108 protein-coding genes (2 of these 108 running past the window's edge) are annotated in these 115343 nt (G+C 57.1%); 38 read left to right on the top strand and 70 right to left on the bottom strand.

Annotated features, from left to right (window positions below; all coding sequences use genetic code 11):
* On the top strand, positions 1-2150 hold the end of the coding sequence (locus DHN55_RS19225) for a hypothetical protein (RefSeq protein ID WP_337660549.1). 3310 nt of this gene lie to the left of the window's left edge; the window shows 2150 of its 5460 coding nt (coding positions 3311-5460); its start codon lies beyond the left edge, outside the window; its stop codon occupies positions 2148-2150.
* Between the two features lie 50 nt (positions 2151-2200).
* On the opposite strand, the gene DHN55_RS19230 is transcribed toward DHN55_RS19225, so the two are convergent.
* On the bottom strand, positions 2201-2608 hold the full coding sequence (locus DHN55_RS19230; protein WP_337660550.1) for a GFA family protein: 408 nt from the start codon (positions 2606-2608) through the stop codon (positions 2201-2203).
* A 150-nt stretch (positions 2609-2758) separates the two neighbouring features.
* Between DHN55_RS19230 and DHN55_RS19235 the strand changes: the two genes are divergently transcribed.
* The gene (locus tag DHN55_RS19235) at positions 2759-3802 is read left to right on the top strand and encodes an alcohol dehydrogenase catalytic domain-containing protein (protein ID WP_108883166.1); all 1044 of its coding nucleotides are present in this window, start codon (positions 2759-2761) and stop codon (positions 3800-3802) included.
* 54 nt (positions 3803-3856) lie between these two features.
* Here the strand turns inward: DHN55_RS19235 and DHN55_RS19240 are convergent, their stop codons facing one another.
* Positions 3857-4894, bottom strand: coding sequence for a phosphotransferase (locus tag DHN55_RS19240; RefSeq protein WP_108883167.1), 1038 nt, complete (start codon positions 4892-4894; stop codon positions 3857-3859).
* Between the two features lie 270 nt (positions 4895-5164).
* On the opposite strand from DHN55_RS19240, the gene dgcN reads away from it, so the two are divergent.
* Positions 5165-6175, top strand: coding sequence for an N-acetyltransferase DgcN (dgcN, locus tag DHN55_RS19245; RefSeq protein WP_108883168.1), 1011 nt, complete (start codon positions 5165-5167; stop codon positions 6173-6175).
* Complete coding sequence (dgcA, locus tag DHN55_RS19250) at positions 6175-7170, top strand: N-acetyl-D-Glu racemase DgcA (protein WP_108883169.1); 996 nt, start codon at positions 6175-6177, stop codon at positions 7168-7170. Before dgcN ends, dgcA begins: the two co-directional genes overlap by 1 nt.
* Before the next feature lie 25 nt (positions 7171-7195).
* Here the strand turns inward: dgcA and DHN55_RS19255 are convergent, their stop codons facing one another.
* Entirely contained in the window at positions 7196-8335 is a 1140-nt protein-coding gene (locus DHN55_RS19255; RefSeq protein ID WP_337660551.1) for an MFS transporter, read from the bottom strand.
* A 133-nt stretch (positions 8336-8468) separates the two neighbouring features.
* On the opposite strand from DHN55_RS19255, the gene DHN55_RS19260 reads away from it, so the two are divergent.
* Positions 8469-9470, top strand: a complete 1002-nt coding sequence (locus DHN55_RS19260; RefSeq protein WP_108883171.1) for a hypothetical protein — start codon at positions 8469-8471, stop codon at positions 9468-9470.
* Positions 9471-9546: 76 nt separating this feature from the next.
* Here DHN55_RS19260 and DHN55_RS19265 read toward each other — a convergent pair whose 3' ends face one another.
* Complete coding sequence (locus tag DHN55_RS19265; RefSeq protein ID WP_108883316.1) at positions 9547-10602, bottom strand: methyltransferase domain-containing protein; 1056 nt, start codon at positions 10600-10602, stop codon at positions 9547-9549.
* Between the two features lie 161 nt (positions 10603-10763).
* On the opposite strand from DHN55_RS19265, the gene DHN55_RS19270 reads away from it, so the two are divergent.
* The gene (locus DHN55_RS19270; RefSeq protein ID WP_108883317.1) at positions 10764-11450 is read left to right on the top strand and encodes a winged helix-turn-helix transcriptional regulator; all 687 of its coding nucleotides are present in this window, start codon (positions 10764-10766) and stop codon (positions 11448-11450) included.
* Between the two features lie 69 nt (positions 11451-11519).
* Here DHN55_RS19270 and DHN55_RS19275 read toward each other — a convergent pair whose 3' ends face one another.
* Complete coding sequence (locus tag DHN55_RS19275) at positions 11520-11933, bottom strand: winged helix-turn-helix transcriptional regulator (protein ID WP_108883172.1); 414 nt, start codon at positions 11931-11933, stop codon at positions 11520-11522.
* 111 nt (positions 11934-12044) lie between these two features.
* Between DHN55_RS19275 and DHN55_RS19280 the strand changes: the two genes are divergently transcribed.
* Positions 12045-12764, top strand: coding sequence for a cupin domain-containing protein (locus DHN55_RS19280; RefSeq protein ID WP_337660552.1), 720 nt, complete (start codon positions 12045-12047; stop codon positions 12762-12764).
* A 32-nt stretch (positions 12765-12796) separates the two neighbouring features.
* Here the strand turns inward: DHN55_RS19280 and DHN55_RS19285 are convergent, their stop codons facing one another.
* Positions 12797-15073, bottom strand: coding sequence for a mechanosensitive ion channel domain-containing protein (locus DHN55_RS19285; RefSeq protein ID WP_108883318.1), 2277 nt, complete (start codon positions 15071-15073; stop codon positions 12797-12799).
* A gap of 151 nt (positions 15074-15224) precedes the next feature.
* A complete protein-coding gene (locus DHN55_RS19290; RefSeq protein ID WP_337660553.1) occupies positions 15225-16220 on the bottom strand; it encodes a threonine ammonia-lyase in 996 nt (331 codons plus the stop codon).
* 82 nt (positions 16221-16302) lie between these two features.
* On the opposite strand from DHN55_RS19290, the gene DHN55_RS19295 reads away from it, so the two are divergent.
* On the top strand, positions 16303-16686 hold the full coding sequence (locus tag DHN55_RS19295) for a DUF2852 domain-containing protein (RefSeq protein WP_108883174.1): 384 nt from the start codon (positions 16303-16305) through the stop codon (positions 16684-16686).
* A gap of 81 nt (positions 16687-16767) precedes the next feature.
* Here the strand turns inward: DHN55_RS19295 and DHN55_RS19300 are convergent, their stop codons facing one another.
* Together DHN55_RS19300 and DHN55_RS19305 are read right to left on the bottom strand one after the other, a co-directional pair.
* A complete protein-coding gene (locus tag DHN55_RS19300; protein ID WP_337660554.1) occupies positions 16768-17178 on the bottom strand; it encodes a hypothetical protein in 411 nt (136 codons plus the stop codon).
* 254 nt (positions 17179-17432) lie between these two features.
* Positions 17433-17714 carry a PilZ domain-containing protein gene (locus DHN55_RS19305; RefSeq protein WP_108883176.1) on the bottom strand — a complete coding sequence of 94 codons (282 nt, stop codon included), beginning with the start codon at positions 17712-17714 and terminating at the stop codon, positions 17433-17435.
* A 287-nt stretch (positions 17715-18001) separates the two neighbouring features.
* Here DHN55_RS19305 and DHN55_RS19310 point away from each other — a divergent pair, with 287 nt between their 5' ends.
* Both DHN55_RS19310 and DHN55_RS19315 read left to right on the top strand, forming a co-directional pair.
* Positions 18002-18706 (top strand): SDR family oxidoreductase, encoded by a 705-nt coding sequence (locus tag DHN55_RS19310; RefSeq protein ID WP_108883320.1) that lies wholly within the window; start codon positions 18002-18004, stop codon positions 18704-18706.
* Positions 18707-18855: 149 nt separating this feature from the next.
* Positions 18856-19683, top strand: coding sequence for a methyltransferase domain-containing protein (locus tag DHN55_RS19315; RefSeq protein WP_108883177.1), 828 nt, complete (start codon positions 18856-18858; stop codon positions 19681-19683).
* Between the two features lie 51 nt (positions 19684-19734).
* On the opposite strand, the gene ppk2 is transcribed toward DHN55_RS19315, so the two are convergent.
* The gene (ppk2, locus tag DHN55_RS19320) at positions 19735-20598 is read right to left on the bottom strand and encodes a polyphosphate kinase 2 (RefSeq protein ID WP_108883178.1); all 864 of its coding nucleotides are present in this window, start codon (positions 20596-20598) and stop codon (positions 19735-19737) included.
* 34 nt (positions 20599-20632) lie between these two features.
* Positions 20633-21979, bottom strand: a complete 1347-nt coding sequence (locus DHN55_RS19325) for an FAD-dependent oxidoreductase (protein ID WP_108883179.1) — start codon at positions 21977-21979, stop codon at positions 20633-20635.
* Positions 21980-22192: 213 nt separating this feature from the next.
* On the opposite strand from DHN55_RS19325, the gene DHN55_RS19330 reads away from it, so the two are divergent.
* From DHN55_RS19330 to parA, 5 genes are all read left to right on the top strand, one after another.
* Positions 22193-23308 carry a glycoside hydrolase family 3 N-terminal domain-containing protein gene (locus DHN55_RS19330; RefSeq protein ID WP_108883180.1) on the top strand — a complete coding sequence of 372 codons (1116 nt, stop codon included), beginning with the start codon at positions 22193-22195 and terminating at the stop codon, positions 23306-23308.
* A gap of 67 nt (positions 23309-23375) precedes the next feature.
* Positions 23376-23768 carry a thioredoxin gene (locus DHN55_RS19335; protein WP_108883321.1) on the top strand — a complete coding sequence of 131 codons (393 nt, stop codon included), beginning with the start codon at positions 23376-23378 and terminating at the stop codon, positions 23766-23768.
* Positions 23769-23871: 103 nt separating this feature from the next.
* Positions 23872-24303, top strand: coding sequence for a YeeE/YedE thiosulfate transporter family protein (locus DHN55_RS19340; RefSeq protein WP_108883181.1), 432 nt, complete (start codon positions 23872-23874; stop codon positions 24301-24303).
* Between the two features lie 15 nt (positions 24304-24318).
* On the top strand, positions 24319-24732 hold the full coding sequence (locus tag DHN55_RS19345; protein ID WP_108883182.1) for a DUF6691 family protein: 414 nt from the start codon (positions 24319-24321) through the stop codon (positions 24730-24732).
* Positions 24733-24824: 92 nt separating this feature from the next.
* On the top strand, positions 24825-25481 hold the full coding sequence (gene parA, locus DHN55_RS19350) for a ParA family partition ATPase (RefSeq protein WP_108883183.1): 657 nt from the start codon (positions 24825-24827) through the stop codon (positions 25479-25481).
* Here parA and DHN55_RS19355 read toward each other — a convergent pair.
* The 21 genes from DHN55_RS19355 to DHN55_RS19455 all read right to left on the bottom strand — a co-directional run bounded on the left by DHN55_RS19355 (position 25478) and on the right by DHN55_RS19455 (position 50267).
* The gene (locus tag DHN55_RS19355; RefSeq protein ID WP_108883184.1) at positions 25478-27085 is read right to left on the bottom strand and encodes an isochorismatase family protein; all 1608 of its coding nucleotides are present in this window, start codon (positions 27083-27085) and stop codon (positions 25478-25480) included. The two genes, parA and DHN55_RS19355, sit on opposite strands and share 4 nt — an antisense overlap.
* Before the next feature lie 30 nt (positions 27086-27115).
* On the bottom strand, positions 27116-27964 hold the full coding sequence (locus DHN55_RS19360) for an MBL fold metallo-hydrolase (protein ID WP_108883185.1): 849 nt from the start codon (positions 27962-27964) through the stop codon (positions 27116-27118).
* Positions 27965-28034: 70 nt separating this feature from the next.
* Positions 28035-28916, bottom strand: coding sequence for an amidohydrolase family protein (locus tag DHN55_RS19365; RefSeq protein ID WP_108883186.1), 882 nt, complete (start codon positions 28914-28916; stop codon positions 28035-28037).
* The gene (locus tag DHN55_RS19370) at positions 28917-30032 is read right to left on the bottom strand and encodes a VWA domain-containing protein (protein ID WP_108883187.1); all 1116 of its coding nucleotides are present in this window, start codon (positions 30030-30032) and stop codon (positions 28917-28919) included.
* Positions 30029-30910, bottom strand: coding sequence for an AAA family ATPase (locus DHN55_RS19375; protein ID WP_108883188.1), 882 nt, complete (start codon positions 30908-30910; stop codon positions 30029-30031). The genes DHN55_RS19370 and DHN55_RS19375 overlap by 4 nt, the downstream gene beginning before the upstream one ends.
* 317 nt (positions 30911-31227) lie before the next feature.
* On the bottom strand, positions 31228-32250 hold the full coding sequence (locus tag DHN55_RS19380) for a molybdopterin cofactor-binding domain-containing protein (RefSeq protein ID WP_108883189.1): 1023 nt from the start codon (positions 32248-32250) through the stop codon (positions 31228-31230).
* Between the two features lie 2 nt (positions 32251-32252).
* Complete coding sequence (locus DHN55_RS19385) at positions 32253-34022, bottom strand: molybdopterin cofactor-binding domain-containing protein (protein ID WP_108883190.1); 1770 nt, start codon at positions 34020-34022, stop codon at positions 32253-32255.
* A 15-nt stretch (positions 34023-34037) separates the two neighbouring features.
* Positions 34038-34523 (bottom strand): 2Fe-2S iron-sulfur cluster-binding protein, encoded by a 486-nt coding sequence (locus DHN55_RS19390; protein WP_108883191.1) that lies wholly within the window; start codon positions 34521-34523, stop codon positions 34038-34040.
* Between the two features lie 6 nt (positions 34524-34529).
* Entirely contained in the window at positions 34530-35333 is an 804-nt protein-coding gene (locus DHN55_RS19395) for an FAD binding domain-containing protein (protein WP_108883192.1), read from the bottom strand.
* 21 nt (positions 35334-35354) lie between these two features.
* Positions 35355-35798, bottom strand: a complete 444-nt coding sequence (locus DHN55_RS19400) for an SRPBCC family protein (protein WP_108883193.1) — start codon at positions 35796-35798, stop codon at positions 35355-35357.
* Between the two features lie 6 nt (positions 35799-35804).
* The gene (locus DHN55_RS19405) at positions 35805-36242 is read right to left on the bottom strand and encodes an SRPBCC family protein (RefSeq protein ID WP_108883194.1); all 438 of its coding nucleotides are present in this window, start codon (positions 36240-36242) and stop codon (positions 35805-35807) included.
* Between the two features lie 12 nt (positions 36243-36254).
* The gene (locus DHN55_RS19410) at positions 36255-39806 is read right to left on the bottom strand and encodes a flotillin domain-containing protein (protein ID WP_108883195.1); all 3552 of its coding nucleotides are present in this window, start codon (positions 39804-39806) and stop codon (positions 36255-36257) included.
* Between the two features lie 52 nt (positions 39807-39858).
* Entirely contained in the window at positions 39859-40692 is an 834-nt protein-coding gene (locus tag DHN55_RS19415; protein ID WP_108883196.1) for a phosphoenolpyruvate hydrolase family protein, read from the bottom strand.
* Positions 40693-40694: 2 nt separating this feature from the next.
* On the bottom strand, positions 40695-42887 hold the full coding sequence (locus DHN55_RS19420) for a Tm-1-like ATP-binding domain-containing protein (protein WP_108883197.1): 2193 nt from the start codon (positions 42885-42887) through the stop codon (positions 40695-40697).
* Positions 42880-43686 carry an ATP-binding cassette domain-containing protein gene (locus tag DHN55_RS19425; RefSeq protein ID WP_108883198.1) on the bottom strand — a complete coding sequence of 269 codons (807 nt, stop codon included), beginning with the start codon at positions 43684-43686 and terminating at the stop codon, positions 42880-42882. Before DHN55_RS19425 ends, DHN55_RS19420 begins: the two co-directional genes overlap by 8 nt.
* A complete protein-coding gene (locus tag DHN55_RS19430; RefSeq protein ID WP_108883199.1) occupies positions 43683-44780 on the bottom strand; it encodes a branched-chain amino acid ABC transporter permease in 1098 nt (365 codons plus the stop codon). The genes DHN55_RS19425 and DHN55_RS19430 overlap by 4 nt, the downstream gene beginning before the upstream one ends.
* Before the next feature lie 6 nt (positions 44781-44786).
* The gene (locus DHN55_RS19435) at positions 44787-45800 is read right to left on the bottom strand and encodes an ABC transporter permease subunit (RefSeq protein ID WP_108883200.1); all 1014 of its coding nucleotides are present in this window, start codon (positions 45798-45800) and stop codon (positions 44787-44789) included.
* A 198-nt stretch (positions 45801-45998) separates the two neighbouring features.
* On the bottom strand, positions 45999-46835 hold the full coding sequence (locus DHN55_RS19440) for a helix-turn-helix domain-containing protein (protein WP_108883201.1): 837 nt from the start codon (positions 46833-46835) through the stop codon (positions 45999-46001).
* 146 nt (positions 46836-46981) lie between these two features.
* Positions 46982-48421 carry an aldehyde dehydrogenase family protein gene (locus DHN55_RS19445; protein WP_108883202.1) on the bottom strand — a complete coding sequence of 480 codons (1440 nt, stop codon included), beginning with the start codon at positions 48419-48421 and terminating at the stop codon, positions 46982-46984.
* 88 nt (positions 48422-48509) lie between these two features.
* Entirely contained in the window at positions 48510-49757 is a 1248-nt protein-coding gene (locus tag DHN55_RS19450) for an ABC transporter substrate-binding protein (protein ID WP_108883203.1), read from the bottom strand.
* Between the two features lie 204 nt (positions 49758-49961).
* The gene (locus DHN55_RS19455) at positions 49962-50267 is read right to left on the bottom strand and encodes a Dabb family protein (RefSeq protein ID WP_337660555.1); all 306 of its coding nucleotides are present in this window, start codon (positions 50265-50267) and stop codon (positions 49962-49964) included.
* A gap of 310 nt (positions 50268-50577) precedes the next feature.
* On the opposite strand from DHN55_RS19455, the gene DHN55_RS19460 reads away from it, so the two are divergent.
* On the top strand, positions 50578-50910 hold the full coding sequence (locus DHN55_RS19460; RefSeq protein WP_108883205.1) for a DUF1330 domain-containing protein: 333 nt from the start codon (positions 50578-50580) through the stop codon (positions 50908-50910).
* Positions 50911-50916: 6 nt separating this feature from the next.
* On the opposite strand, the gene DHN55_RS19465 is transcribed toward DHN55_RS19460, so the two are convergent.
* A complete protein-coding gene (locus DHN55_RS19465) occupies positions 50917-51390 on the bottom strand; it encodes a hypothetical protein (protein WP_337660556.1) in 474 nt (157 codons plus the stop codon).
* A 301-nt stretch (positions 51391-51691) separates the two neighbouring features.
* Here DHN55_RS19465 and DHN55_RS22505 point away from each other — a divergent pair, with 301 nt between their 5' ends.
* Positions 51692-51847 carry a hypothetical protein gene (locus DHN55_RS22505; RefSeq protein ID WP_337660557.1) on the top strand — a complete coding sequence of 52 codons (156 nt, stop codon included), beginning with the start codon at positions 51692-51694 and terminating at the stop codon, positions 51845-51847.
* A gap of 87 nt (positions 51848-51934) precedes the next feature.
* Here the strand turns inward: DHN55_RS22505 and DHN55_RS19470 are convergent, their stop codons facing one another.
* The 6 genes from DHN55_RS19470 to DHN55_RS19495 all read right to left on the bottom strand — a co-directional run bounded on the left by DHN55_RS19470 (position 51935) and on the right by DHN55_RS19495 (position 59919).
* On the bottom strand, positions 51935-52780 hold the full coding sequence (locus DHN55_RS19470) for an EamA family transporter (protein WP_108883207.1): 846 nt from the start codon (positions 52778-52780) through the stop codon (positions 51935-51937).
* A gap of 32 nt (positions 52781-52812) precedes the next feature.
* Complete coding sequence (gene pbfA, locus DHN55_RS19475) at positions 52813-54177, bottom strand: (R)-1-hydroxy-2-aminoethylphosphonate ammonia-lyase (RefSeq protein ID WP_337660558.1); 1365 nt, start codon at positions 54175-54177, stop codon at positions 52813-52815.
* Positions 54178-54186: 9 nt separating this feature from the next.
* A complete protein-coding gene (phnY, locus tag DHN55_RS19480) occupies positions 54187-55641 on the bottom strand; it encodes a phosphonoacetaldehyde dehydrogenase (RefSeq protein ID WP_108883208.1) in 1455 nt (484 codons plus the stop codon).
* 13 nt (positions 55642-55654) lie between these two features.
* A complete protein-coding gene (gene phnA / locus DHN55_RS19485) occupies positions 55655-56920 on the bottom strand; it encodes a phosphonoacetate hydrolase (protein ID WP_108883209.1) in 1266 nt (421 codons plus the stop codon).
* A 21-nt stretch (positions 56921-56941) separates the two neighbouring features.
* Positions 56942-58144: a 2-aminoethylphosphonate--pyruvate transaminase gene (locus DHN55_RS19490; RefSeq protein WP_337660559.1), complete on the bottom strand. Its 1203-nt coding sequence runs from the start codon at positions 58142-58144 to the stop codon at positions 56942-56944.
* Between the two features lie 113 nt (positions 58145-58257).
* A complete protein-coding gene (locus tag DHN55_RS19495; RefSeq protein ID WP_108883210.1) occupies positions 58258-59919 on the bottom strand; it encodes a Na/Pi symporter in 1662 nt (553 codons plus the stop codon).
* A gap of 187 nt (positions 59920-60106) precedes the next feature.
* Here DHN55_RS19495 and DHN55_RS19500 point away from each other — a divergent pair, with 187 nt between their 5' ends.
* A complete protein-coding gene (locus DHN55_RS19500) occupies positions 60107-60976 on the top strand; it encodes a LysR substrate-binding domain-containing protein (protein WP_108883211.1) in 870 nt (289 codons plus the stop codon).
* Between the two features lie 307 nt (positions 60977-61283).
* Positions 61284-61622 (top strand): restriction endonuclease, encoded by a 339-nt coding sequence (locus DHN55_RS19505; RefSeq protein ID WP_108883212.1) that lies wholly within the window; start codon positions 61284-61286, stop codon positions 61620-61622.
* A 62-nt stretch (positions 61623-61684) separates the two neighbouring features.
* On the opposite strand, the gene DHN55_RS19510 is transcribed toward DHN55_RS19505, so the two are convergent.
* From DHN55_RS19510 to DHN55_RS19545, 8 genes are all read right to left on the bottom strand, one after another.
* Positions 61685-62068 (bottom strand): hypothetical protein, encoded by a 384-nt coding sequence (locus DHN55_RS19510; RefSeq protein WP_337660560.1) that lies wholly within the window; start codon positions 62066-62068, stop codon positions 61685-61687.
* A 277-nt stretch (positions 62069-62345) separates the two neighbouring features.
* The gene (locus tag DHN55_RS19515; RefSeq protein ID WP_337660561.1) at positions 62346-63119 is read right to left on the bottom strand and encodes an MBL fold metallo-hydrolase; all 774 of its coding nucleotides are present in this window, start codon (positions 63117-63119) and stop codon (positions 62346-62348) included.
* Between the two features lie 104 nt (positions 63120-63223).
* Entirely contained in the window at positions 63224-65245 is a 2022-nt protein-coding gene (locus tag DHN55_RS19520; RefSeq protein WP_108883215.1) for a putative 2-aminoethylphosphonate ABC transporter permease subunit, read from the bottom strand.
* A 2-nt stretch (positions 65246-65247) separates the two neighbouring features.
* On the bottom strand, positions 65248-66402 hold the full coding sequence (locus DHN55_RS19525; protein WP_337660562.1) for a putative 2-aminoethylphosphonate ABC transporter ATP-binding protein: 1155 nt from the start codon (positions 66400-66402) through the stop codon (positions 65248-65250).
* 82 nt (positions 66403-66484) lie between these two features.
* The gene (locus DHN55_RS19530) at positions 66485-67459 is read right to left on the bottom strand and encodes a putative 2-aminoethylphosphonate ABC transporter substrate-binding protein (protein WP_443111146.1); all 975 of its coding nucleotides are present in this window, start codon (positions 67457-67459) and stop codon (positions 66485-66487) included.
* Positions 67460-67687: 228 nt separating this feature from the next.
* Entirely contained in the window at positions 67688-68278 is a 591-nt protein-coding gene (gene tmpB / locus DHN55_RS19535; protein ID WP_108883218.1) for a (R)-1-hydroxy-2-trimethylaminoethylphosphonate oxygenase, read from the bottom strand.
* Positions 68275-69432: a 2-trimethylaminoethylphosphonate dioxygenase gene (gene tmpA / locus DHN55_RS19540; protein WP_108883219.1), complete on the bottom strand. Its 1158-nt coding sequence runs from the start codon at positions 69430-69432 to the stop codon at positions 68275-68277. The genes tmpB and tmpA overlap by 4 nt, the downstream gene beginning before the upstream one ends.
* Positions 69433-69510: 78 nt before the next feature.
* On the bottom strand, positions 69511-70410 hold the full coding sequence (locus DHN55_RS19545) for a hypothetical protein (protein ID WP_108883220.1): 900 nt from the start codon (positions 70408-70410) through the stop codon (positions 69511-69513).
* Between the two features lie 282 nt (positions 70411-70692).
* Here DHN55_RS19545 and DHN55_RS19550 point away from each other — a divergent pair, with 282 nt between their 5' ends.
* The 5 genes from DHN55_RS19550 to DHN55_RS19570 all read left to right on the top strand — a co-directional run bounded on the left by DHN55_RS19550 (position 70693) and on the right by DHN55_RS19570 (position 75417).
* The gene (locus DHN55_RS19550) at positions 70693-71268 is read left to right on the top strand and encodes an aspartyl/asparaginyl beta-hydroxylase domain-containing protein (protein WP_108883221.1); all 576 of its coding nucleotides are present in this window, start codon (positions 70693-70695) and stop codon (positions 71266-71268) included.
* 21 nt (positions 71269-71289) lie between these two features.
* Positions 71290-72189: an alpha/beta fold hydrolase gene (locus DHN55_RS19555; RefSeq protein ID WP_108883222.1), complete on the top strand. Its 900-nt coding sequence runs from the start codon at positions 71290-71292 to the stop codon at positions 72187-72189.
* On the top strand, positions 72186-73877 hold the full coding sequence (locus tag DHN55_RS19560; RefSeq protein ID WP_108883223.1) for an ATP-binding cassette domain-containing protein: 1692 nt from the start codon (positions 72186-72188) through the stop codon (positions 73875-73877). Before DHN55_RS19555 ends, DHN55_RS19560 begins: the two co-directional genes overlap by 4 nt.
* Before the next feature lie 97 nt (positions 73878-73974).
* Positions 73975-74823 (top strand): universal stress protein, encoded by an 849-nt coding sequence (locus DHN55_RS19565; RefSeq protein WP_108883224.1) that lies wholly within the window; start codon positions 73975-73977, stop codon positions 74821-74823.
* Between the two features lie 96 nt (positions 74824-74919).
* Positions 74920-75417, top strand: a complete 498-nt coding sequence (locus DHN55_RS19570; protein WP_108883225.1) for a DUF302 domain-containing protein — start codon at positions 74920-74922, stop codon at positions 75415-75417.
* Between the two features lie 230 nt (positions 75418-75647).
* Here the strand turns inward: DHN55_RS19570 and DHN55_RS19575 are convergent, their stop codons facing one another.
* The 5 genes from DHN55_RS19575 to DHN55_RS19595 all read right to left on the bottom strand — a co-directional run bounded on the left by DHN55_RS19575 (position 75648) and on the right by DHN55_RS19595 (position 79452).
* Positions 75648-76970: a ferric reductase-like transmembrane domain-containing protein gene (locus tag DHN55_RS19575; RefSeq protein WP_108883226.1), complete on the bottom strand. Its 1323-nt coding sequence runs from the start codon at positions 76968-76970 to the stop codon at positions 75648-75650.
* 37 nt (positions 76971-77007) lie between these two features.
* On the bottom strand, positions 77008-77418 hold the full coding sequence (locus DHN55_RS19580) for a universal stress protein (RefSeq protein ID WP_108883227.1): 411 nt from the start codon (positions 77416-77418) through the stop codon (positions 77008-77010).
* Positions 77419-77473: 55 nt separating this feature from the next.
* Positions 77474-77764, bottom strand: a complete 291-nt coding sequence (locus DHN55_RS19585; RefSeq protein ID WP_337660563.1) for a DUF1488 family protein — start codon at positions 77762-77764, stop codon at positions 77474-77476.
* Positions 77765-77858: 94 nt separating this feature from the next.
* Entirely contained in the window at positions 77859-78332 is a 474-nt protein-coding gene (locus DHN55_RS19590) for a cytochrome c (RefSeq protein ID WP_108883229.1), read from the bottom strand.
* Positions 78333-78564: 232 nt separating this feature from the next.
* Complete coding sequence (locus DHN55_RS19595; RefSeq protein ID WP_108883230.1) at positions 78565-79452, bottom strand: LysR substrate-binding domain-containing protein; 888 nt, start codon at positions 79450-79452, stop codon at positions 78565-78567.
* A gap of 119 nt (positions 79453-79571) precedes the next feature.
* On the opposite strand from DHN55_RS19595, the gene DHN55_RS19600 reads away from it, so the two are divergent.
* From DHN55_RS19600 to DHN55_RS19615, 4 genes are all read left to right on the top strand, one after another.
* A complete protein-coding gene (locus DHN55_RS19600; RefSeq protein ID WP_108883231.1) occupies positions 79572-81020 on the top strand; it encodes an aldehyde dehydrogenase family protein in 1449 nt (482 codons plus the stop codon).
* The gene (locus DHN55_RS19605) at positions 81017-82048 is read left to right on the top strand and encodes a membrane dipeptidase (protein WP_108883232.1); all 1032 of its coding nucleotides are present in this window, start codon (positions 81017-81019) and stop codon (positions 82046-82048) included. The genes DHN55_RS19600 and DHN55_RS19605 overlap by 4 nt, the downstream gene beginning before the upstream one ends.
* Before the next feature lie 75 nt (positions 82049-82123).
* On the top strand, positions 82124-83962 hold the full coding sequence (locus DHN55_RS19610) for a BCCT family transporter (protein ID WP_108883233.1): 1839 nt from the start codon (positions 82124-82126) through the stop codon (positions 83960-83962).
* A 235-nt stretch (positions 83963-84197) separates the two neighbouring features.
* Complete coding sequence (locus DHN55_RS19615) at positions 84198-85106, top strand: hypothetical protein (protein ID WP_108883234.1); 909 nt, start codon at positions 84198-84200, stop codon at positions 85104-85106.
* A gap of 74 nt (positions 85107-85180) precedes the next feature.
* Here the strand turns inward: DHN55_RS19615 and DHN55_RS19620 are convergent, their stop codons facing one another.
* Positions 85181-86104 (bottom strand): hypothetical protein, encoded by a 924-nt coding sequence (locus DHN55_RS19620; protein ID WP_337660564.1) that lies wholly within the window; start codon positions 86102-86104, stop codon positions 85181-85183.
* Positions 86105-86607: 503 nt separating this feature from the next.
* Here DHN55_RS19620 and DHN55_RS19625 point away from each other — a divergent pair.
* Complete coding sequence (locus DHN55_RS19625; protein ID WP_108883236.1) at positions 86608-87864, top strand: tyrosine-type recombinase/integrase; 1257 nt, start codon at positions 86608-86610, stop codon at positions 87862-87864.
* 201 nt (positions 87865-88065) lie between these two features.
* On the opposite strand, the gene DHN55_RS19630 is transcribed toward DHN55_RS19625, so the two are convergent.
* Positions 88066-91680 carry an SIR2 family protein gene (locus DHN55_RS19630; RefSeq protein ID WP_337660565.1) on the bottom strand — a complete coding sequence of 1205 codons (3615 nt, stop codon included), beginning with the start codon at positions 91678-91680 and terminating at the stop codon, positions 88066-88068.
* Positions 91681-92007: 327 nt separating this feature from the next.
* On the opposite strand from DHN55_RS19630, the gene DHN55_RS19635 reads away from it, so the two are divergent.
* Positions 92008-92997: a trypsin-like serine peptidase gene (locus DHN55_RS19635; protein WP_337660566.1), complete on the top strand. Its 990-nt coding sequence runs from the start codon at positions 92008-92010 to the stop codon at positions 92995-92997.
* A 379-nt stretch (positions 92998-93376) separates the two neighbouring features.
* On the opposite strand, the gene DHN55_RS19640 is transcribed toward DHN55_RS19635, so the two are convergent.
* The 3 genes from DHN55_RS19640 to DHN55_RS19650 all read right to left on the bottom strand — a co-directional run bounded on the left by DHN55_RS19640 (position 93377) and on the right by DHN55_RS19650 (position 95801).
* Positions 93377-93880: a DinB family protein gene (locus tag DHN55_RS19640; RefSeq protein ID WP_108883239.1), complete on the bottom strand. Its 504-nt coding sequence runs from the start codon at positions 93878-93880 to the stop codon at positions 93377-93379.
* Between the two features lie 252 nt (positions 93881-94132).
* Positions 94133-94702, bottom strand: a complete 570-nt coding sequence (locus DHN55_RS19645) for a restriction endonuclease (RefSeq protein ID WP_108883240.1) — start codon at positions 94700-94702, stop codon at positions 94133-94135.
* 262 nt (positions 94703-94964) lie between these two features.
* Positions 94965-95801, bottom strand: coding sequence for a hypothetical protein (locus DHN55_RS19650; RefSeq protein WP_337660567.1), 837 nt, complete (start codon positions 95799-95801; stop codon positions 94965-94967).
* A 210-nt stretch (positions 95802-96011) separates the two neighbouring features.
* On the opposite strand from DHN55_RS19650, the gene DHN55_RS22635 reads away from it, so the two are divergent.
* From DHN55_RS22635 to DHN55_RS19670, 4 genes are all read left to right on the top strand, one after another.
* Entirely contained in the window at positions 96012-96602 is a 591-nt protein-coding gene (locus tag DHN55_RS22635; protein ID WP_443111142.1) for a poly-gamma-glutamate hydrolase family protein, read from the top strand.
* Positions 96603-96693: 91 nt separating this feature from the next.
* Positions 96694-98514: a metallophosphoesterase gene (locus DHN55_RS19660; protein WP_108883243.1), complete on the top strand. Its 1821-nt coding sequence runs from the start codon at positions 96694-96696 to the stop codon at positions 98512-98514.
* Between the two features lie 963 nt (positions 98515-99477).
* Positions 99478-99918 (top strand): hypothetical protein, encoded by a 441-nt coding sequence (locus DHN55_RS19665; protein WP_337660568.1) that lies wholly within the window; start codon positions 99478-99480, stop codon positions 99916-99918.
* On the top strand, positions 99887-100537 hold the full coding sequence (locus tag DHN55_RS19670) for a TIR domain-containing protein (RefSeq protein WP_337660569.1): 651 nt from the start codon (positions 99887-99889) through the stop codon (positions 100535-100537). Before DHN55_RS19665 ends, DHN55_RS19670 begins: the two co-directional genes overlap by 32 nt.
* 145 nt (positions 100538-100682) lie before the next feature.
* Here the strand turns inward: DHN55_RS19670 and DHN55_RS19675 are convergent, their stop codons facing one another.
* From DHN55_RS19675 to DHN55_RS19710, 9 genes are all read right to left on the bottom strand, one after another.
* Positions 100683-101759 carry a tyrosine-type recombinase/integrase gene (locus DHN55_RS19675; RefSeq protein WP_108883246.1) on the bottom strand — a complete coding sequence of 359 codons (1077 nt, stop codon included), beginning with the start codon at positions 101757-101759 and terminating at the stop codon, positions 100683-100685.
* Positions 101760-101761: 2 nt separating this feature from the next.
* The gene (locus DHN55_RS19680) at positions 101762-103459 is read right to left on the bottom strand and encodes a site-specific integrase (RefSeq protein WP_337660570.1); all 1698 of its coding nucleotides are present in this window, start codon (positions 103457-103459) and stop codon (positions 101762-101764) included.
* A gap of 169 nt (positions 103460-103628) precedes the next feature.
* Complete coding sequence (locus DHN55_RS22640) at positions 103629-103820, bottom strand: helix-turn-helix domain-containing protein (protein WP_108883248.1); 192 nt, start codon at positions 103818-103820, stop codon at positions 103629-103631.
* The gene (locus tag DHN55_RS19690; protein ID WP_108883249.1) at positions 103820-104041 is read right to left on the bottom strand and encodes a DNA-binding protein; all 222 of its coding nucleotides are present in this window, start codon (positions 104039-104041) and stop codon (positions 103820-103822) included. The genes DHN55_RS22640 and DHN55_RS19690 overlap by 1 nt, the downstream gene beginning before the upstream one ends.
* 261 nt (positions 104042-104302) lie before the next feature.
* The gene (locus DHN55_RS22510; RefSeq protein ID WP_337660571.1) at positions 104303-104473 is read right to left on the bottom strand and encodes a hypothetical protein; all 171 of its coding nucleotides are present in this window, start codon (positions 104471-104473) and stop codon (positions 104303-104305) included.
* Between the two features lie 508 nt (positions 104474-104981).
* Entirely contained in the window at positions 104982-105620 is a 639-nt protein-coding gene (locus DHN55_RS19695) for a prepilin-type N-terminal cleavage/methylation domain-containing protein (protein WP_108883250.1), read from the bottom strand.
* Positions 105621-105622: 2 nt separating this feature from the next.
* Positions 105623-106033 (bottom strand): hypothetical protein, encoded by a 411-nt coding sequence (locus DHN55_RS19700; RefSeq protein WP_108883251.1) that lies wholly within the window; start codon positions 106031-106033, stop codon positions 105623-105625.
* Positions 106023-106487 (bottom strand): GspH/FimT family pseudopilin, encoded by a 465-nt coding sequence (locus DHN55_RS19705; RefSeq protein WP_108883252.1) that lies wholly within the window; start codon positions 106485-106487, stop codon positions 106023-106025. The genes DHN55_RS19700 and DHN55_RS19705 overlap by 11 nt, the downstream gene beginning before the upstream one ends.
* A complete protein-coding gene (locus DHN55_RS19710) occupies positions 106484-107680 on the bottom strand; it encodes a type II secretion system F family protein (protein WP_337660572.1) in 1197 nt (398 codons plus the stop codon). Before DHN55_RS19710 ends, DHN55_RS19705 begins: the two co-directional genes overlap by 4 nt.
* Before the next feature lie 133 nt (positions 107681-107813).
* On the opposite strand from DHN55_RS19710, the gene DHN55_RS19715 reads away from it, so the two are divergent.
* From DHN55_RS19715 to DHN55_RS19725, 3 genes are read left to right on the top strand one after another with little or no spacing between them, the layout of a single operon-like run.
* Positions 107814-108311 (top strand): A24 family peptidase, encoded by a 498-nt coding sequence (locus DHN55_RS19715; RefSeq protein ID WP_337660573.1) that lies wholly within the window; start codon positions 107814-107816, stop codon positions 108309-108311.
* A gap of 42 nt (positions 108312-108353) precedes the next feature.
* Entirely contained in the window at positions 108354-108836 is a 483-nt protein-coding gene (gene gspG, locus DHN55_RS19720) for a type II secretion system major pseudopilin GspG (protein WP_108883255.1), read from the top strand.
* Between the two features lie 15 nt (positions 108837-108851).
* Positions 108852-109769 carry a type II secretion system protein GspK gene (locus tag DHN55_RS19725; RefSeq protein ID WP_108883256.1) on the top strand — a complete coding sequence of 306 codons (918 nt, stop codon included), beginning with the start codon at positions 108852-108854 and terminating at the stop codon, positions 109767-109769.
* Between the two features lie 28 nt (positions 109770-109797).
* On the opposite strand, the gene gspD is transcribed toward DHN55_RS19725, so the two are convergent.
* The 4 genes from gspD to DHN55_RS19745 form a co-directional block, all read right to left on the bottom strand.
* On the bottom strand, positions 109798-112008 hold the full coding sequence (gspD, locus tag DHN55_RS19730; RefSeq protein ID WP_337660574.1) for a type II secretion system secretin GspD: 2211 nt from the start codon (positions 112006-112008) through the stop codon (positions 109798-109800).
* Positions 112009-112075: 67 nt separating this feature from the next.
* A complete protein-coding gene (locus DHN55_RS19735) occupies positions 112076-112585 on the bottom strand; it encodes a hypothetical protein (protein WP_337660575.1) in 510 nt (169 codons plus the stop codon).
* A gap of 12 nt (positions 112586-112597) precedes the next feature.
* Positions 112598-113191: a type II secretion system protein GspM gene (gene gspM, locus DHN55_RS19740; RefSeq protein ID WP_108883259.1), complete on the bottom strand. Its 594-nt coding sequence runs from the start codon at positions 113189-113191 to the stop codon at positions 112598-112600.
* On the bottom strand, positions 113188-114258 hold the full coding sequence (locus DHN55_RS19745; RefSeq protein WP_108883260.1) for a PilN domain-containing protein: 1071 nt from the start codon (positions 114256-114258) through the stop codon (positions 113188-113190). The genes gspM and DHN55_RS19745 overlap by 4 nt, the downstream gene beginning before the upstream one ends.
* Positions 114259-114452: 194 nt before the next feature.
* Here DHN55_RS19745 and DHN55_RS19750 point away from each other — a divergent pair, with 194 nt between their 5' ends.
* A protein-coding gene (locus DHN55_RS19750; protein ID WP_108883261.1) for an ATPase, T2SS/T4P/T4SS family crosses the window boundary here: on the top strand, positions 114453-115343 show its 5' portion. Its footprint extends 858 nt past the window's final position; the window shows 891 of its 1749 coding nt (coding positions 1-891); its start codon is at positions 114453-114455; its stop codon lies beyond the right edge, outside the window.

The raw sequence follows: 115343 nt of genomic DNA on the forward strand, positions 1-115343 counted from the left end.
CGGAGATGACCGGCAAGCTGGACACTACGACCAATGCTCTGGCTGACCGGCTTGATGCCTCCTCCGGCGCCATGACCGGACGCCTTGATGAAGTGTCTTTGCTGCTCACCGACCGGCTTGACTCGACATCATCCAGCCTGACAACCCGTCTCGACACGGTGGCCGACACCATGAGCAACCTGATCACCCAGCTCAAGGACCGGTCCGGCACGGTACTGAGCCAGATCGAAGGCATGTCCGGCAAGCTGGATAACACCACATCTGAATGGTACTCCCATGTCGAGCGCGCCAACCAGGAGATGTCCAGCCGCTTCGAGACAACGACAGCGGAAGTCGCCGAGACCATGGAGAAGACGGGCGCAGCCATGTTCATGCGCCTTGAAAACAATTCCCGCGAAATGGGCAAACGCTTTGATCTTGCCAGCACACTGCTTGAAGAGATCACTACTGACGTCATAACCCGCATGGATGCATCGGGTGAACAGTTCTCCAAGATGCTCGACGAACGCGCAGCGCGCGTGTTCAACGAACTTGGAACCGCACGTACCGCCTTTGCCGAGGGCCTGGACGGAGCCGCGCGTGACCTTGTCGCCGAGCTTGGCCGGGCATCGGTTTCGTTCGCTGACAATATGGAAGAAAATACCCAGTCGATTTCGGCCCGGTTTGAAACCAACGCTACAAGCGTCATCAATCACCTGGCCCAGTCAGCCGGAGAATTCGAGACCCGCGCCAGCGAGGCATCCCGCCGCCTCGAGGACACCGGTGCGAAGTTCTCCACCCATGCCGACCAGGCCTATACCATGATGGCAGAAGCCCTGAAGGACACTGCCGGCGAGCTGGATCAGCGTATCGACACCGTGTCCACTGCGCTTGTAGGGCGTCTCGATACCACGTCGGGCAAGATTTCCGAACGCCTGGAAAGTGCGTCGGAAAAAGTCGACCGCGCGGTAACGAACTTCAACGAGCGTCTTGATCGCCTGATGGACAGCCGTGACACCCAGATGGCAGGACTGCTTCAGAAACTCGGCAAGAAGTCGGAAGAAGTCGACGGCATCATGGAACGTTACATGCAGCGGGTTGAGCACTCACTGACCGATGCCAACAAGCGCACTGACGAACTGGGCCGTCTGATAACGTCGCAGTTCACCGCTGCTTCCGACAACATGCAGGAAGAGATCAAGAAGATCGAGGCGATCTCCGATGACCAGGTCAGCCGTGCTGCCCGCAACATCATCGCCCAGCATGCAGAGGTTGTGCGCCAGCTCAACACCACCATGTCCGGTTCCACGGAGGAGTTTTCCTCGACTGCTGACGAGATGCGCGAAGCTGCCGCCAGCGTGGTTCGCGAGATCGAATTTGCCCGCGGTGAAGTGCGCCGCGCCGTTCTGGAACTGCCGGCGGAAACCCGCAACTCCGCAGACGCAATGCGCCGTGTGGTAACCGACCAGATCACTGCGCTCAACGCGCTGGCGGACGTGGTCAAGCGGCAGTCATCCTCACTGGCCATGTCGGGGCCGGGTATCTATGTGCCGCCGGAGGCCGGAGGACGATCGCCGGGAAAAACTAAGGGCACCACGTCCATCGCTGCGTCACAGCGGACGTCCGGTGCCCCGAAAGCCGAGCGCAGCGCCGAAGCAAGTGAAGAAACCTCGGCGCCAGCCAGGGAAACCGGTTCGGTCCGCAGTTTCCTGGGCGACCTGCTGTCTTCCGACGCAGATACACCCGTTGCGCGCGAGAAACCCGTCCGCAAGTCGAAGAAGGCCGAAACAACATCGGAGAGCTCGACCAGCCGTGCCACGGAAACCCTGGTTGCCAAGCTGAATGCCGCCACGCGCGACATCTACCAGATCCTGCATGACGACCTGCCCAAGGAGATTGAAGCAGACTTCCGGAAAGGTAATGCGCAGGCCTATACCCACAGCCTGTTCCAGAGCCGCGGACGCAAGCTGATGGATCGGGCCCGCAAAGCCTACCGTGACGACAAACAGGCCAGGACGCGCATCGACGGGTTCATCCGCCTGTTCGAACGGCTGCTGGATACTGTCGCCACCTCGGATGCAGGCGAGGAACTGGTGGATCAGTGTCTGGGATCGGAAACCGGCAAGGTATATCTCATGCTGGCGGAAGCTGCCGGAAGAGTTAAGCACTAGGCCAGGTTCAGGGGTTCACCTGAACTCATATCGCTCCGGCGCTCCCCGCCCTAGCCCGGCATCCGGCGATGCTTCGGCAACGTGTCATCCATCGGTGTGGACGGCACGGCGCTGTCGCAGAATATGTTCAGCTGCGGCGTTACCAGATGCTTTTGCGATATGGTTCCGGCGCGTATGCCGACAGCGCCCTGACGGCGCGAGTTGAGTGAAAACAATTGCGTTCCGCAAGACGAACAGAACCGCTTCGTCATGCTGGAGCCGCTGTCTGCAGTATGGGTGTAGCTGGACGGGTAGCCTTTGATTTTCACATCGGCCTCCGGCACGAAAACCATTGTCGTGTGCACAGAGCCGGTTGCCTTCTGGCAGTCAACGCAGTGACAGTTGACGACGCGCTGTATCTCGCAATCGGCTTCATAGGTCACCGCGCCGCACAGGCAGGATCCGTTAAACTGTGTCATGAACATGTATCCTCAATTTATCATCCGGGACCTCATGCTAGCACTCCTGCCCCACCGTTTTCATGCCTCACGGTCTGCTTTGATCTGAGTACAGGATGGTTTGCCGGTTTCTGCTGGCTTGTTGATTGTCCTGCTTCTATCTTTAGTGCCATGAAAGCCGCACTGATTACCGAATTCTCAAAACCGCTGGAAATCACAAACGTCACCGAGCCGGACACACCGTCCGACGGCGTGCTGATTGAAGTGAAAGCCTGTGGCGTCTGCCGGTCGGACTGGCACGGCTGGAAGGGCACCAATCACGTCATAAAACTCCCCCATGTTCCAGGCCATGAACTTGCCGGCATAGTGGTCGACGCCGGTCCCGACTGCAGAAAGTTTCGCAAGGGTGATCGCGTCACCGTACCGGTGATCCTTGGCTGTGGTGAATGTTCGTGTTGCCGGGCCGGCAATCTGACAATATGCGATGATCAGTATGTTGTGGGCTTCAACGGATGGGGCGCATTTGCCGAGCGGGTGGCAATCCCGCTGGCCGATGCCAATGTTCTCAAACTGCCCGATGACATTTCCGATGAAGTCGCCGCCGCTCTTGGCTGCCGGACAACAACCTCGTTTTCCGCTGTTGTCGACAAGGCAGCGGTCAAGCCCGGCGAGGTTTTGGCCGTGCACGGATGCGGCGGTGTCGGCTTGTCGTCGATCATGATAGGTGCAGCGGTTGGTGCCAGTGTAATCGCAGTCGATATCATTGACGAGAAACTTGAACTGGCCAAACAGATCGGCGCCACGCACGTCATCAACGCTGCAAAAACCAACGATGTCGGGCAAGCCATACGTGACCTGACCAGCGGTGGCGCCGATGCCTCAATTGAAGCTCTCGGCATAACCGACACTCTGCACAACTCTCTGCGTTGCCTTAAGAAACTGGGCCGTCACGTCCAGATCGGGCAGCCTCTCGACGACCATGCCAATCCTGAAATCCCGCTGCTGGAAACCGTCTACTACCGGCAACTGGTGATCATGGGGTCGCGCGGCCTGCCCGCGCTTCGGTTTCCCGCCTTGTTCGAGATGATTTCCGCGGGCCGCCTGAACATCGAAAAACTGATAAAGACCCGCATTGCGCTGGAAGATGCAGGCGCAGCGCTGGCAAAGATGGACAACCATGAAGATATCGGGATCACATTGATCGATAGATTCTAGTCCCGGAGTGGTGACAGCTGAAATCAGCTACCGCCCGGTACTTCAGCAGGACGGTTATTGGACAAGATCACAAACGACCAGCATCAGACGCCTGACTTTCCGCCACTTCAAATATGATATCATACGCTTCGGAATGCCTCGTTTGCTTGCGCGGACAGTGCCGTAGTAGTTCCCGTTCTTGGTGACACACCAATACAACAGACACCACAATATCCAGCTTCTGTCGGCGTCAGACAATTGCCGGCTGTAGCCGTTCAGCACTGCCTCTATTGTACCTTTTAACCGGAGCTCAATTGCACTGGTGCCGGCAAACAGCGGCTCGGAGCCAACATCACAGGTCCGGACAATGAAACTTGCAATGTCAAAAGATACCGGCGCGTCATCCGACGCCTTTCCAAAATCAATTCCCCGGACAACTGTCCCCTTGTGGCAGACGATCAGGTTGGAAGGGGTAAAGTCTTGATGATAGAGACCCCACTCAACGGAAATCCCGTCCATTGCGGGTGCCCGTTCCCGCAGAAGGGCAAGGGAGCGCATTATCGATTTATCAGCCAGAAGCAGGTTGCGACACTGGTCGGTCATCCCATCAATGTTGGCCTGCATCCGGTTCATCATGATCGACGCTTCGGCTGGTTTCCGTTGAATCCCGTATGCTTCATGAAAGTGCCTGAGCCATTGGCCCGACAACCGCAGCAACCGGTTGCGGCGATCTGAGGAGTAAGTGGCCAACATCAGGCTCGACTTCATGCTGTACCCATTGAGCCATTCCATGACCAGGAGCCCTGCCTTTGCGTCGGTCAGGAGAACTGCGGGTGTCATGGCTGTCGAACGGTCGGATCCCGTTTGGCTCAATTCTTCAAGAAGTCTGGTTTCTCTTTGGAAAAATTTTTGCTTTTCCGTCGTGGTCGTATCGAAAAGCTTTATGCAGTATTCCGCTGACTTGTCTTGAGAACTGGCGTGATAATGCGCCGTCGCAGGGTGGCCGGTATGAGACCGCACCCTGATCTTTCGGTTTACCTGAAGGTCGAGCGGATCAAGATCCTGCTCTTGTGCTGATTTGAACACAAGCGCACGAACATCCTCATTGGACATACGCGTTACATTACTCAAAATCGTCAATCCGGTTGAAACACCAATTTCCCGGCCGGACTATATGCACGCGGCATCAAAGTTTGCAACTCGAGCCGGCACGAGAAGTCAGCTAGCACTTCCACTTGTGATTGCGGCGTTGAGATTACAACCGGCAGACAGGCCCGTCGGAATCTGGCTCCATCCGCGCAAACGCTCTGCCCTCTTGCGCAAGGTAACATCTTGTGGTGCCTATGGTTCGAAAAGACCACCTTTGACTAACGAGTGCGACACATGGAAATCGAACGCCCCTACCTCCTGTTTCTCGGTGATGTTCACGACCAGCTGGCAGCCAAGACGGCGCAGGGCGTGGTTGACTGGCGCCCGGACTGGTGCACAGGCCAGATGCGGCTTGAAGGCTGCCAGGCCGACACCGGCCTGACGGACATGAACATCGACGAAGCCGTGTCCGCCGGTGCGCGTACCATGGTGGTTGGCGTCGTCAACTCCGGTGGCGTTTTGCCGGACCACTGGATTTCGGAAGTGGTGAAAGCTATCGAGGCCGGCATGAACGTAGCCACCGGCCTGCACAAGCGTCTGTCATCAATTCCCGAAATAGCTGTTGCGGCGGAAAAGCATGGTGCCAAGCTGCATGATGTTCGTTTTTCAGACGTCGCATTCGCTACCGGCAAGGGAACCAGGCGGCCCGGCAAGCGTATACTGGCGGTTGGCACCGACTGTTCCGTAGGCAAGAAATACACCGCACTTGCGCTTGATCAGGAAATGCAGAAACGCGGCATGAAATCCGACTTTCGCGCTACCGGGCAAACCGGTGTGCTGATCTCCGGACGCGGCATTGCGCTTGACGCTGTTGTCGCCGATTTCATTTCCGGCGCGGCCGAATGGATAAGTCCCGCCAACGACGACGACCACTGGGATTGTGTTGAAGGTCAGGGTTCGCTGTTCCATCCGGCGTTCGCCGGTGTGTCACTGGGCCTGTTGCACGGGTCTCAGCCCGATGCTTTCGTCGTCTGTCACGAACCGACACGCACCAAAATGCGTGGTGTGGAACATCCGTTGCCGACCATCCAGCAGGTTATTGACCGAAATATCGAAGACGGCAGCCTGACCAATCCGGACATCCAGTGTGTCGGCATTTGCGTGAACACGCAAAAACTGTCTGACAACGAGGCAAAAGACTTCCTGGAAAAACTGGCCAGCGAGTATGGCTTGCCTTGTGTGGACCCTATCCGCACCGGCATGGCCCCGATTGTCGACGAAATCCAGAAACGGTTTCCGTCCTGATGGCTGTATCGCGCAAACTCAGCGTTGACCATGAAAGCTGGCCTATCGCCGGCAGCTTTTCCATTTCACGCGGCACCAAGACAACCGCCGAGGTGATCAAGGTGACGCTGGAGCAGGATGGCGCAACCGGTGTCGGAGAGAGCGTGCCCTATGCACGGTACAACGAGACCATCGATGCAGCTATGGATGCCCTGAACGGTGCTCGCGCGCAGATTGAAGCTGGCTGCAGCCGGGCTGATGTGCATAGGGTTTTGAACCTGCACGCGGCGCAAAACGCCCTGGACTGTGCGTTGTGGGACCTGGAAGCCAAACTGACCGGAACACCGGTCTGGCAATTGGCCGGACTGGACAAGGAGCCGGAACCGGTCATCACCGCCTATACGCTCAGCCTTGAGACGCCCGAAAAAATGGCAGAAGCCGCTGCCCGGGCAAGCGGACGCCCCCTGCTCAAGATCAAGCTTGGCGGCGATGGTGACCATGAGCGCCTGCGTGCCATCCGCGACGCTGCTCCTGATACCCGCCTGATCATCGATGCAAACGAGGCCTGGAAGCCTGCCGACCTGGACAATCACCTGGCGGCATGTGCGGAAACGGCGGTCGAACTGGTTGAGCAACCGCTTCCAGCCGGCGATGACGATGCACTGGGCGGCCTGGGTAAGACCGATGTACTGATCTGCGCTGACGAGAGCGCACACGGCAAGGAAGACCTGCACAAGCTGGCCGGCAAGTACAGTGCGATCAATGTCAAGCTGGACAAGACAGGCGGGCTGACGGAGGCCCTCGCTCTGGCTGACGCTGCACAAGATCAGGGGTTTGAGATCATGATCGGCTGCATGCTGGCGACCTCGCTGGCCATGGCACCGGGGCATATTGTGGCGCAGCGCGCCCGTGTGGTTGACCTTGATGGCCCGTTGCTGCTGGCCAGGGATCGCGACCCCGGCATCCGGTTCGACGGATCGCTGATGTATCCGCCACCGCCGGCACTGTGGGGCTAGCGGCAGATTTCTTGTGCATCGTGAGCTAACCGGGCGAGTGTCTTTTCAGGAAGACAGCCAGCACCAGCGCGACACCGCACATCCCGGCCATCCACAGATAGCTCAGCGCCGCATGCGCATTGTACGCCCAGCCCGCCAGGGCAATTGCACAGGTCATGAAAACCCCGCCGGATATCGCCACAAACACCCCCTGCGCCGTGCCTGCAAAATCGGCGTCCATGAAACGGCGCACATAGTAGATTGTGCCCAGATGGGTCATGCCGTAACTCGCCGCATGCAGGACCTGCAAAAACACGACCATCACTACCGGAGGGTCAAGGGCCATGCCGGCCCAACGCAGCACACCGAGACCGGCACCAGCCATCAGCAGCAGGACGGGGCCCATGCGTTCGACCGAACCGCGTGCATACATGAACAGCACAATCTCGGCGATCACTCCCAGCGACCAGAGCCCGCCGATCATCACCCCGGAATATCCCAGGCTCTCCCAGTGCAATGAACCAAAACTGTAATAGACCGCATGACTTGCCTGTGTCAGGCCCGCCACAAGGATCAACAGTGCAAAGCCTCCCGTCATCAGGACAGTACGGGCAGCAGCCAGGGTTGGTGGAGCGGAATGAGGTGCCTTCTTGGCTCCCAGTTTCGGCAGCGCAAATCCACTGAGCGCCATCAGTACATGGGTCAGCAGCAGAACCCAGATAAGGCTTGCCTTGTCGATCACCAGCAGCAGTGCCCCTGCCCCGAGGGACCCGGCAATAAAGGTAACCGAACCTGCAATGCGCACCCGGCCGTAGTCATATAGCCCGGCATCGGACTGTTCGACTGCAACAGCATCCAGCATCGGCATGATCGGAGCCCAGCTCATGGCCGAAAGCACGATCAGGACCACTATTGCCGCCCTGTCCTCCACCAGCCCGGCCGCCAGCATGAAGACCGCTGCCAGGATCGCCAGAGAGATAATGAACCTGCGCCGGGCGCGGTAACGGTCCGCCATGTAGGTCAGCACCGGTGTGGCGACCACCCGCACTACGGATTGACAGCCCAGCGCGAATGCAATTTCGCCAATCGAAAACCCGCGCGCCGCCAGCCATACCGGCAGAAACGGCAGCATCACCCCCACCATGAGCAGCAGGGAGCCGTAGACCGCGCCTGTACGTACCGCCATCGGGTTGATCATATCGTCTCGCTCAAACGGGTTTTGTCTCAAATCAGTCCGCACGGAAAGGTTTCGGTAACCAAACTCGTCAATACTGTCTTGGCAAGTGTGTTATGCGTCGGGACGCAGGGAATTAAAAGTTATGTCGGACAATTCGGCTTTGGATACCATCGATGGACTCGATTATGAGGAAATCGAACAGGCCGTCATGGAAACCAGCCGCGGGCGCTGGTTTCTGACAGAATTCGCGCGACGCCACAAGGCAGCCGACACGGCCGTGCTGCTTGATGCAATCAGGCGGCTTGAAGGCCAGATCCAGTCCATGTCAGCCGAGGCATCTGTTTCACCGGAGACCGACCAGCCGGGCGCACATGCAGAACCGGCACAAGGTGACGAGCAAGCCTCCGAGACCGGCGACGATGCAACGGACTATGAGGAAATAGCCGACAAGCTTGACCGCACCACGCAGCTGGTTCGCCGCCTGCGCAGCTCCCATAAACTCATCGGTGACGCGGCGGACAAGCAACTGTCTGCTCCCAAGACCGTTCCGGTAGCTTCGGCCACTGCCACGGTTGCCGGCGACCCGCCGGGCTTTGTCGGATCGGACGATGACATTTTCGCTGACAACAGCACACATGCCGTCGAGCATGCGCAGCAGGCAGATGCGGCAGCGCTGGAGCCAGACTCCACCGAGACCCCGGTAGATATGTCGCCCGTCAATGGCGACACACTGGATTTTGCCGATTTTGATGCCACCGATGTCACAGCACCGCATGATGACGAAGCGGCCGATCACCCTAAACAGCAGTTGGAAACGGATCTGGCATTGTCGCCGGCCAACGAACCATCCGAGCCGGAAGTTCCTGCTGAAGAAGACACCGGCGCCAGCGGCCGCATCAACATCGGCAGCCCCACCGCTGCAAACCAGGTTCACACCGACGATGAACCCGCAGCAGAGCCGGAGCAATCCGCAGACGAGCCTGCAGCAACCCAAGATGCCGGTTCCACCACAGACGCTTCAGAGCCTGCAGAAAAACCCAAAAAACGGATCATTGTCATTCGTCGCCCTGCCGATCAACCCGGTGAAATTCCACTGGCTGACAGTGCCCCTGAAATACCCGGCGACGGCCCTTCAGCGGCTTGAGCCGTTATTGCATCCACTTTGGCCGGCCTGATGATCTGACCGGCGCATTCCAGGGCAAGAATACGCCGGTGCCTGGTCAAGCCAGTTTTGCTTCAAGAATAATGTTGAACGGTGTCTCGGCAACCCGCTCCACCGACGTGAAGCCTGCCTCTTCCATCACCTCGGACAGGCGGCGTTGGCCTGCCTGTGCGCCCAGTGCCAGTCCTACATTCTGTGACAGGGAACATGGCGTGCACACCGCAGTGGAAGCGGCGTAGTAAAGACGACTGATCGGGTTGATGTTTTCTTCGATCGCGTTTCCGGCCGCAGGCTCCACCAGCAACACGCTGCCGTCGGCCTTGAGTGCCTTGGCGGCGTGACGCGCGGCACCGACCGGATCACCCATGTCATGCAGGCAATCCATGAAGCAGATCAGATCATAACCTTCGTTCGGGTAAGACTGCGCATCCACCGTCGTAAAACGGATGTTACGTGCAACCCCGGCTTCCGTTGCCCGGTCCTGGGCAATTGCGATGGAGGCATCATGGCTGTCGAAACCGTCGAACTGCGAGGCGGGAAAGGACTCTGCCAGCACGATTGTCGAGGCGCCATGCCCGCAACCGACATCGGCAACAAGAGCACCCTTTTCAAGCTTGGCCGCCACACCGTCCATGGCTGAAATCCAGTCCGTTGCCAGGAAGGTTTTGTAGCCGGGCCTGAACAGAGACTCGCTGCCGCAGAAAAGACGGTGATGGTGTTCACCCCAGGCAATTCCCTCTCCGGTCCGGAACACATCTGCAATGCGATCCTCGTCGAGCCACAGCGATGCAGCGACTTCGAGCGCGGGAACCAGGAATACCGGGCTTTCCGGATCGGCCAGCACCGGCACATATGCCTCCGGCAACAGATAAGTTTCATCCTGCTTGTCATAGACAAGGTAACCGCCCGCTACCTGGTTGTTCAGCCATTCCCGGACATAGCGCTCCGCCAGAGAGCACTTTGCCGCGAGTGCCGTTGAAGTAAGACCGCCTGCCCCGGCCAGCGCACGATACAAACCCAGCTTGTGGCCGATATTGGTCATGACGCCTGAAAGCGTGGCGCTTACATCCGTGACCACCTGTCCCGCAAAGGCTTCTGTTGAAAGTGGTTTCATGTTCATCCTGATCTCCAGTTTTCTGTTGCTTGGTTCACGGCAAAAGACGCCGTGTGTCGATGACCGGGAGATATCGAACACGCCTTGTGCGGGATAGTTCAGCAAGTGTAGAATTGAACTACACAATGTGTAGTAACCTGCTATTCCGGATGGAGACGGTGATGGAGTACGGACAGTTTTGCCCGATCGCGAAAGCATCCGAAATCATTGGTGAGAAATGGACCGTTCTGATCATCCGCGAAATTCTCATGGGCGGACGCAGGTTTTCAGAATTGCAGCGCGGGCTCGGGACTATTTCGCCAACGCTGTTGACCCGCCGGCTGGTTGATCTTGAGAACAATGGGCTGATCTATCGGAAAACCGCCACTGGCGCGCGCAGCCATGAGTATTTTCCAACCGAATCCTGCAAGGAACTTCTGCCGGTACTGTTGTCACTCGGCAACTGGGGCATGAAGTGGGCCCGCGAAAACCTGCGAACCGAGGATTATGACGTCGATTTGCTGATCATCTACCTGCAGCGCAGCGTTCAGCCCGACAAGCTGCCGTCGGCAGAGACAATCATAAAATTCCAGTTCACCGACATGCCGGAAAAGGGCCACTGGTGGCTGATCTCGGATGGCACCGAGGTCGAGGCATGTGACAAGGATCCCGGCAAGGATGTGGACGTCTACTTCACCACAACGGTCAAAACCATGACCGAAATCTGGATGGGGAACCGAAGCTATCGCTCCGCCCGCAAGGCGGACCAGATTTCAGTGACCGGCAATTCATATCTTGCCGATCATCTGACCTCCTGGATGCAGAGCAGTCCGTTCGAGGCTTTGCCGTCAGCAGACAACATTCTTTAGGCCCTGCTCACCTGCGTGATGGCTTGCAGCGTCGCGGCCAAACATGGCCAGAGCAAATCCCGTGTGTACTCAGGTCTCGTTTTCGGCTCGCAGGCTCGCCTCGAACCCCTCGCGATCCTGCCTGATTTTATTGAGAACCGTTTTGAGTGCGAACGGCCTTTTGTCATGCATACCGCTCCAGATGATGATTTCCAGCAGGATCGGTGCCAGGTCCCGGCCTTTCTTGGTCAGTTCATAGACGAATGCCCGGCGGTTTTCCGGATCACGCGATTTATCGACAATGCCCTCCGCCTCCAGGTGTTTGAGCCGGGCAATGAGAATGTTTGATGCAATGTGTTCATCGGCTTCCAGAAACTCGCTGTAGGTCCTTTTACCCCTCAGCATGATTTCGCGGATGATCAGCAGGCTCCACTTGTCTCCGAATGTGTCGAGCCCGAATGCCACCGGACAGCCCGTCTCGCGCTTGTTGTTCTCAGTCTTCATTTTCACATTTTAGAAAATTAACTTGCAAAATGCAATACGTACCTCTATTCGAATTACATATTGCGTTTTGCAATTCGTAATCAAACACCCCAAGCCTCAATGGAGCACCCAATGAAAACACCCTTGCAAACACTTCGCAGCACAGCCCTTGCGGTCACACTCGCAGTCTCGGCCATGCCAGCCGGCACTGCCGGTGCAGCATCAACTGAAGAGACAGTCAAATTGCTGACCGCCAACTTCCCGATGCGGCAGGTTGTTCAGGTCGAAGTCGGAGATTTCCGTTTCAAACCCGGTCAGGTGGCTCCGGTTCATACCCACGAGGCGCCGGCGATCGGTTATGTCAGCAAGGGCATGATCATCTATCAGGTCGAAGGCGGAAAGCCGCAGATCCTGCGCGCCGGAGATGCGTTCTTTGAACCGGTTGGAACCCGCATTCTTCGCTTCGACAATGCATCGGCCACCGAGGCGGCTCACTTCCTCGATTTCAATCTGGAACAGGCCAATGAACCGTTCATTGTGTTTGAGAAAAAACCGTCCGAAGCCATCGACCGCAGGCCGCTGCCGACCGTCAAGCTTGCCGGCATCCATACTGAAAAAGTGGAGGTCTTCACCAACAGGATCGATGCAGATGGCACGATAATCCTGGAAAATACCGAACCAACACTTGGTCTTGTTGCCGAAGGTGTCATCGAGCTTCGGGTGACGGGACGCCAGATTAAGCGCCTTGCGGCCGGGCAAACCTTCGCGCTTCCGACAGCCGGCTCCAAGGCAACGATCGTCAACAAATCCGCTGAAGTTCCCGCCAATGTGATTACGCTGCGGATTCACTGACCTGATGGCGGGCTGCACTCGGCCCGCCAGCTTCAGGCCGGCTTTTCGATCACTGTCTGCACGGCGCCGACGGCAGCTTTCTCCTTCACAGTGTCTGATTTCTTGTCATCATCTGCAATGCGCACAGTTACTTCCCTGTGGGCAAAGTGAATACCGTTCGCCTCGAACAGTTCCTGAATACGGTGGTAGACAACCTTGCGCACATCAAACTGGTCGCCGGGCTTGGTCATGAACTTGACCCGCACGATCATCGCGGAATCGTCCATTTGCTTCACCCCTTGTGACTTCAGGGGCTGCATGAACTTGTCACCGATCTCGGGATGATCCAGCAATTCTATGCCGAGCTTCTTGACCAGTTTCCGGACCCGTTCAATGTCGGTGTCGTATGTCAGCCTCAGCGGCAGCTTCATCATCACCCAGTCACGCGAGAAATTGGTCAGCTGCTTGATTTCGCCAAACGGGATGGTGTTCAGCGGGCCGTTGTGATGGCGCAACTGCATGGACCGGATTGATATCTTTTCAACCGTGCCCTTGGCCGATCCAATGTCAATGTATTCGCCCTTGCGGAACGCATCATCAACCAGGAAGAAGGCACCGGAAAAAATATCCCTGATCAGCGTCTGTGCACCGAACCCGATGGCAAGCCCCACCACGCCGGCACCGGCAAACAATGGTGCAATGTTCACGCCCATCTCCGACAGGGCAATCATGCCGGCAATAGTGACGATGGTAATCAGCAGAAAGTTTCTGAAGATCGGCAGTAATGTCGCCAGTCGTGTTGCCCCGGCCCCGCCTGGTTCGCCACCGACTTCCGCCTCTTCGCCTGCGTGAGGGTCCTCTTCTTCTACCTTGCTGTCGATCCACAACTCGACTGCACGATAGGCGATATAGGCCCCGAACAGGACGACTATGACGTCCAGCGAGCGGGCAACCCAGTTGGACGGATCACCAAAATTGATGCCCCAGATCTGCGCAATCGCAGCCAGCCCGAGAAAGGCAATGCCAAGCGCTGATGCATGTTCGATCAACCCCTTGAACACCGAACCGGACCCCGTGTCGCCATCAGTCGCTTCCACCTGCTCTCCCGATGTGCCGGCAGTCACACCTTCCTGTTCCGCCTCCGCTGCAGCTGCCGCCAGTTGCTGCATCCTACTGTGCCCGGCAAACAGCTTGTCGATCAGCACCAGGGTAATGCCGTACACAACAAGCGCGGCAATCAAGACAGCAAGCGGCGCCCCCACCAATCCGCTCGATGCCGGCTGGTCCAGCAGCAGACGCACGGCAGAAACCGCCCACGCGCCCAGGACATAGGTGATCAGGATGACATGCCATGACCTGGCCAGCGCGCGCAGCCAGAACGGTTTTTCATCAAGGCTGCCAAATCCGGCGATTGCCTGTGCAACTGCGCTTCGATGTACCACTGCAATGCCGCAAAACAGCAGTGCCGAAATCAGCGAGCCGAACATCAGCATCAGCTTGTGCGTGCTGACATCGAGCCCCAGGTGATCCATCCACACGCAAACGCCGATGATGGAAAGCGAGATCGCAGTGGCAATCAACAAGGTCTGATAGAGGCGTTCTGCCTCCGCATCATCCATGTTGATCATTCGGTAGTTGGGCACGCTCGGCACCAGGATGTTGATGTAGATGGACCGCATCAGCCGGTAAGCCATATAGGTCCAGACCACTGCAAGGCCTGTCGCCCTGCTCGGCATGTGATCGCCTGCATAGATGATGACGATGATGCTGCCAACCGCTGCCACGAACAATGCGAACAAGCCGAATGTCGTTCCTCTGAACAGCAGATAGCCGATTTTCTGCTGCCTGCTGGTGGGGACCTCGGGAACCCTGGGGGCAAACACGTCCCTGACCCAGTTGGCAACCGGCTTCGCCGCCAACCGCCCCAGCACAACACCGGCAAGGCCCGCCACGAAAGCATAGAACAACCAGTTGATCTTGTCGTCGGGACTGGCCTTGGCCAGCGTGGACTTCATGTTGCCAAGCGCCTGTTCCGCATTGCCGAGGGTGAGTTTGAAACGGAACAGGGCCCGGTTGAGGATATCCGAAATTCCCGGGTCATTGGCGTTCTGGCCTGCCTTGGCCGCATCAGTGGAGTTCCCCACAACAATGACGGTTGCACCCTCCCGCGCCGCCTTCTCCAGGGCCGGTTTGATGGCATCCACAACATTGGTTGAACCTGTAGTGTCCTGTGCGGCCACCGGCAAACTCGCCGTATGCAATGTAAACACCATTGCCAATACAACTGCACAGATTATACGCCGCCACCCGGTTGGTTCCGGAACTGCCATGCCCCATCCCTCCATGTGTCACCCCGCCTCCGGCTTCCTGCCGGGCACGGGCGACTGCCGGCCAATCTTGCCTGACCGGTTCTGCCTGGATGTTAGTTCATCGGCAAAGGTGACCGCAACGGATAAGAGATCATCCTGGTCGTCCGCAACCCTAGCTGGCACCCAATATATCCAGCATCAGTTCAGCATCGGCGTTGCCGCCGGACAGCGTGGCCGCCACGGTCTTGCCCGTGCAGTCGACCTTGCCGGCGAGCAGCGCGGCCAGTGCCACGGCGCCGCCGGGCTCAACGACAAGTTTCAGGGTTTCAAATGCAAACCGTACTGCCGTGCGTACTTCATCTTCCGACACGGCCAGCCCGCCGGACAGGCGCGGCTGGTTGACCGAGAACGTCAGCTCGCCAGGTGTCGGCGTCACGATCGCATCGCAGATCGACATGGCGCCCGGTTCGTTGCTGACCCGTTCGCCCGCCACCAGCGAGCGGCCGTAATCGTCAAACCCCTCCGGCTCGCAAGCGTATATTTTCGCATCCGGCGCCATGGCCTGAACGGTCAGGGCCACGCCGGCGGTCAGTCCGCCGCCGCCGGTACATACCAGCATGGTATCCAGCGTCTCACCGTGTTCCTTAAGGTCTTCGACAAGTTCAAGCCCGGCTGTTCCCTGCCCGGCAATGATCCACGGGTGTTCGTAAGGCGGCACCAGTTGCGCACTGCGTTCAGATGCAATGGCATTGCCGATAGTCTCGCGGTTCTCACCGAACCGGTCATAGGTGACGATTTCCGCCCCCAGCGCGACCGTGTTGCGTTTCTTGATGGCAGGCGCATCTTCCGGCATGACGATCAGCGCCGGAATACCCATCATGCGCGCAGCCGCTGCAACGCCCTGGGCGTGATTTCCGGACGAATACGCCACCACACCGCCGGAATTATCCTGTGCGTTGAGCCTTGAGATGAAGTTCCAGGCACCGCGAAACTTGAATGATCCGGTCCGCTGCAGGCACTCCGGCTTTAAAAAGATTCGCCCGCCGGTCACTTCATCCAGAACATCGGACCGGACCAGTGGCGTACGGACGGCACGCCCTTTAAGGCGTTGGGATGCTTCAACAATATCGCTGAATTCCGGTGTTTTAAACTGCGGCACGGCCATCATTTTGCATCACCTATCTTGAACATTGAGGCTCAGGTTACCACATCTGCATCATCAGTTATCCAAAAACCGGAGGGATTTACACATGACTACGCTTGCGCGTAACAAAGGCCGCTGGACCCCGCTCGCAGTTGCAGCTGCGGTTCTCGGCTTTGTAACCTGGTGGCCGATCGGCCTCGCCGTAATTGCCTACATTATGTGGGGCGGCAGCGTTGACGATCTGGCACGCGAAGGAGTTGACCAGGTCAAGGCGGCTATCAAACCCGCTACCACATCAACCAGCACAACCGGCAGCGCGGCTTTTGACGCCTACCGGGCAGAAACCCTGCGCCGTCTGGAAGAGGAACAGGCCGAATTCAACAGCTTCGTCACCAAGCTGCGTGACGCCCGCGACCGTGAAGAATTCGAACGCTTCATGTCGGACCGCGACATTGCAATCGAAGCTGAAAAGACCAGCGTCAAAAGCTGATCTTCAAGCCACCTATTCTCAATGACAGGCCCGGACCTTGCGTCCGGGCCTTTTTGATGCACTCCGCCAGGCAGTCAGCAATCAGAAATTCGTCTTCTTGTCAGATGAAACACTGAACAGAGGTGTAATTTGAGCGCGGATTGTCTTGTCCTTCCACGGCACAAGGCCATAGTCGCCACACCATTTGGCCTTGAACACCTTGGGCTCGCCCTCGACCTTGAAGGAGAACGTGAGACACTTGCCGCTCTTGCGCACCTTGCCACCGGTAAATACGCCAGGCACCTGCAATCTGATACGGCAGTCCTTGCCCAGGAACGCATTGGTTGACTCGTTCTTGCCACGGAAACTGGCGGAAATCTTGTACCGCCCGGGCTTCGCCCAGCCATACCCGCAGTCAGCCGCCACGGCTTGGTTTGCATCGGCAACCAGGAACACACCAGCCATACCAGCGGCCAGTACGGCACTTACGATATTTCGCTTAATGAAAGTCACAATCCTTCCTCCAGCCAGTCAGTTTTTCCGACAAACTACCTCACGAAAGCCGATAGCGCCATACTTGTCCCAAAATCTGGCATCCGTTCGACGCTATGGTCGAGCCCGCAAGCGTGGAAACGTCTTGCCGGCTTGCATGGCCCTGCACATTCAGGTCGGCTTACTGGCTGGCGGCTGCAGGTTTCTGGACGTGCTCTCCCCAGTGCCTGGGCGTCATAGCACGCAAAGTTTCAAACCTCCAAGGCGGGCCGTACTCAACCAGCGATATTGATGATGTATTCGGGATCTCCAGTAAACTGAACGCCCAATTCAGACCCGTTCATCCAGCGCAACTTGCACGGCAGGGCAATGTCCTCGCTGTTGATCAATATCCTGAAGGTATGAGGGACAAAACGCAGCGGGACCGATATCAGCCCTGCCCCCAACAGGCTCATGTCTTTCATGTCACAGAATACTCGGCAGCCATTGTTGCCAAGCAACAAGCTGACCGGTTGGCCAATCGGATAGCGGGGATGGGAATTACGTCTTTCATTCATGGTCAGATGCTATAGCTCAAACACACTCTCAGGTGGTCTGAAACCACTCAGTGCAACTAACAAATGGTTGCTCCGGCCTGCCGTCGGTTCCAATGCCCATCCCCTGTCACACGTCTTTGTGGCAGTTCCGGCGCCGTAACCAGGTACTTGTAGACGAGAAGGTCAGGATGGCGTTGACCAGGATGTAAGTCCGTGTAGGTATTGCTCAAAGCCGGTATTGCAGCTAGTCAAAGGTATTCCCCGAGGCAGGCAGCGGCCCGTCATTGCAAAAAATGAAGGAAGAAAACATGGATGTTTCAGGCAAGAAAATTGTGCTGTTCGGAGGCACTTCAGGTATCGGTCTGGCAGCAGCCCGGCAACTGGCGGCACTTGGTGGCAAAGTCACTGCGATCAGCCGAGACCCGAGCAAGGCGGGTGACCCCGGTGCAGGTATCAGCCTGAAACAGGGGGATGTGCGCGACGGCGAGGCGCTTCAGGCGCTGTTCAAGGAGCTTGCGCCCTATGACGTCCTGATCAGCGCCGCCACCGGTGGTGACCGGGCAATCGGCCCGTTCCTGAGCATGGACATGGACGGTTTCAAAGGCTCGTTCGACAAGATGTGGGGTTATGCCAACGTGGTTCGCTATGGCACCGAACACCTGGCCGACAATGGTTGTGTTGTTCTGGTCTCCGGCACACCCGCGCGCAAGACTCGCCCGGGACAGATCGCGCTGACTTCCGTTGGCGGTGCCGTTGAAGCCTTTGCACGCGGCGTCGCACCGGAACTTGCGCCCAAGCGCATCAACGTCGTCTCACCCGGTCAAATCGATACCCCAATGGTTGGCCTGAAAGGAGATGAGCGCACCAATTTCTATAACAAAGCCACCGAACGGAATGTGATCCCGCGCGCAGGCACGGCCGATGAAGTGGCGCAGGGCATCGTCTTTGCCGTTCAGAACGAATTCATCACCGGGACAACCATTGACGTGGACGGTGGCTTGCTAGTGTCTTGAGTGTTCAGCGTCAGTGAATTGTGCTGGTGTATCTGCCGCAGCCCTCATGAGCACACCGCTATGCGCTGCTTGACGCTGCAGGTTGTTCAACGCATCCGCTTGGTTCAGAATGTGAAACTCGGGCAAAAGGATAAGCCGGGGCAACGGGCATGACGTTATCGAAATCGGAGTTGCGTGCTTTTCAGGAGTTCGAGCAGTCGGGCTGGGAAACCGCCGCTGACCCCTATCATCAGCACTGGGGTTTCCTGTCCAGCCAATCCGCAGACCCGATGCTTGATGCTGCCGAGGTCACCCGTGGCAGCAAGGTTCTGGATGTCGCGACCGGAGCCGGATATGTCGCGGCATCAGCCGTGCAGAGAGGCGCGAGGGCTGTCGGGATCGATTTTTCCGCCGCGCAGATCGACCTGGCCAGACAAACCTTTCCGGAAGTGGAATTCAGAAAGGCGAGTGCCGAAGCACTGCCGTTCTCTCCAGATACGTTCGATGCTGTGGTCATGGGGTTCGGCATGAACCATATGCCGGATCCCGAAGCGGCATTTGGCGAAGCCTGCAGGGTTCTGAAACCTGGCGGCCGTTTCGCATTCACGGTGTGGTCGCAACCCAACCCCGGCGAAGGCTTCGGAATTGTCCTGTCGGCCATTGAAACCCACAGTGCGGCATATGCCAGCCTGCCTCCTGCGCCACCCTACTTCCGCTTTGCGAACCCGGACGAGACCGCCGCAGTGTTCACTCAGGCCGGCTTTGTAGAACCGGCCACCGTGACCGTGCCGCAATACTGGCGCCACACCTCACCGGATCAGGTGTTCGATGCCTTCAACGAGGGCGCTGTTCGCGCCACCGCCATGTTGCGGGCCCAACCCGCCGACGCGCGGCACGCCATACGATCTGAAGTGAAAAGCGAAGTGACCAAACTGCGCCAGGGCGATTACTATGTCATCCCAGTGCCAGCCGCACTGTCTTCGGCGACAAAACCGTAAGAACATCAGTTCTCCGGCCGCCAGCGTTCACGCAAGCCGACAGCAACGCAGCTACCAGCCCTTGAAGTCGAGGAACCCCTGCCCGGTCCAAACAAGGTCCTCGTCGACATCACCGATGTTGGCGGCGTCCTTGCCGTCATACTCAAACGCGTTGAGAACAATGCGGATGGCGTTCAGGCGGGCCCGCTTCTGGTCATTGGCATCGAGCACCGTCCACGGCGCATGATCGGTGTCGGTATTCCGGAACATGTCTGTGATCGCCCGGGTATAGGCATCCCACTTGCGCACCGACTTGGTGTCGATGGGCGACAGCTTCCATTGCTTCAGGGGGTTGGTCTTGCGCTCGTAAAACCGTTTCAGCTGTTCCGGGCGTTCCACCGTCAGCCAGAACTTGAACAGGTGGATGCCTTCGCGCTCCAGCATGCCTTCGAACACCGGGGCTTCCATGAAGAAATCCTGCACCTGGTCTTCACTGCAGAAACCGAACACCCGTTCAACGCCTGCCCGGTTGTACCAGGAGCGATCGTAGAACACCATTTCTCCTTCGGTCGGCAGGTGGTCGATATAGCGCTGGAAATACCACTGGCCGCGCTCGACATCCGACGGTTTGGACAGGGCCACGGTGCGTGCTGCCCGCGGGTTCAGGTTCAACTGGAAGCGCCGGATCGTGCCGCCCTTGCCGGCTGCATCACGGCCTTCGAACACCATCACCACCCGCTCATTGTTCTCTCGTACCCAGCGTTGCAGCTTCACCAGTTCGACCTGCAGGGCTTCAAGATGGTCTTCATACTTGGATTCCTTGATTTTCTTGTCGCGGATATAATCGCCATGCGGAAACGTGTGGGCGTCAATTTCCGGCGGAAGATCGTCAAATTCCAGCGACCACTGTTTCGCAGCTATTTTCCTGGCAACCATCTTCAATGCCCTTCATAAACCGGGGTCACGCCCCCTAACGCCATCTGTCTGCCGCACCATACCCCAGATACGCCGCCTTGAGGTATTGAACCCGCAAGGATGGTAAAACAAACCGCCCGGGCAGTGATTGCATCATGGCCGGCAGCGCGTCTTTATGTTGCCTCGTACCTGCGATCACGTCCGCCAGCCGGTTGGCCGCATAGCTTGCCATGGCCACGCCGTTGCCGTGCCAGCCGAAGGCGCCCCATACATTGTCCATGCCGTCAATCGGCCCGGCAAACGGCAGCCTCGTCGACGTCATGCAGACCAGCCCGCCCCAGGAGTATTCTGTTTCGACGTGTGAAAGCCGGGGAAAGAAACTGTCAAAATCGGCCCGCAGCGAGCGCTGGATCGCCTTCATGCCCTCAGGCGATGCATCTGTGCCGCCGCGTCCGCCAAACATGAAGCGGTTGTCCGGCAGCAACCTGAAATAGTGCAGCAGGTTCAGGGTATCGTAGGACGGGTCGGTCCGAGTCCAGCCCTGCGCCTTCAGTTCGTTATCGCTGATCGGGCGGGTCACGATAATCCGGGTCAGCGCCGGCAACAGCCTGCCGCCGATGGCTGCGGGCAGTGTTTCATCGGTATAGCCGTTGCTGGCCACAAGCACGGTTTTCGACGTCACCTGTCCGGCGCCCGCCTTGAGTGTATGCAGCCCGGTTTCCGAGTTCCAGTCTGTTACCTCGGAGTTTGAAAATACCGTCACTCCGGCATCGATAGCCGCCCGCGCCAGCCCGCGCACATATTTCAGCGGGTGCAGCCCGAAGGTAATGTCGCTTTGCAGGCCGGCATGAAACGCATCGCTGTCATTGCCGCGCTCCGCAAGCTCTTCACGGCTCAAGAATGTAGAGTCGATGCCGAAGCTGTCTCGCAGGAAAGCCTGTTCCTCCTTGAGGTCCTTTATCGCCGTTTCATTGTGCGCCAGTTGCAGTTCACCGTTTCCGGTGCGTTCCGCGTCGATACCGTTGGCGGCAAGGAATTCACCGACAAAATCAACCGCCTCACGCTGCGCTGTATGAAACCGCCCGGTTTCCTGGAGACCGAACCGTTTGATCATCTGGCCATAGGAGAGTTTCGATGAACCCGGGCAGCAGAACCCGCCATTGCGTCCTGACGCACCCCAGCCAATGTCACCGGCTTCCAGCACACACACCTTGAGCCCGTGGGCTTTCGTCAATTGCAGGGCAGCATGCAGACCCGCATAACCGCCGCCGATGACCGCCACATCTGCCGTGTGTGCACCGTCCAGCGACTGTGTGGTCCGGCCCAGCGGGTCAGCGGAGGCTTCCCAGTAACTAGGCACAGTGGTGGAAAAATCAAAAGCGGCAGGGTGATAAAGTCTCATAAGATCGGGATGGTTTTGGTTGCTTCAGCCAAAACCATAAACCTGATCGCACACAAAGTGTTAGTGCAACTTCATGGTTTCTTCGAAACCCAGAAGTTGCACTAGCTGGAACCTGATGCGGCAACCGGAAAACGTCAAGCAATGAAACGGGGGTTGCAGACCACCGCGGGCAACAGATAAACAGGAATTGGTGAGTTTTTCCGTTTACAGTCCATGTCATTCAAACCGATCACATTGCTGGCCTGCCTGAGCATTGCCCTTTCGGCGGCGGTACCGATTTGCGATGCGCGCCCGGTCACCCGCGAACAGGGCCTGCACAAGATGTATGGTCAACTGGTGATCAAGGGCTTTGCCGGGTTCAGCGCAAAAGACCCGCGCGTGCGTACCGTGCGCAAGGCGCTTGAGCAGAGCCTGCTCGGCGGGGTCATCCTGTTCCAGAAGAATATCAAGAACCCGAAGCAAGTCGCTGCCTTGACTCAGGTTTTCCGATCTGCCGATATCCGCTACACCCCGATCATCGCGGTTGACGAGGAAGGCGGTGCCGTCGAGCGCCTCAACCGCGCCAAGGGGTTCACCTACACACCCGGGCATTTCCGCATGCAGCAGCGCAGTACCGTTGCCCAGGCCCGCAAGCGTTATGACGGCATGGCCAGGGAGCTGGCCGATGCCGGTTTCAATACCAATTTCGGCCCCGTCGTCGATCTGCGCCTCAATCCTAAGAACCCGGTCATTGCCCGCAATTACCGCTCGTTCGGCATCCACCCGCTTTATGTGGCACGCTATGCGCAGAGTTTCGTCGCCGCCCATGATGCGACCGGCATCGGCACCGCACTGAAACACTGGCCGGGCCACGGCTCATCGACAAAGGACAGCCACCGGCACTTTGTCGACGTCACCAGGCACTGGCAGCGCATCGAGATTGAACCGTACCGCCGCCTGTTCGCCAAGGGTTATTCGGGCATGGTGATGACGTCGCACGTCTATCACCGTGACTGGGGCAATGCCCAGAAACTGCCCGCCTCGCTGTCGCCGGTGGCCATCAAGACCATGCTGCGCGATGACCTGGGGTTTGACGGCGTGGTCATCACCGACGACCTGCAGATGCGCAGCATCAGTTCCAGACGCAAGCTGGAAGATGCCATCATCATGGCCCTGGCGGCAGGCAATGACATTGTGCTGATCGGCAATGTGCTGGCGCAGGCCCCGTCGAACCCCGACTTCGCCGTTCGTGCCATAGCCCGCGGCGTCAGGGACGGCCGGTTGAATTTCAAGCAATTGTACCGGTCATGGCAGCGCGTGATCGCCTACAAGGCCCGCATCAGGCGTTAGACAATAGCTTCGATATCATGACGAAACTTTGAATGCGCATGGCTGGCGGATGGGCTATACAGGCCCCATGCAGATGATTTCAAAAGCCCTCGCTGCGGCGCTTTTCCTGTGCCTGATGTCGCTCAGCGTCAACGCGGCCAGTCTGGTCATGTTCGATCGCAAGGGCTGCCCGTGGTGTGCCAAGTGGCATGCCGAGATCGGGGTTGAAACTTACAATGCCGGGCCTGAAGGGCGCACTGCCCCGCTGCGTGTGCTGGATGTCGCCTCACCGCGCCCCAAGGACCTGAAAGGCATTGGCGGCATTGTCGGCACGCCGACATTTGTATTGGTCGAGAATGGCCGCGAGATCGACCGCATGGTCGGTTATCCCGGCAAGCAGGTGTTCTTCGGCAAGGTCCAGCTGATGCTCGACAAGCTGTCCGGCGCCGACAAGCAGTACAAGACCATAATTGTGCAGTAGCCGGAACTGATCGACGCGCATTGATCTGTCGCATTGACGCAGCAAGCGGGTTTCCTCACATGTTCGCAAAGATACATTCCAATCTGCTGGAGACTGGACGCCCATGAACTTCGACTTCACCAATGCCCTGTTCGGGCTGGCAGGCGGTATTCTTATCGGCCTGTCGGCGTCCCTGCTGCTGCTGGCCAATGGCCGCATTGCCGGGATCAGTGGCATCACCGGCTCGCTGGTTGCATTAAAGCTGCCTGCCGCCTGGACTGAAAGCCTTGTGTTCCTGGCAGGTCTCGTGGCAGCACCTGCCCTTTATGCACTGCTCATCGCCCCTCCCGCCATCACCATAACCGGGTCCGTGCCGCTGCTGATCGCAGGCGGCGTGCTGGTCGGCATCGGCTCTCGCCTGGGGTCGGGCTGCACCAGTGGACACGGCGTTTGCGGCATGTCCCGCCTCTCCAAACGCTCGATACTGGCGACACTGACTTTCATGGGTGTTGCCATCGCGGTGGTCACCGCCTCCCGCACCCTGATGGCTGGCTGAAGGGAGGACTTTGAAATGCGCAGACTTGTCGCCCTTCTTGCCGGTTTGATCTTCGGCCTCGGCCTAGTGGTTTCAGACATGATCAATCCGGCCCGCGTGCTCGGATTCCTCGACCTGTTCGGCGGCGCATGGGACCCGACACTTGCCTTCGTGATGATCGGGGCGGTAGCGGTCATGGCGGTTGCATGGTCAATGGCCGGCACGCGGAAGGAACCGGTTTTCGGCGGAGACATGCCGGGCGCCGCTTCCAGCCTGATTGACGGCAAACTCATCGGCGGCGCCGCCGTCTTCGGTCTCGGCTGGGGTCTGGTGGGCCTGTGCCCCGGCCCGGCTCTCGCCGGTCTGCTGGTCGGCGGTGTACCGGTGCTGGTGTTCATCGCAGCGATGATTGCCGGCATGGGGGCGCTCAACCTGGTCAACCGGGCCTGATTCCTGCCTGTGCACAACCTCGCCTGTCCGGTGCTGTTATCGCCATAAAAGTGTTACGCTAGGTTACCGACGTAACCGGAGTGCATTGTGCGATGACCGGCAAGATCATTACCGTTACCCAGCAAAAAGGCGGGTCTGGCAAGACCACACTGGCCGCTCACATTGCCGTCGCCTGCGCGAAAAACCGCAAGCTCAAGACCGCCATTCTCGATACCGATCCGCAGGGCAGCCTCGGGCGCTGGTTCATGGCGCGCAAGGAACACGCCAATGGGGCGGGGCCTGACATGACCTTCCGCACCGCCAGTGCATGGGGTGCGCGCTATGAGGCACAAGCGCTGGCGGAAGAGCACGATATTGTGGTCATCGACACCCCGCCAAAGATGGGCGTGGACGGCAGGCCGGCAATCGAAACCGCCGACCTGGTTGTGATCCCGGTGGCCCCGTCACCGGTAGACCTGTGGGCGACCGAACCCACCATCGAAATGACCAGGGGCGAAAAGAAACCGGCCCTGATGGTGCTCAACCGCGCCAATCAGCGCGCCCGCCTGACCGGCGAGATCGCCGAAGCATTAAAGGAACTGGGGACCACGGCAGCCGAAACCATGATCGGCAATCGCATCATTTTCGCATCGTGCATGGGCGATGGCCGGTCGGTGATGGAAAGCCAGCGTTCAGGCCCGGCAGCGCGTGAAATTCTCGAACTCACCCATGAAATCGTCATGAGCCTGAAACAGCAGGACGCGGCCTAACCCTTCAGCGCCGCAATCACCTCGTCTGTTTTCACCACTTTCGACACGTTCTGCAGGGCGAAGTTGATCGATGCATTGTGCCATTCCGCGTTCATGGTCGAACAGCCGTCTTCCGGGATCACCATGTGATAGCCCTTGTCAGCACCTGTACGTGCCGTGTGCTCGATGGACATGTTGGTCCACGCACCGGTCTCGATGATGGTATCGCGCCCCGTCGCCTTCAATATGGTTTCAAGGCTGGTGCCTTCCCATGCGCTCATCCGGCTCTTGGTCACCACGTGATCGCCGTCTTTGGGTTCGAGCCCGGACACCGGCGCCACGCCCCAGGTGCCGCGCACCAGCGCGTTGGCATCGCGCAGGCCTTCAAACAGGGGCGCGTTCATGGTGACGCCCGGTGCGCCCGGCTCGACAATGAACCAGACATGGATCACCGGCACGCCGGCGGCCCGGCAGGCATCCGCCAGCCGCCTGATATTCTCGATATTGTTCTGCTGCTTGCAGTGGCCCGGTGAGCCTGACTCGGCAAACGCCCCACCGTCGATGACAACGTCGTTCTGCATGTCCTGGATGATCAGCGCGCAGCGAAACGGCTGCAGGAGCAATCCGTTCCCAGCCGGTGGCGATGCCGTTGCTTGCGCAGACGCGGAGGCTGTGGGGGCGGGAGAAGACGATTGCGACGCCCCTGCCCCTGCTTTCATGAACGGTTCATTGCGCGGGCCGACCCTGGTCTCGACGGAGTACAGCGAATGGGTGGCGCAGATGAACAGCGTGCGCCAGTCCTCGCCGCCCCAGTGAATATTGGCAACCAGTTCCGGCACCTGCACCTTGCCGATCAGCACGCCTTGCGGATTGTAGACCCAGATACCGGCGGGCGCGGTTACCCAGACATTGCCGTGCATGTCGCACTTCATGCCGTCCGGCACACCCGGCTTCATGCTGTCATGGATACCGGAGGCAAACTGCCGGCCATTGGCCAGCTTGCCGCTGGCAGTTACGTCGTAAACGCGAATGTTGGCCTGCACCGTGTCATTGATGTAGAGCAGTTTTTCGTCCGGCGAGAAACACAAACCATTGGGCTGGGTAAAGGTATAGCGGTCCACAACCAGTTCAGGTTCCGGGCCCGGCGCTGCCCCAGCGGCTATCTTGAAGACGCCCTGGAACCCGAGCTGCACTTCACGCTCGACCCCGAACCCCGGCATCCGGCCATAGGTCGGATCGGTGAACCAGATCGAGCCGTCCGACTTCACCACAAGGTCGTTAGGGCTGTTCAGCTCGCGGCCTTCATAATGGCTGGCCAACACCTGGCGGCTGCCGTCCGGACGAAACCGGGCAACCGACGACGTAGCGTGCTCGCAGACCAGAAGGTTGAGGTCGCCGTCATAGGTCATGCCGTTGCCCTTGTTGGACGGGTGCATCACCTCCCTGACGCCATGGCTGTCCCACCGCCGCCGCTTGTCATCCGGCATGTCGGAGAACAGCAGGTACTGCTCCGCCGGATGCCAGATCGGGCCTTCGGTGAAATTGAAACCGGTTCCCAGTTGCAGGACCGGGGCATGCTCGTCGATCAGGTCACGGAATGACGGATCAAGCGCATCATGTGCCATGGCGGGTTTCTCCTCTAGGTCGGTGGGCCGCTACATCGGGAACCAGTCACGGTTGGCAACGGTCTCGGTGATCGGTCCGGGCACGCTCATGCCCAGCCTGCCGACAACCTGCTGGTGTTCGATCTTGGCCGGGCGGTCATGCACCGGCAGCAGGAAGGTGTAATTGGTCAGGAGCTTCTTGATGGCCCCTTTCTCCGCCCGTTTGGACTCCGAATGATTGCCAGTCACACGCGGCTCCATCCAGTTGTTGGTGTTCACGTGGTTGACGATCTGGTCGTTGAAATCATAGATCACGTCACCGCAGATACACGCGAGGCCTTCCGCCGTCTCGACGATCACGTTCATCGATCCTTCGGTGTGCGCTCCGGCGGCCTCGCACCACACCCCGGGAATGATTTCTTCGGCACCGGTTATGTCCAGGTCGAGGAAGCGCATGGCCTCGGGTTCATAAATCCGGTCGACCAGGTGCTTGATGTCCGGCTTGGGATACTGCGGATACATGATGCCGGACACCGAGAATTCCATCTCGCGGCGGTTGAGCACCACCGTGGTGTTCATGTTGAAATGATCATCCTTGCCGGCATGATCGATGTGCAGGTGAGTGTGCAGCACATAGCGCACGTCGCCCATCTTGACGCCATGTTTGGCCAGCTGGTTTTCAATCATGTTGTCGTGGAACTGCAGACCGCGCATGCCGAGCGATTCCATGATCGCATTGTCGCGATAGCCCGTATCAACCACGATCGGGTACCTGCCGCCCAGAATGAGGAAGCCGTAAACCGGCACCCGGCGAATGCGCCCGCACTCATGCCCCAGCACCAGGAAGCTGGTTTCCAGCTCGATATCGCCGTAATCGAGAATCTTGATTTCAAGTGCCATTTTGCAGTTCTCCCTTCGTGGCTTCGACCGCTTGGCGGCCCGTCCGTTTTATTCGTCCGGGGCCAAGGCCCTAGAGTTTGTAGACCCGCTGCGCGGTGTCATGAAAAATTGCTTTCTGGTCCGCCTTGGACAGGCCCGAAGCGCCCTTTTTGAAAGCGCTCACCAGGCCTGCATAGCTGGTCCAGAGTTTCTCGATCGGATAATTGGAGCCGAACAAACAGCGTTCAGCACCGAATATTTCAACCGTGTCGGTCAGTAGGGTCTTGATGTGATCAGCATCATTGCGATGAATGAACGTGCCGAAGGCCGACAGTTTCGAAACCACGTTGGGTTCGTTCGCCAGCCGCTTCATACCGTTGCGCCAGGCTTCCACACCTTTGTCAGACAAGTCTTCCAGCATGCCGGCATGCTGCAGAACGAAGGTTACATCCGGACAGGCCCGGGCCAGTTTGGCCGCATCCTTCATCTGACCGGTAAACACCTGCAGGTCAAATGACCAGCCATAGTCCGCCAGCTTTGCGACATTGTTCTGCACCTTCGGGTCGGCGGGCAGATCAGGCCGCGAGGCAAACCGGTACATCGGCTCCTCGTGCCAGTGAAACTGCTGCCGGATGCCGCGCATCAGCGAATTGACTTTCAGTTTTTCAAGCTGCGGGCGCACGTCGTCCACGGTGAAATCCGCATAGCCGACGATGCCATGCGGCCAACCGGAGCGATCCGCCACCGCCTGCACCCAGGCGGCTTCATCGGCAAACCAGTTTGGCGCCCAGTTGGCCTGTACATAAACCGACTTAGTGATGCCCGATCCCTTGATGTCATCGAGGAATTCCTCGATCAGGTAATCGCGCATGATTGCCTTGTAGGGGCCGAATATGCGCGGCTGCTCCGGACCCAGCAGCCAGGGCAGATCGGCCTGCCGCCAGATGTGGTGATGGGCGTCGATGATTGTCATCTATGCAGCCTCCTGCCTGAGGGAAAGAACGCGCTCGCACAGCGCGCTCACCGAGCTGCCGTCTTCAATCGAATCCAGGTATGGCAAAATAGCCTGCATGGCCGCTGTTTCGGGCCGGTATCCGGCATCGCCCGCCAGCGGCGTGAGCCAGATCAGCTTCCACGACAGGCGCGACAGCTTTTCAACCGCGTCGACCAGGGTCGCGTGATCGCCGCGTTCCAGCCCATCCGACAGGGTCAGTACGGCCGCGCCCCGGGTGAAACCGGCAAACCGGGGAATGTCCAGGAATGCCTGCAGCGCATCGCCCAGCCGGGTGCCGCCGTCCCAATCCGCGACGATGCCGGAAACAAGGTTCAGGGCCTGCGCCCGGTTGCGCACTTTCATGGCGCGGGTGACCCGCGTCAGCCTTGTGCCGAGAGTAAAAATCTCAATGCGCTGGCCGGCCTGCGCCAGGGCGTGGGCAAAGCGCAAGTAGCTGTCCGTCTGGTCCTTCATGGAACCGGACACGTCAATCAGCAGCACGATCCGGCGCTGGCGCAGCTTGCGCCGCAGCTTGGGAAGCTCAATCACCTCGCCGTCGCGCTGCACCGCCTGGCGAAACACCTTGCGCATGTTCCAGCCATCTCCCTTGTTGGCGGCGGCGCGCCGGTAGGACCTGCGCACCGGCAACCGCTCGCGCGCCACTCTGCGGAAGCGCCGCAGGGCTTCAATTTCGTCGACACCTGCAAACTGGCGCGTCGACAGCACCTCGTCGCCCGTGGCTTCACCGCCTGCTTCATTAAGTTCGTCGGGCTCCGGCGGATCACCATCGCCTGCTGCTTCCTCGCCGACGAGAATTTCATCCTCGTCGGGTCCCGATGCCGGCACCGGGATCGACTGGCCCAGGAACTTCATGCGAAACAGCGCATCGAATTCGGGGCGCCGTTCCGGCGGCGGCGCAAACATGGCGCGGCCCGCCTGCAATATATCGCCCATATCACGCGGCCCCAGCAGGCCCACTGCCTCGACGAAGCCCATGGTCTGTTCCGGCGCGACGGAAAACCCGTTCTCGCGCAGCAGGGATGCAAACTCGACAAACGGTTCAGCCGCGCGCGGCAATGGCTGGGTGATGCTCATGCCGCCGTCCCCGTCACCAGTTGGTCGAGCCGGTCATGCACGAAATTGAGATCGTCCTGGTCCTTCAGCGCCACGCCGATGGCGCGCTTGAACGCGTCAGGCCATTGCGCACCCTGTGACTGCAGCAGCGTCGCGGCTTCTGCCCACTCAACCGTTTCGGCGACACCCGGCGGCTTGGTCAGCGGTTCTGCCCGCAACCGGCCCACGGCAGCCACGACCCGGTCGGCGGTATCACGCGCCACCGAGCTTGCCCGCATCATGACGATCTCGGCTTCACGCAACGCATCCGGATAGTCGATCCAGTGATACACACAACGCCGGCGCAGCGCTTCGTGCAGTTCGCGCGTCCGGTTGGAGGTCAGCACCACCACCGGACGCTGGTCCGCACGCACCGTGCCGCGTTCGGGGATCGAAATCTGGAAATCCGACAGAAATTCCAGCAAGAACGCTTCGAATTCATGGTCCGACCTGTCGATCTCGTCGATCAGCAGCAGGGCATTGCCACCGGACTGCAGCGCGTCCAGCATCGGACGCGCGATCAGGAAGTCGTCCTTGTAGATATTGACATATTCATCGCCGGCCTGCCGGATCGCCAGCATCTGGCGCGGATAATTCCATTCATAAAGAGCTGCCCCGGCATCGATGCCTTCATAGCATTGCAGCCGGATCAGCCGCCTGCCCAGGATCGATGACAGCGCCTTTGCCGCCTCGGTCTTGCCGACGCCCGGTGCGCCTTCCAGCAGCAGCGGCTTGCCCAGCGCCAGCGCCAGGTAGGCGGCCGTCGACAACCCTTCATCCGACAGGTACTGCGCGCCCTGCAAAGCTTCGTGAAGCTCCGGCGGGTTGGAAATCCCTGCTATGGTCGGGTTGACGGGCATGAGGTCTGTTGTCCGCTCCTAGAGCGCTATGAGGTTAAATTGATGCATTTGACCGCGGCGATTTTGGTCACTGGCTAGGCGGATTGCACGCCGTGGTGTAGCCCCACCACAAGTGCGATCCAACGACGCCAGAGGGCAAAATCGCCCGGCCCTTGCACTAATGTCTTCAACATCCTGGTTCTCCTCGGGGTGGGGAAAATCGGTCCATCGGCGTCGTTGCGCCGCTTGCCCGATGCACAGCATCGCGCTGCGCGACGCGCCTAGCCGAGTGAACCGATTTTCCGCCATCAAATGCATCAATTTAACCTCATAGCGCTCTATCGCTGGCCCTGCGGCTGGGCGCCGCCATTGGCCTTTATGCCGCGCAGCACCTTTTCAGGCGTGATCGGCAACTCGTCTATACGCACGCCCACGGCATTGAACACCGCATTGGCGACTGCAGGCAGCACCGGGTTGGCGCACATTTCCCCCGGTCCCTTGCCGCCGTAAGGACCATCCGGTGCAGGCCGTTCGAGGATAGCAATATCGTGCGGGGCAATGTCTCCGGGTCCCGGCATCACGTATTGGTTGAAGTCAGTCGGACCATGTGATCGTTCCGGGTAATAAGGCTCTGTTGTTTCCCACAAGGCATGGCTCATGCCCATCCAGGCACCGCCGACCAGCTGTTGCTCAACCATGCGCGGGTTGAGCGCCCTGCCGACCTCATAGGCCGAGTTCATCTGCTTGACGTCAACCTCGCCGGTTTCATCATCGACCTCGATGTCCACGACGAGTGCGGCGTGGGCATAACACGATACCGGTGTCATCTCGCCGGTCTCGGGGTCCACATCCGACATCGGAATCAGGAAGATGCCGCGTCCCGACACGGTCTTGCCCTGCTTGAACTGGGCCGCGCCGCAGGCCTCGCCTGTCGATATGGACCTGGACGGTGCGCCGCGCACGAAGATATTGCCCTTGCCGTCCGTCTCCAGGTCGGCTGCATTGACTTCAAGCTCTTCGGCCGCTGCCTCAAGCATCACCGAACGGGCTTCCTTGGCTGCCTGTATCACCGCATTGCCGACACGGTGCGTGCCGCGCGAGGCAAACGAGCCCATGCAGTGCGGGCCGGTGTCGCTGTCGGCAGTGTCCACATAGACATCCTCGACCGGGACGCCGAGGGTTTCCGCCGCAATCTGGCGAGTCACCTGTTTCATGCCCTGGCCCAGGTCGATGGAGGACAGCGCGACAGCAAACTTGCCGTCCGGATTGGAGTGCACCAGCGCCTGGCTCGGATCACCGCCGAGGTTCATGCCGATCGGGTAATTGATGGAGGCAAAACCCCTGCCCTTGTGAATGCTCATGATCAGCGCCTCCTGAAACCGGAATTGGATGCGAAACGACTGTAGCCGGGCCGGTTGACCGGACGTGCCGACGGCGGCGGTGTGATTTCTGACGGCGGGGCTGCGGGTGGTGATGCGGCAGGCGCCGGTGCCGGTGCTGCCGGCGGCGGGGTTTGCGCAGGCGCCGGCTGATAGGCAGGCGCGGCTGCCGGATGGGCATAGGCCGGTTGCTCGGCCGCAGGTTGTGGGGCTGCGGGTGGCGGCGACGCAGGCGGCGGTGTCGTATAGGCAGCAGGAGTCGGTGCAGGCGTGGAAGGTGCAATAGTGCGGGTCTGGCCGCCGCTGCCACGCCCGGCCCGGCGGTCACCGATCTTGCCGTCTTCATCGGTCACGGTGTGCGGGATTTTGGCTCGCTCGCCACCACCCCCGACCATCGACGATGCCTGTTTGAACTCATCCCGGATCGGCCAGTTGGCCTTTTCCGCCGCCACTTGCGCGCACTCGATCAGCGCACAGTTCTTGGCTTCGCGGCGATGGGCCTTCATGTCCCCGTCACGATAGGCATTCAGAATCCGGAACTCGACCGGGTTCATGCCGACCTCGTGCGCGATCTTGTCCATCTGGCTTTCAATGGCAAAATCCACGCCCGTCACACCGAAGCCGCGCATGGCGGTCGCCGGTGTCCGGTTGGTGAACACGCAGAACACATCCGACTTCACATTGGGAATATGGTACGGCCCGGGCAGATGCGCCGTACCCTTGATGATGGCGTAGCTCGACAACCGCGTGTAAGCACCTGAATCGAAATACCCGGTGAACTGGCGAGCAATTATGTGCCCGTCATTCATCACCCCGTCCTTCAGGTACCAGCGCTCACCGCCGCGCGGTGCGCCCACCTGCATTTCTTCTTCCCGGTCCCATACGAAACGGCACGGCTTGCCGGTCAGCATGCAGGCCAGGATCGCCATCGGCTCGACCAGGCTGTCGACTTTTCCGCCAAAGCCGCCACCCACCGTGCCACCGATGAAGTGCAGCCGGTTGGAACTGACATTGAGCAGCTTGGCCGCCGTGCCCAGCGAGAAGAACAGGGCTTGCGTCGAGGTGTAGCAGACAAACCGGTCATTGGTTTCAGGCGCCGCGATGGCCCCGTTGGTCTCAATCGGCGCCTGTTCGATGGGCGACATCTGATACCGCCCCTCGACAATCCTGTCAGCCTGGGCAAAGGCCGTTTCCACATCGCCATAGCGCAGCTTCTGGTGATCATACTTGTCGTGATAATCAAACGTGTTGTTGGGATAGACGTCGTTCACCACCGGTGCCTCAGGCTTCAGCGCCTCTTCCACGTCGAGCACATGCGGCAGCACTTCCCAGTCCACCCTGACGGCGGCAACAGCATCGCGGGCCTGCCGGTCCGAAGCTGCAATAATCGCAAGTACGGGTTCACCGATGTAACTCACCTTCTTCGACGACAGCAGCGGCTCGTCATCGCGCCCGAAGTTCAAAAGGCTCAACAGCGTATTGAAGTTGTTCGGCACGTCCTCCGGGCGAATGATCCTCACCACTCCCGGCATGTTTTCAGCTTGTGAATAGTCCACGGACCGGATGCGGGCGTGATGATGCGGACTGCGCACGCAGCGAATTTGCAGCAGGCCCTCAAACAGATGGTCATCAAAGTATGGCGACCGGCCGGTGACATGGCCCAGCGCATCCTGGCGCTGGGTCCCCTTGCCGATCTCGTTGAGATCGTCGTCGCGTTCATTGGCAAACAGCTCTTTACGGAATTCCACGGTCATGGGGGTTATGCTTCCTTATGCGCTGCGCCGTCCGGCACCGTTTTGCGCGGCGTCGAGAATGGCATCGATAATGGGTTCGTAGCCGGTGCACCGGCATATATTGCCGGAGATCGCTTCGACGACCTCATCACGGCTCGGGCTCGGATTGCGGTCCAGCAGGGCCTTGGCGGCCATCAGCATGCCGGACGAGCAGAATCCGCACTGGGCAGCGAAATGCCGCATGAACGCGTCCTGCAGCGGATGCAGACCAGCGCCTTCTGCAAGCCCGCCGGTGCTGTTCAGAGACCTGCCTTCAACCGTTTCCGCCAGCGTCAGGCAACTCAGGTGCGGCTCACCGTCAATCAGCACCGTGCAGGCTCCGCAGGTGCCCTGCCCGCAACCGTATTTCGGCGACAGGTCGCCTACCCCGCGCCGCAGGACGTCCAGCAGGTTCTGCCCGTCTTCCACGAACACCGCCTTGCTTTCGCCATTGAGGGTAAATTGTACCGGTTTCTTGCTCATTGGCTGCTACCCTTCCAGCAGTGCGCGCTTGAGGTGAACGGGAGCCACTTCGCTGCGATACCAGGACGACGCAATCGCATCCGTCGGCGGTTTAACACCGCTGGTCGCAGCCGCCAGTGCATTGGCGATGCCCGCTTCATCCAGCGAGGCACCCTCCAGTGCCTGCTCAACCGCGGTGACGCGCATCGGCGCAGGCCCCATTGAGGAATAGGCTATGCGGGCACCTGAAATCCGGCCACCGGACTGCGGCACCCAGGCTGCTATCGTCATCAGCGATACGCCCTTCGGTTTCACCCGGCTGACCTTCTTGAACCTGAACACGCCCGACTGCGGCCGGACGATGGAAACCGATGCGACCAGCGCGCGCGGTTCACGTCCCCGGTCACGCAGGAAATCGGTCAGCGCGGAACTCTGCCCGCCGGCAAGCGTCACCTGGCAATCGAGCACCAGCAGCGCTGCCGTCATGTCACCATACGGGTGCTCGGCGAACAGGTTGCCGCCGACCGTCGCCATATTGCGGATGGCAGGCCCGCCAACTGCACGCGCCACCGGGTGCAGGAAGTCAAGGTCACGGCTGGCCAGTATCTGGGCCATTGTCACCCCGGCGCCGATGACCAGGCGGTCGCCCTGCGGCTGTACCTGCTTGAGCGCAGGGTCATTGGCCAGCACTATGGTGCTGAATGACTGATCACCTTCATTGACCGCCCGCATGATCAAGGTGCCGCCGCCCATGAACCGTGCCGCCCGGTCCCCGGACAGGGCAGACGCTGCTTCTGCAGAACTGGCAAATGTCTTGACGCTGATACTCATCCTGTTCCTTCCGGCATGTCTTCAGGCCGCCACGCCCATATGACTTCGAATGGCCTCAAAGCCCGCTTCGTAAATGTCGCTTCCAACCAGTTTCTGCAACTGGGATTCCTCGCCCGCCGGCGTGGAGAAACTGCCTTCCCACTGCCAGAACGTGCGGTCGCCATCGGTCACCGGAAACAGCCGGACATGGCTGACATAGTTGAACAACGGCACCGGCGTATCGAGCAGGCAGTAGCTGTAGGCGGCATCGATGTCCGACAGGGTCATCAACTGTTCGCGCAGCAATGACCCGTCCTGCAGGTGAAACTTGCGGATACAGCCGACAATGTCGGACGCCCGTCCACGCTCAATCTCGCTGTCTGCCACCGCCGGATGCCAGCGGTCATGTCCGTTGAAGTCGCGCAACACATCCCACACCGCGTCAATCGGTGCGTCCAGTATCGTGCTTTTCAAGACCTTGACCATGAAACCCTATCCGCCGAAATGCCGCTTCAGGGCATCGAATCCACCCTGAAAAACATTGGTTGCAATTCCGTTGGACACATCCGCCTCGACGTCCGGAGAGCAGTCGAACTCCGCCGACCATTCGACAAAGCACCGGTCACCGTCGCTGACCGGGGTCAGTCGCAGGGTCGCAACATAGTTTTCGATCGGCATCGGGCTTTCCAGAATGGAATAGGTGCAGAACGTGTCGTAGTCGCTCAGCGCCAGCAGTTGCTCACGGATCTGGTCGCCGTTCTGCAGGCGGAAGTTGCGGATGCAGCCCACCTTGTCGGACGGTTCGCCGTTCTCGATCTGGCTGTCGGCAATGCGCGGATGCCAGCGCGGCAGGCCGTTGAAATCGCGTACCCGTTCCCAGACCTTGGTGGCCGGGGCGGCAATGACGCTGGATACATATACTCGTGCCATGTCTGTTGCCGCCTATTTCTTAGCCTTGGTATCGTCGTCACCGGAAGACTTGCCGGTGTCGCCCGACGATCCGCCATCGTCGGATTTGCCGTCACCGGAACTGCGCCCGGCTTCCTTGGCAATACGCTGCATGTCGGATGCTTCACGGATCAGGCCGCCCTGCTTCGACAGGTTGGACCCGTCAATGCCGATGTCGGCCAGCAGGCTGTCAACCATGGGTGCCTGCACGCGATAGCGAAGTGCTGAATTGATCACCTCGTCGGTCGGGGTTCCCTTGCCCCCTCCGCCGCCATCGCCGCCGGAGCCACCTGAACCTCCGCCGGTGTTCATGCCATCCAGCTGCATGATGCGGATGTCCTGGATTTTCTCCATCGGCTTGACCGATGCCGCCACGATGCCCTCGACCTTGTCGAGCAGTTTGCGGCGGAACAGCCCGAAGCGGGCCTCGTCGGACAGCACATTCTCTGCCTCGTACAGCAGCTTCTGCGCTTCCGCCTCGACCGCCGCCCGGATCTGGTCGGCTTCCGCAGCAATGCGGGCTTCGGCGGCTGCCTTTTCCGCCATCACCACGTCTACGCTGCGGCGGCGGTTGGCCTCCTCGGTTTCGCGGGTTGTCTGAACCCGCTCTTCGGCTTCTGCCGCCCTTGCACGGGCCATATCGGCTTCTGCCTGGGCCGCCGACTGTTCCAGCGACTTCCTGTAGAGATCGACGGCCTTCTCCATTTCGGCGGATTCGACCTCACGCTCGCGGTTGACCTCCAGCTTGCGCCGTTCGGTTTCGTGACCGATGCGGGCCTCATCAAGCCCGCGTTCAGAGGCAATACGGGAGCGCTCGATGTCTTCACGAGAGGCAATTTCTGCTTCACGAAGCGCCTGCATGCGGGCAACTTCCAGCTGCTCCAGCGACCGCTTGCGCTCCAGTCGGGCCGCATCCAGCGCCTGCTCCCGCTCAACATCAGTACGGTCCACATCGCGCTGGGCGGCAATTTCAGCCTGCTTGATCCTGGCCTCGGCACCGGCACGTTCCGCCTTCGCCTCGGCAACAGCCACAACACGCTGCTCGTCGGCCTGCTCGATGATTGTCTTGCGGTCAATGTCCACCAGGTCGCGGGCTTTGGACGCTTCAATGCGCTCCTTGTCCACGTTCAGTTCAACATTGATACGTTCACGCTCGACCTTGTCACGCTTGGAAATCTCGCGGGTCTCAACAGCTTCATCGCGTCCGATTTCCCGGTCGCGAATGTCCTGTTCCGCTGCAATGCGTTCAGCCTTGACCGTCTTCTCCTGGGCCACGCGGGCTGCTTCAATTGCCTCGTTTGCGGCAATCTGCGCCTGGTCGAGCGCCTTGTTGCGTTCGATCTCGAGATTGCGGATTTCCTCATCACGTGAAATCTGGTCGCGCGAGGTTTCCTTCTCTTTCTCGATCGTCACCTTGTCGACAACCCGCCGTGACTCAGCCTGGGTGCTTTCAACAGCCTCCTGCCGCTGGATCTCACGCACCCTGATTTCGGTTTCCGCAACAATGCGTTCTGCATCCACCTTCTTCTTCTGGGCAATGCGCGCAGCATCTGTGGCTTCCTGTGCCGAGACTTCACGCAGTGTGGTTTCTTCCGTGCGCGCAATCCGCTCAGCATCAATTTTTGCCTGCTGGGCAAGCCTTGCCGTCTCGGTCACCTCGGATGCACTGATCTGGGCCGTGTCAACCGCCCGGTTGCGGGCGATCTCGCGTTCGCGCAGGTCCTGTTCGAAGGCGATACGCTCTGCGGCGATCTTCTTCTCCTGCGCGATACGGGCCGCTTCAGTTGCCTCTGCGGAGGCAATCTCGGCTTCCTGAATGGCTTGTGTCCGGCGAATATCGCGCGCCTTGGTCGCCTGCTCGCTGTCGATACGTTCCACAGCCAGTTTCATTTCCTGGGCGATACGGGTTGCTTCGACCGCTTCACGAGCCGCAATTTCGGCTTCGTCGATGGCCCGGTTGCGTTCTATCTGCAGCGCCCGCAGGCGTTCTTCCTGGCCGATGCGTGATACTTCCGTGGACTCACGCGCCACGATATCAGCCTCTTCCAGCGTCCGGCGCTGCTCGATTTCCAGCGCGCGGGTTGCCTGGTCGGATGCAATCCGCTCAGCGGCAAGTTTCTTCTCGCGCGCAATCCGGGCAGCTTCGGTCGCCTGCTGAGCCGCAATCTCGGCTTCTTCCAGCGCCTTCTGCCGGTCAATTTCGAGAGCGCGGATTTGCTTGTCTGACGCGATCCGGTCGCTATTGACCTCTGTTTCCTGGGCGATGCGCAATTTTTCAGTTGCTTCGCGAGACGCAATCGTGGCCGCTTCCACCGCTTGGCCGCGGGCAATTTCGCGGCGTTGGGTATCTTCTTCCTTCGCGATACGGGCTTCGGATACCGTGCGTTCCTGTTCAATGCGCGCACGTTCCGTCGCTTCAGTTGCCGCAATTTGGGCGTGCTCGATGGACTGGCGCCGCTCAATTTCTTGGGCTTCAGTCTGCTGTTCATTGGAAATCCGGGCTTCACTGACGTGACGTTCCTGCTCGATACGGGCACGTTCGGTCTTTTCCCGTGCGCCGATCTCGGCGGCTTCCACCGCCTGCTGGCGTTCGATTTCCTGCTGCCGGATATCGCGTTCAGACGCAATCCGGGCTTCTGAGATCTGCCGTTCCTGCGCAATGCGCTGAGTCTCGATGGTTTCGCGGGCGGTAATCTGCGCACGCTCGGCATCGGTTTCCCGCTCGGCACGTTCACGCGCCAGTTCGGCACGCTGCTGGGCGCGGCGGAACTCGACATCGCGTTCCTGGGTCAGACGCGCTTCTTCGCTCTCACGTTCGATTTCCAGCGCCTGCTTCTCAGCTTCCAGGTTTCGTGAGCGAATGCGGATCATCGAATCCTGTTCGATGTCATTGCGCACCTTGCGCTTGGCCTCGATGTCCTCGATCAGCCGGGTCAGACCGTCTGCATCAAACCGGTTGGACGGGTTGAAGTACTCCAGCCCGGTCTGGTCGATATCCTTGATGGCAACAGATTCCAGTTCAAGGCCGTTCAGGTCGAGGCCGTCCTGCGCCACCTGCGCCACACGCTCGACATAAGAACCGCGCTGCTCGTGCATCTCCTCCATGGACATTTCCGACGCAACCGACCGCAGGGCTGAAATGAACTTGCCTGACAACAGCTCATGCAGCCTGCCCTGTTCCAGGGTTCGCCTGCCCAGTGTGGATGCGGCTATGGAAACGGACTGGCGGGACGGGCGCACCCGGACATAGAATTCAGCTTCCACATCGACACGCATCCGGTCCTTGGTGATCAGCGCCTGTTCCTTCTCGCGCACGACTTCGAGAGGCAGCGTGTTCATGTTGACAGGCGTTATGTCGTGGATGATCGGCCACACGAAAGCGCCGCCATCAATCACCACTTTTTCTCCCAGGAAACCGGTCCTGACAAAGGCCACTTCCTTGGTGGACCGGCGATACAGCCAGTTCATCACCCAGTAAATGATCGCTATGACGATAACCGCCAGAATGAGCCATAATATAAGCTGGCCAATCAGCTGTCCGGTCATGATCTTCCCTCCAAAACGCTGCCCAGCGGCAGCCCGTTAATTCCGTCGGCCATCAGGCCATCTTTATCGATTTGAAAACCTTCGTCTGCTCCGTCAGGGCTGTCTCTGTCGGCAACCGTTCCATCGACGAGGCACCATAGAACCCATGGCAGTTACTGGTATTTTTCAACACGTATTCAGCGTCATCAGGCATCGCCACCGGCCCGCCATGGACCAGCACGATAACATCCTTGTTGACTTTCAGAGCCGCTTCCGACCAGGCATCAACCTTGCCCGGCACATCCTCTAGCGTTTGCGCCGTTTCCGCGCCGATCGACCCGCCGGTGGTCAGGCCAAGATGGCAGACGATAATGTCGGCGCCTGCCTGCGCCATGGCCGCAGCATCATCCTCGCCGAACACATAAGGCGTGGTCAGCATGTCCTTCTGGTGCGCCTTGGCGATCATGTCGACCTCCAGCGAAAACGACATGCCGGTCTCTTCCAGGTTGGCCCGGAAGGTGCCGTCGATCAGCCCCACGGTCGGAAAATTCTGCACGCCGGAAAACCCGACCCGTTTGAGGTCATCCAGGAACACATCCATCAGCCGGAACGGATCAGTGCCGTTCACGCCAGCCAGCACCGGTGTGTTGGTCGCCACCGGCAGCACCTCCGATGCCATTTCCATGACGATCTGGTTGGCATCCCCATAAGGCATGAGACCGGCAAGCGAACCGCGCCCCGCCATGCGGTAGCGGCCGGAATTGTAGATCACGATAAGATCGATACCGCCGGCTTCCTCGCATTTTGCCGACAGGCCCGTGCCGGCCCCACCGCCGACAATCGGCTCGCCGCGGTCAATCATGCCGCGAAATCTCTCAACAATAGCTGCACGTTCAAACCGGGCCATTCTTATCTCCTTGCGTGTTTTCTCGACGGCCTGCCGCCGCCATGCAGCGACCGGAAGGCGTCAACCACCTGCGCTGCGAATTCGGGGTCATTTACATTGTGCGGCACGCGGATAAGCTGCCGTGTCGAGGTCTGCCTGACGGTGCGCTCAAGCGCGCCGAACAGCGCCTTGTCGGCGGCAGGGTCGTGGAACGACTTGCCCGGCGCATCCAGCATCGACACGCCGCCTTCGGGCAGGAAGAACCGGACCGGTGCTTCCATTTCGTTGAGGCGCTCGCCGATCCAGCGGCCCATGCGTTCGTTTTCCTCTGCGGTGGTGCGCATCAGGGTGACTTGCGGGTTGTGTTCGTAAAACACCCTGTCCTTGAATTTTTCAGGCACCGTGTCCGGCGGGCCGAAGTTCACCATATCGAGTGCGCCACACGAGCCCACATAGGGCATGCTGGCGCGGATCATGGCGCCGAAGCGGTCTTCGGTCGCGGCGAACACTCCGCCCACTATCATGTCGCAGATTTCGGTTGTGGTGATATCAACCACGCCTGTCAGAAGCCCGGAGTCCACCAGTTTTTCCATTGACTGCCCGCCAACGCCCGTGGCGTGGAACACAAGGCAGTCAAAGTCGGTTTCCAGGTCAGCGGTGATCTGCTGAATGCATGGTGTCGTCACGCCAAACATGGTCAGGCCGATAGGCGGCAGCTCATCCGCGGTTTCAGCCGCCGACCTCGGGACGCGACTTTTCCGCGCGTTGACCATGCCCGCCATGGCATGGGCGCCGTTGCCGAGCACTTCCCGCGTAATCGAATTCAGGCCCTGAACATCGGCAACTGAATACATCATCATGATGTCGGCGGGGCCCACATACATCTGCACGTCACCGGAGGCCACGGTGGAGATCATCAACTTGGGAACGCCAACCGGCAGGCTGCGCATGGCCGGTGATACGATCGCCGTGCCGCCGGACCCGCCCGCGCTGATGATACCGGCAATACCGGACTGCCGCTTGATCCAGCGTTCAAAAGCCAGCGTCATGCCTGCAACCGAAGTGCCGCGATCATTGGTGAACACTCCCGCCGCGCCGCGCGGATGATAGGCCGCAACCTGATGCGGTGGAATTTCAGCGCCGGAATGTTTGCCCGAAGTTGACAGATCGACCATGCGAACCGCAACCCCGTCTGCCTTCAGCAGGTCCCGCACATAACGCAGCTCGACACCCTTGGTATCCAGCGTGCCGGCCACCAGCACCACGTTTTCACCGGCAGCCGACAACGGCCTCAGTTCAACATGTTCCATGCCTGCCGTTACCGGTGCTGAAACCGTTTCGGTGCGTGCTGCCATTTCGATCTGGCGGGCCGGTACAATCGGCGACCAGCGTGTCGGCAGCTTGGGGTTGGACACATAAATCTTGCGCGGGCCGTGGACTTTCGGCGCCGTGGCATCTCCTGTTGTGTCCTGCTCCGCAATGTCCTCATCACCATGCCGTCCGACGCCCAGCAGGTTCTGCTGGAGTTCACGATCCGCTGCCAGCGCACCGGCGGACATCAGCCGGTTGACCCGGCCATTGACCATGATTGCGACATTCTCCGAAATGGTCGTTGCCACACCAATGTTCTGTTCAATCACCAGAACATCAATTTCGCCTTCCTCGCCAAGATGCATCAGCATGTCGGCAACCTGGGACACGATCACCGGCGCCAGCCCTTCGGTAGGTTCATCCATCACCAGCAGGCGTGGATTGAGCAACAGCGCCCGGCTGATCGCCAGCATCTGCTGCTCGCCGCCCGACAACTGGCTGCCGCCATTGTTCTTGCGCTCAGCCAGCCTGGGGAAGGTTGAATAAATTCGCTCAATCGACCAGGCCCCATCATGGCCCGCGACCGTCATGCGCAGGTGCTCATCCACCGTGAGTGAGCGCCACAGCCGTCGTCCCTGCGGCACATAGCCAATGCCCATTCGGGCAATTTCGGACGGTTGCCGATTGGTGATGTTCTGCCCGTTGAATGTGATCGAACCGGAACTCACCGGCACCAGTCCCATAATCGCCTGGCACAATGTGGTCTTGCCCATGCCGTTTCTGCCGACCACCGACAGGACGCCGTGGCCGAGGCTCAGGTCTACGCCCTGCAACGCATGCGATGCGCCATAGTACACGTTGAGGTCCTTGACCTCGAGAATGGAGGATGACGACCGTTCAGCCATGTGTGAACCCGCCTCCCAGATACAGTTCCTGGACTTCCGGGTCGGCTTCGATCTCTTCCGGCTTGCCTTCCTTGAAGACACGACCGTTGTGCATCATCGTGACACTTTCAGAGACCCGCAGGGCAACATCCATATCGTGCTCGATAATGATGTATCCCATGTGGCCGGGAAGATTGTTGAGGATGTCGATCAGGTCACGCCTCTCGGTTGGCGACAGGCCAGCGGCAGGCTCATCAAACAGGATGAATCGCGGCGCACCGGCAAGCGCCAAAGCAATTTCAAGCTGGCGCTGCTGACCATATGAGAGTTCCGACACAAGCGTGTCGCGCACATCTGTCAGGTGCACGGCCTCAATCAGATCGGCTGCGGAATGCATGAGCGCATCAGATCGTCCCGGACGGATCAGCGAGAACCGATTGCGCGACACACCGCGACAGGCAAGGTAGACATTGTCGATGACCGTCAAACCGCCGAACAACAGCGAAATCTGGTAGGTGCGGCGCAAGCCCCGGCGAATGCGATCATGCGGCGGAAACTTGGTGACGTCCTCGCCAAACATCCGGACAACCCCGGATGTCGGCAGGAAATCACCGGTTATGCAATTGAACAATGTGGTTTTGCCTGCGCCATTGGAGCCCAAAACGGCCCGGCGCTCGCCAGGTTTGACGGTCAGAGTGATGTCCTGCATGGCGGCAAGGGCGCCGAAAAATTTGCTGACACCGCGCAGTTCAAGCGCATTGGCAGTGCCCGTTGCCGACAACCGGCTGGCCATGGTGGATGTGGTTGCAGTGACGTTCATACCTCGTTGCCTCCACCTTTTTCACGGGTTTCGCCTGTCAGTCGGTCGGTCGAGTTCATCCGGTTGCGCCAACGCTCCCACAATCCGAGTATGCCGTCCGGCGACCAGAATACGATGACCAGAAAAACCAGACCGACAAGCAACTGAAAACGTTCGCCCGACAAGCCGATCGACACCATGAAATCCAGCGCGAAGGTTCTGAGCAACACGTAGATGATGGCTCCAATGAACGGACCGACAGGCCGCGCTAAGCCGCCGATAACCGCAATGATCAGGATATCTATGGCCGGTCCGATCCCGGCCGTTCCCGGTGAGACCTGGCCGTTCAGCCATACCAGCAGGATGCCGGCAACGGCAGCGATGAAGCTGGCAAACACAAAGGCTGCGACGCGATGTGCGGTAACGTTGTAGCCAAGCGCTTCCATGCGCCTGGCATTGTCACGCACTCCCTGCAGCGCGAGGCCGAACGGCGCACGCGAGACGTACAATACCGACAGATAGGCAACCGCCGCCCAGAACAGCGTCAGGTAGTAAAACGGGATCGGCTGGCGCCAGTCGACCCCGAACAGTTCCGGCGGCTTGACCCCGTTGAATCCGGAAAACCCGTTGAACAAGACATAGTTCTGGCGAGTGAAGTAGAAGAACGCAGATGCGATCGCCAGCGTGATCATGATGGTGTAGATGCCCTCGGTCCGCACTGCCAGTGCACCTGTCAGTGTACCGAATCCGGTTGCAATGATCAGGGCAATCGGAAGTGCGACCCACCACGGCCAGCCCAGTGAAATCTGGGTAATGGCGCTGTCACCGAAGATGGCCAGCATATAGGCCGCACATGCTGCCACCGACATCTGGACTAAAGATACCATGCCACCATAGCCGCCGAGAAACATCAGGCTCAGCGCAATCATGCCGAGTATAAGTGCCCAGCCGAAAACCTGGAACAGCATGAACGGTCCGACCAGAACCGGGAGCAACAGCATGAATGCGCCGACGAACCAGTACGGTGTCGGAATTGAACTCAATGACAGTCCGGACCACCACGATTGCGGCTTGCTGTTGATCGGCGCTGTGTTTGTGTTTTCGGTCACGGCCATCGGCTTCTACCGCCTCTCGCCGAGCAGGCCCTGCGGCCTGAACGCCAGCACGATGACCATGATCAGGAAGGTCAGCACCACCGCGTAAGTCGGCATGTAAACCGACCCGAACTGTTCCGCCAGCCCGATCAACAGCGCCCCCAGTGCAGCACCCGGGATCGATCCCATGCCGCCGACAATAACCACCACCAGGGAGGCCAGCAGGAAACGGGTGTCTTCACCCGGCGCCAGGGACTGGAACGTACCGCCCACGACGCCTGCAACACCGGCCAGGCCGGCTCCGAATGCGAACACCAGAACAAACACCCGCTGGATGCGCACGCCGGTGGCAGACAGCATGTCACGGTCATCCACACCGGCGCGGATCAGCATGCCGACACGGGTCTTGTTGAGCGACAGCCACATGGCAATGCCAATGACGATCGAGGCCAGCAGAATGACAATGCGGACAAACGGGTACTTCAGGAATACCGGATCACCACTGCTCTTTACCGCCGTTACAATGGGCAGTTGAATGGGCCCCGACAGCCAGTCCGGTGTCAGTATCTGGTAGAAATCGCCGCCCCAGTACCACAGCATCAGGTCGGCCACGACAATGGAGATGCCGATTGTCACCAGCGTCTGGCGCAAGTCCTCGCCCTCCATTCGCTGAAACACCAGCACCTGCAGCAGAACGCCCATGGCGCCGACAACCACAAACGCGACAATAAAGCTGAGCAGCCACCAGCCGGTGGTGTTGGCCACATCGTAACCGATATAGCCGCCTAGCAGGTACAATGAGCCATGCGCCAGGTTGACGTTCTTCATCAAACCGAAAATCAGCGTGAAGCCGCTTGCAACCAGGAAATACAGCGCACCGAGCGTGACGCCGTTGAACAGGGCGTTCAGAAAAATCTTCTTGCGCCCGAAGGTTGCGACAAACCCGGGTGGCCAGGGTGCGAAAATTGCCCAGATCAGAAAACAGACGGCCAGCACGATGATCAGCGACCAGTACGGATTGCGTGCCATGAAGTTCTTCATGCCGTGTGTCCCCCGCAGCGGCACTCACCTGCCCGCAAGCCACTCCTGAACATGTGTCGCCCTGGTATGGTCAAAACGTATTCCTCCGTCCGGAAGTGTACATTGCACTACCAGATTCCCCACAATCATAGGAGCAGGTGCGCAGGAATGCATACCTGACAGTCTTATGGTCTTGTAATTGATCGTAAATTTCCGCGTTTACGGAGACAATTGTGCCACTCTGCGATAGTCGGATGGAGGAATCCCGACATTTGAGGCAAAGAATCGGGTGAAACTGGCTTGTGACGAGAACCCGAGGTCGAGGCCGATCGAGGTGACCGCGTCAGTGGATTGGGTCAATCGTTCGATAGCCGTCTCCATCCTCAAGGTATTGAGATAGATGTTTGGCGTCAGCCCGACATTCTCCTTGAACAGCTTGAAAAAGTGCGGCCGCGAGATGCCGGCACCGCGGGCGATCGAGTCCAGCAGGATGCTTTCACCTTCGCCCAGCCGGGACTTCATCAGCTTGATGGAATTGCGAATTCGGAAGTCGCGCAACATGGCCGTCGGCATTTCGCTCTCGGCCTCGCCTGACCTGGATTTCCAGCTTTGATTGTAGGATTCCTGGGTAAGCTCGAATACGCAAGCCTGGATCAGCTCTCCGCAGGCATCGTCGAGCAGCAACTGGGAAGTCTGATGCACCAGTTGCCGGACCGGTGGCGACATTTCGATCAGCGATGAACCGAAGTTCAACCCGAAGCGGGCGTGCCTGGACATCTCCAGAAACCATTCGGGCCGGATATACATGACCAGGAACAGAGAGCCGTTTTCCAGGTCGCCGGGATGAAAACTGTGCGGTTGCCAGGGGCTGACTGCAGCTGCTGAAGCTCTGTCTAGGTCATGCCGGATGCCTTCAACCGCCATCCCGCCATGCTTGCCGCTGACATAAAACACCAGGTGACCCTCACGATGCGCGTGGGTCGCCAGTTCCCGGTCAAGCTGATACAGCGTGACACGGCCAAATACACCGTGATACACGGCCAAAGCTCTACTCATCGCTTCCTCCCGCAAACAGCGTGCGGCTTGTTATTCTGCATGTTTTTGCAGGTATTTTTCTTAAATCATGGCCAAGCAGGAGCAATTCAGCAAGCGGAATCTCAGCTGGCGGGATTTCGTCACGGGCTCATCCGCGGCGTGAAGCATCAAGCAGACGTGTACGCCGTCTTCACGGTAGTGTGGAATTCCGCGGCATACCGGCCCTGCTCCCGGGGTCCATAACTGGATCCCTTGGCACCGCCAAACGGCACATGATAGTCAACACCTGCAGTCGGCAGATTGACCATCACCATACCGGCCTGGGCATTGCGTTTGAAATGCGTGGCATGCTTCAGGCTCTGGGTACAGATGCCCGATGACAGGCCGAACGTCGTGTCATTGGCCACATGCAGGGCCTCTTCATAATCGCGCACCCGAATGACCGACGCCACCGGGCCAAATACTTCTTCAGTGTTGATGCGCATGTCGTTGTGGGTATCGGTGAACAGGGCCGGCTGCATATAATACCCGTTTTTTTCTCGGGCCAGCCGCTCACCGCCGGCCCGCAGCGTAGCTCCCTCTCTGCGTCCGATCTCGACGTAATCGAGGTCCTGCTGCAATTGCACCTCATCGACCACCGGACCGATCTGTGTTCGGCTGTCCAGTGCATCACCGACATTCAGCTCCCGGATTTTAGACACACAGGCCTCGACAAACCGGCTGTGAATGCCTTCGGTAACCACCAGGCGTGAAGATGCCGTGCAGCGCTGGCCGGTCGAAAAGAACGCACCCTGAACTGCACAGTCAACGGCCACATCCAGGTCGGCGTCATCCAGCACCACCAACGGGTTCTTGCCACCCATTTCAAGCTGGAACTTGCGCATGTGGCGCACGCTTGCCTGCGCCACTCGCTCACCGGTAGCTTGCGAACCGGTGAAGGTTACTGCCTTGACGCGGGCATCATCGAGCATGGCCTGGCCCACCACCGAGCCGGGACCGTTGACGAGATTGATAGTACCTGCCGGCATTCCCGCCCGGTGCAGGATATCCACAATAGCCCAGGCGCATCCCGGCACCAGTTCGGCAGGTTTGAAAACCACCGGGTTTGCGTAACAGATCGCTGGTGCAATTTTCCAGGCCGGGATCGCGACGGGAAAATTCCATGGTGTGATAATGCCGACCACGCCAACCGGCTCACGCGTGATCTCGACATCGACGCCGGCCCGGACAGACGGCAGTTTCTCACCTGCCAGACGCAGTGTCTCTCCGGCAAAGAAGTTGAAAATCTGCGCCGCGCGCACCGTCTCGCCGATGCCTTCGGCCAGGGTCTTGCCCTCTTCACGAGACAGCAGCCGCCCGATGTCTTCACGCCGGGCCATGATCTCATCACTGGCAGTACGCAAAATATCGTGCCGCACCTGAATGCCACTTCGCGCCCAGTCGTGGGCTGCCGCACTTGCTGCAGCAATCGCTGCCTCGACATCGTCCGTGGTCGCGGTGGCATAATGGCCGATAACATCATCGGTATCGGACGGGTTGATGTTGGCGGATGCATGCTCGCCTGCCTGCCACTGTCCGCCTATCAAATTCGGTTTTACATCAGCCATTTCACTCACCGTACCGGTTCAAAAGCACAGGGCGTCCCCGTATTTCGGAGACGCCCTGCAGATTTCAGGTCATGTCAAACGGCGACAATCAGAACTTCTTGCATTCCGGCACATCGCGCGACGGCAAGCCGACTGACTTGAACACAGCCGGATCAATACCAAGCGTCTGGTTCACGTTCGGTACGATCTTGACCAGCTTGTTGACCAGGTTGCCATTTTCTTCAACCACTTCGGTGACGAAATTGGTGCCGATGGCCTGACGATTACTGTCCAGCGTGATCTTGCCGTTCGGAGCATCAAGCTCCAGCGTCGCCAGACATTGCCGCAGTCCCTTGTGACCGTCGCCTAGTTCACCCTTCACATTGTCCATGCATATCTTCATGGCATTGAAGGCGTTGTAATATCCGGTCGCCATCAATGCCGGGCTCGGGAACCGTTTTTCCGGCGGGAAGGCGTCCTGGTATGCCTTCACGAAGGTCTGCCACTTCTCGTTGTCCCAGGTGTCTGCCTGCGGACCTGAACCTGGCGTCCCGATCAGGGCTTCCTTGGCCTTGCCCTTTGAAGACAGCACGGTACCGTCAATCATGATTGTGCCGCCGATCAGTTTGGCGTCACCACCGGCCTGCTGGTACTGATTGAGGAAGTTGACGGCATCACCGCCGCCCAGTCCAAGATAGATCGCATCCACATCGTCCGGCAGGGATGCGATGATCGAGGCAAAATCCTTGGTTCCCAGAGGCACCCACAGGCGCTCTGTGATTTCACCACCGGCACCACAGAACTCCAGCGCAAAGCCGAACACCTGCGTGTAGATGAAGGAGTAGTCTTCACCGATAGTGGCGACTTTCTTGTAGCCTTTTTCATTAAACACATATGATCCGAGACCAGCTGACCACTGCGCGCCGTCCATGTTGAAGCGGAAGAAGTTTTCCGATGGAGTGACGTAAGTGGTTTCCTGGGCACCGGAGATACCGTTGATGAACGTTACCTGTGGCTGGGTCTTCGAGTAATCGCGGATAGCGATACCTTCCGAACCGGAAAGCGGACCGATGATGATATCGACCTTGTCCTGCTCGACAAGTTTGCGGGCTGCACGAAGGGCGCTGTCCGGACTGGCGTCGGTGGCCCCGACGATAACCTCGATTTCACGTCCGCCGGCCATGCCTTTGGCTTCCTTCATGGCAACTTCAAAGCCACGCTGGCCGTCTTCGCCAAGCACGGTGTAGGTTCCTTCAAGCGTCGCCATGAAACCGATCTTCAGCTTGTCAGCAGCCTGGGCCGACCCGGCTGCGAGAACCGCAGCGGCGGCAACAGTTGAAATTAGCAATTTGCGCATAATAGTCTTCCTCCCATTAAGGCATGTGCGTCATGCACCAGAAAAACCGCGTCGTTTATCGCGCGATTGAACCAAGCGTAAGCCGCAGATCGTCTGTAACAAGCCCAATGAGTGCCGACTTATAACTCTAAGTCTCTTTTTTGACCCTGCCCGCTCCCTGCGAAAGCGTTCAAAACCACCCCCAAACACCGCATTTGGATACAATTAGGCGTCGTTTTCGATGTCATACACCTGGACCTTGCTCCACAGGTTTGCGCAGGTTTCCAGGAATAACTGATGCGCTTCTCCTGCCTGGTAAGCGTCGTGGCTGGCCAGATCGGAAAACTTCAGGACCACACCGTAATCATAACTGTTGTCGATCACCGCACGACTGGTGGTGGCCGGTTTTCCGATCTGGCGCTCCAGCACGTTGGGATCACGGGTCAGGAGATCCAGGCCGGTTTCGAACTGCCGGATTTGTTCGGGACCGGTCGTCTTCCACAACCAGAAGAACACGGTATGAATATGCATCGGACTTCCCTGCCTGATCTGCTGCCGAAGCACCGTTGCAGGAGGATTTTCCACCTGGTCCCGGCTCTCCAGAGATACGAATTTGAAAGGTCGTGCTAACAGGTTGGGCTCGAACATGCCTTACTTAGAGTAGGATTTTTGCGTCAGGCTGAACCCGGGATATCTGCCCGCAAGTCACACAACATCGCAGCCGCTCGGTGTTCAGAATTTCCCAATTGTACTGAATTCCGCGGAATTTGCCTTGATGACTGGAGTAATGTTCCGCTGTAGGCTGGTGGGGCGGTTACTCCCAACAAGAATAGGAAATGTCATGGCTGTTTATCTGATTGCGAACGTCAAGGTTACCGATGATGCTTGGATTCCCGATTATGCAGCCAATGTGCATGACATCGTTCACAAACACGGGGGCAAATACCTTTCCAGAAGCGCCAACATCACGTCTCTGGAAGGCGAAGCTCCTGACACCACGCTGATCGCGTTGCTGGAGTTCCCATCGATGGAAGCAGCCCGCGCATTCGCAGACGATCCTGCCTATGCACCTTACGGCAAGGCACGCAGCGATGGCAGCGACAGCCAGTTCTACATTATTGACGACACGGATGTTGCAGGAACAATTCCTTATCTGTCCAAGGGCGCCGGGTAATACTGCCTAGGCGGCCATGGCCGCGATGACCGCTTCAAACGATGGTCTGAGCTTGCCGGTACCCTCCACTATGGCCTTGGAGTTTGCGGCCAGCAGGTTCATTGCATAGTCGAATTCCTGCTCAAACTGCGGCAGTTCCTCATCCAGAAACGAGAACAGCAGCACAATCCGCCAGTCTGCCGACGTTTTCGCCAGGTCGAGGACTTCAGGCGTACTTTCAATTTCCAGTTCAATGACGCGGAAGTAGAAATTTTCGTGCAGCAGCCGCTTCTTCAGTTCCTGCAGGTCAGCAAACACCTGCTGTACCTGGGCCTCCACACGATGTGGCGCAGAATACTCGAGCCGAATGCACTTACGGGCACTCGCGGTCACTTCCTGAGCCCAGCGGAACGATTCCGGGAATTCCTTGGCCAGGACCACTGCCAGGGAGCCTGAAACCCCGGTTTCTTCTGGTTGCCACTCTTCTTCACCAACAGACACATGTAACGCTGATACCGCCAACTCGCCCTCCACTGTCTAACTAACCCAACCCACCTCAGGATGTTTTCGTTGGGTCAATCACAATTCACCACCGGGAATCCGTCAACACATTACGCCAAGTTACGAACACATTACCGTCACATTTGCCGCAAACAGGACAAATTGGACAATTTGCAAGCCTCGATTGTGCATAACTCAGTCATGCACGCAGTGTGATGAATCTCACATTCTACGGTCCGGGTCTGTGCAATGTTGCAGTTAACAAAACAACAAGAACGTCTCGTCTTGAAGGAACGCAAAGATGACCAGGCAACACCACACCAGCTTCACGAGAGCCATTTTGAATTCGACGCAGCGCCTGCTGCGCAGCAACCGGAACAGCAATCTTCTGGCCAGCAATCACATTGACGCGCGCACCATGAAGGATATCGGCGTCAACCCTGTCGGGTTGCTCTAAGCCTCGATTTTTCCCAAAGTTTCCCTGCAACTTTCCCCGGGCTTTCGGCCCGGGGTTTTTCGTCCTGGAAATGCGAGACGAGAAAGCTCAGGCTGTGGCCAGCAGCACGATGCCGATGACCACGAACACGACCGAGACCATGCGCAGTTTCCAGGGCCGCTCGCCAAACCACACAACGCCGATCAGGGCTGCGATGATGACACTCGATTCGCGGATTGCCGATACCGTGCCAAGCGACGTCAGGCCCTTGGCATAGATCGCCAGCCCATAGGCCAGCGCCGAGATCAGCCCGCCTCCGATGCCGATCAGGTAGTTTTTCAGCGGGTAATCCCTGAGCTTGTCCCATCGCACGCCCAGCAGGACGGCGGTTGACACCGCTTCCAGCGCGAACAGCCAGCCTATATAGCCAAGCGGGCTTCCCGATGCCCGCACGCCCATGCCGTCGGCAACCGAGTACGACGCAATGGTAATGCCGGTCAGTACGGCTGCGGCAAGCGCGCCGGCGTTTATCCTTGCGCCGCGCCGGCCAAAGGTCTGGGCGCCAATCGCAACTGAAATGATCACGATACCGGCCCACGCCACCGGCGGCAGTACCTCACCTGCAAAAAACTGCGCTCCCAGCGCCACCAGCACCGGCGCCACGCCGCGCGCGATCGGGTAGACCTGGCTGAGGTCACCGAACCGGTAGGCTACCAGCAGGAAGCCGTAATAGAAGTAGTGGATGAAGGTTGACGCCACGATGAATGGCCAGGCCTCACGTGCCGGCGGCAGGTACAGTACCACCATTACAATGCCGACCAGCCCATGTCCCAGGTTGATGAGCCCAAGCGCAATCACCCGGTCGGATGAGCCCTTGACCATGGCATTCCATACCGCATGCAGCACGGCGGCGCACAGGATGAGACCTATGGCAAATTGAGTAGGCGCGCCCATTCAGGAGATACCGGGGATCGGTTTGACTTTCATCAGAAAGCTGTTTCGGTAATAGCCGTCTCCACGATTGTCAATGCAACCTCCAGATCTTCACGCGCAATGGTCAAAGGCGGCGACAATGTCAGCACGCAACCTTGTGATATCTTGAAACTCAGGCCCTGCTCCAGGCACTTGTAGTAGATTTTCTCCGCCAGTTCGGGCGCCGGAGATCTGGTCTCCTTGTCCGACACGATCTCAACCCCGAACATCAGCCCCCTGCCCCGCACGTCCCCGGTTATCGGGCAGGCTGCAGCAAACTCCCGCAGGCGGTCCATCGCATAATCACCCAGTTGCGCCGACCGCTCCACCAGCCCTTCATCCTCGATAATGTCGAGTGTGGTCAGGGCTGCCCGCGCCGTGACCGGGTTCTTCTCGTGGGTATAGTGGCCGATGGCAAACTCGCCGCAGACGTTCAGGTCATCGTGTGCAATGGCTGCCGCGATCGGCAGAATTCCGCCGCCGAGCGCCTTGCCTACCACGCAGATGTCCGGCACCACATCATCATGGTCGAAGGAGAAGAATTTCCCGGTCTTGCCGAGACCGGTCGGAATTTCATCGAAAATCAGCAATGTGCCGTGCCGGTTACAGGCCTCGCGCACTTTCTGCCAGTATCCCGGCGGCGGGATTTGCGGCACTGCCCGCATGGGTTCGGCAATCACGGCGGCAACGTCACCTTCACGCTCCAGCACGTAATCGACCATCGATGCGCAGGCCAGTCCGCAGTTGTCAGGTCCGGGATGTCCATAAGGACAGCGATAACACGCAAATGGCGCCACGTGTTCCGCCCCCGGTGTCAGCGGACCGGCAATGTGGGAACGAAATGTTGCTTCCCCGCCAACTGACGAGGCGCCGAACCCTGCTCCGTGAAACGCATCCCAGAACGACAGCGTCTTGAAACGCCCGGTGGCTGCACGGGCAATCTTCAGTGCCACTTCCACGGCATCAGAACCACCGGTGGTGAACAGGACCCGTTTCAGATCGCCAGGTGCCAGCTTGCCCAGGCGCTCTGCCAGTTCAACCGAGACTTCGTTGGTAAACCGGCGCGGCGCAAAGCTCAGACTGTCCAGTTGCTCCTTGATGGCAGCAACCAGGCGCGGATGACCATAGCCGATGTGGTGCACGCTGTTGCCGTGGAAGTCCATATAGCGGCGGCCATCCAGGTCCTCGATCCAGATGCCCTCAGCCTTCGCAATCGTGTTCACGCACGGGCTGGACAGGCTCTGGTGCATGAACGCATCGGCATCACGCTCCAGCAAGGGGCGTGAGCGCTCGCCGGTGTTGGCCGCAGCCCAGTCGAGACGCGCCGCCGATGTGTTGGACTCACCTTCGGTGTGCTGGATCTTCGGGGCCCGGCCCAACGGGGCGGCCTAACGCGGCCAGGGCAATGAATAGGTCTTCACATTGGTGAAGAACTTCATTGCCTCCAGCACGCCTTCCTTGACCCCGTTGCCTGAATCCTTGATGCCCCCGAACGGTGACATCTCGATGCGGTACCCCGGCTGTTCCCAGATATTGACCGTGCCCACATCCAGGCCTTCGATATAGCTGGTGGCACGGATGAGATTGTTGGTGCACACGCCTGCCGACAGGCCGAACGCGGTCGAATTGGAAATCCGCATGACCTCTTCATCGTTGTCCGGCACCCGCACGATCGGCACGATCGGCCCGAAGGTCTCCTCCATGACCAGTTCGCTGCCATGCGGCACGTGGTCCACCACGATCGGCGGCAGCAACGCGCCCTTGCGTTCCGGGTGATAGAGTATCTTGGCACCCTGCTTCTCAGCATCGTAAACCCGGTTTTCAAAAACCTCCGCCGCCTTTGAGTGAATGACGCAGCCCAGTTGGGTATCCGGGTCCTGGGGATCACCGAAGCGGATGGTCTTTGCCCTTTCCAGGATCATCGGCACGATCTTGTCGGCCACGGACTCCTGCACCAGGATGCGCTTGATGGCGGTGCAGCGCTGGCCGGAATTGCCGGTGGCGCCGGCACAGGCCAGGGCAGCCGCTTTTTCAAGGTCAGACGTCTCAAGGTCATTCAGGATGATCAGCGGGTCATTGCCACCGAGTTCCAGGGCTGTGCGCTTGTAGCCTGCCTTTCCGGCGATCATCTTGCCGACCGGCACACCGCCGGTAAAGGTGATGATGTCGATGTTGTCATTGGTGATCATCTCATCACCGATGTCGCCGGGCATGCCGGTGACGATCTGGAACATTTCCGGCGGCAGGCCTGCTTCATACAGGATGTCGGCCAGCGTAATGGCCGTCATCGGTGTCAGTTCCGTTGGTTTGCACACCATGCAGTTGTTGGTGGCGATCGACGGGGCGATCTTGTGCGCCACCATGTTGAGCGGATGGTTGAACGGGGTGATCGCCGAAATGGCGGTAACTGGTTCGCGCTTGGTGAAAATCTTGCGATCCTTGCCCTGCGGGGTCAGGTCACAGGAAAAAATCTGCCCGTCATCAAGGATGGCCAGTTGCCCGGCCAGCGTGAACACATCATAAGACCGTCCGGTTTCATACAATGAATGTTGCTTGCAGATGCCCAGCTCCAGCGTCAGCCAGTGAGCGATTTCCTCGCGCCGTTCCCGGATTAGTTCGGCTGCGCGAAACAGGATTTGCTGGCGCTCATAGCGGGTCAGTTTCGGTTTGTAGGCGGCGGCAATCTCGAACGCCCGGGCAGCGTGTTCCGCGGTACCTGCAGGCACCGTGCCGATCACTTCGTCGGTGTAGGGGTATAAAACCTCCACAACGTCCTTTGTCGTCACCTTCTCGCCACCGATGCGCATTGCCTCGCGGCGGATTGTGCGTTCCGTTCCACTCATTTTCGTCGACCTTTTAGATGTTTGTCTGTAACGCGGCTGCCCGTACCGCATAGAAGAAGGCATCGAAATTCCGCAGGTCCGGCGCGCCGGGCAGATCTTCCATCACCCGGTTGACGATGAACGGCACCTCCTGCTCGGTCAATCCGCCATGGGACCGCAATGGCTCCTTCAGTGCTGCCAGATCATGGCGATGGGCACTGGTGCCTACGGTCATGTTTTCTCCGGAGATCACGACAATGTCGCCGATGCGGTCTTCCGGCAGTTCAAAGCGCTCACACGCTTGCTGCTTGTCGACCGCCAGCAGGATGCCGTCGATAGCGCGCAGCTTGCCCAGAACGTCACCGACATCCGTGCCGGCTGGCAGGTAAGCAGTTGCGAAAGACCCCAGTGCACCATGATGCACCACATATGGGTCGGTGATCGGCAGGATTACCCGTGCAGCGTCCTTTCCCAGCCAGTCGTCCATCAGGTCCTGCACATAGATGACGGCTGGAGAACCGTCAGCCAGGTGTTTCGGTTTCATGCCGTGATCTGCGGTAACGACAATGCCCGCACCCATGGCGTCCAGCTCGCTCAGGTACTTGTCGAACATCTCGTAAAACGCCTTGGCTTCAGCATCTTCAGGCGCATATTTGTGCTGCACGTAATCGGTCGTGGTCAGGTACATCACGTCCGGCGCAAACTCCTTCAGCAGCTTGACACCGGCAGCGAAGACAAACTCCGACAATTCCGCAGAGTAAACCTCCGGCACTTCGCGTCCCAGCCACTCAGATGCATTGTCGATACCATGCTCAGCCTTCGTCGTCGTGTCGGAACGCTCCGACGAAAAGCAGATGGCGCGGTCTTCGTCAAATGCCAGGCCGTGGCCCAGCAGCGCGCGCAGCTTGTCTTTTGCCGTAACGATGGCGACGCGCTGGCCTGCGTCATAAAACCCCTTGAACACCGTCGGTGCGCGCAGGAACTTCGGATCATTCATCATCACTTCCTCGCCCGTGTCCGGGTCATAAAGGAAGTTGCCGCAGATACCGTGTACGGCGGGCGGACGCCCGGTGGCGATGGACATGTTGTTCGGGTTGGTAAAGCTTGGAATGACGCTGTGTGCCAGCCTGTCGGTACCTTGCTTGCGGATACGCGCCAGCGTCGGCATCAATCCGTCGGCGATGGCTGCATCCAGGTAGGCCGGTTCGCAGCCATCCAGGCAGATGGCGATGGCGCAGGTGTTGGATTGCGGATAGGTACGCCCGTTTACCGTGACGTCCACTGGGGTCATGTCGTTCATTTTCTCAATAGCTTTCTGTATTCAGGCTGCAAGTTTTTCGCGTTCAGACAGAGCAGCCTGCGGTGGTCTGGCGCTGGCAATGCCCATGGCATCCAGCGATGATTTTGCGGCCACCACGACCGCGCGCATGGTGTGGTGGTCCATCTGGCCAATGCAGCCGACACGGAAACTGTCGACGACGGTCAGTTTGCCGGGATAGATGATGAAGCCCCTCGCCTTCATCAGTTCGTAGAACCGGGTAAACTCGAACTTCTCGTCGGCCGGGTTGAAGAAGGTCACGATGATCGGTGACAGCCAGCGGTCGCGCAGCAGCGTCTCAAAACCCAGCTCGCGCATGCCGTCAACCAGCACGTCCCGGTTTTTGGTGTAGCGCGCGCCACGGCCTTGAATACCGCCTTCCTCGCGATGCAGGCGCAAGGCTTCCATGAAGGCCGCCACGACATGGGTCGGCGGCGTGAAGCGCCACTGGCCGGTCTTTTCCATATTGGCCCATTGATCATGCACGTCGAGGCTGAGCGAATGAGCATTGCCCTCAGCCGCGATCAGCTCGGATTTGCGCGCGATAATGAAACCGAAGCCGGGCACACCTTCGATACACTTGTTGGCTGACGACACCACCGCCTCATAGCGGATATCGCCGGCGGCCACATCAATGGCGCCGAATGCACTCATGCTGTCGATCAGCAGTTTGCGACCGGCCGCATAGGTTGCCTCGGAAATCTCCCTGATCGGGTTCAGGATGCCTGACGATGTCTCGCAATGCACGACCACCACGTGGGTTATGTCCGGGTCTGCGGCTAGAGCGGCAGCCACCTCCTGGCCGCGCGGCGGCAGGTAGTCGCCCTTGTCGATATCGACATGGGCCCGGCCGATACAATCCATGGTTTTCGCGATGCGCTGGCCGTAGGCACCATTGATCAGCACCAGTGTCTTGCTGTCGCGTGGCAGCAGCGACCCCAGCATGGCCTCAACCACGAAGGTGCCGCTGCCCTGCACCGGCACACAGTCGAAGTCTTCAGCGCCAGTGCCCACCAGCGAGAGCAACTCGGTCCGCAGGCGCGCGGTCATGGCGCGAAAGTCACCGTCCCACGATCCCCAGTCGCGCAGCATCTGTTCCTTGACCGACCAGGCTGTCGTCAGCGGCCCCGGTGTCAGCAGGTACGGTTCTCCCAGCCTTGGGGCTTCGATGGCCGCTGCCGCGCCGGTTTCCAGGTCTGCTTTCATGTCGGGTGCCTCCGCAAATGTGCCCGCGCCAGAAACAATTGCTGTGAATTTAGGCAGTACAGTAGTATTTGAGAAATCGATATTTCAGATCGACATATAATATTTTTTGTGTATCAGGACTTAACATCAGCCAACCGGCTGTCGAGCAGCAAACCGCTCTTTTTCAGGATCGGATAGGCAAAGGTGATGAACCGTGAATTGATTTCCTTCAGAGCGCGCACCGTATCCAGGTGAATGTCGCTGGTGGCGATGCTTTGCGGGGTGCCCTGCCCCAGCCGCGCCAGGTGGGCATCATGGGATTGTTCTTCCAGCGTGCGCACATATTCCTTCTCTTCCACCAGCTGGCGCGCCGATTCAACGTCTTCCGATACCAGTACGTTCAGCGACAATTGCATGTTGGCCAGCACCCGCGCATGCAGCCGGGTCAGTTCATTCCAGCCCTCGCTCGAAAATGTCAGTTTCTTCTTGCGCATTTCACCGGTCAGACGCAGCAGGTCCTTGGTGATGATATCGCCGACCCGTTCCAGGCTGATGGCAATACCGGTCAGGTCCATGCTTCGCCTGGCCTGGTCCGGCGACAATTGCCCCTGGTTCATTTCAGCCAGATACAGCTTGATGTCGGTCTGGGCCTCGTTGACTTCCTTTTCGATCTCCTTGATGCGCGCGGCTGCATGGGGGTTGGTGGAGACGAACAGCTCCATTACCGGTGACAGCATCAACTCGATCTGTTCGCTCATGCGCAGCAGTTCACGTGTGGCGCTGGCCAGCGCCAGGCCGGGATTGGTCAGCACGCTGCGGTCCAGTGCGCTGGCGGGCTTTGCCATATTGTCTGACAGATCGTCACCCACCGGCACCAGATGCCGCGTCAGTGCCGCCAGCGGCACGACGAGCGGCAGGAAGCAAACAAGCAGTGCGGCATTGAACAGCAGGTGGAAACTGACAAGCTGGCGCGCCGGCGAACTGGCGACCGCATCCAGCGGCAACGTCACATGGCGCAGCACTATCAGCGCGGCAATCCCGCCCAGCACCCGCACCACAAGATTGCCAAGCGCGATCCGGCGCGCCTTGTCGTGCAGGTTGCGGGTCAGCCACACGGCAATCAGGCCGCTGCCGACATTCGCGCCGAGCACCAGCGGCAGGCCCGCCTCCAGCGGCAGCAGGCCCTGTGCACAAAACGCTGCCAGCATCAGGACCGCGGCCACGCTGGAATGAAACACGAAGGCCAGCGCGGCGCCTCCGGCAAACGCCGTCAGCAGGTCCTCGCTGAGGTGTTGCACAACCGGCTCCAGATAGGGGCTCGACCGCAACGGTTCTGTAGCATCGCCGATCATGCGCAGGGACAACAGGATGAAGGCAACGCCCATGACCACACGGCCGATTTGCTTGACCACACGGGCGGAGCCTTTCAGGAACAGCAATCCGCCCACCACAAGCAGCACCGGGATCAGCCAGGCAATATCGAGGCTGAGGAACTGCACCGCCACCGCCGTACCCAGATCAGCGCCAAGCACCACCGCCAACGACCCGGTCACTCCCATCACGCCGGTGGCGGCAAATCCCGATACCAGCAGTGCTACCGCCGTGGAACTCTGTAACAGCGCGGCAGCCAGAATGCCGGCAAACGAATTCAGCACCGTGCTGCGCCGGGACAGCATGAACACATTACGAAGTTCAGCCCCGAACGCACGTTCAACGCCGGTGCGCACCATGCGTGTCGAATACAACAGCAGGACGATGGCAGCGGTCAGGTTGAGCAGGAATACCGATAATTGCATGGCGGTTATCAATCCAGGTCAGCTATGGTTTGTTGACAGGTGACGGCATGCCTGCCACGCGGAGCGCGCAATTGTCAGCATAGTCCGCAGGTCATGCCGCTTATAGTCCCTCTCTTGCAACCCATAGCTCAAAGCGATAGTTTTTATCCACCCATATAATTTATCGATGGATTGAAGGGCTCTGACCATGCGGTATGTGCAATTGCGGGCATTTCACAATGTTGCCGTCCACGGCGGGTTTTCGCGCGCTGCCGAGGCGCTGCACCTGACCCAGCCGGCGATCTCCGATCAGGTCCGCAAGCTAGAAGCGGAATACGACATTCGTTTGTTTGACCGGCAGAGAAAGCAGATCAGGGTAACCGAAGCGGGCAAGAAGCTGCTCGAGATCACCTACCGGCTGTTCGAAGTCGAACAGCAGGCACTGGACTATCTGTCGGAAACCCAGACGCTGCGCACCGGCCAGTTGAACATCGTGGCAGACGCCGCCCACCACATCCTGCATGTGCTGACCCCGTTCCGGGCCAACAATCCGGGCGTGTTCATCTCGGTGCACGGCGGCAATACCGAAACCGCCATTGAGCGCCTGCAGAGCTATGAGGCCGATATCGGCGTTGTCGGAGACGTGCCTGCAAGCCGGGAATTTGAAACCATCCGTCTCAATTCCTCGCCCATCGTCGCCTTCACCGCGCGTGGTGGACCACTGAGCAAGATGAGTTCAACAACATTCAGCGAGATGATGCGCCATCCGCTGGTGCTGCGCGAGACCGGCTCGAAGACCCGCGCCAAGCTGGAAGAGGAAGCCCGCCGCCATAACATCAGGATCACCGGCAGCATCGAGGCCGAAGGCCGCGAAGCGGTGCGCGAAATCGTGGCCGCCGGCGGTGGAGTTGGTGTTGTCTCCGAAGCCGAATTCGGCCAGGACTCAAGGCTGGTGAAAATTCCCATCTCCGACAGCACCATGACCATGGACGAGTCCATCATCTGCCTGCGCGAGCGCATGGAGAGCAAGGTGATCAGGGCCTTCATGTCGGTTGCCCATGCGGCGATCAAGGGTTGATAGGGCAGATTATCAGCGCACTTATCCGAAACTCGTCCACCTGCGAACGGATTCACCATAGATGCCGGGAACACTTGTGAGCTTCAAAAATCGATAGTTTACTGTTCGTGCGGGGTGTCATGACCACATGCACCGGAAGCAAAAGCGTCAAAGCCACATGTTTCCTGACCGACAAGAGACCACGGAGTGATGCTTTACAAAAAAGCATGTCTTGCGCTAGCCCACGGCTACTAACTGAAGGGCGATTTGTATAAACAGTCGTCGCGCGTCCGTTTCGAGATTGAACCGAAACAACAGGACGCCTTATATGCCAACCAAGATATACAAAATCCGCACCAGGAAAATGGAAAAGCAGTCCGGCCTTTGCTACTACTGCGGCCAGCCGATGTGGCTCAGGAACGCATTGGAGTTTGCCAAACGTTTTGGACTTTCATGTCGGCAGGCGGCACAGTTCAGATGCACAGCAGAGCATCTGACCGCCCGACAGGATCAAGGCGGCAATGGTCACCGGAACATTGTTGCTGCCTGCCTGTATTGTAATGGACACCGCCACAGGAAAAACAAACCACCAGCACCTGCCCAGTTTCGCAGCTATGTCAGAAGACGGTTGGCTCATGGCAAGTGGCATGGTTTCATCAATAGATGACACCGAGACCTCAGCCTCGCACCTGGCCCCTGGATGAGGCCAGGCAATCTTGTTCTCACTCGCTATTTCAGGTCGCTAACTTCCTTTTCCAGAAGTTTCACAGATGCTTTCAGTTGTCCCAGCACCTTGTTTGCGACCTCTTTCTGAAGTCCGGATTTCTTGATTTCTTTCAGCGGCGCCGTCAGGTTCGGTCCATTCAGTGCATTGATCAACAATTCACCGATCAGGACGTTGTGATTGCCGGCGATTGCCGAAAGATTGGGTTGCGGATGGGGGTCGCCTGCAAACGGCGGTGGATCGGGTCGCGGCAGCGGTACTTTCAGACGAGGAAGAATTCTGGACAGATAGGCGGTTTCGAGGAGTTCCTGCAAAAACCGTCTTGATTCTTCACATTCTGGAGAGGTCGGATCAATGTGGCATGCTAGCAAATTGATAGGGAAGGCCATTTTCGCATCCTCCGGCAAATAGTCACTTACACAGATACCATCCATCGTTTCGCACAATAAAAATCATAAATTCTCACAGTTTTACAGTAATGAATTTCAAGCGAGATTTTTATTTTTAACATTGCGGCACAACTTGGAAATAATAATTCCATTTGTTAGACCTATAGTATGTGATTTAGTTCACACTAGACTCGCCCAGGTCTATTTTTCCGAAAACCGTTATCCACTGGATGGTGAAACGGCCGGCAATCAGGTGGGATTGTTTTCCAAAGCTTGACTAAAGGTCTATAACCGAGCCGGCACCTGGCCTTGGACCGCCGAACTCGTGCTGGAACCGCGATTGAATGTCAAAATCCACACAGTGCATCGGCATCAGCACTTCCGGGCCCTCTTTGCGAAAATAGTCAATCGTCTGCTCGACCGGAGGGTCTTCCGAATGCAACAGGTGAAACCCGCCGATAACGGCGTAGAGCTTTTGACCGGTAACGGATTTGGCATACTCGCAGATATTGCATATGCCTGCATGCGAGCAGCCGGAAACGACAACCGCTCCCTTCGGCGTTCGAAAGCTCAGTGCCGTATCGTCGGGCATCGGGTCATCGAAAAACGCCCCCTTCTCAAACCCCGTCACACGGGGAATTTCGCCGAGAAAAAACGCACCGTCGGAGAATTCCAGCGCGCCGCTGGTCGCCGTCACATCGAAGTCCTGCGCAATGCGCTTCTGGATCTCCGCATAATCTTTGCGGACTGCCTGTTTATTGGTGTCCAGAACTGCGGTCAGCACCCGTGGATGCAGAATAAGAGGTTTGCGGGACTGGAACGGATGAAACAGCAGGCCGCGGGTGTGGTCGCGATGAAAATGCGACAGGGAAATAAAGTCCGCTTCTTCCAGATCAATGCCGGCGTGTCTGGCATTGCGCAGATATACATCGGAGTATCCTGTATCGAACAAAACCCTGATGTCGCCAAACTCGATCCAGGCACTGAAGCCCCATTCTGCGAGCCAGACCATGTCCGAAGCGAGGTTTTCCGTCAGCAGTCTTATTTTCATCACAGCACACCCGGTATTAGCATGACGAACGTGGTCCCGGCGTCCCAGGAAATTTGCGGTCTCAACATTTGGACCGGGTCAGGCAGGTAACGAATACAGCCCTTCTACCGCTGCCGCCAGCCCTGCGTTCTGCCCAGCACGTAGCGTGACACCACTGCGTGCACCAGCCGGGCCACAACGTTGGTGTAGAAGATCATCATGCCCATGGCGGCCGCCGGCGCTATGTCGCCGGCGTCGTCCATGTTGAGCACGGCCACCGAGGCCAGTGTTGTCTTTGACGAATAAAGGAACACCACCGCCGACACCGTCGTCATGGCATTCACGAACAGGTAGATCATGATGTCGAGAATGGCCGGCATGCACACCGGCACGGTGACCCGGCTGAACAGCCTGTAGAACGGTTGCTTCAGTGACGCGGCCACCGGTTCGAATTCGCTGTCGATCTGTTTCAGCGCCGTGACCGCAGTCAGGTGCGAGACCGTGTAGAAATGGGTAACCGTACAGATCACCAGGATGGCCATGGTGCCGTAGATGAAGTTCAGCGGGTTGGCCGGGTTGTTGAAGAAGAAGATATAAGCCAGGCCGAGCACCATGCCGGGTATGGCCATCGGCAGCATGGCCAGGAACTGGAAGCCCGCCCTGCCCTTGTTGAAGCCCTTGGTCTTTTCCACCATGTAGGCACCGGTGAAGATGATGACCGTGCCGATGACAGCGGTCATCAGCGCCAGCATGATGGAATTGCGATAGGCGTCCCATCCGCCGCCGTCCATGCGGTCGAAGTCATAGTTGGTCAGTCCGAGCGACAGGTCGTAAGGCCAGAACTTGACCAGGGCCGCATACTGGCAGATGCCCAGGATGGAGATGATGAACAGCGCCACCAGCGCACAGTAGGCCAGGCAGCTCAGATCGAAGCGCCGCGACGGGTTGGGCTGGTACACAACCGAGCGCGCCGACAACAGCGCCACCTGTTTGCGCTGCACCTGCCGGTCGACGATATAGGCGATCAGCGCCGGGATCAGCAGCACCACGGAGACCACCGCGCCCATCTGGAAGTTCTGCTGGCCGATCACCTGCTTGTAGATATCCACCGCCAGCATGTTGTACTGCCCGCCGATCACCTTGGGCAAACCGAAGTCGGTGATCACCAGGTTGAACACCACGAAGGCGGCCGAGATCAGGCCATAGCGCGCACCCGGAATGGTGACGGTCCAGAAGGTGCGCCATTTGCTGGCGCGCAGTGAAACCGCCGCTTCATACAGCCGTGCGTCCGAAATCGACAGCGCGATCAGGATAATGATCATGGCATGGGGAAAGGTGAAGAACACCGAGCCCACCACAATGCCGATCGGCCCGTATATGCTCTCGCCCATCAGAAACTGTTTCAAAAACCCCTGATTGCCGAACAGATAGACCAGCGCAATGCCGGGCAGCAGAGACGGCACCAGGATCGGCGCCATGGCTATGACCCTGAACACCCCCTTGAACGGCATGCAGCTTCGACACAGCGCATAGGCGAAACCGAACGCCAGCGATACCGTGATGACGGTCGAGATCAGCGCGATGAACACCGAGTTCTGGATCGACCGGAACAGCGCCGGCGTTGAGAAATAAGTCTTGAAATTGGCCAGGCCATGCCCCTGTATCGGGCGGATCACGACTTTCCTGAAAGTGTTTGAATCAAATTCCGCCGGCTTGGTGCCTTCGAAGCGTTCCGACCCGACCAGGTAGACCGCCGCGTCGTTCAGACCGCGCAGGCGATACTTCACCGGGCTGCGGAAACTGAAATCCGGGAAGAACTTGGTCAGCGCCAGGCGTCCGTCGGAACTGGTCTCAAGGTCGCCTTCGGCAATGAAGTTACCTTCATCGTTCAACTGTTTCAGGGTTGCCGCCGGCTGCTTGAAAGCACCTGCTTCATCGCTGACCTGCACTTCGAACTGCGTCAGGTCAAAGCGGCTGGTTTCAAACGCCTTCGACAGCATGGCGTACAAAGGCAGCGCCAGCGCCACGATCAGATACACGGCAAGCACGATCATGTAGCCGCGCATGATCCAGTCGTCAGAGCCCATTTTCGGCTTGATGCGACTCTTGCCGCTTACGTCCGGACCGAGTGCATCAATGCTGCTCATTTCTACGGCTCCGCCCGGTCAACAAACACCTTGAGCCGGTCGCTGGGAATTTCAATGCGCATGCGCCCGCCGAGTTGGATGTCCATGCGTCGCACCGCGTTGATGGAAAAGTCCGCCACGATCTGGCCTGCGCCCAGATCAGCACTGCTCAGCCTGGTGCGCCAGAACGAGCCTAGAAATTCCATCTCGTCGACAGTGGTTTCAACCGTATTGCCCGGCTCGCCGATCTTATCCGGCGCACCCGGTGAGCGCGCACCGTCGCCATGTGGAATGATATCCTCGGGCCGGATGACCGCGATCACATCCACGCCGTCGGTGTGGGAGTGGGCTGCACTGGCAAACCTGCGCTTGCCGATTTTGACGCCCTTGCCCTTCTTGTCCGCTACACAGTCGAGCTGGTTTGTCTCGCCGATAAAGTCGGCCACAAACAGCGATACCGGTTCGCGATAAACGTCCGTCGGCGTACCGACCTGCTCGATGACGCCATGGTTCATCACCACGATGCGATCCGCCATGGCAAGCGCTTCTTCCTGGTCATGTGTCACCATGATGGTGGTCACGCCCAGCTTGCGCTGCAGATCTTTCACTTCATGGCGCAGATGCACGCGGACCTTGGCATCCAGCGCAGACAGAGGTTCGTCCAGCAACAACAAGCCCGGCGACATGGCAATGGCTCGCGCCAGCGCAATGCGTTGCTGCTGACCGCCGGACAATTGCGCCGGATACTTCTTTGCCTGTTCCGGCAGCCCGACCAGCGCCAGCAGTTCCGCCACCCGCTTGTCGATGTCGGGCCTGGCGATACCGGAATTTTCCAGCCCGAAGGCGATGTTCTTTTCAACCGTCAGGTTGGGGAACAGGGCATAGGACTGGAACACGATGCCGAAATCACGTTCTGACGGCGGCAGGGCGGAAATGTCCTTGCCGTCCTGGAAGACCGCTCCGGTGGTCTGGATGTCCAGCCCGGCAATGGCCCTGAGCAAGGTGGTCTTGCCGCAACCCGACGGGCCCAGGAAGCACACAAACTCGCCCCGGTTCACCTCGAGCGAAATATCCTTCAGCGCAAAGAAGTCGCCAAACGCCTTCCAGACATTTTCGATCTTCAGGTAGGTTTCCGCTGTACTTGCCTGCCCCATGTCGTTTCCCCGAACAGCCGCCATTTTGCAGCATCCGTTCGATGCCACAATAACACAAGTTCAGAGGCACCGGCGATGAACCGGTGCCTCTTCATCAGTTTGCTTGTTAGCCCTTCGGCTCTGACTTGGAATCGTAGCGCTTCTGCCACTCGTCCAGAATTGCCTTGCGGTTGTTTGCGGCAAATTCGAAGTCATTGTCGATCATCTTCTCCAGCAGGTTGGCCGGGAAGTGTTCAACAGGCTTGGCAACGCCGGGATATGCAACAACGGCGTAGCCGGAATTGTACATCTCGTTGGCCTTCTTGGTGACCGTCCAGTCAGCCAGCGTCTTGGCATCCGCCAGGTTGTCGGTACCGGCGACAATTGCTGTTGCCTCCATATCCCAGCCGACACCTTCTTCAGGCACGATGATATCAAGCGGTGCGCCGGCGGCTTTTGACTTGGCACCACGGAAGGCGAAGGACACACCGATCGGAATTTCACCGGCTGCCGCCATCTTGCACGGCTTGGAACCGGAATGGGTGTACGCAGCAATGTTGGCGTGCAGGCCGTCCATGAAGGCCCAGCCGTCCTTTTCACCGAACATCTGCAGCCAGCTGGAGACATCGAGGAAACCGGTACCGGACGAATTCGGATTCGGCATGATCACATGGCCCTTGTATTCGGCCTTGGTCAGGTCCTTCCAGGTTTTCGGCGCGGTCAGCCCGAGCTTGCCGGCTTCAACCGTGTTGAGGCAAACCGAAGCAACCCAGGCGTCCATGCCGGTCCAGGTTGGTGGCGTGCTCTTGTCGACAAATTTCGGATCGAGTTTTTCGACGCCCTTGGGAGCGTATGCCTCCAGCATGCCTTCGGATTTCAGCAACAGCAGCGAAGTTGCCGCCAGGCCCCAGACCACATCAGCCTGCGGGTTGTTCTTTTCCGCCAGCAGTTTCGCTGTCACCACACCGGTTGAATCGCGTACCCAGTTGATCTTGATATCAGGATGATCGGCATTGAATGCTTCGGCATATTTCTTGAGGTCTTCAGCCTCGATTGCAGTGTAAACGGTCAGTTCACCGGCCACAGCCGCTGAAATCGACATAACCCCAACAGCAACCCCGGCCAAAAGTCCACCAGCAAGTTTCTTTAACATGACACCTCCTTGTCAGCGCATGATTTGTATCGTCAAGCAGGTCGGCAACCATGCGTAGCCACCACCCAAAATTCGTTTTTGCCTGCTCCCCGCCAGATATGGTTGCGTTATGTGACAGATAAATGAAATCGATAATAATGATGCAACGCCTGTTTTAATTTATAGGTCAGAATATCATCAATCCGTGGACTGGATTTGACCGCAGTGCGCATCGACCACCCGCTGCACCATGGGCGCATAATGGGAAAAGCCCGGTATTGCCATGTCGGGCAGTTTGCCCGCGTCATCGAAATGGCGCACCTTCACGATTTCCGCCAGATTCGGGTTACGTTGAAACGCCTCCACCTCACCGGCATCCATCGGCCCTCCCTGCAGGTTGAGCGAGTGTACTGATGCCTCGGACAGTCGGCCGAAATAATCGGGATCCACAGCACACAGATAGCGTTTGGCAGCCACATGATGACGCACGCAATCTGTAACCACGGACGGGAAGAACCCGGCCAGCACGCTGGCACCGGCCTCTTCATGATAGCGGTCCTGCGTGTCGTCCATGGAGAACATGCCGAACTCGCTGGTGAAGTGTCCGATGTCGTGCAGCAGGGCTGCGGTAATGATGGCCTCGCCTTCGCCGTTCTGTTCGGCCAGGAACGCACCCTGCAGCATGTGCTCGGCCATGGTAACGGGCTCGCCGAGATACTCCTCGCCGCCGCGGCGCTCGAAAATATCCGCCAGAAATCCGACTATCGTCTCTCGGGTCAGTTCGCTCATGCGACGTTCTCCACGGCATGGCTCTCCAGCACCGACAGCGTCGACAGCAAGCCGTCCTTGTCGGCATAACATCCCTGCAGCCAGCGTGAGCCGCCACTGTCGGCGTAACCGGTGCGGCCATGCAGCACCCGTGTGTTATCGACGATGAAGCACTCGCCGGGCTCCAGCTTGAAGCCGACCGCCATGGCGGGATCGTCGATGATCTCGCCCAGCCTGCGATAGGCAGCATAATAGTCCGCCATGTCGTCAAACGGCACATCGGTGATGGCCGCCGTCGAGCGGTTGTTGAAACGGATCGCCGTCAACTCGCCGTCCGGGCTCAACTCGATCATGGGCTTGCGGCTGACAAGGTGGACATCACCGGTCCCGCGATACTCATAGCGTGCGCAGTATCGTGTCAGCAGTTCAAAGCCGTGCGGATCTTCGGCACGCAGGCGAAGCGCTGCGGCAAATCCGTCGACCACCTGGCTGTCACCGCCGGCCGCAGAGTTCTCCAGGCAATACAGGATCTGCAGTGTCGGCACCGGGTCGCGATAGGGATTATCGGTGTGCGCCTGCAGGCCCAGGCCGGTATAGGCCAGGTTGGCCGGATTGACCTCGGTGCGGACTTCAAACCATTTGCCGTAATTGGTTTCGCGCACATAGCCGAACAGCGCCGCCACATCCAGTAGCGCACCGCTGGCATCCGGTCCGCCGGCCAGTTTGGCAAAGCCATGTCGCCGAACGCCGGCCAACCAGTCTCTGAGCGCATCGGTGTTCTCCTGAACGCTCCCGTAGTTGCCGGTGACCCTGGCTACATCAAAATCGCTGTCCCAGGTTTCGATCTCTGGTGGCGTCCAGCCGCGCGCCCTGCCCGCCTTCACGTCATAGGCATGCTTGCGCAGCCAGCCGGATGGAAACGCGACCTGTTTGTTCTCCGGTGCAAACCGTATCGTGAGCAAGTCGGCGGAAACCGATGCCTCGGCAATGCCGGTATCGGCGGGAATGTCATGCAGGGTAATCAGACGCTGGGCATTGCTTGCAGACCGGGTCTCCGGGTCCAGCGCGTTGTCCCGCAGCCAGATGGCGTGAAACCGGGCAGCAAACCCGTCTTCCCAGCACACGGAGACGACAAGCCCGGCATCGGATGTTTCCGCGGACACCAAACGTTTCATGAGGAACTCCAACTTTTGAAGGGTGGCGGTATAGCGACAGGCAGCCACGCTATGCCGGTCTCGCAAACCGGTCAATCATCACCAGCCAAACTCGGATGCATCAGGCGCTTCGCCGGCGGCAATTTCCAATGGAATGCCTTCGATCTCTGCCGCCATATGAGTGAACGACGAAAACGCACTGCCAATTATCCTGTCGGTTCTGGACAGGCAGAACAGATCGATCACGGCATCCTTGATTGCCTGCGGATTGTCTCTGGCCCTGCTCTGTTTCGGGTGAGTGACGATCCTGTCGCCAAAGGTACGCTTCAGCAACTCGTCTTCACTTTCATCATCCGTCGCCACAAAAAACGTCTCGCAGTCGGTTTCCTGCAGCTGTTTTTTCATCTTTTCGATGAACATGGAAGTTGGACTGTACTTTATCGATGGACCGTGATCAGTCCGCCTGATGTGAACCCCGACACAGTTTTGGAATTCAGCGCACTGGTTGTCGATCACCTGCTGCAGCGCCGGTGTCGGCCTGAACAATCGCTTGATGCCGTAGGGACGAAAGAACCGGCACAAAGTTTTGAAATATAATCGCTTGCGACCCTTGAGCTGACGAAAATCGAACTCCGCCTTTACCAGGTCCCTGATATCCTTCTCCAGGCAATATGAACGCGGGCGCCGCACATCCAGCGCCCTGCCGATCCTGGCCCGATTGAGCTTCAGAAAACCCGATGTGAACTCCTCCAGTTTGCAAATTTCCTCCGGTGTCTGGAACAGATCGCAATACGAAGAGCCGATACGGCTGTGGATGCGCCATAATACGTGGACGGGCAATCCGATATCATGGCCAAGTGCTACTGCGCTGTCGATGGCACGGAGCCTGTTGCACAATCCCCCAATTGGCTCGATCGTCAGCATCGCTGTAAGCAGTCCCTGGTAATTGAGCCGCCATAAAAAGTCGTGGTCCGGCTTTGTGGATATGGATTGATCCATGACCTCTGATCACGTGCGCGCACGTTACACACAAACAAACCCGATTTGTAAGTGAGCACAATCGTTTTCCCTGTCATTTCATCGACTTCGAGCCGACATCGCCGCGCACCTCACCTCCCAACATGAACAAGCGATTAAACTCAGGTTAACACAAACTAATTTTGACGTTAAAAAACAATGACTTAATTGACTTTCACGCCTGTTCGAAACACCTTTCGTCACGCTCCACCGGCATACCGATCCTTAAACAATGAACCATCACACCCGGGGCGAAAGGAGTTAATGATGAAGTATTTTAACTGCCTGAAAACCGAAGTAGACCCAAAACCGTTTCTCGATGAGATAACGGGGATAGATGGCGCGTGGGACCAGTCCACCGGGCGGCAGGACAAGATCCAGGTGCAACGTGAAGCACTTGCCATTCCGCTGCGCGGCCTGCGCAAGTCAGCCATCGGCGACCGCAAACGGCGCGATGTCCACGAAAGTCGCTGGACCACCGGATCGAAGCCCTATGTCGTCGCGCGCCGCTTCCTCGAACAGTTCGCCGCAGAACAGGACAGCATTCTGGGTCGTGCGAAAATCGTCTGCCTGCCGGCGGGAAAACGCGTCTATCCGCATATCGACCGCGGCGAGTATTACCGTGTCCGCAACCGCTATCACCTTGTCCTGCAATCCGCCACAGGCTCATGGCTGAAGGCCGAGGATGAAGAAGTACGGATGAAACAGGGCGAGCTGTGGTGGTTTGACAATGACCAGATGCACGAGGCTTTCAACGATGGCGACCAGGATCGCATTCACATGATCTTTGACATGCTCCCGGCCAAACGTGCTCAAGAGGTCTTCGGCACCGCGGCCTGAGTCCCGGAAAGGACAAACCCCATGTTAAACGCTGCTCCCGCCACGCAGCTATCGGCGCGTACATTCTTGCTGACGCACCGGTCGGCGAAAGGTGATGACGATCTTTCCTGCTGGCTTGCGTTGCCCGATACGATTTCAGACGCCTTACCGCCCCTGGTTGCGGTTCACGGTATCCGCCGCGAAGCCGATGCCCAGGCGGAGTTTTTTGGCGAACGGGCAACCGCACTGGGCCGCCCCGTCATTGCTCCCCTGTTTGAAAGGGAGCGCTGGCCGCGTTATCAGCAGGCTGTCCGCCGCGGCCGTGCCGATCTGGCGCTGCTGCGGCTGATGACAGAGCTTCAGGACACCGGGCTCTGGCGAACAAAAAAGTTCGACCTGTTCGGGTTTTCCGGCGGCGCACAATTCGCCCATCGCTTTGCCATGCTGCACCCGGCCGTCATATCGCGCCTGATCATCTCGTCCGCAGGCTGGTATACGTTTCCCGACGATGCCGCCTTCCCATACGGACTGGCACCGCGTCCCGGACGTTCTGCCAGCTGGGCCCCCCGCCTGACGGCCCAACTCGACCAGTTTCTGGCCTTGCCCATGCATGTCTGCGTGGGTGCACAGGACAACACGCCCGACCGCAATACGAGGTCCGGCCCGGATATCAACGCTCAGCAGGGCCTGCACCGGCGGGCCCGCGCTATCCGCTGGGCCGAGACGGTTCGCTCGGCGGCACAGGCACGAAACATACGCCCCTCGATAGAATTTGTGGCGCTGCCGTCGTGCGGCCACAACTTTCGCAACTGCATCACCCGCGGCGGGCTCGACACGATCGTCGTGCCTGACCGGGCAATGCTCACCCAGGTCAAAACCTGCAGTGGCAATTGCGGACAATGTTCAATGGCGGACGCAGCTGAGGAAGGATCGATCATATGAGTGCCCTGCCCCCCATCACCGGTGAAGCCAGATGGCGCGGTATCTCGCTCGTTGTAGCACTGGCGCTTGGCCAGGCGGCAGCGGCAGGTATCGCTGCTTTCGCCACCCGTGACGTGTTCGCTGCGTTTCGCGATGCATCCACCGCTCTGCCTGTCCTCGCGCTCGGCCTGGTTGCCTCGGCCGGAATCGCCATTGCCCTGTTGCGCTTCGGCGAGCGGGTGGTCGCAGAACAAGTAGGCCAGAACTACGCCGCATCTTTGCGGCTCAAACTGTTCAGGCACATGACCCGTGTGTCGGCCCGTGATCTGTCTGAACGCCGCAGCGGGGCGTTGTCACTGCGCTTTGTCGGTGACCTGGCCGCGGTGCGCGGATGGGTCAGTCTCGGCCTTGCCCGCATGATTTCCTCGCTCATCGTCCTGCCGGCGGCAACCGGCGCCCTGTTCTTGATGAATCCGGATTTAGGCATTGCCGCAGGTATACCAATCGCAATTGGCTTGACAGTGCTTGTTCTTGCCGGGCCACGGCTGGGACCTGCGCACAAGCGGCTGCGGTCGCGCCGCGCACGGCTTGCCGCAGATATGAGTGAACGCATTCCGCATGCGCCGGAACTTCGCCTGCTGGGCCGGGTGCGTACCGAAACACGACAGATGGAGGACAAGACCGAAAAGCTGATCGACGCGGCGCTGGAACGCGCCCGTGGCGCGGCACTGTTGCGCGCCATACCGGATGCGGTATCGGGAGTTGCGGCTGCCAGTGTCTTCCTGGTGGCCCTGCACAGCGGCGCACCGGGCGCAGAGGCGGCAGGCGCACTGGCGGCCGTCGGGCTGATGGTCCAGCCAATGCGGGATCTTGCGGGTGTCTGGGACCGTCACCGGGCCTGGCGTGTCGCACGCGACAAGTGTGCTGCGCTTCTTGCCGTTCCCAAGCTAGTCGGCAAAGACCAGGCTGACAGGCAACCTTTGGCAAACCAGGCCCAGCGCTTGCGCTTTGAAGCGGTGACCTCCGGCGCCTTGTCCAATTTCAGCGTGACCGCAGAACCGGGACGCAGGATCGCAGTGATCGGACCAAATGGTGCGGGCAAGTCAACGCTGCTCAGCCTCGCGGCCGGACTGGAACTGCCCGCATCGGGCAACGTTACGGTTGGTGGCCTTATGGCCACCGGCCTGACCGCCCGCGAACGCCGCAGGCTGATCGCTCTTGTTGGAACAAGGTCGCCAATCCTGGCCGGTTCCATGCGCCGTGCCCTGACCATGGGATCCGACGACAGGCCGGATGATGCCGCCATTGTGGCCCAGGCACAGGCATTCGGACTGGCACAGGTTCTGGACCGCATCGGCGGGCTGGATGGCAAGGTATCGGAGGCCGGGCGCAATCTTTCGGCAGGCGAGATACGCCGCGTGTTGCTGACCCGCGCGGCGCTGTCTCGACCGGGTCTGCTGCTGCTGGACGAACCCGATGATGCACTGGACCAGGACGGCCCCGGTCTTGTTGACCAGTTGATCCGCGAGTGCGGTGCGACGACGCTGGTTGTGACCCACAACCTGGAAATTGCTGCCTCCATGGACGAGGTCTGGGTGGTCGAGGACGGTGACCTGGTCGAGGTCGGCGAACCGGATGACGGCATTGTCACCCGGTTCGTTCAGCGCCAGGACATCATCGACCGTGTAGTCGCGGCCATGCCTGCCTGATACTGCCTGACGCAGGTCCTGCTATTGACCTCCATCAATCTGTGCTCATGACAACGCTGCCATAATAAGGCTTTCTCAACTCAACGGAGCCCGCCCGGTGGACAGCTACAAGACTATTCTCATCATTTTCCGCTCACCCCAACAGGCGGAGCATTTGTGCCTGCTCGCCGACGGCCTGGCCAGCATTTGGCAATCCCACGTGCTGGGTTTTCACGCCAGGCCCGGTGTTTCCGTCAATGTGGGCCTGCGAGGCAGTGAACTGAAGGAATGGCTCGACGCCAAGCGCAGGTTCATCAATGAACAGGAAGCGAACACAAAAGCCATCTTCGAGCATTACGCATCACAGTCCGGGCAAAACTGGCAATGGCGAACCTTGGATGCCGACCTGATGTCGGGTGGTGATACGGCGTTGGATCTGGCCAAGTGTGCGGACCTCGTGCTGATCAACCGGCTGGAGCACGGCTCCACTCTCATGAACCCTGACATGACCCTGGAACAACTGATGTTCGAAACCGGCCGACCGGTGATAGTCGTGCCGCAAAACTACAGTGGCCGGAAAACAGGACAGCGGATTGTTATCGCCTGGAACGGAACTCGCGAAGCCTCACGCGCGGCCTTCGACGCCCTGCCACTGGTGTCAAATACATCATCTGACTGTGTTCGCCTGGTCTGTCCGCCGGTGCCTGAAAACAGCTCCCGGCAACTGCCGCAGGGTGCTGATCTGGCCGAGGCACTTGCCCGTCACGGTGTCGAACCGGAGATCAAACCGTTGCCGGGCCGGCATGCCGACGCTGGCGCGGAGATACTGGCGGAATGTGAGGAATTCGACGCTGACCTGCTGGCCATGGGTGCCTACGGACATTCACGCCTCAGGGAATATGTTTTCGGCGGCGCCACCGAGACAATTCTGAACGATGCAAGCATACCTGTCCTGCTGTCGCGTTAGGCAATGGTGCGGTCAACCGGTTGATCCTGATCATGGACGCAACTGACCTGCGCCAGCAAAATGAAACCCATAGTGAAACAATCTGGGAGACCGGGCATGAAATTCAACTTCACACTGGCCGGCATCGCACTGGCAGCGGCAGTCGCCGTTATGCCTGCAAGCGTGTCGGGCAGCGAACCAGCAAGCACCATAAAAACCGTCACCGGCGATTTTGACGAAGTGTTCGGAGATTTGCAGGACGCCGTCATCAACCGTGGTCTGGTCATCGACTATGTCGGCGACGTGGGAAAAATGCTGGAGCGCACGGCAGAAGCAGCCAAGGGGACGGCCTCCGCTGTACCATATCTGAATGCACGCTACCTGCAATTCTGTTCAGCGGTCCTCACCCACGAGGCGACAGACGCCGATGTGCGCAACCTCGCCATGTGCCCATACGTTGTATTCGCATACGAGACACAGGCCGAGCCCGGCAGGATATCGGTGGGATACCGGCAGGTCACCTTGTCACCCACTGCCAAATCGCAAACCGCCCAGGCCAAGGTTCACGGTCTTCTTGAGGCAGTCGTAAGCGAAGCAGCCGGCGCAAACCCGTAAGAGAGGTTCGTCATGACGCAAGCTTATCGCCGTACCATCGATCACGGCCTGCACACCACCAACGAGTGGGCACACCATATGCGGAGACCGTATGAGTGCGAGCACCGTACCTGACAATCGAGTTGTCATCAGAGGCGTAGCGCAAACACCAGGACGGCAGCCACCAACGCTGCATTGGTTACCCAGAACGCTGCCATAACCCGCGCATGCTGCGTCATCCCTGTGCCTCCCTAGTCATAGTAAAACCGCTCAGACACTATCTGGTGCGCCGGCACGCCGCGCGCGATGAGTGCCTTTTCAACGACATCAAGCATGGCTGACGGACCACACACCAGATAGAGCCAATGTGAAGCGTCTTCAAAACCAAACACGTCGTCGAGCATGGCCCGGTCAATCATGCCCGTGAGACCGCTCCATCCCGGTTCCGGTTCGGACAGCACAAACCTGACATCGCAATTGTCTTTGCCGGCCAGCAGCCTCAGTTCGTCTTTGTAGACAATCTGGTCAACCAGGCGGTTGCCGTAGAGAAGTACCAGCGGCCGCGGGTCGCTGTCCTTGTCAAGTTGCCGGGCAATACTGAGCAACGGCACCACACCGACGCCACCTGCAATCAGTGCAATACCGGTACCGGTTCGCCCTTTCAGGGTCAGATTGCCGTGCGGACCATCCAGAAAGGCCGTGGTTCCCGGTGACACCTCGCCTATCCGGCTGGTGAAATCCCCGGCCTGCTTGATGACAAACTGGATGCCGCTGTCATTGCCGGGAGCCGAACTGATCGAAAACGGGTTTTCATGCAGCGAGAACGGGCTGTGTCCCAGGTTCAACCAGACGAACTGACCGGCCTCGAACTCAAGCTCGTTGCCGCGTCGGGCCTTGATGGTCAGTTCCCAGGTTCGCCGGGCAATCTTCTGGACCGACGTCACCAGGTACGGACGGGACGCCTCCTTCAGCGGCACGATGACATAGCTGTACAATAGTGAGCCCAATGCGAGTGCCAGAAGCACGACCCAGAAACCTGCCAGCAGCGGATCGGAACTGTAGCGCCCGGCATTGAGGGTGTGATGCATGGCCATCGCAGCGATCAGGACCGCCCCGACTCCGTGCATCAATCGCCATGTTTCATAGCGGTACGGCAGCTGGTCGCGAAGTACGGCAGTCAGGACGAGGACAGGCAATAAAATCCAGCCAGCCAGGCCGCTGGCAAGTGATCCGATGCCCAGCCCGAGCGTAAGCTGGCGTGACACGTCCCAGGGCACGGGAAACGTCAGGAACGGTGTCTGGTACAAAAATGGATGGATCAGGATAAACACCAGCGCTGTGCGCGCCAGAAGCTGGTGCAAGCGCATGGTTACATCCATGCCGATCCGCGCCGATATCACCTTGAAACGCCCGGACAGAACAAACTCGACCAGCAGGATCGCAAATGCGGTCATGGCGAGACCGGATGAAATCTCATCCCAGAACGGGCGCAATGCACGGCCCTGCAGGATGCTTAGCACCAGCGGTGTCAGCGTAACGATCAGGTAGCCCGCAATCAGGACCGACGCATGCATGTTTGTTCCTCGTGCAGGACCGCCCGCGTTATGCGGCCTATCTCATCACCAGCACGGAGCACTGGGCATGGCGCACAACCCGCGCCGCGGTAGAGCCGAGAAAATAGTCCTGTAAACCGGGCTTGTGCGAGCCGATAATGATAAGATCAGCCCCGCATTCATCGGCCGAGGTCAGGATCGTCGGCCCCGGCTTGCCGGCCCTGACTTCCGCATCCGCCTTGATACCAGCGGCGGTGACGAGCCCTTCCAGCGTTTGCCTTGCGGTTTTCATTGCAGTCTTGATCACTTCATTGGGCACCTCAGCCGCTACAAATGCCGGTATATCAACCGTCACATTCAGCAGGCGTATCCTGGTGTCTTCGCCGGCCAGTTTCTGGGCCACATCTATCATCATCCTGCCTCTTTCCATTTCGGACAGGTCAATCGGCAACAGTATGGATTTGTACATTTTCGTCTCCCTTCAGACATTGCAATTCAGGCTCAAGGCTCACATCGGCTGGCTGTCACATCCAGTCCTCGTCATGCACCATTATTTCAACGGGTCCGTCCGGTTCGGTACGGCCTTCAGCATGTTTACGGCGCGCGATGTCGTGAATTTCGATCACATACCGGTCGTAGGCATCGAGAAACAGTTCTGCCGGCAGCAGCCCGTCCACCGGCAGGCCGGGATGACGGTGTTTCAGGGCAAAAACCGTCACGCCGCACAACACGTCACGTTGCCCGTCACGGCCGGTAAACCTGACGCACTCGCCGTCGAACAACCTGTCGTCACTGGTAAATGCCAGTTGTCCCATGTCGAACTCCATCAGCTGGACCGTCAGGCATCAGTCTGCACGTTTGGCGCATCCGCCGCGTTGACCCTCGTCAATCAAGGCGCAGGAGGCGCAGTTACTTCTCCTGTATCGTCTCCAGGTATCTGACGAGCCGCTTGATGCGGTCGGTCGCCACCCGCGCGGCAGTCTTCGCGTCTTCGATAAGCACACCCTCGCCCACAGCCTGGCGTACGAACAACGCGCCCCAGATTGGCATTTCGGATGTGCCGTGGGCCAGCGGCATGTCCAGCCCTTCAATCGTCTTGAAAACTGCATCTGCATGGAACACGCCACCTGAGCGCGCCGCAATCCTGGTCAGGTCCGCCGGTGGTGTCTTCAGTTCCTCGGCGACCGGGCCGTTTCCCGTCGCGTCGCGGCCATGGCAGACACTGCAATAGGTGTTGAAATCTGCAGCCGCCTTGGCAAGCTCCGGACTGGTCAGGGCACGCATGGTCTCGGTAACCGTGGCTGAAGCAGGAAAAGCATATGTCACAACCGGCAGCAGAACGGGCAGGAATAACGCAAACAGGAGCCGCATTTGCAGTTTCATCGGGTTTCATCCTTGATGGTTCAATGGGCTGGAGGTCTCCGATCTCATGGTGAACGTTTTTGCCGTCGGCACCTTGATATGCATCAAGTACCGGGCCTGAACCGCCATACAATGCGGCACCCGAGAGCCCGCAACACCAGAGAGGCGTGTGTCGCTTCATGAATTGCTCGCGCAACTGAACCGAAACCCGCCGGATCGTCCCTGATCCCTGTCTCAGGGTGACCAATCCCGTTCAGGTCTCATTGGCGGTGCGGGCAGCAAACGATCTTACAATTGACTGAAAGTTGTCGGTTACGGGCGACAGGCGTGTACGGGTTCGCCGCAGAATATGGATACGCCTTCTTGCCAGCGGCTTGACCACCGGCAGAAATTTTATGTCACCGGCAGCATTGTCGACCACCAGGCGCGGCAACACCGTAATGCCGACATCGGCACGAACCATTGCCAATAGCGACGTGGTGTTTCGAACCATCAGCATCGAGTTTGCGATAATACGCTGAATGGCATCGTCAGTGATTTGCGCGCACAGCCCGTTGGCGATGAACGGCCATGATGCCAAATCATCCCAGGAATGCTGATCGCCTGAAGTCACCAGCGGATGATCTGCCCGGCATACGATGCCGAATGCGTCCGAAAACAGGTCTTCGCTTTCAATCTCGCTGTTTAACCCCGGGCCGGTTGCAATTCCGAGATCGACACGCTCACGTTCCAGTTCACGCAACACGGCGGCCGAATCCATGTCCTGGATATCAATATGGACGTTCGGATGATCCCGCAGGAATTCCCGCACGATCCTGGGCAGGATGGTTTCCGCCACGGATGGCACGACGGCAATGCGCACGACGCCGGACCTGCCTTGCGCATAGTTCTCTATGGCGGTGACAGCACGCTTGAAATGATCGAGTTCGCGTGATGCCTCGTCGAGCGTAAACAGTCCCAGGGCAGTGAGCTTGCTCTTGCGCTCGGATTCAAACAACGGCGCGCCGAGATGGTCTTCCAGTTGTTTCAGCATCATGGATACAGCCGACGGTGTCCGCCCCAGCTTATGCGCGGCATCCGCCAGGTTGCCGTTGCGGGCAACAGTGACAAAACACCTGAGCATCTCAGTTTTTATAGCCAATTACAATTTTCCTGAAATTTACTTAAGAAATTCGATTTTGACTGAAGTTACAAGCCGTGTCCATACTTGCAGTCGGAAGCGCCCTGCCTGGCTGGCGGCACTCGGCGCACGGAGGGGATATGACCAAGCAGAACTTCAGCTTCATCGGCGGCGAATGGGTCTCCGGCGAAGGCGAGATCGAAAACCGGAATCCATCAGACGTTTCAGACCTTATCGGCACCTACGCCCAGGCCGGTGTGGACCAGCTTGAAACTGCTCTCGACGCCGCGCGCGCAGCACAATTACAGTGGCGCAACAGTGGGTTGGAGCAACGCTATAATGCCCTGATGGCAATCGGTCAGGAAATGATTGCCCGCTCTGCAGAGCTTGGCGAGTTGCTGTCTCGCGAGGAAGGCAAGCCCCGCGCCGAAGGCGTGGGAGAGGTTTACCGTGCAGGTCAGTTCTTCACCTACTACGCCGCCGAGACACTGCGCCAGATAGGTGATACCGCCGATTCGGTCCGCGCCAATATAGAGATCGACATACGGCGCGAGCCTGTCGGGGTGGTTGCAATCATTTCACCGTGGAATTTCCCCATCGCGACTGCGAGCTGGAAAATCGCCCCGGCGCTGGCTTTCGGCAATGCTGTCATCTGGAAGCCCGCCAACCTGACGCCTGCATCTGCCGTCGCCTTTGCGGAGATCGTGGAAAAACAGGACCTCCCGCGCGGGCTGTTCAATCTCGTAATGGGGTCCGGCAACGCTGTCGGCCAGCACCTGGTGGAAAGCTCGAAAGTGGATGCAATATCGTTTACCGGCTCGGTGCCGGTCGGCAAGTCCATTGCAGCGGCAGCCCAGAACTTCACCAAGATACAACTTGAAATGGGCTCGAAGAATGCCCTGGCGGTGATGGACGATTGCGATCTTGATCTGGCGGTCTCCTGTGCCCTGAACGGTGCGTTTGGCAGCACTGGCCAGAAATGCACTGCGTCGTCCAGACTGATCGTGCACGAGGGTGTGCATGATGAGTTCGTGGACAGGCTGGTAGCCGGTGCGCAGGCTTTCAAGGTTGGCCATGCGCTGGAGGAAGGTACCCAGATCGGCCCGGTCGTCAGCGCAGGGCAACTGCAGGGCAATCTCGACTACATCGAGCTCGGCAAGTCCGAAGGAGCCGACTTGCTGTGCGGCGGCGGCCGGCTGGAGCTTCCGACCGACGGCTATTACATGCAGCCGGCCGTATTTGCCAGCACTGACAATGCCATGCGTATCAATCGCGAGGAAATGTTCGCCCCCATTGCCTGTGTCATCAAGGTTGGCTCCTATGAGGAAGCCCTCAACTGCGTCAACGACACCTCGTTCGGCCTGACGTCGGGCATTGTCACCCGGTCACTGTCGCGCGCCTCGCATTTCCGCCGCAACGCCAGAACCGGCTGTGTAATGGTCAACCTGCCCACGGCGGGAACAGATTATCATGTTCCATTTGGAGGGCGCGGCGACAGCTCCTACGGCCCGCGCGAACAAGGCGGCTACGCGAAGGAATTCTATACCACGGTCAAGACTGCCTACATCGCGTCCGGTGATCCGGAATGAGCCAGCCGGACCACAGCCCGCGGATCGATTGCCTGCAATATGCCAACTGGTCGGAGAAAATCTTCCGCCAGATGCGCAGCGGCAATGTTGATGCGGTGCATGTGACGATTGCCTATCATGAAAACTTTCGCGAAACGGTCCACAACATCGAACGCTGGAACCGGTGGTTTGAACAGTTTCCCGATCTGATCTTCCAGGGCCGCACCGGAGATGATGTGCAACTGGCGCGCGAAACCGGCAGGACCGCCATCTTCTTCGGGTTCCAAAACCCCTCGCCAATGGAAGATGACATCGGCCTGGTCGAAGTCCTGCACACCCTCGGCGCCCGGTTCATGCAGCTGAGTTACAACAACCAGTCCCTGCTCGCGACCGGATGCTATGAGGCTGATGACAGCGGCATCACCCGCATGGGCCGCCAGGTCATCAGGGAAATGAATCGCGTCGGCATGGTCATCGACATGAGCCACTCCGCAGAGCGCTCAACCCTCGAAGCAATCGAAATTTCCGAACGCCCCATTGCCATCACCCATGCCAACCCCGCTTTCTGGCACCCGGCCTTGCGCAACAAGTCCGACGACGTGCTGCGCGCCCTCGGCCAGTCAGGCGGCATGTTGGGGTTTTCGGTTTACCCGCATCACCTGAAGGGCTCTTCGGACTGCTCCCTGGAGAGTTTTTGCGAAATGATCGCGCGCACGGCCGACCTCATGGGACCGGAGCGGATCGGGATCGGAACCGACCTTTGCCAGGACCAGCCGGACACGGTCGTCGAATGGATGCGGGTCGGCCGCTGGACCAGGGAAATCGACTATGGCGAGGGCTCGCGGGACAACGCTGGCTTTCCAAGAATGCCGTCATGGTTCGGTGACAACACCGACTTTGCAAACATTGAAACAGGCTTGCGTGCCACCGGAATGGACGCCGCAAACGTCGCCGCGATCATGGGGGGTAACTGGCTCCGGTTCTACCAGGACAGTTTCGGCGCACCTACTTCGTCAGCCTCCGAAAATCGAATTCAAGCTGCGCAATAAGCAGTAGGGCAGCAGGTTTTCCCCGGAAAATCCAACGCTCACAAAAACCTCCACAACAATCACTGGGATAGGAACATGACTATAAAACCACCTTTTACAGATCTGGAGATCAAGAAATCTCCGGCAGGCTTCTATGAAGGCTACAGCATACCCATCGCCCTGATCAGCAAGCTCACAATGGTGCTGCTGGTGATATGGGCGCTGGTCTGGCCTGCCAACGCAAATGGCGTATTGGGCAGCGTCAACTCGGCCCTGCTGCAGGGCTTCAACAGCTTCTACGTCGTTATTGTCGGGCTGTTTGCCATTTTCCTGGCGGTGCTGGCAATTTTACCACAGACCGGACGGCGCCTCATGGGCCCCGCCGGTGAAGCCCCGGAGTTTTCAAATTTCTCCTGGTTTTCAATGATGTTCGGCGCCGGCCTCGGTGTTGGCCTGATGGTGTTTGCCACCGCTGAACCGCTCGGGCTTTGGGGATCGAACCCTGAAACAGTTTCGGGAGCCGTAAAGGGCAACAGCCCGGAAGCGCTGACCAGCGCCTACAGGTACACATTCCTGCACTACGGTTTTCATGCCTGGTCCATCTATGTGGTGACCGGCCTGTCGCTTGCCTATTATGCCTATACGCGCGACATGCCGCTGACAATCCGCTCGGCGCTGACGCCGCTGTTCGGTAAGCTCCTGAACGGCCCGGTCGGTCATATCGTCGACGTTCTCGGTGTCGTGGCTACGATCCTGGGCGTATCGGTCACCATCGGCTTCGGCGTCAGCCAGTTCATTGACGGCATGTACGCCATTACCGGCATGGACTGGATGATGGATCTGACCGGTGACGCACCCAAGCCCGGAACCGTCGGTCTTATCGTCGGCCTCGTGTGCATCATGGGCATGTCGATCATCTCGGCAGTTTCCGGTGTGGGTCGCGGGGTGAAATACCTGTCGAACCTCAACCTCGTGTTGTCTCTCATCCTGCTGACGACATTCGTCATCTTCGGCTCGTTCCTGTTTGCCATGACGACATATGCCACGGCACTGGCCGATTACATCTGGAACTTCCTGTCACTGTCGTTCGGCGCATACGGTCCGCAGTCGGCTGACGCTTATGCAGCAGCGCTGCCTGCGGAAGCCAAGGCGGCTGCCAGTGAGCTTTATGGCGGTGCCACCAATGCCTGGGGATCACTGGACGGTTTCCAGAAGGGTCTCACAGGATCAGCAGCCGCGCTCGCACCTGAAGTTCAGGCTGCCGCTTACAGCGCTGGCGAACAGGGCCGCCAGTTCGGCTGGCAGTCCGGCTGGACCACCTTCTACTGGGCATGGTGGATTGCATTCTCGCCGTTCGTCGGCCTGTTCCTTGCCCGCATCTCGAAGGGCCGCACGGTTCGTGAGTTCATCCTCGGCTGTGTCATTGCACCGTCGCTGGTGTGCTTTGCCTGGATGACCATTCTGGGCGGCACGGCAATCGACCTGGAACTGACCGGTGATGCCAATGGCGCGATCATAGCCGCGTCCAACACAGCCAAGCTGTTCGTCACCCTCGGCCAGATGATATCCGGCGGCTTCCTGTCGGCCATCACCATCATGTGTGTCGTGCTGATCATGACATTCCTGGTGACCTCGGCTGACTCCGGCATCCTGGTGATGAACACCATCATGTCCGGCGGCGAGCAGGAAACCGGCATCAAGCACCGCATCGTGTGGGGTGTCATCCTGACGCTGGTGATCGGCACACTGCTGGTTGCAGGCAAGACCAATGGCGGAGCCGACCCGATGGAGGCCCTGAAAAGCGCCATGATCATCGGCGCGCTGCCGTTCACCATGGTCATGGGCCTGATGTGCGTATCACTGACCAAAGCGCTTTATCGTGACGGTCAGCGGGACAAGCACGCAGCAGCCAGCGAGGCAGCCCCGGCTGAGTAAGCAAGACTGACCTGCCGCACTACCGGCCCCCGCTGTTCACCCAGCGGGGGCTTTTTTGTGTTTGCACCACTCGCGTAAACAGTCTGGCGGCTGCCCAACGCGCAAGCGCATCCAGCAAACTGGCCGTAACGTCAGTTTAATGATAAAAGTAACGCGCACAAATTTCCGGCCCCTGCCGAAATCACGCAACCAGACGGCTGGAGCCCTGACACCTGCAATGTGAAAGGACCTCGCCATGCCCGAACCGGATTTCAAAGACGAACTTGATCCACTGGCAAATATCGCCACCGCGGCGGAACTGCAGGCCGATCTTGATGTTCTGATGTTCCTCAACGATCCGCAACACACTGACGCATCGCTGGCTGCCGCCCTGAAAGAGTTCGTGGCTGACGCGGGCCAGGCCGCCGCCGGCATTCTGGAACGGCGCGGCAAGGTAGGCGCCCTCACCCGGTATTCCGAGCTTGGCGAGATTGCCGGGCTTGACCCGAAGTCGATGGAGGCACTCATGCAGTCCGGGCTGCGGCCGGACTGGCTTACAAAATCGCCGCCGTCCACCAGTGTGAAGGTATCGGTGGCGTACCTGTCTGCCCTGCATGCCGGTGCGCTGTGGTGGGGCCCGCTCCTGGCATCGTTCGCCTGGGGGTCCAACCCATGGCTGGTAGCTAATGCCAATGCAGGAGACCTGGGTTACTGCTACGGCCTGAAGCAGAAAATGTATGATGATCGCATCAAGCCGCTTGAAAGGGATGTCAAGCGACTGGAGGTCAAACTGGAAAAACTGGAGAAGAAACCATCGACGCCACAGAACCAGCAACAAATTGCGGCCGTAGAGAAAAACCTGGAGACGGCAGATGACAAGCTGGCGGAAGCGCTCAAACCACTCGAGAAACTCAGAGATTATGCCGACGCTGACGACAGGGAACATGCCTGGTGGATCATCCGCGCCAATGTGTACGAGTACATCAAGGCACTTAAGGCAGACCTCAGGGTTCAGCAGGCGCGCAAGGCAAAAGCCGTAAACGCTGGCAACGCCGCGGAAGCCAACAAGGCCCAGGCCGCCATCACCGGATTGCAGGACAGCATCAAGGAGTGGGGAGATTCCATCACCAAGACAGACGCAAAGGTAACTGCAAAGCAGCCCTGACCGGACACCTGGCACAAGAAAAAAGGCGCCGCAATGCGCGACGCCCTCTATTCCTTGATAACCCCCAGATCGGATCAGTCCAGACTCTGGCCTGATGCAACCCAGCGACCGAAGTTCGGCAGGTCAAGCGTTGCCCCGACGCGGTCAAATTCGCGCATGGAATTACCGCCGAAGGCATAAGTGGTACCAACCATGATGGTGTGTTCAGTGTATTGACCATCATCAGCGCCGGGTCCAGCTCCCTCATTGTCGAACCTTGCGCCGCGATAACCGACATAAACCGGTGTGTCGCCGATAACCGGCAGACCGGCCAGAATCATATCGTAGCGCACACCCCATTCGACAATGTCCATTTCATAGGAGTCGCCCGTGTCCTGATGTCCGTCTACATAGGCCACCTGTGCCTGCAGGCGGCTGTCCGGCGTCATGAACCACCGTGCCACGCCACGCACAAACACTGCATCATGAAACGCGTCTTCCCTATCAGCATCCTGAACATAACCATCCAGATAACCGGCCTGCACATAGAATGTCAGGTCGTTGAGATACAGCTGTGCCTCACCGCCAACCGCTACGAAATCGTTCCTTTGATCATCGCCGCGCCCGGCGCCAAATGCCCCGAAGGCGCCAAACGCACCCATGCCGGGATCGCGGTAGGTCAAGTGCGCACCCAACTGGCCGGAATAGTCAAACGCATCGTCACCGTCTTCATCGAACGCGTTGTCCGTGTACTCCAGATCACCATCCATCTGGATCGTCAGATTTTCGCCCAGCGGCAGGCTCAGGCGTCCGCTCAGCCCGGAAGAGAAATAGCTATCCGGATCGACGTCTGCGTTAGCCCCCCCCTGGTTGCCGATGAATGTGTAGCCGTTCCAGCTGTCAACGATACCGGAAACAACCAGCTGTTGAATCTGCGCGTCGTAGTCTGCCGCCGACGCGGACTGCGCCGACATGGCAAGTGCGAGTGCCATAATTGATGTTGCCGTGAGTTTTTTCATGCTGGTTGCCTCAAACGTATTCGATTCGAATTCGGTCATAAACTAACCGCAATACACTGACCCGAACATAGGTAACTTCTTTATCCACACCGATTTTTCAAAACTGTGACATTTTTGCCACACTTCCTGATTGGCGACCATTCCCGCCAGATCGGCGTGCCCCGACAGGTTTCATCGGCCAACGAACTACGCAAGGCAGGTCGTCAAGTTGCTGAACTAGCAAACCCTGCCCGGGGCGGAACGCGCTGCTAGCTGCAAATTCAATCACTGTTCATAGAGAACCAACCCGATGCCCGGGCCAGCCAGCACTCGCATGATGGTTTATGTGAATTCTACGAGTTATTGATTTAATTGGAAAATTTGGTGGGCGCACAGGGATTCGAACCCGGGACCGTCTGATTAAGAGACCAAACATGAACCGAACTCAGGCGATGTCTCACGATCGCAGTGAATGACTAAGCACTTGTTTTAAAAACATTTATGTGCGCTATGATTAGCACCTGATGGCAGACGGTTTCATTGCGATTGCTTCCAAATTGCTTCCAAATGCCTCCGCGCTGCTTCCAAATTGCTTCCAGTTTTCGGAGGTTCGGATGCCACGAATAACCAAAAGCTTCATCAATCAAATCGTACCGGATGGTCATGATCAATTCATTTGGGATAGTGCCCTTCCGGGTTTTGGATTGCGCGTTTCCCCCACGGGTGCAATGTCCTTCCTTTGCCAATTCCGCGTCTCCGGCCGGCAGCAACGTCGATACAGTATTGGCCGCTTCGGGAAACTCACTGTTGAACAAGCCCGAGCAGAGGGTCAGCGTATCCTGGCCATGGCACAGTTGGGTCAGGATCCGTCCAGCGAACGACAATCGGCGCGGCGAGTTCCCACTTTCATCCAAGCTTACGACGAATTTTTGGACGATCATGCCATTAAACTGAAGCCGAAATCAGCAGCACAATATCATCGCTTTGGAACCAAAGTCTTCACGCCCTGTTTCAAAGGGCTAAAGGTAACTGAGATCGAGCGGCGCGACGTGACCAAGCTACATCGGGACATGGCCAATACACCTATTTCTGCCAACCGCGCCCTTTCGGCGTTATCGAAGTTCTTCAACTGGTGTGAGGCGAACGGAATTAGACCAGACCACAGCAATCCTTGCCGCCACATAAAGCGCTACAGGGAGCACAAGCGTGAGCGCTATTTGAGTTCCTCCGAACTTCGAAGACTAGGAGAAGCCATCTGCGTGGAGGAGCAACGCGGTGCCGTTTCGCATGACGCTGCAAATGCAATTAGATTGTTGATGTTGACGGGAGCCCGGTTGAGCGAAGTTTTGACCTTGAAGTGGGACTACGTTGACTGGGAAAGGAGATTGATTCTGCTCCCAGACAGCAAGACGGGTCAGAAGACCATTTATCTAAGTGCACCAGTATTGGAACTGCTGGAAAAAATCCAGCCGATGCCTGGTAACATATATGTAGTCCGGGGACAGAAACCGGGAAACATGATGACCGATATTCGCCGACCCTGGCGCATAATCTGTCAGAAGGCCGACTTGAAGGACCTCCGTATTCATGATCTCAGGCACAGTTTCGCAAGCGTCGCAGTCAGCAATGGCCTTTCGCTACCCATGATTGGAAAATTGTTAGGCCATGCATCCACTCAGACTACTGCCCGCTATGCCCACTTAGCTGATCATCCAATCATCGAGGCGAACGAGTTGGTGGGAAGAGCAATTGCGAACGGATCAACAAAATCGATGCCGTAGCCGGAGAAGACATTCGTGCCTTTGTTGACTACTCACCGCGCCTCTCGGAACGGCAGAGTTGGGCGGGAAGCGGACGTTCGTCGCAGGTGCAAACTCGATTGCGGTTTCCATTCATAGCGGACGTTCGAAGTTCGGTCACCGATGCCGATTCTTCTTTATTAAATTGCAAAATTCCCATTTCACGCGGAAGCGCAGGCAGTATTAATCGTAGTGTGTTGCATTTTGATCTAACCATTGAAGGCGCCGATCGAGTTCAATCTTGGGGTCCGCTTTTATCAAACGCTCTAGAATCTCCGGTACGCCACTAAGATTTCCAACATGGCCTGGTCCAAAGAGGCACCACAATAGGCCGAGGGTTTCGTGTGGAAAATCTTCTGGAGCTTTTGATCGCTTGATTGGAAACACTCCGCCGGTTTGCTCAAGTCGCATGAGATAAGGCCTCAATTGTTCAAAAGCCTCTGGAAACGCTTCTCCTGAATTGACCGCAAGTTCGGTGAAGTGACGTGTCAGACCACTTTTGCGCAGGGTACGTTCGCGCGGCCAAACCCTTTCAAGGAGAGGGCCGATTGCATTTCGCCAAGCCTGTTCTGGTCCCCCCTCAATTTTCACGACCCACTGGCGCAGGACGTCTGAGGCACCTACTCTGAGTCCCGAAGACCCGCTTCTTAGGATGTCGGCAACATCATCCAAGGAAAGCCCCCAATCCTCAGGTGACGACTCATTGCGGATCAATGACAGTGCCGGAGACAGGAGGTTTGCTGCCGCAGCGATTGCATCGGACCTATTGCCGTCCAAATCTTTCAGACCTAGCTTGATGGCGTTCGAGAATGTTTTGTGAGCCTTCGGCGAGATGTGCCCATGGCCAACCAATACGGCCCGCAGGCCAACCGCTTCAGGCGTATCGCCTGACAGAGCTTTGTTCAGAGCAGAGACCACGTTCTGTCCTTCTATACTCATCACGAAGCTGATGTGACGGATTAATGTGGCACGCGCCATGGTGCCTTGCCGCCCACTCGCTGTTGCTGCGGTTGTGATTGCAGCAACAAATCCTGGCGGCACACCAGCGCTACTCTTTCTGACGGTTTCTATATCTATCAGCGCGGCTTCTGTAAGCTTTCCACCCGGCAAATTGATTGCTGCGTTGTAGAGGTTACGATCTCCGTTTATCGGCTCATTGTCATGAGCGACGGCGATGGCGAAGAGCCTTGACCACCAGCCTTCGGTGTCTGGCAATTCTTCACGAGGCGCTTTTGTGAAAAGGTCAACGAGTTGCCGAATGATGGCAGCGAGAAAATCATCCGAGGCAGTTCCAAGTATTCTGAACGTTTCAATTATTAGATCGCGTGTGGTTGTATCCAAGTTCTTTTTCGTTGATGCAAGGGAATTGACGAAGTCACGCCAGAGAAGCGCATTGACTTCGTCAAGAGGAGCCTTGCTCAACGTATCAAACGCTCCTCTTGGGTCGGTGTGGCAATACGCCCACCACCCTTCTTGCTTGTCGATGTCTTGGCTACGAATGGCTTGGTGTGCGACTTCCAGCCGTTGCTCGTCCTCTGCTTCTATGATGGGCTGAGCGTCACCGACGACAGATCGGACACCGTGTGAGTAAGAACTGAAGAAATCTCGATCTTCCACGTCGCGTTCAAGGTAGTCTCTGCGCTCCTTTATCGCAGTAAGTTCCGCTCGTCCGGCATCAGAAATAGCTTCAGCTTGCCGCAACATCTCTAGACGGAGCCAGACTGCGGAGTCACGTGCATGCTCGCGCCAATCGACCTGCCCTTCTTCGACTTGAAAGCGCTCATAAAATTTGCCACCTTCAGAGAGAATACGGCGTTCTATTTTCATTACCAAGTTGCGATCGGCGTCACGGGCGCGGCTCAAAAGCAAGAGTGCTATCTCCCGTTTCAGCGACCAGAAGATACTCAGAGAAAGCGCTTCCAGCCCGACCATCGCGTCATCAGAGGAATAGAGTTTCGGCTCCCGAAGTGAATGTAGCCACAGTCTCAGCCCTAGGATACCTGGCAGTTGCCTCCACGATTCCGCCAGACTGCGGACTGCTTCTCGATCGTCTGTTGTGGCTGTCTTAATGAGCCGCGCAATAAGCTCAATAAGAAAAATGGGCCCGTCGCGATGCTCATTCTGCTCGTGTGGTTCTATCGACGGCACCGAGGAACCAATGCTGTCGTAATCTTCTGCTATGCACTCAGCATCGATAGCTTGTTGGATGACCGCGTGTAACTTTGCTGTGGCCATACGGATGATCATGTTTGGCTTCGACACTTCGACTAGCGAATCGACAAGTTCCGCTGCTCCATCTCTGTCCTGAATTGCAAAACTCAGCCACGCGAGATCGGATAGCTTCGACGGGGGGTCTGGTATTGACTCTCCGTAAAGGTGGCTTCGATTTGGTTCAATCTTCAGAGTTGGAGTCAGAAGCTCCACGGCTTCTTGAATATCCAGGTTGAGAACCAATGAAGCGCGCAGTCTTTGTTCCACAGAGTACATGCGCATATCTGTATCCAACATCGACTCTAACAAACTCTTCGACAGCAATCGCCATGCGCGCATCCATAGCGCCGGTATATCCATTGCCTGCCCCAACCGGCGATCTAATTCGTCGGCAAATGGTGTCCTGAGTCGAGCCCGCAAGGAAACAGCCAGATTGAAACGATCAGCAGACTGAAAATCGCGAGCTATCCAAGCTGCTACAACCCAGGCCGCGTCACGATCGGTCCAAAGTTCATGCTGTACGAAAAAGTGGAACCACTCGGGATCAACAATTGCCGTTGTAGCTATTGACCACAGGTCGCGATGATCAGCGAATAGCCATTTGACGCGATCAAGCTCTTCCTGGCTGACTCTGTCGTGGGACTTCACAAGAATCTCCTGAGCCCATGTGCGACGTGTTGATCGCGGTCGCTCTACCACGTCAGCCAATTTTCCAAGGTCTCGCCACATTGCTGAGTGGCTGTTTCGACCAGTTGCAGGATCCGGCACGTATTCATAAGGGATTGGTTCAACTGCCAAAGTTGACCACCTGACGTCATGCCCATCTCGGTCATCTACTGCATCCAATGCATAGACCGGACGCAGGTCCGGAAACCGCTGTCGATCAGCCTCCAAGACATTTAAGAAGTAACGAAATGGCGCATCGCCAGCACTATAACCAACAAGAACTATTGTCTTGCTACGACAGAGATCAAAGAGAAACCGAGATGCCCAACCGGAGCGCATGTAAGCATCTCCGTAATCAGCGCTGGTCACGACCAATGCCGTCTCCTCCAGATCAAGATCTTCGTCTGCGATCCGACCATGAAGATGAATTATACCACCGAAATCGGAACTTCCTGGGGGTGGTAGGTCTTGTCCAGCAGAGCTGAGCGATCTGATTCCCTCAGGTTCAGCTTTTTCAAGCAAAGCTCTCTCGATCAACGTATCAAAGTTGGTTGTGACGATGGTTGGCTTGTTTTCAATGTTCCGTGAAAGCCTCAATATTGTGTGGTGATTGTCGAGATTCAAATCCATTGGAGGTTGCAGGAGTTTAACAACAGTCCGTATCATATGGGTTGGGTCGACAATCCGGCGGCTGAGTGAACCCAACACCTCTTCGTAACGATCATTCCCGAATGCATGCTGTTCTGAAGGGTTCATTTGAACGTTTAGGTCAGCGAAGCACGATTTAACCAATCCGCCAAAGTCAGGAAGCTGTGGCGCACTTACACCCGCGCCACACAGAAAAACTACTTCTCCCACCAATAGTGCATCCACCAGCTGGGAAGGGAATGCCGGGCCTTCTTTAGAAAAACGTAGGGGCACGATACGGATACCTTGCTTTCGGAGCATTGAAATTGGAAATCTATAGTATGATCTTGATGCGTTGGAAGCGCGTGTTCATTTTGGCGAGATGCAATGCAGCATGTAAAGGGCGCAGGAACGGCAACATTGGGCCGATTATGAGTGTGAGTACTGGGCGCGTATACGTATGAAAATGCCCCTAAGAAGAAGTGCCGCGAGGTTAGAGCGCTCTGAATTTCTGTCGTATTCTGTTTCCATTTCGCATCACTTTTGCAGTGGCGATGCGAATGTTAGGCTGTTCTTATCAACACATCAGTGTATCGACGCATTTGGCTCATGGAGAGTAAATTGAACGACGACCTGCAACAGGCCTTGGGAAAATTGGCAGACACAATCGACCAAAAGCTGTCAGAGCCGCCAGAGCAAAAATCAGCAAGCAGTTGGGACAAGGCGAAAGTCATCGCCAACTGGGTGGCCGCAATCGCTGTTCCTGTTGTCCTTGGACTCTCCGGATACTTCGTAAACCTGGCGCTAAAGTCACAAGAAACGCAATCAAAGATGATAACGTTGGCCATTGATATATTAAAAGAAACGCCTGATCCATCTGAGGACACCAGAAGTGTACGAACGTGGGCAGCTGATGTGATCAATCGTTACTCTGATGTGAAACTTCCACCCAAGACGAAAGAAGTGATCATTGAACGACGAGCACTCACCGAGCTTCCAGGCGACTACCAATCTCCAAATCAACTCTCAACTTTGCAAACCGTGAGATACAGAACGGCAATTCAATCAGTAGGTTTCTTGATTGCGAATCTTACGTATTGCACTGCTTGGCTGTACGATGACGATCTGATCATAACCGCGAGCGTCTGTGTTGAAGAAAAACTATCAGATCTGTGGGGATTTCGCTTGGGATACTATTCATCCAAAGAGTTAGGCGATACCTACAAGATCAAGGAAGTTGTGAAAATTGAAAAATCTACCCAAGTCGCCGTGTTAAGGCTGGAACAGAGCCCGCCCAGTTCAATTAGTAGGTTGAAGCTCGAAACGCGACTGCCTAAGGCCAATGAGAAAGTTTTTATGGTGCATCATCCAAGCGGAGGCCCACTAAAAGTAAGTGATGAGAATTGCTTGGTGCAAACACCATCCTCAGATTCGGACCACTACATGACCTTCCGATGCAAATCGGAAGGCGGCAGTGCCGGAGCCCCAGTGATTGCGGTTAGCGACGGAAAAGTCCTTGGGGTACATCTGGAAGCCATAGATGCGGCTACGCACCTAAAGCGTGCATCGATCGTAGATCGTTTCGCTCGATCACTTCAAAATCCTCACTAAGTGCCATACTTGGACGTTTATCCAGCAAAACTGGATGTGTTCAAATCAAATGAGACGGTTTACTATTACCCCAAAATTGGGCTTTCGAAGTCGTTTTCCTGCACAGCGATTTGCAGCACAAAACAGGCATCGGCATCTTCGCATGTGAAGTGAAAAACCAAACGGCTGCTTAGGTCTACTGCTTCGCACAACGGTCGGCCAACGCGAATGGCAAGAAAGGGCCGATAGTGAAATCAATTGGGTTATCGGTTTCAGTGTTTCTGGCGCACCGCAAAAGGCAGCATCAAGCCCAAATGGACCAATGCTGCGGGGCGCACGAATGTCCGCTTTCGGTCTCATGATAGTTTTGTCGACTCAAAAGCGCCGGTGTGACGTTCCCTCAATCTCTAGATAACCCGACGACCGGCGCGAATGCGGGGTAGTCAGTCGTTGGTGGCACGACTGAGATCGAATACAACATCTCGTCAATATAACCTCGATGGTATGTTGAGTGGTTTACCGTATGAAGCACCATCTCTTGCCGAGTCATTGCGCCCTTCGAACCATCAACAAAAGTGAAGTTGACCACCTTGTCCGCGCTGTCATTATCTAGCTGGTCCGCGTAGTCGATCCACCAGGTATCCATATCTTCGACCCTCGACCGAAGCTCCGCCAGCGTTGTTGATTGCTCCGTATTCTTCGCCCGATACTGATGTTGTTTTCCGTCGAGATGCGCACGGAAAATGTCGTCGATGACGTAGTTGTGGGCAAGTGTCGACAGGATCGACGCAAAACAACTCTGCCTTGGCTTGTAGATTTCATCTTGATCTAAGGAGGCCAGCGCGGTGAAGGTTTTTGCGTTTGCCCATGCCTTATAGCGGCACATCTTTTGGACGAAATTCATGGCGAGTTCCTTACCAGATTTGATCGAAGCTACAAGCCCATAAAAAGTGTTTCTTTCAAAGTTACCGAGGCAGACATTGGAGCAAACTGCAGCGAAGCTTCACTTTGTCCGCAAAGCCGACTTCTGACTCACCAACTTTTCTCGCACTGCACCGAATGACTGCTTTGCGGCAATTGTTCTGTGATCGCTGAACGGCAGCTATGGGCCGCAACCGCAAAGACCTTCCACTACCCCAATCTGCAGAGTTGGGAATTATGCGTGTGACGACCGCAACCAAGTAGTGAGGGCATCAACATATCCATCAGAAATGGTGCAAATCGTCGTTCGGTTTTCATTTCGGGCCACCATAAATCCTGCGAATTTTGGAATCCCCGGTGGAAGTGATGCATCAGAGATAGGCTCAGCACTTTTCGTAAAGTAAGTGTATTTCCCGTCGACGAAGGCAATGGCAGCGATTCCATGGACAGTTGCATAGTCAATTGCACCACTTTGAAAGCCAGATGTCGAAAATACCATCGCCTTATGAGCGCCAACGTCTCGCAACTTCGAGTGGAGCGCCATTAGTACTTCTCGTTCAACGGGGCGTTTTAGCCGCTTACACTCTATCAAGATGGTTAGCTCGGCACCATCAAAGATCTGAAAACGTGCAACGGCGTCGATGGTGAACTCCCCAGATGTCCCCGTCATTTTTTCCAAATGGTCGACATTGAAACTCGAAAGTGAACCCTCAGTTTCTTTGAGCCATCGAACAACCTGTCGCTCATACTCCTCGGGCGTGATTTCAGCTGGTTCACTGGGCATCCAAAGTTGTTCTTTATTCATTCATGATTCCCCGGTTTGCTGAATTGGTATTCAATTCTCTAAGATGTCAGCCTTTTAAATCTTGTGTCTCTACATCAGTTCATAGCGCTGTTTATGATGTCTACTTCTCAGAAACCTCCTCTGACAAGCCTGATCTTGAGAATGGCAGCTACGGGCCGTTGGTTACGCGAGAGCTTGCGTCGTCGAGGGGCAGTCGCGACCCACAAATGGGCCTTGGACCCATGTCGGAAACTACCTTGCAAGTGCTGCGGCGTAATTGGCCCTAAACTAACTCCACAATCACCGTGTTTGGCCCAATTTCAATCGGCACTTCGGACCTATAATCTGCGACCTCGGGCCGAATTTCACTGTGTGTATCGGCATCCAAGTGAGTTTCGAAGACACTTACAGAACAGGTCACTGGATTGCCGACATTGGCCACAGGTATGTTTGCCTTGATCCTCAGAGTACCGGTCTCCTCCCTTATCATTAGGCGGAGAGGTGCCGTACTTCCATCGGAGAGAAGCAGGCGGGACATGTGCATGACGGTCAGCGCATATAGCGTCACAAAAGCTTTGCACTCTAAGAATGCCTCTTTATCCGTATCATCCAGCGCCCTCCCATCGATAAGCGTACTGGTGAGGTCTTCCATAAGCTCGTCATCGCTGAAGGCGGTCTCCCAGACGAACGTGCCTGCCAACCAATTGAAAGCGGCTTCTTGTCGACCTTTTGGTCTGCGACCGTTGGCAAGTTTCTTCGACGCCTGTTTAAAGTGGGAGCGCGCCTGCTGCCGCGTCATCCCTAGCGCGTTCATGATCCGGTCGTCCGGAGCGATCTTTAGGTTCGCTTTGGCAATCTTTTGCGCCTCTTCGAGTGTAGGAATGTGGCCGCTCATCTGCGCAAACCAAGCTCGAGCGCTTACTTGCATTTCCGCTGCGCGTTTCATCACGATCCCTTTGTCACGTTCGCTACGATGAGCAGAGAAGTCGCCAACTTCTCGGACAGTAGGTCGAACGGAGTCTGAAAAGCGCAGATCCGTGAACAGCCGATCGAGATCCGTAACGTTCCGCTCTCCACGCAGAAGACGATCGACCCGTCTCTTATGATCAGTCAAATTCACGTTTATCTCATCAAAACCATAAGCGACACATTAGGAGGTGTAAGCCCCTTACAATTGCTTGCTATGACCAGTCTTGATACATACCATAAGGTCATTCAGGTGGCACGGTGCACCAGCACATCCGAATACGCACCTGTAATGTTTACACATTCCGTATGTATTGAACCGTTCGGCCAGCGCTATTGTCCGGAACACAGGAGTAATGTGAGCATGCCGAAGGACATTTACTCGAGCTTCACTGAGCTTTTGGCCAAGGAAGTAGAGGGAGTCGATTATCGAATTGAATTGCTGGACCGAGGCTCCGAAAACTTGATCATGGCTCCACACGGCGGGAGAATTGAACGTGGCACGTCTGAGATCGCACGCAGCATTGCTTCCAAACACCTATCTCTTTATCTATTCGAAGGCATTAGACCGGGACTGGAACATCATGAACTTCACGTGACGTCTCACAAGTATGATGAGCCACAAGCTCTTTGGGCCGTGAGTAAGTCTATGCGAGTGCTGGCGATACATGGACGCGCAGACAGGCGCGACACCCAAACAATTTGGATTGGCGGCCGAGACACTTCTGCTCATGAAGTGCTCCTGTCTCGCCTCCAGTCAGCAGGGTTCAAATGTCAGATTCAAAGCAAGAGCCTTGCTGGAAAGCACTCAAACAACATTTGCAATCGAGGCATTAGTGCAAGAGGCGTCCAGCTAGAGATTCCAAGATCGCTTCGAGACGAGCTCCTCGAAAACGATGATCAACTCCGTAATCTCTCAACTGAACTCAGGGAATCAATGTTAGAGCTTACCTAATGAACATCGGCTAAGGGCCGGAAGTAGACACAGCCGTACTATTCTGATCAGAGTATTGTAGTTCGATTCATCTAACGCAAGGCCAAGTACGATGCTCGACGAAGAACGCTTCAAAAACCGAAAACAAATGGTGCGATGGTTTGATCCAAGTGTACTCGTCAAGGTGTTATATCCGGTCATCATCTCTAAGGTATTCGGTGAATACGGAGATCGCAGACTGGTGCACGCCGCACTCGATCCGGCCAAAGTTAGCGAGTATCTCTGTCGGTCAGACATTCGAGCGTGCCTCAAAAAGGATGAGGATGAGGCAATTTGGTTCGATTATGCGGCTGACACAGGTGACGGGTTTAATTCAACATTTTCGGTGGCGTATTCGCTTGCTCAAGATTCATTAGAACTTGACCAACACCAAACCGAGCGCGGCAGTCTGTTGGTGATGGGCGGCGACCAGGTGTATCCAGATGCAGCGCGATCGACCTACAACGAACGGTTCTTTGATCCGTTTTCGTGGGCGATGCCAGATCAAGAAGATGTTGCTGAAAAAGAGCACCCACTGCTCTATGTGGTTCCAGGAAACCACGATTGGTATGATGGTCTCACGTTGTTCTTGGCATTTTTTTGCAAGCGAGAGCGCCAAAAGGTGGGGCATTGGCGTGTGCCACAAAGCAGAAGTTATTTCGCGCTTCAATTAAGTCACAAGTGGTGGTTATGGGGCGTGGATATAGGTCTCAGCGAAGACGTCGATCAGCCTCAAGATGAATATTTTAGAGCAATTGCAAATGAGATGCCGCAATCGTCAAAACTCATAATCTGCACCGCGGCTCCCGGTTGGCAATACAACCAGGTTCACGGTGATGAGATCAAGTACCACCGCGCGTACGGCAGCTTAGGGCACTACGCCACGATTGCTCGGGAAGCAAACAGAGACATTGAGATCCCGCTCGTACTTTCCGGTGATACCCATCACTACAGCCGCTATTTCGCCGAAAAACAGGGTACGCAGTTCATAACGGCCGGAGGAGGAGGTGCATTCTTGCATCCGACCCATCACCTACCCGCAGAGATGGGGGTTAAAGCATGGTGGTTTCGGAAGATGGACACTATTCGCCAGGCTCAAATTGTTGACAGCACAAGTTCTGCCCCATCGAGTTCTTTGAACGGCTCAGAACATTCGGCTGCGTGTTATCCGTCGCAGAGCAAGAGTAGGCAACTTCTTTGGCCCAATCTTTGGTTCGCTCTGAGAAATCGGAAGTTCTCGGCTGTTCTGGGACTAAGCTATGCAATTTTGGGTATGTTGATGGTAATGTGGAACGAGATGTCGACGTTAACCGATATTTTCACAAATCCCTTCTGGATCGCCGCTCTGCTGTTTTATGGAATCGTATTTTGGGGATATGCCGACAGTCGAATTTGGATCAACAAAGGTAAAATCTATTGGCGGAACAGCTCTCCCAAAATCCGCAAACTGTTGTTAGCCGCGTCGCACACCGTACCCCACATAGTTGCACTCACGCTGTTGACGAGCTTCGTGTACTGGCTTGGGATAAAAGATATCGGGCTGAAGTTCTGGAGTTGGTCGTTCAATTTCTACTTTGCTGGATCGATGATCACAATCGGTGGCTTGATCGCAGGCACCATCTTCGGAGTCTACCTTCTTGTTACTTGTCGTATATTAGGTTGCCATCCGAATGACGCATTCAGCAATATGAGCATGGATACGTATAAGAACTTTGTTCGAATACGCGTCAAGGGCGACAAGCTAACAGTGTATCCGATTGGAATGGACACCGTTCCAAAAGACAATCAGTGGGAGTTGAACAAAAGCACCGGTACGAAACGCAAAGGATCTTGGGTCATCCCCAAATCCCCGCTGTCACACAGGCTAATTGAAGGCCCACTTGAGATTTCATAGTCGGTGGAATCATGTTGGTGGCAAAAGGTAGGTCTTTTTTTGTGCCTGTTCGTGAGGTTTTTCAGTTTACACGATAGCTTTTGGTACATTTCTGCCGTCCACGACCGGTCGGATTTTGCCCTTTGCACCGATGCCCGCTTTGGTTCGCTGCAACCGCGAAGACCGGAGTTCTGTTGAACGTCCGCTAAGGGCCGAATTTCGCCAGAAACCAATGGCCACTGAGCTGGAAATTTCGGTGCCGCCCGATCCAGGAGACCCGAAGTTTGCAACCCTTGTCTGTGCCTTAAAGACTCTAGGCTTGAGGCTGTCTGTTACACCGCTGGCAAAGTATCCAATCTGTTGCCTAGCTTCTTGCTTGCGTGAGCCTGCACGACTCAACAAGTGGTCTATAATCACCCCACCCGACTTAGCAGACTTGGATCAGTGAGAATGCAGCCTGAATTGGCTATCTGCTATCTTGATAGGATTTAACCGGTCCTGTGTCTTCTGGCGGTTACAGAAGGCTAAGGCAGGCATCGGATAGCGTCTCTCATTGAGACCACCTGATGGTTTCCTGCCGAATGATTGTGCGGCATTCGCGATGCAACGCAATCTAGCGCCAGCCAGGGCGTGAACAAAATGCTTCCATTCAACCTCTTGGGTTGTACCGGTGCGACTCGATAGGAGTTTCCAATGCGGAAACGAGCATCGATATTAGTCGAGATAAAGCTAAATGTTGCGGCGTGTCTGTTCGGAATAGCAGCCATAGTCACGGCAGCAAGCTATCTCTAGTTGCGGAGGCCCCAGTCATTTGTTGGCCGGGGCCTTCTCTATTTCTGCTTATCTACAAGTATCAAGTCCGCCCGGTTAACGTTGGTGCGGCACTTTGGTTTATGACACGGTTTATCACTCTGAAAGCTCCCCGTCTCTTGTATTTGATCCGAACACATACAATATAATTACGTTAAGGAAACATTTGCGGGCTTGGTGGCATTGGGATCAGAATCCGACATCGAGATTTATCGGCAGCGATATGAGACATTTCGGCATTTGGATCGATTAAGATGGCAGATGCTCCAGTTGCTGATTGCATTAGGAACTGCGGTAACGTTTGTGTTGCGGACAACGTCTGCACCTTCCCAATGGTGGTTCTTTGGTCTGGTGGGAGCGATCCTTGGCACCATCGGCTTTGTCATGTTCCGGATCAACTCCGGAGCCCGGCAAAATGGGCGCGTGTTGAGCCAGATCGGCAAGCGGATCGGAGACGATTCGATCCCCAACGTATCCGGCAAGTGGCGTACAACATCACACTGGACGGCAGTCTTGATTGTCTGCGTCGCCATCGGTTGCCTTATTGCCGCGTTCGGCGATTTCCTCGGTCTGTTTGAACTAAGTGCCGAAACTGGAGGTCAGCCAAATGCGTAAGGTCTTCATCAGCTACCATCATGGCAATGACCAAGCTTACAAGGATGCACTGATCGCGTTGAACAACGTCTACAACATATTCATCGACCGATCCGTCAATACCGGCGACATTGCTGACAGCTTGCCGACACAAACCATCAGGCGAAAAATCCGGGACGAAAAACTGCGGGATTCGACGGTAACGGTTTTACTGGTGGGTACGGAAACTCGATACCGGAAGCATGTGGACTGGGAATTGAAGTCCAGCATGATAAACGGCGCTGTTAACAAGCGATCGGGAATCCTCGTTGTGATGCTCGGCAACAATCATCCCGACAACGGCTATGTGTCGTCGTTTCTGGAGCGATCCACGTTGTATCCCCATGTGCCAAGGTTGCAGCTAGTCAGGACGGCAGCGGAGTTCGAAGCTCTCTACCCGGGTTTGCCTGACAGAATAATCGACAATATGCTGGAGCCTGGGGTTTCCATATCCATTGTTCAGTGGTCTAAGATCTACAATGATCCGGATGCACTGGAATTCCTAATCGAGGTTGCGTCAGAGGCAAGGATGACAAACGATTACGATCTCAGCCGCCCAATGCGGATGCGTGATCACAATCCGAGGCCCGGGTGGATATAGCTCGCCCTATCATTTGAATCGCCACCCTTGTTTTTGCAATGTTCTTACGTCGAGATGGACTACGTGTGATCCCGCAAGCACGTAGTTGTGGCTGCATGTGGCGCCGATCCTGAGGCCGGCGAGCCCTTTGCGATGGGGAACAGGTCTATCGAAGTTTGGACAGTCGCAGTTCATCAACAACCCGGCTCAATACCCTACTTGCCTGCACGCTTCCAGCTCGTACATAGTGCTTCTGAGTTACTTTGAAGTCTGTGTGTCCTAGTAGGTCCGAAGCTACTGAAACGTTCTCAGGATCGAATACAGCGAATGATGTCGCCGCGATACGCCTGGCGTCATGCAATGTCAGGTCATGCCCGGTGTGTTCTTTCAGGCGCCGTTTGAATATCTGATGCAGAGAAGCCCCAGTAAGCGCCCTGCCCCGCCAACTCGGCCAAAGAGCTAGGTGTTCTTCAACCGCCGGAAACCGCCCGTGAATGTTTGCAACGTAGGCGCCCAGTTTGCGAGCAATCGGGGAAGGCAAAACAACATACTCAGATCTATTACCCTTAAGATACTCAGCAGGAAGAGACACCTGCCAACTCGTTTCTGTCTTCTGGACTGTGCTGCCAAAAACTAGGCGAGCGAGACTGGTCCTCCGCAATGGGTAGATTGCAAGGAACATCAGCAGCAGACCGTCACGCCCCAGCTCACATATCCGCCTGGTTTCGCCTGTCCTGCTCAATTGACCATCTGCGATCTTGGATTGGGCTTCGTCGAACATATCCTCACCAAAACTCCATAGTTGACTTGCATGCAGCGGCAATGCAGGTCGCGAAGCTGGCACCGCGATACTCTCAAGCCGGCTTACAATTGACCGAAGCCAACCCCAGTCAGCGTCTGGGTACATGTAGCGTAGTGCATCATAGAGTCGAGCAACATAGGAACACTGACTCACGCCGTTACAACTGAGCGCCAAGTGTGAACAATATCGTTTCACGGTTTTACTATTCGCGCGTTCGTGAGCCTGTTTTTCAATTGCCCCTGCATCATGAATGGCTATCCACCCCAGCCATCGACCATATGAGTGGCGGATAACCCTAATCGAAGAAGGAGCAAGATGTCCGCCCAACGCCTGATCATCAAACGGATTACCGGACTTTCGAAATGCATTGTCGAACAATTGGCGGTCAGTAATCGGCCATTTATCAAACTTGAGAGAAAGCTTCGCCGCACCTCGCACCATGTTTATCGACTCCCGGATACTGCAGGATTGCCATCAACGAGAATGTCACCTCTTACCTTCTCAATAAGCTGGCTCATGTGATTGACGGCACGGTTCGTGTCTATGCCAGCGTAGTATTTCTGAGTTGTCTTGATATTCTTGTGACCGAGCAGTTGAGACACCTGATAAATAGCTCCAGGATCGTCGTTCAGAATCAGCCACGCAGCGATGTGCCGCATCTGGTGTGGTGTAATGTTCAATCCGGACTGACGCATCGCAGTTTTGAACTGAACCGATATACCAGATGTGATTTTCTTCCGGCCTTGCCGATCAATGAAAAGACCGAAATGTTTTCGACCACAAACCGCTGGTACAAGTACGTCGCGATACTCTTTCAGCATTTCAGACAATCTGACCGGCAATTCTGCCTCGATGGCTAGGCCATTTTTCGTCTCATCACCAGGGATGCACAGATACGCCCTACCCTTCGGTCCCGCTGGGAAGGAAATATGTCGACCGAACTCCAAAGCTGCTGCATTAGCCATACGCATTGGGCAGGCAAGTAGCAATTCGATCAACAAAGCAATCTGTGCATGTGGAAGACGGCGCTTTGACGGAGTGCGTTTGCCCCTTGCCTGCATCCAAAACGTTTCAGGTGTGCCAAGCAGGACGGCAAGAGCAGCAGGGTCTTTCAGGCCCAACAAAGTAGCCTTGTTCTTTTCAGTCAAACCCGAGCTCAGAGATGGCAATTTGGACCGCAGGGCTTTCAGTTCCGTAAGCTGATCGGCCGAAACTCGTACCCACTCCTTCGCTACGGTAACAAGCGTCGTCGCCACACCAGATGTATATGCATTCGGTTTGCCTTCGTGAACTTCGTAAAGATGCCTGAAAACTGCTTTCACAACTTGGCACTCCACAAGATCATGTATCGACTTTATCTCTTCCGGTTCAATGCCCACCTTCAGCGCCGCTTCAACCGCTGATTTGATCTGCTGCCGACGAAGATGAATTGTAGCTGGTTTGAGAGCAGTGCGGCGGCTCTTCTCATCGAATGGCGAGGTGACTGAGCACCAAGTGAGGTATTCCTCAAGGTCAATCCAAAAGCTATCTGGCAACAAATGCGTCGGCATACGCACCGGTTCGCGTCCGACCCGAACCGGTGTCACTGCATTTCCGTTCCAACCATCGATTTTGCATGCCTTGTTCCAACTTCGGACAGCCCACACCCAGCTCGTCTGGGGATTTGTGACCATCGACTGTTTTTCAAGTGCCTGCTTGAATTCTGCAAACACCTCGTCAATTACTTCCGCGGGCTCAATGTTTAGTCCAGTACAAAATCGGGAGAAGCGGGACAGTCCAGTTCTTGTTGGTTTGTCAGAAACCAGTTTCAGCTGCTTGTTCCACGCATCTGACAGCGGCAGGTTGGCGGTTTGAAGCATCGTTGCCAGCCCAGACGCATTTACGGCCCCTCCGAAGTCCGACTTCAGATTCTGCAATCGTTTGCCGGAAAGCCCTGCCCTCAGGCCAGATGCACGGCGAAACAAATCGGTGACCTTGCGCAGATCAATCGGAACATCGTTGGGGCTTTGATCCAATGCATTTGCGACCCACTTGACTGCCGCCACAAAGTCGCGCCGACGAGTTGCAGAAAGGTCAGTTCTAGTTGTCAGCGCGGCGACAACATGTTGAAGAGTGAAACCTTCACTTGGAAGCTGGTTCATTCCTCTGGACCTCCTTGTTCGGGAACCTGGTCGCCTGCCCCTTCTGGACATCGGGAGACACGCGATGACAGGGCCGGACATTCGGGAATACTATACACGAAAACATGGAACGTATTCTGGTGCAAAGTCTTCCCGAATTTGTTCAAGCTATTGACAATAAGGGACAATTTCAGACATCGTTGCTGCATCTGCGTTGCGCAAGGAATGCCCGAAAATCTGCATCGGAGATACGCACAGATCCGCCCAATCGATGCACCGGAAGGTAACCGGCGTCGATCCATCGCCTTACGGTACGGGTGTTAACATTGAGAGTGCCGGCAACTTCCGGAATCGTGAGAAACGGTTCTGGACGACGAGGCATCACCTTGCCTCCCGTCCAACGTCGGATGTGGAGTCACGAAGCCGCAGGTCAACATAGGTTTGCAGGTCCTCCAGGCGGTACACGACAAGCTTTGGACCAAGCTTGGCATAGCGCGGACCACCCCCCTGCACTCGCAACCGAGCCAGGTGAGACTTGGAGACCCGCAGATAGATTGCGGCTTCATTTGGATTCAGAAAATTCGGTTCGGTATTTTGCGACATCGTTCATAACTCCGTGTTGGAAAACGATGTCAGCCGATATCTGCAAATACCTCCAGCAAGTCGACCCCCCTAAAACTGAAATGGCTCAAATTTGAAAAAAATATTATTTTTCAGCGTGATACAGCCCATTCCAAAAATGGATCGGAGGAGTATTTTGCGTAATTTTAGGCGATGAAAATCACTATAACTGCAACTTGATAGCGTTTTTAGCAGTTATCAATCGTCCAGTGTTAATATGGAAGCCAAAACACCGGGAGCTGATCAACCAGTTGTTCTCTCAAATGCTTCGTCAAAAAACTCACTATCTCTTTTCGCTTCTTCTCTGAGGTTGTCAATTTCCTGCCACGTCAGGATCTCAACATCTGAAAATCGGCTTGGCTTAGCGTTCCCTGGAACCGGTGTGACCGATTGTATAAATTTGCGTGATGTCATCCAAAGAGTTCCGATTGTTGAAAACAGAATGGCTGTTGCAAAACTACATATGGAATGCAGTCCCTTATCACCATCGCGAACGACACACTCAATCTCCTGTGGCAAATCAAATCTTAAAAACGATCAGTATGAAAATTGAAAAAAGCAGGTTTCGCCGACTACCTGGCTGACTGCCTAAACGCCTTCTTATAAAACTCGATTGATGCTTTAGCCTTTTGTCTGAGTTCTTCTATTTCCAGCGGCGTCAACATTTCGACATCTGGATCACAGCTAGATTCAGGTTTTTCGATTGCTGCAGGGGCCGGTTTTCCACTCTTGTATGAAACTATTCAAAACTCCTGTGGCTACCAGTATCGGCAAAATCAGCGTTTTCAAAACACTGTAAATGATATCAGAGTGATTTTTGTAAGACCAAAATCTGATTACCAACTTTCAACGTAGCTTCAATCGACCAATACAATCTACCTGCATCACAGACAATCTGAACCATGATTTTGTATTCAAGGAATTATCTTGCCAACGGCAGATCAACCACAATCTGTCGTTCTGTTCTGTGACCCTCAACATTCTGGACGATGTTGAGTTCGACCAATCTCGGCAATTGACCAACGGCACCCCAGACGTCAAACCATCCGGTCGTTTGCCTGCCCTTATCTTCGCCTGTGCCATAATATCGAAACGACAGGGAAGAGATATTCTCGAGTAGGACAACTTCCGATGTTTTGACGGCGACGGTGTTTTCACCAAGTGCTCCGCCTGGCTGGCGACGGGTGATGAGCCGGGGCCCTGCGTCACCGCTCTCGTCGATCAGGAAACTGACATAGCGCAGTCCGCCATACTCAACATCGATGTTGGCGGACAACACAAGATCAAGCTGGTCCGGCCCTCCGCGAAACACCAGATGCAGCTTCTTCGCCTTTGGATCAAGCTGGAAGATTTTGAACACCTGTCTCAAATCGCGGCGCAGGTAGCGCTCAACCGCATCAATCTCCTGGGATGAGACCAGCCTGCCACTGACACCGGCCATTCTCTGGCTCAATACAACCGTGTTGACGAACAACCCTGACAAGATGGCCAGCAGGGATATGGCAACCAGCAGTTCTACCAGCGTGAACCCCTCTTCGCCTGTTTCGCATTCATGCTTCATCGCTACTGCCGGTCAAAAGGAAACAGCGCCCAGGTCTCAAGGCTTACCACCTCGCGTTCGTTCTTGTTGACCTGGACCGTAACTTTGTAGGCCAGAGTTGCGGCAGTGCCAGTTGGCGCTGCGGTGGCCTGCACCGGCGACACCTTTACCGAATAGGCAAATCCATTGTCTGTGCGCCCGGACTTTTGTGCAGCCTCGGGGTTACCGGCAGTTCGCAGCAGCGCGACCTGGTTTTCTGCAACTGCAAGGGCGGATGTCTTTTCCGCCAATGCCGCAGCGGAGCGCGCGCTGGATGCAATCAGATCAAAACCCTGGATCAGGGCAATGGACACAATCGCAAACGCAACAATGATCTCGATGACGGTTGAGCCTGCTTCATCCGATACGGTGTTGTAAAATTGATTAAAACTCACGACGCCTCACCACCTGCCCCGTCAGCCAATTGACTGTAACAGCGTATGTTGCGCTGTCCCGTTTGAAGCGGATGGTTCCGCCGCTGGCTGAGCCGTCAGGGTTGAACCTGATGCGATATTCATTACCGGTGCTTTCACGCTCGGATGTATCCGTGACAAGCGTGACGTGTTCCGGCCAGCTCAGCCTATCCGTCATTGCATCAGACGTGATGGTGCGCTTGTCGGCATTGAAGGTAACCGAAAAGGGCTGCCAGGCGGACAGGGATCTGGCCCGGACACGGTTGAAGTAAACCGCTACCGCATCGCCCAGTTTGCTAACTTCGGCAGCCGCTGATGGCGGCCGGATCGATGCCCAGGTGAAGCCCGCCATGATGGCTAAAATGCCGAGCACAACCAGCATTTCAATCAGGGTGAACCCGTCATCGCCTGCCGTATGTGATTGTCCGTGTTTCATTGCACCAACTGGTTCAGACTGGTGATTGCCTGCATCACCGATAAAATGATGCCGCCGACAAAAACGCCGATTAGTATGGTCAACACCGGCGGGAACAGCGCGATCAGGCGTTCCGTCCTGACCCGGGTTTCCAGGTCGGTGGTTGCGGCTACATAATTGAGCATCTCGCTCAAGCGGTTGGAATCCTCACCGATGGCAATCAGTTCCAGTGAACCGGGCCTGATGAAATCGAGCTGCCGAAGGGCTGAGGAAAGCCTGGTACCGGTGGCGACTTCAGACCCCGCGCGTTCAGCGCTCTGGCGCGATGTCGCCAGCAGGCATGACTGGCCTGAACGGCGGATGGCATCGAGAATGGCGACATCGCCCGACAGCAAGGCACTCAATGTGGTGGTAAATCTCACCGCCTCCAGGCCACGCAGTGTCGAGCCTATCATCGGCACCTTCAGCAACACCCTTATCGCCAGGGATTTACCGGCATCTGTTGTTGCCGACATTACGAGGCCAGTGAACAGAACTACGCCGGCGGCTACATATAGAACGCCATGGGCTTCAAGACTCGCCCGTGCCCCCAGCACCAGTGTCATCATCAACGGCATTTCGCCCTGCGCACCCTCGAACACCGGCGCCAGGCTCGGCACCAAATACATTACAACGATCAACACGGACACGACCGCCAGTATCATGAGAATGACCGGATACAGCAGCGATGACAGCAGCTCATCCTTTAGTTTGGCGCGGGCCTCCAGAATATCGCTCACGCGGCCCAGGCTACCGCTCAGCGTTCCGACCCCTTCACCGGCGGCAATTACTGACAGCAGGTCCGGGCCCAGCCCAATGCCTGGCGCATCGAGCGCTGATGACAAAGGCTTGCCCGACACGACCGCCTCCTTCACCGCCGTCAGAGCCGGACGGACGCGCGCATTGCCCTGTTCACCAACAACAGCGAGCGCGCGCGGCAGCGCCATGCCAGCCTCCAACAGGATACTGAGTTGACGTGTCAGGTTAATCTGGGCGCGCCTTCCAAGGCCGCCGCCCTTGCGGCCGGACATGCCCAAATCCGAATTGAAGTCTTTGGCATCTGTATCCGGTTGCAGCTTGACCGGCATGAGATGCCGGTCCCTCAGCAGCTGCAGCGCACCTGTCTCCGACGCCGCGTCGACCTTGCCGACAGAGCGTGCTCCTGACTTATCCACCGCAATGTAGCTGTATGCCGGCAATGTTACGGGCCCTGATGCCAAACCAATGCTGATGATGATACACGGGGGACACAGTGAACGCGACAGTAAGCTTTCAATAGTCAAACATATAAAGGCCCAGCAAAGTCAAATGACCGCCTATATTCAGCATTTACATGTCATGCTCCTTGGCTCACTGGTTTTTCTGAGTGCCACGATCGCCTATTATGACATCAGATATTTTCGTATTCCCAATGTCGCAACATTTCTGCTGGCAGCGAGCGGATTGATTTGCGCAACCGGATCGCTTGGACAAAGCCTCATGATTGCGATTGCAAACGGATTTGCCGGACTGGCTGCGCTTGCAGCAGTCCGTTGGTTGTACTCGGTATTTAGAAAGCAGACGGGGCTTGGAATGGGAGATGTAAAATTGGCCGGCGCGGCTTGCATTTGGATCGGGATATTGCAGTTGCCATGGCTCATTCTCGTTGCCTGTATTGTCGCATTTACACACATCTGTGTGCTGTACATCACAACAAAAAACAATGTACGATTGGCAACAAAATTGCCGTTCGGTGCGCATCTGGCAGTGGCATTATGCTATCTTGTATTGGTTGGCATGCCCTTCGATTTAGATACGCTGCCATAATCTCCGAAAGACCAGTTGGGGGAACTTTCTTTGCGGGAAACCATGAGCGATAACAGCGACTTGACGCACTCAATCTCATGCAGGACTACGCGTCGCAGAGAAGCGGACTGCAAGCAGAACGACGCCGGTTTCACCATCGTTGAACTGCTGGTCGTGCTTGGCATCATTGCCCTGATTGCCGCCCTGGTTGGCCCGCAGGCCATCAAGTGGTTCTCGAAAGCCAAAACCGACCAGGCGACAGCGCAAATGCGCAATGTCGAAAGTGCCGTTGAACTCTACTATCTGGACAACGGCCGGTATCCGACCACTGAACAAAACCTGGATGCCCTGTTAAAAGCACCCGATGATCAGGCCTCCTGGAACGGCCCATACCTCAGACGCGAAAGTGGCATCATCGACCCATGGGGGCGCAAGTATATCTACGAGTTTCCCGGCAAGGTATCGACCTACGACTTAAAGAGTCTGGGGCGTGACGGGCGTGAGGGCGGAACCGGGGAAGACGGGGACATCTCTAACTCGCAATAGGCTTTTTGCATCATCATGAAGCGCAACCTGCAACTGGAAAATAAGGGTCAGTGCAAAGCTGGCGACGAGCGTGATGCGGGTTACGCCCTGGTGTCGGCAATCTGGTTCATCGGCTTTCTGGCGACGGCAGCCGTATTGTTGTCAACGACCACTCGCTTTTCCATTCAGTCTACGGGCTTTGCCGTAGAGAATGCCAAGGCCAGAGCCTATGCGGATGGCCTGGTTGAACTGGTCGGGCTAGCCGCTGCACACGAAAACAGGGCGAGGACCGCAGGACAAAAAATTCCACGCAACGGCACGGCAATCGAATGCCGACTGCCTGCCGATTGGACCGCTCGGATAAGCGTTCAGGATCAGCGCGGACTGCTCAACGTCAATCTCGCCACACAAGCCACACTCACAAAATACCTTGAACTCGTCTTGCCCGGTCAACCGGCTGCCTCAGACATTGCGGCATCCATAGTTGCGTTTCGCAAGGCCGGCAGTTCAGGCAGCCAATTGTCATCAGGCGATGCCACGCAAGCCGGCCTGCGCAGTAGCGGGCGATTTCGCAGCCTCGATGAACTGGATCAAATCAGCGGGATGACGCGCGACCTGCACACAAAGATCATCAGGTTCTTGACCGTGCATGGCCGAAGCACTTCAATCGATACCAATTTGTCGCCAGACGGTTTTCGTAATTTGGCACAACAAATCTCTACTGGCAGAAACGCTGCGGCCGCAGGTATTCTTGAGCTAACCGTCATCGTCAGCCATCCCAAGGGCGTGACCACGGGGCGGACTGCAGTGCTCGATATCCTGCCTCATCCAAGGCGTCCGTTCACAATTCTTGCCTGGTCAGACTGGTCACAGGGCAAGGCAAAAACACCAGAAGGCGAACCGCCAGTTCGCAACAATGCACCAAGCTGCGAGACGTTTTTCGCAGCGCGCTGAGTTGCCCCACATTCGAGAGAGAGCACACTCAGTTAACGATTCGGTTGAATGTCTTTTTGAGGCTTTCAGCGCTACCCGGTTTCGTCTTGCCCTTGTCAAAACCTACCAGGCGTTTCCGGAATTCATTGGTAATCTCAAAAGCTTCCGTCGTATCGCGGATAACCCGTGGGCGAACAAAAATGACCAGTTCGGTTTTTGATTTCAGAGTATCCCTGCTTCTGAATGCTGTCCCGAGATAGGGAATATCTCCGAGCAGAGGCACTTTCTCATCCGTTTGATCTTCCGTCTCCTGGATCAGCCCTCCAAGAGTTAGCGTCTGGCCATCCTGGACGACAACTGTGGTTTCGATTTTCCTGCGCCGTATTGTCGGCGAGTCGATGCCGGAAGTCGTTGTCGGGACAACCGTGCTGACTTCCTGTTCAATGTCCAGGATCACCCGTCCACTGTCATTGACCCGCGGTGTGATGCTCAAGATCACACCGGTATCTTTCTGTTCAATTGCATTGACGACCGGGGCGTCCGCCGCTTCGACACTGGTGGACTGCTGCACGACAATAGGCACCTGATCACCGACCTGCAAAGTCGCCTTGCGATTATCCAGCACCATCAATGACGGTGACGATACGACATTCACATCGGTCACGCCGTTCAGTGCATTCAGGGCAACTTCAACATTGTCTATCGCCAGAAAATAGGAAAACCCGGGAAACACCGAAGACACTGCGCCCGTGAGTGAGTCGCTGAATGTCGCATTGTTGTTCTGACGCCCGAGATACCAGCGCACACCAAACTGAAGCTCGTCATTCAGAACAACTTCTGCGATGACCGCTTCCAGCAATACCTGGTTTGGCCTGGTGTCCACGCTCTTCAGCACTTTCAGGATCCGGTCATATTCCTCGTCGGTCGCAACCACCAGCAGTGAGTTATTGGCATCGTCCGAAACCACCCGAACCACTTCTTCAGGAGGAACATCGTCATCTTCGCCAGAATTGTTGAACGACCCCTCATCGGCAAACGCCGCCACCCGGCGCGGCTCTTCGCTACTGTCTTCATCACCGCGCGAACTGACCACACCTTGAGACACACCACGAGAAATGCTCTCGCGCGGAGCGACACCGGTTTCAACCTGAATTTTCCTGCCGGACTTTGATCGATAGACCGACCGCAATATCCGGGCCAGTTCATCCGCGTCCCGGTTTTGCACATTGTAGACATGGACACCGACGCGTTCCGCATCCGGTTTCGCATCCAGCTTGGCTATCCAGTTTTCAGCCTTTGGCAGATAGGCAGCGCGTGAGGAGATCACCAGCACCGCCTTCAACCTCACATTGGGAACAAACCGCAGGACACCTTTCAGGGGCCCGCTCTTGGTCGCAAAAATCGTATCCAGTTCCCGAGCCACGGCGACGGGGTTTGAGTTCTTCAAAGGCCGCAACGCAAAAGACATCCCCTTCAGCCAGTCAACATCAAACAACTCGGCAGATTCGCGAACTGCCGCAATTTGGTTTGGCGAGCCTTGCAGTATCAACGCATTGCGCGCCTGGTCCACACGCAAGATGGAACCCGGCGGCACAATCGGTTCGAGCACCTCGCGAAGTTCACTCGCAGACACATACTTCAACTGCAGAAAATAGTTGCGGTCGCCGACCGCTGAACTGGTCGACAGATTGGTATCCAAAGTCCGCGGAATGTTGGCTGCGGCCTGGATAGGAAGTATCCGCAACATGCCATGGCGCTCAATCATGGTTGCGCCGTTTGCCTGCAATGCGGTTTCAAATCCGCTCAGCACCTCCGCCTTGGTCAGAGGCCGCGTGGTGCGCCAGGTTATGGTTCCCGAAATGTAGCCTTCGATCGCATAATTGGCCCCCAGTATATCGCCGAGAACCGCACGCGCGGCCTGTTCAATCGGGGCATCGACCAGGTTGAAGGTGATCCGTTCACCCTGCGAGGAACGATCCGCGGCACGTGGCTTGCTCCTGCCCGGCAGCGCCAGGAAATTGTCAGTCCCGCGCTGGGTCACTCCACGAAAGGTTGAAGCATCATCATCGCGCGGCTGTTCAATCGCCAGCGTCGCAGCATTATTGTCTGCGCTCCCGGTACTCGCCGTACTGAGGGGAAGATGTTTTGAAAAGAAATTGTCGTCAGGCTCATCAACCAGCGTTGAATTACTGCAACCCTGCAATATCAGCAAGATGCCGACCAGAAAAACCGGAACGATACTACTGAAAGCAAACTTCACACTGCCCCCCCTCAATACATGAGAATTGATCAGTGTACTCCTGAGGTTGAATAATCCCTATCGGTTGCTACTTGTTGTCCACATAAAGCGGCAGTTTTTTCTGGTGCTTGCCGGATTCAACCATGATTTCAAGTGCGGAAATTTCAATCAGGGTCCAGCCCATGAACTTTTCACCGAGGCGGATCCACTTGCGCTCCTCGGTATCAAGCTTTCGCACCAGCGCCATTTGCTCTGATGAAGACATCAGAACACCTTCAAGCCTCAACTCGGCTCGTGGCGATTGCGGCTGGACAGGCTTTGGGGGCTTGGTGATTACCGGCTTCACCGGCGCCTTGACCACCGGCCTGGGCTTCGCTTTGAGCTGGCGCGTCGGCGAGAAAACCGCAGCCGACATCAGCGTACCGAGCCGAACCGGGCGCCGGGACAAGTCGGCGATCTCCGGATCTGAGCCGGACGCCTGCCAGGTAGTCGAAGGCATGATCGGGCGCAGATCATAGTCATGGTCAAACCTGCCGGACAACATCCATCCCTGCCAGGCCGCAAGCAGGACCAGAAGACATATCTGCAAAGATTTCATGTCATCCTCCCGTTACTGTTGACCTGGCACTACCGCGCGCACCGGTGAATAGATTTCAAGCTGGACATCAAGCCGCGCGTCCGGTGTCGTGACACGGTTCGGGTCAGGATCAGCCGTAACCCGGCCTGAAAAAACCGTCGTATATGGCGTGCCGGTCTCAACTGCGGCAACAAATCTTGCAACAGCATCAAACCGCCCGATCACCGCGATCCGCAGGCCGATCCATGAAAAGCCCAGTTCCTCCTTCACCGGCCGCTCGGTCACGTTCACGATTTGCGCGCCAGCGCTGGCGGCATGTCTCTTAAGCCGCGCCTGAAATTCGGCCATGCTGACGGCAGATGCATCACCGGGAGAAAACAGGGTCTGCAGCACCGTATCCAGTTGCTTGTCCGCGACGGTCCCGATTTCAGGTTTCCACTCTGCAATTTGCAGCATACGTCCCAGCTGGACGCGACGTTCACTTATGGCTTCATCATTGGACGCGATCTTGCTCGCAATACCGGCATACAATGCCCAGATGGCTGCCACCACAAGGACAACCAGAAAGACTGCCAGGATTTGCTGAAGTCCCTTCCCCAGCCGGCCGGGAACAAGTTTTGCGTTCATGGCAACGTTCCAATCCGGGCTTCAATCTGAAACCGCTCGTCATTCGAGGCACGATTGGTCACTACGGGGGAGGAAAACCGAACCTGTGAGAACACTACGGATGCTTCCAGCAAACCAATGAGCTCGGCGGCAGATTTCGCTGATCCGGTCATTCGCAATGTCCGGTCTTCAATTGCCAGCGCGTTGATCCAGGCAGACCGTGGCAGTGTTTTCGTGAGTTCCTGCCAGATATCAATCAGCCCTGGCTCGTGCTGTATTTTTTTCTGAATTCCGACCACACCGTTGGCCAGTGCTGCCTCCCTGTTCAAATTGTTGCGGACCGTTTGAGCCTTTCGGGTGGCGATCACCAGTTTTTGATCAAGTGCGGTGATGGCCTCTTCCTGCCGGGTGAGGGTCGTAAATATGTTGGCAGCACCAAGCACTAGCACCAATGCTGCCAGGATCAGGCGCCACCTGGTTCCTGTTACGGGTTCAGCACTGGCTTCCATCAGCGGATCGAGGCGCACTTCGCGACCGTCTTTGAGCAAGGCGGTCACCTCAAAATCAAGTCCCTTATCGGCTTTCAGCGCGGCAACATACGGCTCCACAAGCTCGCCGTTGAGCACCAGTTGCCGGGCTGACACTGATTGCGAACCGGCCTTGATACTGGCAACGTCCAGGCCCGAATAAGCGGACTTGCCGCTGCCGGGGACCAGCGCCCTGGCCTCCAGCGCGGCGATATCTGAAATATTTGCAGCTACGCTGAGCGGCAACTCAACAGATCGGGTCAGAAGCTGTTCAACCGGTACGACTATATTGACCTTGCGGCGAAACCCCAAAGCGCCGAACCGCGGCCTGAACAGGTCGGTTACATCTTTCGGTTGCTGGAAAATCCCGTCGATTTGCTTCCAGTTGCCGGGCGACGCCAGCCAACCGCGCCGCAACAGTGTTATGCCATCCTGCTCAACACTGATGCGATGCCGGATACGCAACGATCCGAGAGCTGATTTCACCGCATCCGGCACCAGGGAAACCAGCTGGCCGTGCCACCAGTTGCCGAATGCTCCGATTGCCTGGATGATTTTCATAAAGCTCCCCAAGCCTCATTATAGGCAGCATATTTCTGTGCACGCAAAGCCAGTTTTGGTGCGGCAAATACCCCCGCGTCATGCTATAGTCTGAGTACTAACGATACGCGCTTTCCCGATCAAACGAATACGCCGTTTTATGGGCGGTTTTATCTCGTTTTGAGCCGGGCCTGGGGGTTGAGCAAAGGTTAGGCATGAACACCGGATCTGCAACAGCTATATCATCGGACGCCGACAGGTCGGGCGGGCGTGATTCCGGGTTTCTCAGTTATTTGTCCGATCGCCGGGTTCTTGATGATTTTGCCATCGAACGTGCGTTTCGCGCCATGGATCAGACCTGGAACCGAACAGAAGCCGTGCTGGTCGATCTGGCTCTGATATCCGAAAGTGATCTGGCATCACATCTTGCCGGCTTTCTCAATCTTGAGCTGTTGCAAAAGGACGATCATCCAATCTCGCCAATTGCGGAGGATGTTCTCGAACCGGCATTTCTGAAAGCGGCGAAACTGTTGCCAGTGCAGGCGAGCGACGACGCAATTACACTGGCGACACCGTGGCCTCTGGATAACGCGCAGGCACAGGCGGCAGGTTATTTTCTGAACAGGAATGTCGTCCTCCTGGTGACAACGCCCAGCGAGTTTGAACAATTGTTTGAACAACTCTACGGCGATTCAGACGTGCTCGCAGCGCAAGGCTTGTCAGAAGCGGATCTGGGCGACCAGGCCGGTCAGGCTGACATTGACCGGCTCAAGGACATTGCCAGCGAAGCGCCCATCGTGCGGCTGGCCTCGCGGATTATCAATCTGGCCGTCAGTTCACTGGCATCGGATATTCACATGGAACCGTTTGAGGATCGGGTGCGCATCCGGTTTCGCATTGACGGTGCCCTGCGCACCATGGAAACGGCGGATCGCTCCATGCTGGCCGGGCTGGTGTCGCGCTTTAAAATCATGGCGCATCTCAACATCGCCGAAAGCCGGTTGCCGCAGGACGGCCGCATCAAGATACCGGTCAAGGGCCGGGAAATTGACCTCAGGGTGTCAACCATGCCGACCCAGTACGGCGAAACAATCGTGCTGCGTATT

The sequence above is a fragment of the Anderseniella sp. Alg231-50 genome, assembly GCF_900149695.1.
GTDB lineage: Bacteria > Pseudomonadota > Alphaproteobacteria > Rhizobiales > Aestuariivirgaceae > Anderseniella.

Bases quoted from the DNA above. Each gene is read 5' to 3' on its own strand.
- DHN55_RS19230 (WP_337660550.1), bottom strand. From the start codon at position 2,608: ATGACACAGTTTAACGGATCCTGCCTGTGCGGCGCGGTGACCTATGAA.
- DHN55_RS19235 (WP_108883166.1), top strand. From the start codon at position 2,759: ATGAAAGCCGCACTGATTACCGAATTCTCAAAACCGCTGGAAATCACA.
- DHN55_RS19240 (WP_108883167.1), bottom strand. From the start codon at position 4,894: ATGTCCAATGAGGATGTTCGTGCGCTTGTGTTCAAATCAGCACAAGAG.
- dgcN (WP_108883168.1), top strand. From the start codon at position 5,165: ATGGAAATCGAACGCCCCTACCTCCTGTTTCTCGGTGATGTTCACGAC.
- dgcA (WP_108883169.1), top strand. From the start codon at position 6,175: ATGGCTGTATCGCGCAAACTCAGCGTTGACCATGAAAGCTGGCCTATC.
- DHN55_RS19255 (WP_337660551.1), bottom strand. From the start codon at position 8,335: ATGGCGGTACGTACAGGCGCGGTCTACGGCTCCCTGCTGCTCATGGTG.
- DHN55_RS19260 (WP_108883171.1), top strand. From the start codon at position 8,469: ATGTCGGACAATTCGGCTTTGGATACCATCGATGGACTCGATTATGAG.
- DHN55_RS19265 (WP_108883316.1), bottom strand. From the start codon at position 10,602: ATGAAACCACTTTCAACAGAAGCCTTTGCGGGACAGGTGGTCACGGAT.
- DHN55_RS19270 (WP_108883317.1), top strand. From the start codon at position 10,764: ATGGAGTACGGACAGTTTTGCCCGATCGCGAAAGCATCCGAAATCATT.
- DHN55_RS19275 (WP_108883172.1), bottom strand. From the start codon at position 11,933: ATGAAGACTGAGAACAACAAGCGCGAGACGGGCTGTCCGGTGGCATTC.
- DHN55_RS19280 (WP_337660552.1), top strand. From the start codon at position 12,045: ATGAAAACACCCTTGCAAACACTTCGCAGCACAGCCCTTGCGGTCACA.
- DHN55_RS19285 (WP_108883318.1), bottom strand. From the start codon at position 15,073: ATGGCAGTTCCGGAACCAACCGGGTGGCGGCGTATAATCTGTGCAGTT.
- DHN55_RS19290 (WP_337660553.1), bottom strand. From the start codon at position 16,220: ATGATGGCCGTGCCGCAGTTTAAAACACCGGAATTCAGCGATATTGTT.
- DHN55_RS19295 (WP_108883174.1), top strand. From the start codon at position 16,303: ATGACTACGCTTGCGCGTAACAAAGGCCGCTGGACCCCGCTCGCAGTT.
- DHN55_RS19305 (WP_108883176.1), bottom strand. From the start codon at position 17,714: ATGAATGAAAGACGTAATTCCCATCCCCGCTATCCGATTGGCCAACCG.
- DHN55_RS19310 (WP_108883320.1), top strand. From the start codon at position 18,002: ATGGATGTTTCAGGCAAGAAAATTGTGCTGTTCGGAGGCACTTCAGGT.
- DHN55_RS19315 (WP_108883177.1), top strand. From the start codon at position 18,856: ATGACGTTATCGAAATCGGAGTTGCGTGCTTTTCAGGAGTTCGAGCAG.
- ppk2 (WP_108883178.1), bottom strand. From the start codon at position 20,598: ATGGTTGCCAGGAAAATAGCTGCGAAACAGTGGTCGCTGGAATTTGAC.
- DHN55_RS19325 (WP_108883179.1), bottom strand. From the start codon at position 21,979: ATGAGACTTTATCACCCTGCCGCTTTTGATTTTTCCACCACTGTGCCT.
- DHN55_RS19330 (WP_108883180.1), top strand. From the start codon at position 22,193: ATGTCATTCAAACCGATCACATTGCTGGCCTGCCTGAGCATTGCCCTT.
- DHN55_RS19335 (WP_108883321.1), top strand. From the start codon at position 23,376: ATGCAGATGATTTCAAAAGCCCTCGCTGCGGCGCTTTTCCTGTGCCTG.
- DHN55_RS19340 (WP_108883181.1), top strand. From the start codon at position 23,872: ATGAACTTCGACTTCACCAATGCCCTGTTCGGGCTGGCAGGCGGTATT.
- DHN55_RS19345 (WP_108883182.1), top strand. From the start codon at position 24,319: ATGCGCAGACTTGTCGCCCTTCTTGCCGGTTTGATCTTCGGCCTCGGC.
- parA (WP_108883183.1), top strand. From the start codon at position 24,825: ATGACCGGCAAGATCATTACCGTTACCCAGCAAAAAGGCGGGTCTGGC.
- DHN55_RS19355 (WP_108883184.1), bottom strand. From the start codon at position 27,085: ATGGCACATGATGCGCTTGATCCGTCATTCCGTGACCTGATCGACGAG.
- DHN55_RS19360 (WP_108883185.1), bottom strand. From the start codon at position 27,964: ATGGCACTTGAAATCAAGATTCTCGATTACGGCGATATCGAGCTGGAA.
- DHN55_RS19365 (WP_108883186.1), bottom strand. From the start codon at position 28,916: ATGACAATCATCGACGCCCATCACCACATCTGGCGGCAGGCCGATCTG.
- DHN55_RS19370 (WP_108883187.1), bottom strand. From the start codon at position 30,032: ATGAGCATCACCCAGCCATTGCCGCGCGCGGCTGAACCGTTTGTCGAG.
- DHN55_RS19375 (WP_108883188.1), bottom strand. From the start codon at position 30,910: ATGCCCGTCAACCCGACCATAGCAGGGATTTCCAACCCGCCGGAGCTT.
- DHN55_RS19380 (WP_108883189.1), bottom strand. From the start codon at position 32,250: ATGAGCATTCACAAGGGCAGGGGTTTTGCCTCCATCAATTACCCGATC.
- DHN55_RS19385 (WP_108883190.1), bottom strand. From the start codon at position 34,022: ATGACCGTGGAATTCCGTAAAGAGCTGTTTGCCAATGAACGCGACGAC.
- DHN55_RS19390 (WP_108883191.1), bottom strand. From the start codon at position 34,523: ATGAGCAAGAAACCGGTACAATTTACCCTCAATGGCGAAAGCAAGGCG.
- DHN55_RS19395 (WP_108883192.1), bottom strand. From the start codon at position 35,333: ATGAGTATCAGCGTCAAGACATTTGCCAGTTCTGCAGAAGCAGCGTCT.
- DHN55_RS19400 (WP_108883193.1), bottom strand. From the start codon at position 35,798: ATGGTCAAGGTCTTGAAAAGCACGATACTGGACGCACCGATTGACGCG.
- DHN55_RS19405 (WP_108883194.1), bottom strand. From the start codon at position 36,242: ATGGCACGAGTATATGTATCCAGCGTCATTGCCGCCCCGGCCACCAAG.
- DHN55_RS19410 (WP_108883195.1), bottom strand. From the start codon at position 39,806: ATGACCGGACAGCTGATTGGCCAGCTTATATTATGGCTCATTCTGGCG.
- DHN55_RS19415 (WP_108883196.1), bottom strand. From the start codon at position 40,692: ATGGCCCGGTTTGAACGTGCAGCTATTGTTGAGAGATTTCGCGGCATG.
- DHN55_RS19420 (WP_108883197.1), bottom strand. From the start codon at position 42,887: ATGGCTGAACGGTCGTCATCCTCCATTCTCGAGGTCAAGGACCTCAAC.
- DHN55_RS19425 (WP_108883198.1), bottom strand. From the start codon at position 43,686: ATGAACGTCACTGCAACCACATCCACCATGGCCAGCCGGTTGTCGGCA.
- DHN55_RS19430 (WP_108883199.1), bottom strand. From the start codon at position 44,780: ATGGCCGTGACCGAAAACACAAACACAGCGCCGATCAACAGCAAGCCG.
- DHN55_RS19435 (WP_108883200.1), bottom strand. From the start codon at position 45,800: ATGAAGAACTTCATGGCACGCAATCCGTACTGGTCGCTGATCATCGTG.
- DHN55_RS19440 (WP_108883201.1), bottom strand. From the start codon at position 46,835: ATGAGTAGAGCTTTGGCCGTGTATCACGGTGTATTTGGCCGTGTCACG.
- DHN55_RS19445 (WP_108883202.1), bottom strand. From the start codon at position 48,421: ATGGCTGATGTAAAACCGAATTTGATAGGCGGACAGTGGCAGGCAGGC.
- DHN55_RS19450 (WP_108883203.1), bottom strand. From the start codon at position 49,757: ATGCGCAAATTGCTAATTTCAACTGTTGCCGCCGCTGCGGTTCTCGCA.
- DHN55_RS19455 (WP_337660555.1), bottom strand. From the start codon at position 50,267: ATGCATATTCATACCGTGTTCTTCTGGTTGTGGAAGACGACCGGTCCC.
- DHN55_RS19460 (WP_108883205.1), top strand. From the start codon at position 50,578: ATGGCTGTTTATCTGATTGCGAACGTCAAGGTTACCGATGATGCTTGG.
- DHN55_RS22505 (WP_337660557.1), top strand. From the start codon at position 51,692: ATGACCAGGCAACACCACACCAGCTTCACGAGAGCCATTTTGAATTCG.
- DHN55_RS19470 (WP_108883207.1), bottom strand. From the start codon at position 52,780: ATGGGCGCGCCTACTCAATTTGCCATAGGTCTCATCCTGTGCGCCGCC.
- phnY (WP_108883208.1), bottom strand. From the start codon at position 55,641: ATGAGTGGAACGGAACGCACAATCCGCCGCGAGGCAATGCGCATCGGT.
- phnA (WP_108883209.1), bottom strand. From the start codon at position 56,920: ATGAACGACATGACCCCAGTGGACGTCACGGTAAACGGGCGTACCTAT.
- DHN55_RS19490 (WP_337660559.1), bottom strand. From the start codon at position 58,144: ATGAAAGCAGACCTGGAAACCGGCGCGGCAGCGGCCATCGAAGCCCCA.
- DHN55_RS19495 (WP_108883210.1), bottom strand. From the start codon at position 59,919: ATGCAATTATCGGTATTCCTGCTCAACCTGACCGCTGCCATCGTCCTG.
- DHN55_RS19500 (WP_108883211.1), top strand. From the start codon at position 60,107: ATGCGGTATGTGCAATTGCGGGCATTTCACAATGTTGCCGTCCACGGC.
- DHN55_RS19505 (WP_108883212.1), top strand. From the start codon at position 61,284: ATGCCAACCAAGATATACAAAATCCGCACCAGGAAAATGGAAAAGCAG.
- DHN55_RS19510 (WP_337660560.1), bottom strand. From the start codon at position 62,068: ATGGCCTTCCCTATCAATTTGCTAGCATGCCACATTGATCCGACCTCT.
- DHN55_RS19515 (WP_337660561.1), bottom strand. From the start codon at position 63,119: ATGAAAATAAGACTGCTGACGGAAAACCTCGCTTCGGACATGGTCTGG.
- DHN55_RS19520 (WP_108883215.1), bottom strand. From the start codon at position 65,245: ATGAGCAGCATTGATGCACTCGGTCCGGACGTAAGCGGCAAGAGTCGC.
- DHN55_RS19525 (WP_337660562.1), bottom strand. From the start codon at position 66,402: ATGGCGGCTGTTCGGGGAAACGACATGGGGCAGGCAAGTACAGCGGAA.
- DHN55_RS19530 (WP_443111146.1), bottom strand. From the start codon at position 67,459: ATGTCGATTTCAGCGGCTGTGGCCGGTGAACTGACCGTTTACACTGCA.
- tmpB (WP_108883218.1), bottom strand. From the start codon at position 68,278: ATGAGCGAACTGACCCGAGAGACGATAGTCGGATTTCTGGCGGATATT.
- tmpA (WP_108883219.1), bottom strand. From the start codon at position 69,432: ATGAAACGTTTGGTGTCCGCGGAAACATCCGATGCCGGGCTTGTCGTC.
- DHN55_RS19545 (WP_108883220.1), bottom strand. From the start codon at position 70,410: ATGGATCAATCCATATCCACAAAGCCGGACCACGACTTTTTATGGCGG.
- DHN55_RS19550 (WP_108883221.1), top strand. From the start codon at position 70,693: ATGATGAAGTATTTTAACTGCCTGAAAACCGAAGTAGACCCAAAACCG.
- DHN55_RS19555 (WP_108883222.1), top strand. From the start codon at position 71,290: ATGTTAAACGCTGCTCCCGCCACGCAGCTATCGGCGCGTACATTCTTG.
- DHN55_RS19560 (WP_108883223.1), top strand. From the start codon at position 72,186: ATGAGTGCCCTGCCCCCCATCACCGGTGAAGCCAGATGGCGCGGTATC.
- DHN55_RS19570 (WP_108883225.1), top strand. From the start codon at position 74,920: ATGAAATTCAACTTCACACTGGCCGGCATCGCACTGGCAGCGGCAGTC.
- DHN55_RS19575 (WP_108883226.1), bottom strand. From the start codon at position 76,970: ATGCATGCGTCGGTCCTGATTGCGGGCTACCTGATCGTTACGCTGACA.
- DHN55_RS19580 (WP_108883227.1), bottom strand. From the start codon at position 77,418: ATGTACAAATCCATACTGTTGCCGATTGACCTGTCCGAAATGGAAAGA.
- DHN55_RS19585 (WP_337660563.1), bottom strand. From the start codon at position 77,764: ATGGGACAACTGGCATTTACCAGTGACGACAGGTTGTTCGACGGCGAG.
- DHN55_RS19590 (WP_108883229.1), bottom strand. From the start codon at position 78,332: ATGAAACTGCAAATGCGGCTCCTGTTTGCGTTATTCCTGCCCGTTCTG.
- DHN55_RS19600 (WP_108883231.1), top strand. From the start codon at position 79,572: ATGACCAAGCAGAACTTCAGCTTCATCGGCGGCGAATGGGTCTCCGGC.
- DHN55_RS19605 (WP_108883232.1), top strand. From the start codon at position 81,017: ATGAGCCAGCCGGACCACAGCCCGCGGATCGATTGCCTGCAATATGCC.
- DHN55_RS19610 (WP_108883233.1), top strand. From the start codon at position 82,124: ATGACTATAAAACCACCTTTTACAGATCTGGAGATCAAGAAATCTCCG.
- DHN55_RS19615 (WP_108883234.1), top strand. From the start codon at position 84,198: ATGCCCGAACCGGATTTCAAAGACGAACTTGATCCACTGGCAAATATC.
- DHN55_RS19620 (WP_337660564.1), bottom strand. From the start codon at position 86,104: ATGAAAAAACTCACGGCAACATCAATTATGGCACTCGCACTTGCCATG.
- DHN55_RS19625 (WP_108883236.1), top strand. From the start codon at position 86,608: ATGGCAGACGGTTTCATTGCGATTGCTTCCAAATTGCTTCCAAATGCC.
- DHN55_RS19640 (WP_108883239.1), bottom strand. From the start codon at position 93,880: ATGAATTTCGTCCAAAAGATGTGCCGCTATAAGGCATGGGCAAACGCA.
- DHN55_RS19645 (WP_108883240.1), bottom strand. From the start codon at position 94,702: ATGAATAAAGAACAACTTTGGATGCCCAGTGAACCAGCTGAAATCACG.
- DHN55_RS22635 (WP_443111142.1), top strand. From the start codon at position 96,012: ATGCCGAAGGACATTTACTCGAGCTTCACTGAGCTTTTGGCCAAGGAA.
- DHN55_RS19660 (WP_108883243.1), top strand. From the start codon at position 96,694: ATGCTCGACGAAGAACGCTTCAAAAACCGAAAACAAATGGTGCGATGG.
- DHN55_RS19675 (WP_108883246.1), bottom strand. From the start codon at position 101,759: ATGGTGCGAGGTGCGGCGAAGCTTTCTCTCAAGTTTGATAAATGGCCG.
- DHN55_RS19680 (WP_337660570.1), bottom strand. From the start codon at position 103,459: ATGAACCAGCTTCCAAGTGAAGGTTTCACTCTTCAACATGTTGTCGCC.
- DHN55_RS22640 (WP_108883248.1), bottom strand. From the start codon at position 103,820: ATGCCTCGTCGTCCAGAACCGTTTCTCACGATTCCGGAAGTTGCCGGC.
- DHN55_RS19690 (WP_108883249.1), bottom strand. From the start codon at position 104,041: ATGTCGCAAAATACCGAACCGAATTTTCTGAATCCAAATGAAGCCGCA.
- DHN55_RS22510 (WP_337660571.1), bottom strand. From the start codon at position 104,473: ATGACATCACGCAAATTTATACAATCGGTCACACCGGTTCCAGGGAAC.
- DHN55_RS19695 (WP_108883250.1), bottom strand. From the start codon at position 105,620: ATGAAGCATGAATGCGAAACAGGCGAAGAGGGGTTCACGCTGGTAGAA.
- DHN55_RS19705 (WP_108883252.1), bottom strand. From the start codon at position 106,487: ATGAAACACGGACAATCACATACGGCAGGCGATGACGGGTTCACCCTG.
- DHN55_RS19715 (WP_337660573.1), top strand. From the start codon at position 107,814: ATGACCGCCTATATTCAGCATTTACATGTCATGCTCCTTGGCTCACTG.
- gspG (WP_108883255.1), top strand. From the start codon at position 108,354: ATGAGCGATAACAGCGACTTGACGCACTCAATCTCATGCAGGACTACG.
- DHN55_RS19725 (WP_108883256.1), top strand. From the start codon at position 108,852: ATGAAGCGCAACCTGCAACTGGAAAATAAGGGTCAGTGCAAAGCTGGC.
- DHN55_RS19735 (WP_337660575.1), bottom strand. From the start codon at position 112,585: ATGAAATCTTTGCAGATATGTCTTCTGGTCCTGCTTGCGGCCTGGCAG.
- gspM (WP_108883259.1), bottom strand. From the start codon at position 113,191: ATGAACGCAAAACTTGTTCCCGGCCGGCTGGGGAAGGGACTTCAGCAA.
- DHN55_RS19745 (WP_108883260.1), bottom strand. From the start codon at position 114,258: ATGAAAATCATCCAGGCAATCGGAGCATTCGGCAACTGGTGGCACGGC.